Here is a 115,343-nt window from a genome sequence, read left to right as displayed (position 1 = left end):
TTTTAGGTCTCAATATAGAATCGTTTGAGAAGCAGCTTTTATCATCAATAAACAATAATCCGGATGAGATGGTCATATATTTTTTTGCACTGGGGAAGTACAATACTACTAGCTGCTCTCCTACTCCCGATATTTGGAGGTTTTGAAAACAATGTAATATTTAAGGACCTTTGGCGTTTTCCTTTTATATTGATCGGTGGTATTATTCTTTCCCTACCAACGCTGTTTGCTTATATCTTGGTATTTTTTGTATTGAATCATTATAAGATCCATATAAAATGGATAAAGCCTATCTTAATATCACTAACAGTTATTGGAATCTGCCTGACATACTATCAATTATCAAAAACGTTGAATCTAATGTTTGTGTTGATTTATTCCGCTATTGCGGTAGCTTGCGGACTGCTTTTTAAGGTTGGGAAGAAATGATGTGGTTACCATCATTTTAGGCAACAGGCTTCTGATCGATTTTGAGTCTTAATTTATTAAAGTCATATGCCTATTTTGGTAAATAATCAAACTGGATGATGATACCGGCTTACCCATCTTACCATAGCTTTTTAAAAAGATACTGGAAGTATTCATTGTGCATCGCCAATAATGGCAGAATCATGGCGATTATTTGAATACACTATGAATCAGTATTTTATACAGGTTTAAAATGCATAGTTTGAATATGTGCAGAGAACACAGTTTTCTTAAAACACTATAGACTGTAAAGTTTTATCGTATTTTCAACCTATCCACGAAATTTCGAATTTACTTTTTAAAATATCCAGTTTAAAAAAAGTGAAGCTAAAATCATTTGACAGCAGGATCGATGAATTAAAACTTTCTTTCGACATCCTAGAGAGATTGAAAGGAATCAATACACGTGAACTTCTTACATCAATTTTTATTGATCCATTGAAAGAATTTAAAGAGAGGAAATTCAGGTTGCACTCTGCTCATATTTTAGAGAATAAATTGGAGAAGGCTAATATTGAATTTGATATTAAAGAGTTTTCGGTTCATTTGGCTATTTATTTTGGATATAAAAAGCAATTCTTTAATAACAAAGCTAAAATTCATCGACTGGATACTTGGCTGATAAAAATTTTGCCCATCTTGCAGGGAAGTAATGACTATCATCATTTAAACTTGAAGACCTATGTAATGGAAAATCTTTGCGGAATAAACTATTGAAAATTAAAGTAGTTACATAGCTCGTCATTAACTCAATAACAAACACTGCCATAGATAACTGCCTTCTATGAGTGTCCTAAGTTAAACTATAATCCGAAAATATGCATATTTCGCTATATTGATCTTTTTCGACGATTATTAAATAATCTTCAAATATAACCACCAAGCTACTGTATAATTAACAACAAATTAACATATGAATTATAACACCTTAACATTATAGTTTTATTTTTACTATATATTAAATATTAAAAATGAAAAAGTAATTTAAAATTACGTTTGAGCAGCTTCAAAAAGAACTATGTCTTTTGACGGAAAAAGAAAATCATGCAATATTAGGAGGTAATAGTTCCGGTGCAGGCCCCGCCCCAGAAATTAAAATAGATTCGAATGGCAGAACATACTATGTCGATAATATTGGTAGAGTAAACTACTTAGCAGACACTAATATGTTGTTTGAAGCTATTGTGGATTCGGGGAAGAGTTTTGCGACATGGGTTGGCGCGGGATATGATCTTATTAAGGGATCGCTAGGTCTTCCAGCAACAGCTGGTTCCATTGGTTATAATGCTCTAGAAAAAGTTTATAATAATTGGTACACAAATTATTTTGCGGAGGGCGGTTACATACGTTCAAATCCAGGATACAATCCTTGGTGGAATTACTCCTCCTCAGGCAATAACAATGAAGGTTCAGGTAGTACATATCCTGGAGAAGGATTACCTCCTAAATAGCTATTTAATTAAATTTAATTCTTATATTAGTTTCCAATCAAATCAGAATGACCTTAACAGTACTTCAAAGAAGAGCGATAATATATTCGGTAGCGATCCTATCCCTAATAGTAAAAAGCGACACTATTCTTATGAATATTTTAAAAATAGTTGTCTTATGCATTCTTCTATCGGTTTACTACTTTTATATCTATAAAGAGGAGAAAAAAATCGAAAATCGTATTAATCATTATAAGATACCGGATTTTTTATTCTTGATTTGTTCTCTCTCTCAAATATATAAGTTGACGTTATTATTGATTAATTAGGTATATCATAATTGTAGTTTCTCTCAACGAAATCTAACATAGGGGGAAAGTGACTTGCTAACCGGCTATACAGATATTTTAGATCTAATAACGATAAAAGGATCTAAAAGGTCAAGAGGCAAACGTACGAAGCTGTATTTTTCTTTGATTTTTAAACAATACTGCCGCAACTCATCTAAACGTAAACCCAGCCGGTTAGTTTGGTCTTCTTCTGTAAAAAGATCGTAAAGCTTAGCATCTTCCATCGACAGAAGCTCACCGATCTCTAGGTCAGGTCCATTAAAACGTCGTATGTAACTGTCTACCGTTTTAAGGTTGATGTTCACGGCCATATCCAAAAGTGAATTGCCCCCCGAAGATCCGGTACTTCACATAATGGTAAGAAAATATTTTTAAATATGTATTGGTCAATTCGTAAAAAAGTTAATCAAATCGCTGGCATTTTGAAATGGGTCTCGGCCTCTGTATCTACAGATCTGGGTATGGCGATAGCTATACACTCGATAGCCTGAGCTCGGGGAACAACCCTGTCCCCCACTGTAAAGTTTTTTCAGGACGAGACAGATACCGAAAAGTCGGCTCCATAGACTAGAAACAAAAAAGCCTCCCCTAATCGGCCGGGGAAGCTTGTCAGTTGGCTTACCTACTGATCGGGACCATAACTTTAATCGGCAGAGGTCCATACACCTAAAGATAGGAAATATTTTTTAAATTATGTATTGGTCAAAAACAAAAAAGAGGCTATCCTTTTGACAGCCCCTTCTGTTCCAAACGTCCTTGGAAAGAACAAAAAACTAAAAAGCAAACACTTACATTTTACTCCTATAATCCGTTAATTTTTTTTTATACTCCTCTACTGTATAGTCCATTATTGTACCAACCATCTCTCCATTTTTAAGTGCTTTTTCAGCAATTTCTAAGGCTTTAGATTGATTGTCAACTGCCTTTGCATATTGACCTGCTCTGCTATAACAGGTAGCTAGCGCATCAAAAATCAGTGGATTGGTCACCTCGGCCGTACTTCCAAAATTCTCTGCAGCCCAGAGATAGGTCTCCCCCGAAAGCTTTTCACTTTTAGACACTTCACCCAAAATTATAGAAGGAGCCGTTTTATACTGCTTTTGAAATTCGGCAGCAAATGCAATAGCCTGCTTTTCATCAACGTCGTTCAATAATGTTGTAAACTTTAGAAGATCCATTGGAATTTTAAAGTCCGGTTTTTGAGCAACTGCTTTGTCCATCAGCTCAAATGCTTTTTTATGGTCTTTGGCAGCCAATGCGTCCTTTATTGGATTAAAAATTGCCATCATAGCTTCGTTCTGCTCACGAGTTTTCTGAGCAGCCTTATCGGCCTTTTCTTTAAACTTATTCATATCGTACGAACCGTCCAGCACTTTCGGAATAATAGAATCCAGCTCGCTGGGATGTCCTATCCAGATAATGCGGCTGTTCCTAACCACAAAACTCGCTGGAATTCCGTTCTGGCCTGCTGCCCTCAGCCATTTGGTAGCCATCGACTGATCCTTGTCATCCACAAATACCGTGTAGCCCATATTTGTATCATTGCCTTTGACAAACTTCTCTACTGCAGGCACAGCCGTTTCATAAGATTGGTCTTTCCCGACTTTCTCCCAGACATTGACACCAACAAAAGTTATTTTACCATCATACTGCTTTTGAAGCGTAGTGAGGTGCGGCATTGCCCCTTTACATGGGCCACACCATGTCGCCCAAAATTCCATCACATAAATATGATTGGGATCAAATGCTTTAAACTCTTTACCCTTCAACCATTTGGAGTAGCTGATTGCTGGCGCAGGGTCGCCCACATCCAACTTTTCGGGCGTCTGCGCATGAGTATAACTGCCAAGGGTAAATAATGATATTATTATCATCAAAAAACCGTTTATTATAAGATTCTTCTTCATTTTGATTTTATTGTATTGTTAATAGTTCTGTGTAAGCGTTGTATTAAACTGGGTCGCACTCTGGGGAAAAGGCAGTATCCATAATGGAGAACTGGCTTTTAGAACATAAGTCTTTCCATTGATGGTCCTCTTGGTCGTTTCTGCATAGGCGGGCTCGGTGTTCCATCGCTTAATATTGACAAAGTTGCGCCAGGTAAACAGAAATTCGATCCGGGATACTTTCTTTAGATGGGCCATCGCTGTGGGAACATCCTTGGCCACAAGGGGCTTATATACTTCCGGTGCAATTCGGCGGATTCGGATCTTTTCAATTTCTTCCATGCCGGCGGAAACCTTGTCCGAGCGGATTAAACACTCGGCTTTCATCATCACTAGATCAGAAACCGTCATACCACCACTATTTCCTTCATAACTAATGGCAATCCATGCAGGAATATCAGGTAGTCCAACATAAAGTGCCCCAAGTTGGTAATTATAAACATTGGTATAATCCTTAATAATGTTGCCGGGCTCATAATAATCGCTCAATATTTCGTAGGTGGGTGTCAGCAAACTTGGGTCAAAAGTATTGGAAAAGGCATAGAACAGATTGTCCTGGGCCGTCAGGCCTTTTCTGCTCAGAACACGATTGGCTCTGACGGGTTCCGACAGAAGATATCGATGGTCTTCTAATGTGTTATTGATTGCCAGAGCGCTGTTTACCGCATCGAGCGCTCCAGAGTAATTCCTTATGGACATCAGAATCTTTGCTTTTAAAGCATATGCAAATGCTTTTCCAAACCTCATACTGTTTTTAGGCCTGTCAGGAAGTGCCTGTGAAGCAATAGCCGCATCCACATCAGCAAGCATCTTATCATAGACCTCCTGAACTGTCAGCTTGGGATTTATCTGCTCAAAATTGATATCGGTCACGTAAGGTATTCCACCGTCGGTAGCAGCGCTGGCTGGATCATATGCTTTGGCATACATATTAACCAACAGAAAATGCATGTACGATCTGAGGGCATAAGCCTCGGCTTTGAGCTGGTCCAGAAGCTTTCTGTCGCCGCTCGCCTGATCGGCATTGGCCAGCACAATATTTGCTACCATAGCTATATTCTTGTATAGCCCGTCATACCTTGAATCTGTCGGAGTCAACGCTGCTCTATCTGCAGACTCATCGTAAGTCAACAAAACCTTGTCCATTGTCAGAACGTTGGAAGAAATGACATTGGGGACATTGTATGCCAGAAGATACATGTCGTTGACAATCAAGGAGAGTCTGTTAAAATTAAATGCACTGCCGGAGTAGTTGACATTCATCAGCTGGTCAAGGTCATCGGCGCGATTCAGCAGATTCTGTCCTTTTGGCACGAAGTCTGTATATTTTGCACAGCCATGTAGGCCAAACAGGAGAACGAAAAGCGCCATAAAATATGGTGTAAATCTTATTTTCATCTCTTTAATTTTTATAATTCTGATCAGGATTTCTTACTGTAGTTTAAAAATTAGCGTTAATGCCAAATACAAAAGATGTCTGAACTGGTGCTCCACCGGTCTCTGCATCGATATGGACATCATTTTGCCGGGTCCATAGTGATCTTGGATTATTCAGCTGGAAGCGAAGTCTGATATTCTTTGCTCTTATCCGGGCTGCCAGCTCCGTTGGTAAAAGATACCCTAAGGCAATATTGCGTATTTTAAGAAAATCAGCCCGTCGCACCAGATTGTCTGAATAATAATATTGATTCGACGGTGCGATCTGGTAATACTGTCCACTTCCGGGTATATCTGTGTCCGTGTTTTCCGGTGTCCAGCTATCGAGTAAATACGAGGGCAAAGCGCCATAGCCGGCAGACTGATAGGCAACTGGCACCGGTCTCGCTCTAAAATAGTGCCCCCCGTAATACATAGTAAAGATACTCATTGTAAAGCCTTTATAGGAAAAATCATTATTAAAGCCAATCGTTGTTACTGGATCGCTGCTTCCAGAAAATACAATGGCATCAGCCTCGTCAGGGCCCAATGTGGTCTTCGTGGCTACACCGGCAGTATTATACCATTGTGCCATTCCCATATCGTCAAGACCTGCAAAACGGAATGAGAAAAGCGAATTGACCGGAAAACCTTTACGATATGAATCCCCTCCTGCAAGTGTTATCGGATTGCGCGTTAATTCATCCACTTCGACAATTCTGTTTTTATTATACGATCCTGTTAAATTACTTGTCCATCCAAATGTTCCAGCTGAAGAAGGCCTAAACCAGTCATAGCTTAAATTGAACTCCAGTCCTTTATTGACCATGCTGGCATTGTTAATAACCATTGATGAAAATCCCTCCGAAGGATCGAGCCTCTTTTGCGCGAAAAGATCCGTACCCTTACGGTGGTACCAATCCATAGTTCCCTTCAGTCGATTGTCCAGAATACTGAAATCAATTCCGATATTCATTGTAGCGGTCTTTTCCCAACGCAACTGTGGATTAGGCGGATTGGAGACAGTGGCATTGGGCTCCTGAGTCAGGTTATTGATCCCAGCAGTACCGACAAGCAGTGCGCTCACATTACGGATGTTTCCCGTAAGACCATAGGACGTCCGGAGTTTCAGATAATTGACCCACGGATACTGCCCAATAAAATTTTCATTGGAAGCGACCCAAGAAGCTCCTACTGACCAAAGTGGTCTGCCCCTATATTTTTCATCGCCTCCAAAAAGATCTGCATAATCTTTGCGCAGGGATCCAAACAGATTATATTTCCGGTCGTAGGTATAAGTGAGGTTGGCATATCCCGAAGCAAAGCGATGCATAATATCCTTCTGGAGTCCCATGGATACTGCTTCTGCAAAATGATATTGATACAGAGGATAGTTGACGTTCCACAGGGTTCCCATCTTCTTCTCATCCATTGCATCAAAATTGACAGTATTGGTCAACTGTGTCTGTAGTTGATCATCGTATCCCAATAAAATCCCATTGGTACCATATGACCGTGTCTGGCGAAACTCCATTCCGGCCAGGGCGATAAAACGGTGTCTGTCAAACGTACGGTCGAAGTTGGCCTGAAAACGCGCCGTATAATTGGGACTGCGTAAATGGGATGTCGCCAGTTTGCCGCCTTTCGGAACGTAGGATGGATAGGATACCACTTTCGTAACAGGATCTTCATACCGGTATGTATACACGTTATGGAGCCATCTCATCGTATAACTGTCTTCCTCTGAATAGCCAGCAACATCTGTACGGATATCTTCATATTGAAACATCGGCTGCAAAGACAAACCATCGAATGGTTTGATGTTTAAATTCAGATAATATCGCGTATTCAGTGTGGAAGTGTTTATAAAATCACGTTCCAGCTCATCCATATGGTTGAAAAGCGCAGACTGCAGCTCGGGACGGCTCTCGGCGATAGTGTTGTAGATGTTGAAACGACTGTTTGTATAATAGGCACGGCTACCGTCGTCGTTAAACAACCGCAGATAAGACGGCACATTAAAAGGAGTTTGTGCGAACTGGTTGTTATGAGTTCTCTCCTTCCCGATGACACTGTTAACGCCGTAGTCAATATCAAGCCACTTACCGACACTATAACCACCTTTATAGTGCAAATTGAGGCGGCGGTCAAATGCATTGATCAGACCTTTGTTATCATTCGTATAATTTAGGACAAAACTATTCTGGGCTTTGCCACTATTGGTACGCAAGGCTAGGTTGTATTGTTGCAGGACGCCTTTTAACAGGGTATGTTCATGATATTCTTTTGCAAAGTCATTCCTTCTGTAATTGTTCAATATTGCATCGAGCTCCGACTGGCTGATACGGTCTGTCGCGAGCTGATAATAGGCATATTGTACAGGAGTAACAGGCTGGCCTGTGTTTATGTTATTCTCAAAATCCTGAATAGGCTGTTTGACGGATCCGTCGCCGCCGCTGAACCACCATTTGTAATAATTACTTTCCCAGTCTACCTGTTCACGAGGCGACATGTAATTATTGTAGCTGTATTCCGGTTTTTCGGTCACAGTTACATTAGCCGAAGCTTCAACAGCAGTCCGCCCTTTTTCGGTAGCCTTTTTTGTCGACACAACAATAACGCCATTGGAAGCCCTTGCCCCATATATTGCCGCCGCCGCGGCATCCTTCAGCACGGTTACGGATTCAACGTCATAAGGATTGACATCAGCAATGGAACCTTCGATCGGAAGCCCGTCGACAACCACCAAAATACCCGTTGATGCTGCCATTGTACTTGTGCCACGGATAGTGGCTTTTCCCTGATATTGCACCAGCCCGGGCACAACACCTTCCAGATTATCCATTACATTTACGGTATTGCGTTTTTCAATCTCCCTGCTGCTGACCGTCGTGACCGCTCCGGTAATATTTTCCCTGCTTATTTTCTGAAAACCTGTATTCACAATCGTCACTTCATCCAGATTGCGCAACAGTGGCCTCATAGTAATTATCATATATTCCTTTTGGGCAAGCTGTCCGGCCGTAACTACTGTTTCAACAGTTTCATAGCCGACATAGCTTACTTCCAGAACCTCGTTGACACGCAGCTGATCAAAGCGGAAAAAACCTTTATTGTCGGTGGCGGTCGACTGATCGGTATTTTTTATTTTTACGGTAGCTCCTGCGAGAGGAACAGATTTATCGCCAACGACCAGACCCGCGAGTCCTCTCTGCAGATTGTTGCTGTCCGTAGTCCCCTCCTGATCCGTTTTTGTGCTGGGCACAGCTGTGATCACCACAGATCTGCCTTCGATGGAAAAGCTGAGCTTGCGTCCCTTGACAATAGACTTTAAAGCTTGGGGGAGGCTCACATTTTTCAAGTCAACACTGACAGATTGATACTGTTTAAAAATATCCCTGTCCAATAAAAAATCATATCCCGTCTGCTTCCGCAAGCTTTTAATGATATATTCCAAGGGTGCATTTTTTTCCATGATCGTAACACGCTGTGCATACGTGGCCCCGTAGGCATGCATCAACATACATGTCATGATAAAAAAGACTAATTTCATAATTAATAATAGTTTAGGTAAAGGCCACATGCGGTGAAAGACACCCAATAGCACATTTTTTTTCATACTTTTGTTCTGGTTAATGGTTCATGTCTGATTAGAGTTGTTTGTTTCTTTAGCAGGTATCTTTTGAGACAGGATCATTTTCATTCTTGGCTGCGGGGTGGTGGTGCACCCTGCGGCTTTTATATGAATTCTACTGATTCTCCCCCATTACCCGATCTTGGTAAATTTTAATTGGTCACCGTGATAGTCCTTTCTTTAATTTTGAATTTTACTTTATTTGTTCTTTCGATCTGACGCAAGGTAGTGATCAGATCATTGGATCTGGAGATGTATCCCCACAGTTTTAGCTCTTTCGGCACAGTTTCTGTAAATTGAACATCAACGTCGTACCAGCGTCCGATGGACAGCATAATTTCATATATATTTCCGTCAATCTTAAAATACCCGTTTTTCCATGCCAGTATATCTTCTGTATCCTGAAGATGCACGTCGATCTGGCCCATTTTGTTGACGGCCTGCTCGCCCGGTGATATCTTTTGTTCAGACTTCCCGGTCACAACATTGACGACGCCTTCAAGCAAAGTTGTTTTAACAAGCCCTTTCGATTCTGCATAGGCATTGATGTTAAAATGTGTGCCCAGGACGTGCACTTCCTGGGATTCTGTGGCAACAATAAATGGCCTTCTGTTTTTGCGGACCTCAAAATATCCTTCTCCCCTTAATTTTACAGTACGTGTACTATTTTTTGCAAGATCGGATTTAAAGGTCAGGCTGGAAGCGGAATTCAGCCAAACCCTAGATCCATCAGGCAGAACGACCTCAAATATTTCACCATTTCGCGTAGTAACAGTGTTAGTAATATTGTCTGGGGCCTTGTGTGTGTCCCTCTCTTCGGTATAGACAAGAGCACCTTGGGCATTTTTAGAGACACGGACACCGTACCCCGATGTGATCAGTCCGGCGTCCACAGAATTGAGGTCGATCTCCGTGCCATCTGATAATGTCAGGGTAGCGCCAGTATGCCCTGCTTTTATTTCGGGCCCGGCATAATTGATAACGTTATATTCTTTTTGCGGTAGAAGCCACTTATATATGCCCACAGCGCACATCAAAACGAGCACCGCTGCAGCATATGAAAGCCATCTACGCTTTTGCATTGTCTTCACCTGTATCCGCGAACGATAGTCAATAGTCGCCCACATCTCCGATTTTATCCTCATGAAATCTTCAGGCGAATCGATTGCAGGCTCTCCCATTCTGTTAAAAGCATACCATTCCTCAACGATGTGCTGTTCCTTTTGTGTGGCCAGACCAGAAAGATACTTCTTAAGAAGTTGTGCGCCGAGTTGTTTATTCATAAATCGATATGTGGTTTTTTGACCGTTCAGTTGTATTATACCGTTGAGGAAAGCTTTGGGAGTAGAAGAATTTAAAAAAATATTAAATTACGTATAAAAAGAGAGCAACGTAATCAAAAAACCTAGTTGTCCCTTAGGAAAATCAGTAGTATAACTCCGAGCGAATGGTAACGAGAAAGTCTCACTTTCAGAATTTTGAGTGCATTCTGAACCTGCTTTTTTACAGTGGATTCACTTAGTCCCAGTCTTTGGGCGATTTCCCTATGCGACAGATCCTCAAGCCTGCTCAGTTCGAATACTTCGCGCATTTTGGCAGGTAATTTGGCAATTTCAGCCGTAAGTAAAAGCATCAGATCTTTTTCGTCAATTTTTTCAAGCGTTTCATCACTGACCATCAGACTATACTTTCCTATTTCCGCCAAATAATCACTTCTTGTCTTTCCTTTTTGGATGTATTTAAGCACCCGATTACGTGCGGCGACATAGAGATAAGACGAAATGCCTACATTATCTCGGATAAGCTCAGATTTCTCCCAAATCGAGGTAAAGAGATCCTGTACAAGATCTTTGGATACATTTTCATCTCTGAGCATTTGGTTGATCTTGTAATAGATCATCATGCTATAGCGATCGTAAATTTCTGCAAAAGCACTCCTGTCCCGCCGCTTGAGCAATGTGACCAGTTCGCTATCTGACAAAATGTTATAGTTATCCATGATAATTGTTCTGCTGCATCACAATGCAGTCCCGGTTAGCATAGGTAATTTCAAAATCGATTAACTGCTACAATAGTAGGAAAATATTATAAAATACAACTGCTTTTTATAATTTAATTGAACAGAGTCAATAATAAATTAGAAAAGTCCAATCTCAGCTGTCGGAAAAATGGGGTACTTACAAGTCGATGTCAACAAATTCATAAAATCCACTTTACCTTGATTATTAAATGAACAAAACAGCCCGATATATTAACAAAAAAATATATTTAATTACTTGACACTAACTACCCGCAGCAATGTCGCTACACTATGTACAGTACTCTGAAAAAAGAAGCATAAATTGGCGTCTATTCAAGTTTAATTGTAATTTTCGTATAGTAAAAAATAGTACTAATGGTTCATTGCCATATAACAGCTATTATGTTTTACAATATAGAATTCTTCATCAGCTGAATATTTTATATAGAAATGAGTTAACAACACCACACAGATTATATGATGTTGTTAACTATTTGCTATGCGTCTTCAAAATAATTCAAATAGATCTGGCCCTCTGTATGTACAGTTCAGAATTATGGCTTCCGCCTTGAGGTGTTCAAAACGGTGAAGCCTCTTACTTTGAAAGAATACCAATTTCTCTTGCTTTATTGATAGCTATTACAATATTGTCTGTTCCAAATTTGTGCAACAGCGTGGCACGGTGGGTTTTTACAGTGAGCGGGCTTATAAAAAGCTCATCAGCAATTTCAGCAGATCTTTTGCCCTGCGCCAGTAATTTGAGAATCTGCTTTTCTCTATTTGTTAATTCGGGAATTTCCTCCTGTTCTGTAAGCGAAGAAATATCAAAGGTCGCTTTTACCTCACGACTGAGCGCAATCTTGCCCTGAATTGCTGCCAGCATACAGATGAGTATATCTTCCGCGTCTGCCGTCTTTAACAGATAACCGCTGGCACCACGTTGAAGCATCTGTTTGATAATGCTCCGCTCGCTGAGATTGCTGATTGCAAGTATAACGAGGTTTGGATAGGTTTGTTTAAGTTCTTTACAAATTTGAAGTCCATTGCCATCCGGCAACGTGATGTCCAATAATACCAGGTCGATTTCAGCCAGCCCGGCAAACTTCTTCAATGCTTCTGCCGTACCGAACTGTCCGCAAAGTTCAAGGCTGTTATTCCCCTGGATCACATTCTTAAACCCCTCGATTACTAACGGGTGATCATCGACGATGATCACCCGAGCCTTTCTGTTATTGTCCCACATACAATTCAATATTAATGTTTGTTCCCTTGCCAGAGCTATCTATTTCCATCTTCCCGCCGAGCAGATCCACACGGTTCTGGATATTTTTCAGACCACGGCTTGAATGGGGTACCTGCGCAGTTGAAAAGCCATGACCATTATCCTCCACGGTAATAAAGAAATAGTGATGAGACTGGCTGCACTGTACAATAATTCTCGACGCACTGGCATATTTTACCGCATTATAAACCAGTTCCTGCACGATACGGTAGATCATAACTTTTACCTGAGGAGTAAAATCCTCCTTAATACCAAAATCTTTAAAACTGACCTTAAGGCCCGGGAGGGCTGCCTCGTCACAGAGATCCCTCAATGCCACCGCAAGTCCTGACCGGATTAGAGATTCGGGCATCATGTTCCTCGAGATGCGCCTTAGTTCATTTACCGAGTGCCCTAAACGCTCGATCGTTTGATTCAGCTCGCCGGCTTCCAGCAGCCGCTTTTGGGAAACAAGCTGCGATAGGTTGAGTTTAATTCCGGCAAGTGTGCCTCCAAGCCCATCATGGAGATCCCGTGCCAGCCGGCCGCGCTCTTTTTCTTCACCTTCCAGCAATGCTTTACCCAGTTCAATCCGTTGTCGCTGCCGGAGGTTCTCAATTTCCCTGGCGGTGCGAAGTTTCCTGTTTCGGTACCAGAAATAGAGAAAAACCAATATAATAATAAAAATAATGGCAATTATCCATACAACTGCCCGCTGTTGACTGGCTTTCGTTCTTGCAAGGATCAGCTCCTTTTCCTTCTGTACATAATTATACTTTGCTTCCAGGCCGGCAATTTTTGCTTTTGTCTCCTGTGCATACATTTCTTCAGATATTTCCTGTTTTCTCTGTAACCAGATATAAGCAGCTTTATAGTTGCCCAGGGATTCTTCGGCCCCTGCAAGATCGCCGAACAGCTGCTTTTTGTCGGTGCTCAGTTCAATATAGCCGCTATGGTATAGGTTAAGCAATGTTTCCTTCGCTTCTTTCCATTTACGCTGTGCTCTAAAAAGTTCGGCTTTCTGATAAAGCAACTGTCTGATATCATAACGGTTTCTGAGTCTTTCTGCTATGGACAGGCCTTTATCCACCGTTTGCTCTGCCTCTTTCCAACGTTTTATCCGGATTAGGTACATACTTTCCATAGCATGGAAATTGGGGGCATATATGGACTGGGGGGCCCTTTCCAATGCTTTGGATGCTGCGCGGATATTCTCACCGGCTTCCGGCAGCTTGCCCTGTAAGAGATACACCTTTGCCAGATGGCTGTAGACGTCCACCCTTCTGAGATCCTGCTGTGCTAACCTCTCGAACATCGAAGCCGCTTGTTTTAAATACTGGACCGCTTTGTCATATTCGCCATAGTTCATGAAAGGCAGAGCCACATTGGTATATCCATCTGCCACGCGCAGACTGTCTCCCCCTTTCGCAGCCAGTGGAATAGCCCTGTTCAGGAAAAGGTCTATGTATCGTCTGTTGTCTCCCCGTAACTGTGCCATGACAGCTTTGTTGGCCCAGGTGCGGCTTTGATATATATAGGATTCTGGGCTGCCTACCTTTTCGAGATATTGTAGGGCCGTGTCAAGGGCCCGCTCCGCTCTGGACGGAGAAAAGTCCATATATACCCGTCCCAGATAAAAGTAACCGACGCCTGACTGTAAAGCATCGCCCAGGGCAAGTTCCAGACCCTGCCGGATATAGGATAACGACTTTGTGGTATCAGAAGCGGAAAGACTGTCTCCCAACTGAAAAAGCAGTTTGGCCCTTTGCCTGTCAGTGCCACAACGCTCAAGCCGCTGCCTGATGTCATCCGGCCATACGGAAGGCTGCCCCTGTACCGACACAGTGACGACAAAAAACAAAATGCAACTCTGTAAGTATTTCCGTACCATATATCGCTAATACTAAATACTAAGGTAATAATAGCAAAATATTCTATACACTTTAAAGCATCAGTTAAAAATACTCCCAAAGGAGTATTGTCATAACAGTAAATTGAAGATAATTTTGAATATGAGATATTCTCATGATAAATCCTAAAGGCATAATAATATGAGAAGACAATTTTTTACTGTCCTATGGTTACTATTGGGGGCAAAAACAGGGATCGCACAGATCTTTTCGGATCAGCTTCTGTTTCTTCAGAGCCAGACCCAGTTTATGACGATCCAGAGCCAGATATACAGTGATATGTCCAAGCGGAATCTGGAATGGGACGAAGCAAATAGAACGAGCCGCAGCGCAGGCAGTCCGACCGGAGCTTATGCCAGCAGCGGATTTACGTACACAGCCAGTAAGTCTGTTGTTGAACGGGTTGAAGCTGAAATCATATCCCGGCTGACCCGAAAAAATCCCGCATCTGGCAGAAACCTCGCTACGGCATTGAACAATACAAAGCCTTACCCAAAATATATTGCCGCATTTAAAGCAGTGGGGCTCGATCCGGAGCACGATTATGCCGACGTCTTCACAGGCTATATGTTAGGGATGTGGCGGATTGCAAATGGTAGGGCTGACAATCCGACAAAAGAACAGGTCAGTGCAGTACGCAGGCAGGTGGCCGGTCATCTGGATATCTCAGGGCTGAATAACGCAGACCGTCAGGAAAAAGCGGCGTACCTGATCTATGACCTGATTTTTGCCAATGAGGCTTACGAAGGATCAAGAAAAGCCAATGACCGTAAGCTGATGCAACAGGACTCGGACGCCGTACATCAGCGCTTCCGACGTGAAAATAATTTGGACCTACGTAATTTGACCATAACCGCTAACGGGCTCACAGGCAAGAAATAGCTCGTTGCTGACTGTAAATAATACTAAAAACCGGCGCTTCGTTGGCTAATTTCGGAGAGGTAGTTTTACACCTAACTAAATTTAAAGATTATGAAGGCAATGTATTGTATTATTGGCATGGCAGGCCTATTATTATGGCCTGCATGCAGCAAAACGAATGATGATCCTGTCAACGAAAATGACAATAATAACAGATTCCCGTCGGGATACAGTCCGGGCCTTATCTTCATCAAACCGGTTCGTTGCTGCCAGTCCAAATGAAAAAGATTGCTCTATAAGGGGGTAACTACATTTGGCGGATGAATGCGGACGGAACTGATTTCCATGAAGTAACAGCAAGCGACCAGAAAGAACGGTTTCCTGTATTTACCTTTAAGGCTTATAACTGCGTACTTGTATCGAGGAAACCTTAGGTTTCAAGCTTTCGAGATAGCGAAATATTGCTTTGATATCTGATGTACTCATACCAGCATACATAATCCACGGCATTGGAGAATTGAGTTCTTTGCGAGTCAATCTATGCGGTTTATAACTAGAGTCAGCGTAACTTTTAAATCTACTTACAAATAGTTGTTCACTCCAGTTACCAATACCAGTTTTAGGATCCATTGTGATATTAGGGGCACGGACTATACCGTTGGGCTGTTTAAATTCCATACCTCCAGCGAATTCTGTTCCGGGCACCAGTTTTCCTCTATCTTGCTTACTATGACAATCCACGCAACCTGCAGCATTGACAAGATAAGCACCGTATTTGACACTGTCTTTTTCTGACGGTATAGTTTGATGTGATGCTTGCATCGGAGATAATCTATTTAGAAGGCTCACAGGAAAGTCCAGGTGTCCCTCTGGAATTTCATTCTTGATCATCGGCAATGTTCGTAAATAGGCGATAATACTATAAATGTCTTCCTTGTCCATCTGACCAAAACGATGATAACCCATGACAGGAAATAAAGCTCGCCCGTCCTTCCCGACTCCTCCGGTTACAGCACGATAGATTTCACCATCCGTCCACGATGACAACTGATACGGTGTGAGATTGGTAGAATAGACCGTCCCCGGAAATCCTGCTTCCTTACCAAACTTTTCACCTCCACCGCCGAGCGTACCGGAAGCAACAGGGCCACTAAATAGACTCCAATCCCGCCTACTATGGCAATCCATACAGACCGCAACGTGATTTGCCAAATATTTTCCGCGTTCGATACGTTCACCTGTCCTTTCAATTTTCAATTGGGGAGCTGGTCCAATATCCGGTTTGGAAAATCGAATATAACCACCGGCAAGAACTGCGACAAATAGTGTTCCGACTAGAACAACAACAACATATTTTACTAATTTCATATCAACTATTATCTTTTGAAAGCCCTAAAATTCTCCAAAAAATAAGGTCATCGAAAGATATATCGATAAAGGGGTAGCTTGTGGCGACAAAAGAATGAGCAAAGCAGTCAAACAGCAAGAAACTATTTCTCCTAATTTTGTAGACGCTGACGGCATGCATCCTTATAATTTCTACCGATCGGAAGTTCTTTGCCAAGAATTTCTATGGCGTATGAGTGGTAACTGTCTATTTTATCAACTGCAACGATAAACGATCGATGAATGCGTAGAAATAAACTCTCCGGGAGAAGCTCGGCCAGTACGCTGATTTTTTGCTTGCTGACAAGGGTCCGGTCCGCCAATACAACTTTGATATAGTCCTTTAGACTCTCAAGCCAATAGATATCCCTTACATTGATTTTTACAGTTTTCCGATCAACCCGGAGGTAGATAAAATTCTCGGACTTATTTTGATCTGTCTGAACAGAAACGATTTGCCGATTTATGGGTCTATAACCGTCAAACACCTTCTCCATAGCCTTTAAAAATCTATTAAACGGGATCGGCTTAAGTAGATAGTCAACAGCATTGAGATCAAAGCCTTCAAGCGCATAATCCTGATATGCAGTGGTAAAAATAACTTTAGGTGGATTTTTTAATGTCCTAACCAACTCTGTTCCGAGCAAACCCGGCATCTTGATATCGAGAAATAAAAGGTCAATACGATCCTTTTGAAGTATCTGAAATGCTTCAATAGCACTATTGCAGGTGGCTACCAATTCAATCTCGGGAAAATTTCCCACATAAGTTTCTATAATTTCAATGGCATGAGGTTCATCATCCACAATAAGTGTCTTTATTTTCATGGACTCCAGAATTTAGGTATTACACTTTATTTCCTTAGGTATTAAATTAGAATCTGATTCACTTTTCTTGGATAAAAGCGGTAAGGATTCAGCTCCGAACCCGATCTCCATAATGACAAGATACATATCTTCTTCTTCATATATCGTCAACGTATGTCTCTGAGGATACAACAATTCGAGTCTCTTTCTAAGATTCAAAATACCGATATTGCCACAGCTAGCAGAGGGTGCGTTAGTTTGGTCAGGTCGCCCGTTGGAAACTTTCAATTTAAGTCTATTCATATCCACATCTAGATCAATATTGACCCACGCTTCTTCCATCATTTCACTGGCCCCATGCTTAAAAGCATTTTCTATCAATGGAATCATCAAAAGCGGTGCTATGATCTGATCTTCGATAGATCCGCTTTGATTAAAATTTAGATCCAGTCGTTCGCCATATCGAAGTTTTTCCAGTGTCAGATAATTCCTTATGATGGCAATATCCCTTCGGAGAGGCACATAATCTGAATCACATTCATAGAGCATATAACGTAATATATCCGATAATCCAAGGACGACTTCGGGGGATTTGGCTGACTGTTTCAGTGTGAGCGCATAAAGGTTATTGAGTGTATTGAATAAAAAATGAGGGTGAATCTGTGACTTCAGAAAATTGAGTTCTGACTGTAGTGCCACCTGTTTCCGTTCATGCCACATTTGGACAAACTTGATCACCAGTCCGATCCAGACGATGGAATTACTCTGCTCGAGCGCATGAATAAAGTATTCGGGATTTGTAAATTGTTGCAGAAATGTACCGTCCAGTTTTTTCCACTTGGCCTGAGGATTTAATTTGCGCATTTCCTTAAGAAAGTATGGATCAGCAAATAAAATTTCAATCACGCGGTAGACAGATGCGCATAGCAACGTCAATAAAACGAGCATAACAGCCAACTGAAGAAACTTACGGGTATAGAGATATTTTGGAACGATAAAATAGCTTAACGTATAGAAATAGAATAAATGTACTGGAAGCAACATCATCAAAATCTTAAATATTGCCCAATAACCTGGTCCTCCTACCTGAAAAAGGAGAAGTAGAAAGATGGTTACGCTCAACCAGAATAGTACATGTGTAAATACACGCTTATTAGATTCCCATATCCTACTCATTTCCATAATCAAAGATACCCAATTTATCTTCAACCGATAAGATTGTCGACAGAAGGAATATAAATATCGACAAAATGCATACTCACTTGTTGCCATCTCAAATCTTTTCATTCAGCCAGAATCCAATACTTTCTGTCGACAAAATGATACTATCTATAGACAGCTTTGGCGGTAATATATTTTTATACCCAGCTTCGGAACTGATTTAAATTAAAAATATGGTACGCAAAATTCTATACACACTGCTAATTGTTCAGGCAACAAGCTCTGTTTCCTATAGTCAGGGATTTCTAAAAGGACTCGCAGAAAAGGCCTCTCGGGCAGGTCAGGACCTGATCATCAAAAAGGGAACCAAGAAAGTGGAAAAAGTAATTGATGGCCCTGCGGCACAGGCTAAACCCCATACCAATGAAACGGCGAAAGCAGAGGCTGCTCCAATGATTACAACAACCGCCGAAATTAAGTCGAATTCCAAGTTTGATTTTATCCCCGGCGAAAAAATTCTGCTGTTCGACAATTTTGCTCAGGATGTCATTGGTGAATTTCCATTAAAATGGTTTACATCGGGATCAGCAGAAGTCGTAAAACTGGAAGGTCTGCCCGGAAACTGGCTACAGATGAATAATGGAAGCATGCTTTCCCCAATCTTGAAATTTCCGGAAAATTTCACTGTCGAGTTTGACCTGTTTCTGAATCTTAATGTGAACTCCTCCAGTGTATTCCCCGGTTTTCATTTTGAGATATTCGACGGCGGTGACAAAGCAAAACGACTCGATGCTTATAATTACAAGCTAAATAACATTCTATATTTCTCCAACACTTTCAATCGTGATAAAGCTGTATTTACGCTCGATTCTCGCGAAAAAGCCAGACAAAAGCTAGTATCTGACAAAATTTTTCTCGCCGGATTCCAAAATAAATATAAGTCAGTTGTGCATGTCGCCATCACTGTGCAAAAAGAGCGTCTGCGACTCTGGTATGATGATACCAAGGTTATCGACCTGCCCACTGCTGTAGCGACCCCGGCCAATTTTAACCAAATGCTGTTTACAGGCAAAAAGACCAAAGAGGGATACCCGGCTTTTTATATCACCAATCTTAAAATTGCATCTGGCACTCCTGATATGCGGTCAAAACTTCTTGAAACGGGCCGCTATGTGACCAATGGGATTCTCTTTGACAGCGGTTCAGATAAAATCAAACCAGAATCTTATGGTTTACTTAAGGAAATAGCGGGCATCCTCAATGCTGAATCCGGTCTGAAAATTAAAATCGTCGGCCATACGGATAACGATGGCAAAGCAGATCTGAATATGGATCTTTCACGAAAACGCGCCGAAGCTATAAAGAAAGCACTGGTAAATACTTACCAAGTGGATTCAGACAAGCTGGTTACCGATGGTAAAGGCGCCAGTGAACCGGTTTCAAGCAATTCAACTAGTGAAGGTAAAGCCGAAAATCGGCGTGTTGAATTTATCAAAATGTAATAAGGAGAAGGGTATAAATACCCTTTCTTCCTTTAATTCAATATCCTAAATGATGAAAAAACTTGTATTATTATTTCTTTGTCTTTCAACGAGCTTACTATTAGGGATACCGATGGTGCAAGGACAAAGGAAAAATGCAAATAAACCGGACGTCAAAACGATCAAAAACGAGATAGAAAAAATACTCAAACAAGGTGGAGCGCCCGATCAGGCTAAGCTAGAAAAGCTGGCAAAACAATATGCTATTCAGCAAACGGTTTCCGAACCTAAAAAAGAGTCACTTTATAAAACAAAAATCAACAGGACACAGGTTTCCAGGGCAAGTTTGACCGGGAAAAAGTTAACGGACTATATCGAAAAACTACTCGGGAGGCTCGAACCAAAGATGGATCCTGAAACGGTACAGATTGTCAACAAAATCGAACAAAGATCAGATACCAATTCCAATATAATGAGTCAGCTATCTTACTATCTCTATCTGATAGAATCGGAAGATGCCGCTCTTTTACTTGGGGGACGAACTATTTTAAAGGACCCCTTAAATGACCTTGCAACTAATAACTTTGCTGCCATGTTAACCAGCTGTGGTGCTGCGCCACAGGCTATTCCAATCTTACGGGGATTAATACCGCAAAATCAAAAAAATGCCATGGTTTTGAACAATTTGGGGCAAGCATTTGCTTCGGTCGGCATGCGGGACAGTGCCATGTTTTATTTTAATAAATGTTTAATGCTGGAACCTAAACATGCGATGGCAAATAAGACTGCTGCTAAGTTATCTGCTGACGCAGGGAATAAAACACAGGCAATAGAACAGGCGAAAAAATCGCTTGAAGGTGAAATAACGCTGGAGGCGCTTGAACTCATTGACGAACTGGATTCTTCACCTGATAAATTTGAATTTCTTGCGCACGAAAAAAATATTCCGGATTACTTTAATCTCTATAAATTCAAAAAACCAAGCCTGCAGCGCAAACATACCGATGCCGAAGTCGTCAGGGCAGAACAGAATGCATTCTTAACGGAGATAGACCGCATGATTGAACAATTAAATATCCTGATTGATGAAGAAACAAAGATATCATTAATAAAGAGTCAGGAAAGAGTACAACGGACTCAGGCAGAAGCAATAGAATATGGAAGGATAAGCGACAAACTCTTTTCTCCGATGAATGAAATGGCTGCAAAGATATACGCCAGTAAGTATATCAATAGGGATATTTTCGACGAACTACAAAAGATCGAAAAAACATATACTTCGGAAATTGAATACAGGAGGCAGTCTTACGCAAATGATCTGAATAGCATCATGGTACAATATGCTGAAAAAAAGAAGGCTTATAATTGTGACGCAATGGATGGAAGTGGCTGTAAAATGTTGGAAAAGCTTACCCTGGAAGAGTGTGAAGCAAAAAATAAACGCCTGGATGTATTTCTGGATGCATGTGCAACCGCTGCTGAGCGCTATGAACAACGTCAGCTTCAATTGGCCCGGGAGCGGTTTTTCTTCCATTCAAAATGGGGATACATGATGGGGCACGACCCACACAGAGCGAATGCGAATCATTACCATGCCGCAAAAGATTATCTCTTGAGTATCAGAAAAGTGGTTGGTTATGCTCCCGAACAGCCATTTTGCAGACAGTTGAAAGAATTGTTAAAAACCTACCGTTTTGAAGATATTATCAAGCCATATTGCCCGATCAACAACCAGTTCGATATCGGCGCTATGTCCTTAAAAATCAATTGCACAGAGAGTACCCTGACCATAAAACTGGATCATTTTATTGAAGCCGCGGAACTAGGAAAACTGAGTAAAAAAGCAGCATTTTGGCTGGATGGAATGAAATTACAGTTTAAAAGTGACCATGTCAAAAGAAATACTACTATCAGTGTGATCAAAACCTGGCTCGAACAATCCGTTGAAGTGCCAAAGATGCTGACACCGATCCGATGGAAAGCAGGAGCCAAGGTCGAAGTATCTACTACAGCCTACATTACCATTGACGGCAGGGGACAAATAGCTGACGGCGGATTAAAAGGAACAGCAATGACCACCGCATGGTCAGGCGTGGATAGCGACGTTACTGGTGCAATGAACCAAATCGAGGCTGGCGTAGAAATGGGACTGGGTTTCAATTCTGGGGCATTTGTTAGCCCTAAGGGGATGCTAGCGGAACTCTTCACCGGATTAGGCACTTAGTTATCTGTCGACAAAAACTCACGTTATATCTACAAAATAGGTAACTTATAAAAAGAAAAATAGAACTTAGGCAGCATATTTCTGCTTTTAACATGAGAGACATGTTGAAAATTCAAAACCAATATGCTAAAACATAAAAATTACAATGAAAAACCTGCACTATTGCACCATCCTTCTGGTTGTCCTTGGAGTAAACCTTGTCTTACTACAAGATACATATGCCCAATCTCGTAAACAAAGGGTTGAGCATTTTCTCACGCAAGCCATGGTAAAAGAGCGTATTCCCGGCCTTGCCTATGCTATATTGGAGGATAACAAAATAGCTATGAAAGGAACGCTGGGGATGGCTGACCTTTCCTGGAATCAGCCAGTATCAACCAAAACCGCATTTCAGCTTGCGTCGGTATCGAAGATCTATACCGGCGCGCTATTGGCCCGCCTATTCAGCAAAGGTATATTTTCTCCAGAATCGAAACTTGAAAATCTTATAGACAGCATCCCTGACAATTGGAAAAATATTACACTTCTCCAGCTTGCAACACATCAATCAGGAATTCAGATCGGAAACTTTGGTGAGGCTAAGGATGGCAAAGAAGCTTTCGAAATCGCAAAAAAACAGCCATTTCAATTTGCACCCGGAGATTCAGAGAATTACGTAAGTAGCGACTATTGGATCTTACAATATGTGATCGAAAATAAAATGGGAAAACCGTATTTCGAAGTCCTTAAAGAGTATATTACAACTCCTTTAGGAATGGGCCATACATTTGTGGACTATTGGCGTGGAGGGCACGTTCTATTTTCAGAAATAATCCCCCAAAAAGCGACTATTTATCATGCTGCCAGTGATCCCGAACGGTATATCGAAGGAATTTTTCCATTTGTCTCCACAGGATATGCCGCCGGTGGCATCTACACTTCACTGGATGATATGATTACACTTCAACGAGCACTGCATGATACTTCATTTATTGAAATAAAATACGCGAAACTTATCTTTTCGGCACAACCGTTAAAATCAAAAATGGGAACATTTGGGCTCGGGACAATGGTCTACAATTATGATGGACATCCGGTCGTCGGCCATAGTGGTGGCCCTGCGCTGGCGGATGTATGTTATTTTGAGAAGGAGGGAATAACAGTGATCATCCTGACAAATCAACGGGGATTCTACCCCTATCTCGCAAAATCTGTCGCATCATTTTTCATTCCCGGATTAAAAATGGAAGTCCCCCCTTCAAGGTAAGTACACAGGTGACCGGCCAAGTCCTTACATATGGCCGGTCACCTGAGAAATATTTCCCTTGATCAACGGCCTTCTGTCAACTAACCGCTTCACTTTCTCGTAATAATTTTAGCAGTACGCTGATCTGTCCCCTATGGTAGATCTCATCCTCGACCATGTGAAATAATATCCAGGCCAAATACAACGTTCTCCATAATCGTTGCTTTGCAACATGTCACTAAAATCTTCAAAGGTCAGGGCAGATAAAACAGTAAATAAGCTATTTTAATATACAACTAAAATTGCATAACATCTGCCAGCAGCATCCAGCCACTTCTATCTAGCGACCAAACTTGAGCGAAATATCCACAGTACTTTCTATCTTGGGTACTTTGCCTATCTTTGCTCAAGTTGCCAAACCTATAATAGGTTTTTCTCATCCGGTCAAAACCTTCTCCTATTACCGTTTTAAACAATTTTGGGGCCGCTTTTGCCTGTTGATAACTCAAAATACCACTGCTATTCGGCCTTAAAAATATGGCTCGCCTATGTATCCGATCTTCCGAAAAGTGCTCAATTGAAGGCGGGTTTTCTACTGTTAATATAGATTCAGATCCGAAATTGAATTCGCTGACAGTGTGATCTCCAGCGCTGGCGATCACACTGTCAGGAATATGGCCTGAATTCACCCCGCCATCAAACAAAATCTTGAATAATCCATCGCTGTTCTTCTCCCAAATAGAGAATGTATAACCGGAGCCAGTTGCAACCCCGTTTTTTTTCCTGAAATAGCGGAACGGACCTGTTGCGAACCCAAAATCATTCTCTTTGTTAATAAAAGCCATTACTGGCCGCCACCATAAGAGGTCAGTCGTATCATTTGGAATGCGTTCGTAATAAGATAAGGCATTTGTGATGGTATTTCCAACAACGATGTACCCCTTTGGGGACATGTATTTCTGAAAGGCTGACTTAATTCCCTGTAGTCGCGCAGTTTCAGCAAAAATCCGCTCGCTGCCCGCAATAGAAGAATCTGGCTTCGCATACAGACGATTTGAAAACAGCAGAGATAATGATACCAGGCATACACACAATAATTTTTTCATAATTGCTCCTTTTTGTTATAGGACAAAGCTATTTCAAAATCTTACCCAGTTAAATAACAACAGACCGACAGCGATCTTCTATCGACAGAAGCACTTAGTTTCCAGTCAAAAGAAATAAACCGAATTTCTGCCATTCCATCGTCGACAGGATATTCTCTAAACCTATGAAAAGAGGGCATCAAAAGGAATCCTAAGTCCTTCTGATGCCCCTAAACTGCCGAAGTTCGCATATTAGCTATAACCTATCTGTCATTTTGGACGAGATTGGGATTGGCATCCAGCTCTGCACGCGGGAAGAGAAATTCCCACCGTTTATCACCAGCAGGCACTTCCATAAGACCATTTACGGAGCCACTCACATAGTTGGGCACAACTGTACGGTTGAGTGGCTGGTTCAACCGTTTAAGATCGAGGAACCGGAAGCCTTCTCCCCATAATTCTATGCGCCGCTGAATCCAAATTTCCTCTTTTAAGGCATCGCCCCTTTTAGTTGAACGGATTGCTTCAGGATCCCTGACCTTCATAAATTCAAAGAGGATATCCTGTGCAAGCTTGTCCTGATCCCGTTCAATATAAGCTTCAGCTGCAATGAGGTACATTTCCGAAAGCCGCATCAAAGGTACATCACCCAATGTACCACCAGCAGCTTTAATGGAGAATTTACGGGACATATAAGGCTGCCTTGTAAAACTTGGCGTTGGAAGCGGAAAATTTGCTGCTGTGGGATTGGGCTCCCAGATACTTTTACGAACATCGGTAGCAGAAATTTTATCATAGAGCTTAGCATTAATCCGTTTTGGGTTTCCCCGCATAAAGGTTGTATTTGCATTATAAGCAATCTGTGAGAAATAGGACGCAAATACAGCATCCTGGTCGGCAGTTGGCATCGAAGCCCAGATAAATTCACTCAGTGCATTGGCATCATTAAATCCTTTGAGGTATTCAGATGCCGTCATAAGTTTATAATCAGGTAGGTCTATTAGTTTTTTTGCATATAAGATTGCATTCTCATAATCCTGCATAGTTAATGCAACTCTTGCACGAAGTCCAATAGCGACGTCCAAATTTACCTGGGATTTATTCTTCCGGTCCGAAACCTTTAAAGCTATTGCATCGTCAAGATCTTTCACGATCGCGGCATATACTTCTTCAACAGTTGCCCTGGGTAAAGCAACGTCACTGGACTTTAAAACAAGAGGTACGCCAAGCTGGTTATTGGGACTAGCAGATGAATCATATCTTTTACCGTACAATTGTACTAAAAAGCTATATGCATAGGCACGTAAAGTAAGCGCCTGCGACCGTAATACATTTCGCTCTTCTTCATTCGCATTTACTTTGCCTACATTGTCCAGAATAAAGTTTGCATCGCCAATAATTTTATAGAAAGTGCGGTAATCATATTCCATCAGTTCATGGCTTTCATTGCGGTGGCCAACCCAGTTCCCTTCACCTGTGGCGGTGTACCAAGTGGAAGCACCGATCCCAAGATCCTCCCCCATAAAGTCCATGGCCAGCATGATGCCCCCTACTCCGGGTTTATTTTGGGTATTGCCGGCTACAAGAGTTGTTCTTTCGAACATAAAGCGATAAATGCCATTCACAGCTGTCGTCGCATTCCCTAGGGAACTGAATATCTCATCGGCAGAAACTCTGTCTGTAGGCAAAGTATTCAGATAATCTTTACTGCAACCAACCAAAAAAACGACCAGATTGGCAACAAAAACAAATCGTGTTATCTTTTTCATAAGTGTACTTTTTAAAATGATGCATTTAATCCCAATGACCAGATCCTTGTAGGCAGGTAAGTTGTTGAATTGGTACCATCAAACTGCTCTGTCGGATTAAGTCCCTGACGTTTGGAGAACAACTGCAGGTTTTCACCGCTTGCTGTTATCCTAGCAGCATCCAGACCGACCTTGTCTAACCACCGGCCAGGGAGACGATAATAAAGATTGACATTCCTGATACTCAGGTAAGATGCATCTATGAGCCATCGCGTCGAAGCGGCATTAATATTCGCACTATTCCCCTGATCAAGCCTTGGTATACGACTCCCTTTGTTTGTCGTTGTCCATGCATCAAGTGCGTCGGCATGATAAGATTTTCCGTAAGAACTTGTATTCATGAGTGCTGCATATTGGCTATCATACACCTTTCCTCCCAATTGATAGGTCATTAGAAACGACAGCCCCACTCCCCTATATTCAAAATCGTTCTGCACGGAGCCTGACCATTTAGGTATTGCGCTACCTGAGTAATTGAACATGGCTAAATTTGAATTCGTCACATATTTTTGTCCATCGACGGTGCGTATGGCGTCCTCGGTTGTTCCTTCGGCTGGTAGATATAGGGCAGCTCCATCTGTAGGATCCACACCTGCATATTGCCTTAACCAAAAAGCATAAAAATCCTTACCCACCTGCCATCTTTTACTTCCTGAGGTGATCACGGGCGTTTCTCTTGGCATCTTTGTGATTTCATTTTTGAAAGTCGACAGATTATTGGTTAGCGTCCATCTAAAATCCTTGCTTTTTACAATATCAGCTGCAAGTGAAAGTTCCCAGCCGCGATTGTACATAGAACCCACATTCCGATACTCAAAACTTACTGCTGAAGACAACGGGCGGGGCACAGACATTAAAAGCTGGTCCGATCCACGGCGATAATATTCAAGAGCTCCCCGCACTCTATTGGAGAAGAGGGCAAAATCTACCCCGATATTGAACGAATTAGAAATTTCCCAGGTAAGATCCGGATTAGGTAAACTGTAGAGCAGGGTACCTGGAAAAGAACCGTTGCTAAAGCCTAAATTATATAGGCCCTGGTGCCCAAAGAATATCTGGTTGCCACTCTTGTCAAGCAATCTATTGTTCCCCACCTGCCCATAGGAGGTTCTAAGTTTTAGCTCATTGATCCAATCATGACCGGCAATAAATTGTTCTTTCGAAATCATCCAGGCTCCCCCAACTGAAAAAAATGTTCCCCAACGATGTTCGGGATTAAAAATCGAAGAACCGTCCCGTCTCACCGATGCATCTATAAAATAGCGGTCATGATAGTTATAAGATGCTTTTGCGAAGTAAGACTCCAGCCGGTTACTATTTATACGTCCATCGATAAAATAATTTGACACATAGTTTATCAGCTCAGGAATACCTTCGACAATTTGACCGGTCTTGATGGCATTTCTGTCCTTATAGCGATAGTCATAATTCTCATGCCCAGCCAGAAGCGAAAGATTATGGGCTCCAAAACTCCTTTTGTAAGAAAGTATCTGATTAAAGGTATAGGACCTAATCATAGAATTAGTCGCTGAGCTCAATCCAGTATAAGATACGCCGTCCCCAACGATATTGTTGTACGTATAATCAAAATTACGGTTGGAGATATCCACACTTACCGAGGGAGTAAAAGTAAAATACTTTAGAAATGTTATATCGGCATACGCTCTCCCGCCCAATAAAAATCTTGTGTTGTCACGATGGTTCAGCATGGTTTCATAGATCACATTTCTTCCGGGGCTCGCCGCGTTGGGCCTGTTTATCGCACCGGGATGGAGACCATAGTCATAATATTGCTTGCCCGTTTTGGAATCGATAATCGGCTCACCTGTGACAGGATCAAAAGCATGTATCGGATAAATCGGCCCTATTCCCCTGATAAAATTAAAAGGATTGGCAATTGCATTTGCATTGCCCGAACTGCTTCCTGCGTCCAATGCCAATTTCCCCACCGATCCTGTACCATACATGTTGACGCCCAGATGGAGCCAGTTCTTTACCTTTGAATCAATACTCATCCGTCCACTGAAGCGCCGAAAATCAGAATTCAAGAGATAGCCTTCTTCATCGAGATATCCAAGCGAACTGAAATAGTTTGTCTTTTCGTTGCTTCCTGAAAGACTAATATTCGCTTCTTTACGTTTACCGGTTCGCTGGATAGCTTTATACCAGTCAAAATCATCATATTTCAATCCTGCATTGGGGTTCACTTTTCCGCTGATATCGACTATCTGATTATCGGGTACATTGAAAGGATTGTAAAACAAGCTTTTAAAAACATTGTCCACGGCATATTGGGCAGCCTCCTGCTCCGAAAGGCCTGTTCCTGAGTTCGGGAACATTTTGGAGTTCTTCATCGCCTGAAAAACAACGGGATAATAGTCATACAGTCCTACACGGTCATATTCTTTGATTCCCCGCTGGCTAAAACCCTGTTTGACCCCCGCTTCAAGTTTCAAAGCTCCTTTGCCCTTTTTGGTGGTTATGATAATAACCCCATTACCCGCTCGTGATCCATATAGGGCAGCCGACGTGGCATCCTTTAATACAGACACACTTTCGATATCGTCGACGTTAATATCACCGATTGAACCGTCAAAGGCGGCCCCATCGACGACCAGTAGCGGTTCACTTGAAGCACTGAGAGATCCTATGCCCCGCAGGCGGATTGATGCGCTGCTCCCGGGCTGGCCGTTTCCCGAACTCACTGAAACTCCCGGCGCCATTCCTGCAAGAGCATTGGTAATGTTTGAGACGGTACGCTTTTGAAGATCCCCGGTCCCTATGGTAGCAACCGATCCAGTTAGTTCAGATCTGGAGGATTTTCCATAAGCCACAATAACAACTTCCTCAAGTTCCTGGCTCCTTTCCTGAAGTTTCACTTCTAACGATTGATTGCCGTTCAGTGCAATATCTTTTGAAAGAAAGCCGATAGCCGTAAAATGCAAAGTACCATTTACAGGCGATCGGATGATAAATTGGCCATTCCCATCTGTTTGGGAAACGGCTTTCGAACCTAGAATTGATATCGTGACCCCTGAAATTGGTGCCCCGTTGGTAATTGAAGTAACCCGTCCGGAAACCTGTATCACTTGAGCTTTGACTGACATACTGAACAATGCTGTAAATGAACAGACACAACAATAAATAATTTTTTCTTTCATGATGGTTAATATGTTAATGGAAAAAATAAGCCGATCTGTAATATCGGCTTAAGATCATACCTAGGATTCTCAAGCGGAGAGCGCTTGCTTGTCAAAGGATTCCCCTAAAAACGGATTGCTCTTAATTCGAGATCAACCTCGATATCGTTTTTAATCTTATCCTTTGCCGGAAGATTGGGCTGTGAAGCAAATGTCATCCCCCATTTTGTGCGGTCAAACTTAAACTTCGCAATGACTTTGACATCGGTATCGGTCATATTGATTTTGGCCGGAATATCCAATGGAAAGGACTTGCCCAGTAGCTTCATACTTCCTTTGATCAGATAATTGTTTCCACTAGCATCTACCTTCCCGGTTTTCTCTGCTGAACTGATTGAATAAGTCACAAATGGGAATTTAGCCAAATTAAAAAAGTCTACTGTCTGTAAATGGTTCCGTAGTTCATTTTTACTTTCTTGGGGCATATCATTGGTCACTAGAATTGATTCGACGGAAATACTGATTTCACCAGCTGTGATTTTATCGCCTTCAATAGCAAGATTTTCACTTTTCAATCCAATGGTGCCTTCATTGAAATAACCCGTTTCCAGAAATCCCCTCCATATTGCCTTTGAACCGGTTTCGAGAACCAGCGTCTCGTCCTTATTCGGCACTGAAACTTTTTCTTTTCCACAGCTAACAACAACTAATGTCAGAATGATTGCAGCAAATACATTTTTAATTTTCATGATTTAAAATAGTTTTTGCTGCAATGATGAGCATTCTGGAAATCAACTACTAACCAAATCGACAGAGCGTAAACTTTGGGCGACAGTTATCAAAAAAATATAATCCAAATGAATTAAGACTACAGATCATCTAAATATATAAATATATGGTTGTTGGTCGCCAGAAATATACCTTTTATCGAAATACAGGGAATTGTAATTATCAAGAACTGATATTTGCCACAGTTAGTAATACTAGTTTCATATTTTCATATGTGAGGACATGTCGTGAGGATATTTCCAACGTTTATTTAAGACTCCCAGGGTCAACTTTGATTCTGGGATATTTTTACACGATAAAACCGTAAAGATTTTCTAATTAAGGACATTGATGCCCAACATCGTTCTTAGAAAATTGAAGCCTCTTTAATAACTTTTGAAAGCAAAATTTAGTCATACGTCTACCAAAAGCCGCTATCTATCGTTGAAAATAGCTTTCATGAGCTATTACAAAGAATTTTGTTGTATCCTAAAGCAACATGCTCGATTTAGATACCGAAAAAACTAAAAAAGTAGGACAGGATAAATTATTTAGGGAATATAATATTTAAAAGATGAAAAGAAAATTGAACATTTCGTTGGTAATGCTTATATCAATAATAGGATTAAGCTGCAGCAAGTCTGAAGTGAACACTCCACAGGAGAGCCTAGGATCCGTAAAAGGTAAAGTACTGACATCCGATGGAAGGCCGGTAGCAGGAGCGAAAATAGTTATATCTAGCGTGATCTGGTATAATGAAAATAATGTTGTCACAACCTCTGCTGACGGCACTTATCAACGAAAATTAGCTGGGCCGGATAATGATGCCTGGTACGCTTACGCTTCCATTGAAAAGGAATATAATGGTAAAAAATATAGAATGGATCTTCATCCAGAGTCAACAGAAGACTTTCTTCCTACAAAAGAAATTACACGAAATTTCACATGGAAATTAACGGGAGAACAGGTGGGTAGATCAACGGGTATTTACGGCGGTTTGGTTACTGTCGGTTCAGAACCGGGCGAATTCTACGACTTCACCAATGTTATTCTTACATTAACGCCACAAGGACCGCTGATTGATGGAAGCAAAGGTAGCAAGTTAGTAATAGCAGTCCCTGCTAGTCAAAGGTTGGAAGTGCCCATTGGCCGCTATAGCGTTTCGGCTGTTTATGCAGTACCCGGTAAAAATCAAAAACCAATGCGAGTTCGACTTTCCAATACAGGATCTTACAATACTAATGCAATTGTAGATTTCACTCCCTCAACAGATTATTGTAAAAATTGCATGACTATAGATATAAAAGAATAGATTTAGAAAAACTTAAATAATTCTATTTGCCCATTTTTATCATCTTAATAAACTGTAATAAAGGCACTAAAGGTTCTTTTGAACTCTGGTGCTCCACTTAAGGAGACACTTCAATAAAGTTGTCTCCTTTTTTAAATACAGTTGTTCTGTTGTCCGCGTCCCTTCTCCCATCCCAACACTGTACTTGGATCAACTCCATCCTTTTCTTTCTTATATGCTGGCCAATAGAAGTTGGATTTTTAGGATATAAGCTATCCATCGGCTTTACAGATTCTGTTTCAAAACGCAAACTAGGCGACGCAGGAATGTCGCTAAGAATAAATCATTACCATAAAACAATAAGGGAAAATTATAGAAAATCAATTCAATTAATTATACCTTTTAGAGGCAAGTGCTTACTCGAATATTACAAAGCTTACGATCCAAAAAATATTATTAGGAGGTTTTTCAAAGCAATATTTGCTTATCATTCCGCCACTTTTATAATAGTCCTAAATCAGTTGATTTTTTAATCAAGCTTGCGACACTATGACAACCTATTTTCCGAAATAGATTTTTGCGATGTGTCCGGCAGGTATTGGTTGTTATGTCTAATGTTTCAGCAATTTTTTCACTCGAATATCCTTTAGCAATATAATGTAAAATTTCACGCTCCCGTATGGTAAGTTTAAGACCTGGAGTAGTAAGCATTTTATTGTCGCTTATGACTATTTGATGGAATTCATTATTTCCTCGGATGCCCATTACCGTAACGATATGATTATTTACACTGGTGATGTGCTCAATATCCGTATGAATATTGAGACTTTTAACGATACGAAATTTACTGTCCACTACAATAGAAATGGACTGGTGATGAAACAGTCGGTACGTGCCGTCTGCCACACGCATACGAAAACAATAGCAGCATTTCAACGATTGAATATGCTGAATGCCGACACTAAGAATATGTCGATGTGCCGCTTCTTCTGCCCGAATCACAAAACCCATATCATCTGGATGAACCAATTCGACTATTTCATTTAATGTCTCAGGCATTTGAGCAAGGCCATGCGTTTTGAGGATATTCGGATGCAGGTTTGAAAGTGCCTGTCCAATAATGTCAATGATATAGTAATAGTAATTACCTGTGAAAAGGAAATCTGCTATGAGGTCAACTAAACTGAGCTGATGAGCTATACCCTTTTCGGGAGAAAAGATCTCGGGATAATTGTCCCATGAAGTTACAAGCTGGTTCTCTTTGTCTTTCATAGGTCGAAAGTTTTATCATATTGTAGAACTCGAATGGTGGTCGGTTTCTATCTTTACTTGTTTGTTATTTCTCGTTGAGTATTTTACGACTTGGATGTCATTTTCTGTTTCAATTTGAGCTATCATACTTGCGAGGGCGGCCATTCGTGCAGGGCAAACGACAAAGGAACGCAGGTTGTCGCTGATCCAGGCGCCTGCACAGCTGACACAGATTTCGATATGAGCAAATGGATGGTTATCCTTTGCGTAAAAGACAAGCAGATGCCGTGGTTCATAACATCCAGCAACCATCAGTTCCTCACAGAGTTGTCTTTGATAGAGGGTATATTGCCAATCTGCACGTTGAGCGGGGTCGAGCTCTACCCGTCCGGCAATACTATCCGTTGGGATATTTAACCGACCATCGGACAGTAGTTCTTCGAGATTTTTTCCTGCGCTATTCTTCCAGGACATACGATTGCTCGTATAGAATACTAGTTCCACCCGTTGGGCTACCTTGAAAGGATCTAGCCCTGTGCTATCCCGCTTTTCAACAATGGGGCTAGTGCTGGCTTTCTTTCCTTTGTAGAGTATTACCTTTTCCTGAGCGGATAGACTCAGGAAGGATAACAATAGGTATAATAGGGTGATGTATCGCATAAGCAAGAGCAAAAAATAACTGATTGCACTTCTATTGCTAGAATAAATTATCATTGATAAGTTTAGCTCCCTTTAGCGTGGCCAAATGTTTTAAAGCCTTAACAATCCGTAAGATCTCTTCTTTTTCTACACTAGCATTGAAGACGAAATCTGTTGTTTCAACGTTTTTTGTTTCTGTAACCTCGTTGTTAAAACCAATTTTGTTTGCTTGAAAATTACCAGTAACAATTATTTTATAACTTAATTTACCTCCAAGCTCCTTTTGGAGATAGGATATACTTTTTATGGTGGAATACTTAAATACATGAACTTCGACAACCATCTTTGGAAAAGAGGTAGTTATAGAAGAGGCTGCTTCGCAGAATTCATCTTTAAATTTAATGGCTGCCCCAAAATCACTTTCCCTTTGCAATGGGGGTACTTTTGCTTGGAGCCATTCAATTGTTTGCTCTGCGGTCTGTGCTTTCGTCGCGCCTATCCCTAGGACTAATGCGAAAAGTATGAGTATTATTTTCATGGTATTATTTATTTTAATCAAAAGAAATAGGTTCTGGTGCACCGCAAAGTTTGCGGAGGTGATTAAAGGCTTTCGTTAGCTTGTCTACATTAAAAGCATTTATATCCAATGAGTATTTTGAAAATGTAAGGTTCTCCCGCGAATGATAAATTAAATTTTCTCCCTTACTTACCTTAAATTCTATAAAATCCGTATCCACACCAGCTTTTTCATCTGTAATAGTTCCTTTTTCAATAGATTCTATTTTATTTAAAGGTATTTTTATAGTTACATCTTTTTGAAAGTCTTGTTCATATTCACGCCACCTAATATCACTATATCGTTCTGAAATTTTTGTTTCAATATTAAATATAAGTTCACAGTTGTCAAAAGAAATACCTTTAATAAAAATTTTGACTATCCTTTTCGGATTCAGGACTCCATTTCTTCCGCTCTCTGGGTACACGACATGGTATATTGCAGATCCAGTATTCAATTCATTTTTAATATATGCTATTGTCTCTTCTTTTGTTGGTCCTTTAACCTGAGTAGAAGATTCCTCTTTAACAGTTCCTGTTGGTTGTTCTTTTGTAACTGCGGACTTTGCAACTGCTTTTTTAGCTTGTGCATTCACTGTTCCTAATCCAAGAAACAAAGTGAAAGGTATTAATAGTTTTTTCATCTTATTTATTGTAAGTACATTGAACATTAATTTCGTCTTCTTTATTTTCGCGATGTCTGTCTTTGAATCCATCGATAAAACCTTTAAGGTAGCTGTCATTTTTATCGCAGGCCATACGTGTTTCAATTATTTTTCCATCGCTTGATTCCGCAATGCAAGTCACACATTGTTCCTTTTTGCAGGAAGAAAAAAGAAAAGTGATTATGCATAAAATTAATTTTAGATGTTTCATTTTATTAGATTTTAAATTGATGAATAATGATCTGGTTTCTATCATTATTAAAAGTTACACTGAAAAATAAGGCGGAGAATAGAATTTATTTTTTTGTAAAACAAAATTTTCACAAGGAAATAGGTTTATGTGGACCGAAAATTTACTTTAGTGCCAAAACATTAATAACCTTTTTTACTCTCTTTAATCAATTTGAATTAATTATTATCCTCTAATTTTTTAAGTCGGTCATTGATTGCTTTATTTGTACTATCTGCCACATGACTCATTCTATCTAAGCGTCTGCTGGCGCTATCTATTTTGCTTTTGCTTGCCGTTATTTGAGTTGTTAGTTTATCTAAAGATGCGTTAATATCTGCAAAGTTTTGTTTATTGGCTATTTCGGCTTCTGTTTTAGATATCTCTGCGGCTTTGCATAAAATTGTTATAAATAGTTTTTGGTACATTTCCGCATTTAAAATCTGTCCAGGGAAACCGATTGACTTGCCCGTTTTGTCTTCTCTAATACTATCGATATTTAGGGTATTGATGTACATTTCGTTAAGGCGGTACAGTGCATCAGCGGAAAAGATATTGGTAGTAGATTTTTTATTAAGTTGCATAGCAGTTTTAGCGATATCTATCGTAGCACTGGCATTAACTTTATTATTCACATCAGCATTGGCTACAATCTCTAAAGCCTTGCTAAAAATAGCATCTGGTGTATTTTCTGCAAGTACAGTATAATTTTGATCATTGGCGACAATTACTGTACTGCGTTTAGAGGCATCATAGAAAGAATTGAATACTGTATTGCCGTCTTCATACCTTGATGCTCTTATCATAGTGGAAGACGTATTAGCATTGCGATGTGTCATGCCACCGCCTTGAAAAATGGAGCATCCAATTAGGAGGAACACACCCATTCCCAACATTGCTAGGATCTTAATTGGATTTTTCATAACTATAATGTTTTTAAATGGTTAAAAGGTTTCTTGAATTTTGGGACGAATACTTGTCAAATGCTTCAATGCTTTTTCAATACGAGCACGAATATTCTCTTCTAATGGTGCTATGGTAAGCCAACTCATATTTTCGAATTTCGTATTTCCATCATATGTGGTTTGACAAACTTTATCACTATATTTAAAGTGTCCATTCTCATCAATACTGGAAATTGATATTGGAAGGACTTCCTTCATGTTCTTCATTTCGTTAGCATAGTTTTTAAATTTAAAAACAAACACAATTTTATACTCATCCACACTCATCAATCTAATTTCAGTAAATCGCTCTGGATCATTATGTCTACCCATTATATTATTTGATAATTTTTCTTTCAACCAACCTATCGTCTCTTCTTTAGTCTGCGCTTGGCTCTGCATTGTAAATCCTAGAAATACAATAAAATATATTGATGTTAATAATGTTTTCATCTGTTATTTTTCAATGGTCCTCTTCTTTTCTACTTTTTCGAAAAGAAAAAGTATTCACATAGCGAATTGTATACCCTTCTTGCTTAAATTTGCCTATGATCTCTGTACGTTCTTCATCAATTTTGTCATAGCCATCCGTACGTGTGCTGCCATGAAAGCCTCCATAAGCATTTGCCCAATTGTAATAATCATTGACGACCGTCTTTAGCTTTGCAGTCCACTGAAGCTGCAAATCATCACGATTTACATCGTAATAGATATCACTATTTATAACACCGTTTACAATATTAGAGACATAGAACAATTTATCCCCAGTTTTATAGGAATAACAAAAAGCGTAGACTGTTTCTTCCTTCTTCTGTGCATGGCTCTTCGCCACAAAGCCTATAAACAAGAATATGCACATCATCTTTGCAAGAGTTTTCATAATCGTTTTTTTAGTTAATACAGTACTGCTAAGTTCCATATTTGATACGCACGGGTAAATACCCCAAATGGGGTATTTTTAAAATATCTGTTGCGATGCAGTCGTTTTATTTGGAAGAGATTGGAGATAGATAGCGAACTGAATACCTATCGCCCAGAAGCACGAAAATTATCAATCTGTTTTATTAGCATGGGGATATTTTCATCAAGATACTGCATTTCTATAGGGCTATCTGCAGCAGTTTTGAGATCAGACTTGTAGAGTGCCAACGACTGCAGTATAAAATGAAATGAGCGTGAAAGCTTAGATAATTGACCTCGGTGGAATACCTTGTCCAACGCTTTCCCTTCGTTGATTAAGCTGTCAAGCATAACGATCTTTTGTTGCCTTTCCCGCTTCTTAGATAGGAATTTCTGAATATCGAGCAGATAGGTCTTTGCCAACAGGAGACTATCTTTTGGCTGAGCCGTTTGGGCTGAAGCGAAATGAACCCATCCAAATAATGATAAAAAGAAAATTACATACAGTCGTTTCATAAACCCAAGATTAGAGTGAACGTTTCCGCATCTTATTGATCAATTTCAACAATGCAGCTCGATTTTTGGCATCGTGATAAAATTTGGGCAACTTTTCGAGCAGTGTAAAATGGCTCCGATCTTTATGTTCCCGCAAGGTGGCCGAAATATAACTTTCTAAATAATCGAGATGCGCATAATTATAGGCCCAGACTACGTCATTTTTAAAGGGATGTACCAGCCACAATGTAGCGCTAAAATATGTATGTGCTGCCGTTTCAATATGTCCTTTAATACCAAACATACGTGTCTCTGTTGTTTTATTTTTGTTATAACCGCATGACGGGCACAGCAACCGTGACTTTTTGCTTGCATAATCCACACTTGCCACCGCCTGCCTAGCGCATGATGGACAGACGACAAGCACCTCGGTACGGAAATCGGCGAGCCTTTTATTTTGGTCATTAAATCGTTCCTGAGTCATTGAATAATTCGTGTTCTATCAACTTCTAAAATAAAGTAAAGAACCGGATTGATAAATACCCCAAATAGGGTATTTTAATGCTCAGCTATACTTGAAGGCATATACCTTTTGTACAAAATCGAAATTTGTTGTATATTACGCTATTCTTAGCCGACATTTTACCTTATCGTATTGACCCAAGTCGATATTTAGATTATCCTATTGTTATGTTATTTTATGGAACAAAAGAAACATCGTCACCTGCTTGCCGACCTTTGGGAAAGTTATCCCGAAGCACTGTCAAATAATTTTCGAGCTGAAAAATCATATAGTACCGTGAATCACCTGTCGGATCTCTTGACAGTAGGTCCCTATTACCATTATGTGATAAACATAGCAGACTATTCGATTTCCCAAGTTTCAGGACTGACCACAAGTATTCATGGGTTGGCTACTCAACCAACAACATTAAAAGAGATTATAGACCAGATACATCCGGATGATCTGGAGTTTGTCCTAAAAGCAGAGGAAGCCACATTAGTCAAAATGAGGGAAATTGGATTTGAACACCAGCTGTTTCTGAAAACGTCATATTGTTTCCGCATGCGTGTTGCCAATGGTAACTATCATCTATTTCATCATCAAGCCATACATTTGGCCAAAGATGATTTGGGACGTCTGACATCTGCATTGAATATACATACCGATGTGCAGCACATCACGAAGACTAACAATAAAATCGTCCTCGTTACCGGTATTGGTTCGCGTAGCGATTATTGCCAGATTGACCTATCTCAGCAACTACTAAATAATGATATACCCCCATTTTCAAAGCGCGAAATGGAAATATTGCCTCTGATAGCGGGCGGCTATTCGAGTCCGCAGATTGCAGACAGGCTTTATATCTCGCCCGATACCGTACGGACCCATCGGAAAAATCTATACAGGAAAACGGGATCAAAAAGTGCGGGTGAATTTATTCGCCAATGTATTGAATGGGGATTATTGCAGCTATTATGTTTTTCCAATATAGAATTTTTTATATAAAATTTCATTTAGGAGATGCTAACACATCAAATCTAGTAATCGGAGACTTTTTTTATTCTTTTCCTTCTTTGTTGGTACTTCTACATTCATTAAAAATAGATTTTTGCGCTTTTATTTGTATCAGTAACCTGAAGACGCCTTCCTCTTCCTGTGGCATCCACAGAGATTACATTTACCAGTTACCCTTGCAGAGTTCTAAAAATGATTTTTTGATAAAGGTCTATTGCATTCTGTTGCACAAATATGAAATTCTCTTAATAAATTCATTTTCGCTTTCAATTAGTTCTTGCATCGTTTGATTTTCAAAAACAAAGATTCCATCAATCACAAAATGAACGTCATTACTACTACTACCATATAAAGACTCAGTATGATAATATTCAAGGTCTATTTTCTTTGATAATGGATAAATCAAACCACTTGCTACTAAATCATTTTGATAATAACCAGAATAAGAATGTATTTGATGTAAGTCAGCTCTATCGATGTCTTTGCTCTGCATTTCCATCTTCTTGAATTTTGCGTCAAGAGCAATAATTTTTCCACTTACCTTGTGTTTCATTATTAGGTCAGGAAACATAGACCTGCGATAAAACTGCTGTTGATAAATTGGAATTTCTACTTGTCCACTAACAAACCAGTTAGGGAAATTTCTACTCAAAAGCTTTTCAAGATATATTTCGTACAATTCTGCAATGTCAAACAGATAACCAGTTGTCGCCAGGTTTTGTTTTTCATTGTCCGGCATTACGTCTTTGTTCAGCAAAATTATTTCCGCATACTCTAAAACCTTTTTAAAACCATGATACATTGGATTGTTGATACTTTGATGTGTCTTAGCTTTTTGTATTGTTGCGTGGCTCGCAAAATATCCCGAATACTGCTGTTTTAATAATTGGCTCAATCCAAGTAAACGACTGTGAATTTCTTTTCCAAAAACACTTTCTAATTTTCTCAATGCTAAGTATAGAACATCAACAATTTCTTGGACATACATCCGCTCTCTGAAGGTTGTCGTTAGTTTTCCTTGAAACGGAATGTCTCTTTTCAAATAATCGTTAAAATCTATACTGCCTCTTACTTTATGGCTTCTTTCTTGATGTTTTTCGTATTGCTGTGGCAAACCTAAGACAACGGCTTTTTCTAATGCTTGAATAAATAAGTGGGCTATGATAAACAAAAATTGATTTTCTGTTTCATCTTTTTTAGCTTTGATTTGTTCATTATCTACATAAATATCATTTACGAAATTGAGCATTCGTTTTAAAAAAGTGTCCCCATACTTTGTTGTAATATTGATTTTGCAACCCTTGTGAAAAAGTACACCAGCATACAAACCAGTTTGTATAATGAATTCTTTTTCTTGTTGCATATTTTCTTTGGAATATAATCTCAGGATAAGACGTTCTTCGTCTTGTTCAAAATGACGATTACGTTTGAAGTTGAATACTTTGACTTGTTTTAGCTGTTCTGCTCCAAATTTTAGTTCATAGACAGAAGAAAATATTTGTTGCAAATGTTTCACACCTGTTTTTACGTTGAAAACATTGCCTAAATCCGCCTCTCGGATAGGTGCTTCTTCATAAAAATTATGATTAACAGGTACACTAACTCTCATATTATTTTAAAGTTTCTTTAAATCTATTCAAGGCTTCAACTAATTTACTGTCTAATTCGCTTTCCGCAAATACAGCTCTTAAGTATTCTTTCAATGTTGGACGTAGATACAAGTTGAATAAAACTTCCACATTGTTTGGGGTAATTTCTTTTCTTTTAGCGATGTCACTAATTTTCATAAAAAATGAATGACCAAATTCATAAGATTTACCCAAACCTAAGTCGTTTGAAATATAGCTGTTCAACTTTTCACAGGCTTTTACATACTGACTTATATTGCTAAATTCTTCTTTACCTCTAAAATGTATTTCTTCTTCAATTACTTGGTAATCGCAATCCTTCCTTATCCACTTAAATCTTCTGCGAAGTGCTAAATCAAAAGCGTCAATGCTTTTATCAACATCATTCATCATTCCGATGAAAAATACATTTTCGGGAACACCAAATTTCACCTCATTATTGTCAAGGCAATAAGCTAAATGTTTGTATTTTTCGTTGTCTTGATTAATTAGATCTTCGATAAGAGTTGAGTATTGGGTTCTAAGTAAATTCTTATTCCCCTTGCTATTGTGTCGGTAATCTTTTTCTAAAAGCGATAAAGTCTCTCCAAAGACAGTTGAAAGATTCGCTCTGTTTATTTCGTCTACTACGAAATAGAAAGATTTTTCAGGGCTATTTTTCGCTTTAATGCAGAAATTCTTAAAAACACCGTTTACCAATTCAAAACGAATGTTTCCGTCTTTTGAAACTCCTTGAGGTTTTATACCCTCAATGAAATCTTCGTAGGTAAATGACGGATGAAATTGTAATACTTCGTATCGAGAACTGTCACCTTGACAAACAAAATCTAAACTTTTGACCACGGAATATGTTTTACCGGTTCCCGGTGGTCCATACAATATGACATTGGGATTGTTTACGTCCGCAATAGCTTTTGAATTTCCATAATGCCACAAAAAACGTGAAAGTAAAATAAGTTCACCTTTGTCTTGATCATCTACTTCTAATAGCTTTTTTGCTACAATACAAACGTGATGGTTTTTGGTAAAAATTCCTTCGGCATCACTATCAATAAACTCGTTGTATAATTCTTCCAGCCATTGTGTAGAATAGATGTATAAAAAGTCTGGTAAATTGTCTAATACAGCCAATTTCATCAAAATCTGTTTAGCACTATAACCTGTTTCTTCTACCAAACGTATCTTTTCTAATGGATCAGGAGTCGAAACAATGTCTCTCAATAAATTTTTAATATTATGGTTAAAATAAGTTTCTGCTTCTTGTCGAGTGGCATTTTGCTTTTTTTGACTTTTGATGAAATATGTTTGATTGTCATTATTAAGTTTTACTTCAAAATTTTCCGCATTACCAGGTTTGGAAGAACCTAAAACAGTTCGAGTTGTACGCTCTAAGAAATTGCACAAATAACCGCCTGGCATTGTTGCTGTGGGACTTCCTAATGTATTGGTATAATCGTCTAAACTCAATGTATCGTTTGTAATTTTATCCTTGTATTGATTCCATTGAACTATCAAATTATCAATCTCTTCATTATTACTTTTTTTATATTCTTCTTTGGTTTCGCTTTTAAACTTGTTCCAAAGCGCTTTGATTTGAGTTTGTCTTTCTTCAGATAATTTTATGTTGTTCATAAGTTGTTTGATAATCTGTTTGTTCAATTCCGCAATTAATAAGTTTACAATTTTATTGTCTGCTTCAACCTCATCAGGTTTTAAATGATAAAGTGTTGCAGGTTGTTTTGATCCACCCCAAGTGCTGCCATTGAAATCAAGTTCTAATTCGTCAAGGCGTTCTTTCGGAATTGTAAATTTTAATTTTCGGTTTTGTGCGCTGTCTGGTGTTCCGTCCACAAATTCATATTTTGCTTCTGAATCTACAAAACCACACAAAAAGAATTTTTTGTGTGAATTTTGTCCTTGTGCAATAAGTATCACGTCGTCAATGCGAATTTCATTTTTGAAGATTTGACCAAAGCGATGTGTGTCATCATATCCCATAAATGCTCGTTTTAAATTCTGTATAGAGTTTTTCCAGTCTATCTCATCTGAACCATTCATGACATTTGGGGATAATACCCAATACTTTCTCTTCATTCGGATTTAATTTCTCTTGCTTTTGTGTTAGTTATGCATTACATCTAACACTCAATATTAGAACAATACATATTTTGTGTAACTATTTGTTTCAACAAAAATACGAATTAAATACCTCTCTATTAATCTGCTTGTGCCAAATCCCGCCATTCAAAGCCAAACCATCACGTTCCATAAATTGATGTTCCAATTTCACGCTTCCTACCTCGATAACACTACTCCCCCCATCGTCCAATAAAGTTGTGCTGAGCGAATAGATAATTGGCGAACTTCAATCCTATAGGGCGGTGACCTCATTTGCTGATAGATTGCGCATTGCATCCATCGTCTCCTTAATTAAAAATTGATTTGCCATACTTATTTGATTTAAATGATATCGGCAAAGCTATTGCGGATTGGGCCTCCTCTAATCGGCCGGAGAAGCCGACAGAGTGAAAGTGAATTGCTAACCGGCTATACAATATTTTGGATCTAATAACGATGAAAATACTATTTAGAAATGAGAAATGATATCTTTTTAATAACTTGAATAATGTCTTCCCTGCAAAATACCATCTAAAAATTTATGGGTATATTTGGTAATAACATCTGAGCGGAAAAAGCAAAATATGCCAACAACTCGACAACAAGGAATTGACAGCATGGGTAAGGTTTAATTCAGTTTTATACTATGGATGCAAAAGAACTTTTAAGAGAACATATAGCAAAACGGGCATCGCTTACCCCGGAGGAATTTGATTATGTCTTTGAGCATTTTAAGCCACTTTCTTTTAGCAAAGGACAGATGGTCATACGGGAGGGTGATAAAGTAAATTGCGAGTATTTTGTCGTTTCAGGATGCTTAAAAACATTTTACATCAATGATGATGTAAAGATGTACATTCTGCAATTTTCAATGCCCACATGGTGGGCATCTGATTACAATGCTTTGTACGCACAGACCAAAGCTACGGTCAATCTGGACTGTATTACAGATGTTGAGCTGCTCGGCCTTTCCAATGAAGACCGGGAAAAAATCTGCAGCGAAATACACCAAATGGAACATTTTTTTCGCTGGCGTACCAATGGTGGCTATGTCGCATCCCAAAAACGCTTGCTTTCCTTTATGAACAATAACGCCAAAACCAGGTATGAGGAATTGCTTCGTATGTACCCGCAATTATACAACCTCGTTCCCAAACACCTGATTGCTGCTTATTTGGGCGTATCAAGAGAAACACTAAGCCGTCTTTACAATTCACACAAGAATGTGATGTAAGTCACGTAATGTTTGTTCTGTTCATTGCCACCTTTGACGGTGTAATTAAAAAAGAAATATCATGTGGAACGATACGAAAATTACCCGGTTAATAGGTATTGATTATCCAATATTGCAGGGGCCCTTTGGCGGCAACCTTTCGTCTGTTGAATTGGTAGCAGCCGTTTCCAATATGGGCGGTTTGGGCGGTTATGGTGCTTATACATTAAGCCCGGATGAAATTATTGGTATTGACAGCAAGATAAAAGCAGCCACCGGCAAACCTTACAATCTTAATCTATGGGTATCTGAAACCGATGCGCCCGGCGGGCTGGCAACGGATGAGCAGTACGAACGTGCAAAAAAGGCTTTCAGCCCTTATTTTGAGGAACTGAACATCCCCTTTCCCGAAAAACCCGCTCCTTTTAAGACCCAGTTTGAAAATCAATTAGCCGTCGTGCTGGATATTCGCCCAAAGGTGTTCAGTTTCGTGTTTGGTACTTTGCCCGCTGACGTGATGGAAGAATGTAAAAAAAGAGGCATTGTAACGGTAGGTGCAGCGACAACGCTGGATGAAGCTATGGCATTGGAACGTTCAGGCGTGGATGCCATTATTGCTTCCGGGTTTGAGGCAGGCGGTCATCGCCCGTCTTTTATGGCTTCGGCGGAATCATCCACGACCGGAACATTCGTACTGCTGCAACTAATCAGCGAAAAAGTGAAAGTGCCTGTAATCGCTGCGGGAGGTATTGCTGATGGCAAAGGCATCGCAGCGGCACTGACGTTAGGTGCTGATGCAGCACAGATAGGTACGGCTTTTTTAGCCTGTGACGAATCCGGTGCGCTGCCAGCCCACAGGGAAATGCTGTTTTCCGATAAAGCAAAATATACGACCCTATCAAGAGCCTATACCGGTAGATTGGGCAGAGGGATCAGCACACCGATCACAAAAAACTTGGTGGGAAATGAGCAGTCTATTTTGCCATTCCCCTTGCAAACTACATTAATGTCTTCATTGCGAAAAGCAGCCATAGAGCAACAAAAGTCGGACATGGTGTTTTTTTGGGGCGGACAGATTGCGCCCCTGTTGAAGCACAAAAAGGCATCCGCCTTAATGCGATCACTTGTCGAAGGCACGAATGCACATTTTGACGCAATGAGATAGTACCTCCAATTTGCTCCAACTTTTTTGACTTTTAGAGAATGTGATGTAGGTCACGTAACTGCCCCCTGATTACATCGTTACTTTGTTGTAGAATTTTAAAACAATAAAAATTTAAAAAAATGAGAACACAAAAATTCAACATCGTAACTGCACAGAGCAACATCGACTGGGTAGGTAAAAAAGTAACCGGAGCACACAACGGAACCATCAATCTGAAAGATGGAGAAATCACTGTATCTGAAGGTCAGATCAAAGGAGGAAGATTTGTGGTAGATACAACATCTATCAAAATATTGGACATCACAGACCCTGCGACCAATGCACAATTTGCAGGTCACCTGGCTTCTGATGATTTCTTTGGTATCGACCAGCACCCTGAAGCCGACTTCACCATCACGTCTGTACAAGGTGACCAGGTTGAGGGGGATCTTACCATCAAAGGCATTACAAATCCGGTGGTATTCGACATTAAGGCTACCATTAATGACGACACATTTACGGCAACGGGTAAAATCGTCATTGACCGCACCAAATACGGGATCAAGTTCCGTTCCGGTAATTTCTTCCAGAACCTCGGCGATACACTCATTTACAATGATTTTGAGCTGAATGTATTATTAACCGCAAAAGCAGTGGAAGAAGCTGCTCACGCATAAATCTTATTGTCATGCCATTCGTAAAAATTGAAATCACAAAGGAGGGCGTTACCCGTGAGCAAAAACAGCAATTGATAAAAGGCGTTACCGACCTTATTACAAATACGCTGAACAAAGATCCGCACCTAACCCATATCGTTATACAGGAAGTTGAATTGGACGATTGGGGCTATGCTGGAGAACAGACATCCGTGTTACGTGAAAAAGGCATTACTGCCGATAAAAAATAAGATTATGAGCAAACAGACAATTATTGTAACCGGAGCATCATCTGGTATCGGTGAAGGGGTGGCCAAATATTTTTTGGAAAAGGGCGATAATGTAGTCATTAATTCCACCACACCGGAAAAATTGGAGCGTGTGTACCAGCAATTAGGCGGCGGCAACAATCTCGCAATGGTGGCAGGCAACGTAAAGGACAAAAAGACCGGAGAACGGTTGGCCGACGTTGCTTTGGAAAAGTTTGGCAGCATTGACGTACTGATAAACAATGCCGGGATTTTTGACAACAAGCCTTTTCTTGAAGTGGACGAGGCATATCTTGACAAGTTTTTGGACACCAACCTGAAAGGAACGTTTTTCACTTCGCAGGCCGTTGTTCCGCAAATGCTGAAACAGCAGGGAGGCGTGATTATCAACATTGGTACACCGCTGGTATATTATGGGTTAGGTGGCGCTCCGGCTTCTGCCCCCGTAGCAAGCAAAGGAGCCATCCATGCACTAACAATCCAATTAGCTGCCGAATTTGGCAGCCGGAATATACGGGTAAATACAATTGCGCCCGGTGTGATACGTACTCCAATGCACGGTGACAGCAGCGATAAAATGGCGGGCATACATCTTGTGAACCGTGTGGGCGAAGTGCAGGACGTTGCAGAGATGATTTACACCGTTGCCAAAAGTAATTTCATTAACGGGGCTATTATCAATGTCGATGGCGGCATGGGAGCTGGTCACAATTTAAAATAAGATGAAAAACATATAATTAATCGTTTTGCTGTCCTGCATTTGTTGGGGCAGCAAAGCTCAAAACAAAATTAAAATGGAAACGCAAAAAGAAAAAATAGCCGCTATTTCCGATGTATTGGAAAATCGGTATTTCAAAGGGATTTACGAAGGTAATGTTGCTTTATTAAGCACTGCTTATCATCCTGGCGCACTGCTCTTTGGGGATGTAAAAGGTCAGCCTTACGCAAAAAATCTTGCAGAGTATCTTGATGGGGTCGCACACCGACAAAGTCCGAAGGATTCGGGCAAGCCATTCCATGGCGAAATTCTCAAGATTTCTACCGTCAACTCGATTGCTATTGCTGAAGTGAAAGTGAAGATGTACGACTTTTACTATCATGACTACCTTTCATTTCACAACATCGATGGCCAATGGTTAATCGTAAATAAGATGATGACAGATACAGCTGATCAAATATAAGGAACGAAGCACATGAATCAACATACAATTGACGGCTTTGCCAGATATGGCAGATACGACTACAGGAGAACGGGCATACTTATCGTGGATCCGTATAATGATTTCTTGCATCCTGATGGCAAATCTTATTTCAAATCAAAAGCAGTGATTGAAAAGATCAATCTGCTGGATAATATGTCAGCCATAATAAATACCGCACGAACGTTGGGTATACAGATCCTATATGTCCCCCATCATCATGCCGAACCCAATGATTATAGGCATTGGAAGTACCCAACAGCGACACAGCTTTCGACTAATGAGCGGCAGCTTTTTGCGAAGGGTTCGTGGGGAGGAGAATTTCATCAGGATTTCTTACCTACGCCAGATGATATTATTATTAAAGAGCATTGGTCACAAAATGGATTTGTAAATACTGACCTTGACTTTCAACTGAAACAGCATGATATTGACCGAATAATCCTCATTGGTATGTTGGCAAATTCCTGTATCGAAGCTACAGGCCGCATGGCGATGGAACTAGGGTATCATGTTACACTGGTAACGGATGGTACTGCTGCATACTCATGGGAGAATATGCACGCCGCTCACGAAATTAATGGTCCAACGTATGCTCACGCTATCTTGAAATCAAATGAGCTGATTCATATCCTGAATATGGAAAGTTAACGTTTTGGATACCACACTGATAAAATATAAAAAACGACATGGGTACAATATGAAAATAGCAGATCAAATAGTCGATTCGAGTTTTAGCGCTATAATAAACGCTCCGATCGAAAAAATAAATATTCCGGAATGGGTATTTAGTTTAACAGAAGCAGAATATCAAAGCTGCTCGCCAGCACATATCACGGCAGCGAAAGGAATAGGTGCCGACGGGCGGCGAATGTCAGTCAATGTTGAGGTGATAGGCGGCAACCCTATGGTTCAACATTACCAGGAGGAAATTTCAAAGCCACACCAACTCGTTCTGACATCTTTCTCGGATGTATTCACCCCTACGGGACGAGTCGTTATACATGTGCAATGGGAACTTTCCGTAAAAGCAATCAACGACAAACAAACGGAATTTACGAACCGGGTAATAACTCACGCAACCGACGAAATGATGTTAATACTCGCAAAACAAGGAATCCCATTTGAAACTTTTAAAGCGCAACGGCAACCGATTTCCATAGAACACAACCGTGGCGAAACTCCTCTATTTGCAGCCAGTATCGAGCGTCAGACATTAGGGCTGGCTACAGGAAAAGCGGACACCATTGCTGAAGCTTGACCATATCCCAAGTTTATAGTAGATTTGGAATAGGCCATATTGGATTTTCTTTAATTGATTTAAACGATGACTAACGAATTATTTGAATTTGAGATTTTAAAAGCTAGCAGAACCAGGTTGCTCCAATTATTAGAAACGGTTGACAACAAAATATTATTTAAAATCCCTGAAAACTTCAACAATAATATAGTTTGGCAGATTGGCCACTGTATCACATCCCAACAGAGGCATATGTATATGCGTAGCGGCCTGCCAATGCATATATCGCAGGAATTTATGGAAACATTCAAAATCGGAACTTCGCCACATACATGGAAAAGTATGCCAGACGTTGATGAAATAAAACATTTACTACTTTATACAGTAAATCAGCTTCGTAAAGATCTAGAATCGGGCATATTTGTTAAATACACTCCCTTTAGCTTACCAATTGGCATCACCATAACCAATCACCTCCAAGCACTTCGGGCTGCTAACTTTCACGAAGCCGAGCACTATGGGATAATATTGAGCTATTTAAAACTTCTAAATTAAATAAGGCATAAGTATGCCCTATCAATGCAATAATGAATTCATTAACCGGAAATCACAATACTTCTAGATCAGTGCGGGAATAGCACTAGCACTCTCCTACTCTACCCATGAATGGTAGCCGTTTGGACCGATCTCTCATGGAAGCTGAGTTGTTCCTCAACGGTGACTATATAAATCCATTAAGGCAAAAGGGATTTAGATTGCAGGTGCGACAACAAACCCAGTGAATGTTCAGCGATCTACGACAGGTAACTAATATGAAAAAACCAGCAAGATATCTAATTCTAATATCCCTAATAGTCGGCCTGGCCAATTTGCCGCCACTCAGAGGTCTATGCGATTGGCTCATTGATACATACCATTACGAATTCGCTAACAGTTCAGGTGATTTTTATATCATGGCTCCAAGTGCTGAAGATTTTGAAGGGGTTACTCAGAGATGGGATGGGAATGTAACTCAAACTGTGTCATTGGATTAAAATCTTAAAAAGCTCTTTCTAATTTGAGTCTATCCCCAAATCTAATATAAAGTTGGAATATGGTCAAGCCCCAGTTATGCATTTGACAGCCGAATTCTCTACTTTAGAACGCTCCTAAATTTGGGGAGAGCTCAACTCCAATCCATTCTTCACTGAGCCAAAATCATAGCCTGCTTTATCAATCATATCTCCTGTAAACAAAACTAAATCAATAGGAGTATCTTTATGTAATTCTTCTAACTTATTAAAAAGAGCATCTCCCAAAAAATCGTCCCAATCTTTGATAGTTTTATTATTTAAATGAAAATCTGTAAGATGTAATATCCTTATCATAGTATTTTTAGTAAAAATTAATAGTTTTTATTCACTCAGTCAATTTATCTATCTCATAAATGTAATCAGATAGAAGTTTTAATATCCCAAATATTTACCACAGCCATCGAGAAATCATTTTTTCTCATACTTATTATTAAACAGCACCTCAATCTCTCGAATTGCACCCAACAACTCATCCCAATTCAAACTTTCTCCAATAATCATATTTTCCTGCATCGTTTTATAATCAGCTTCCCACTTTTCCATTACGGCTTCGGGTGGTATGATGCTTAATTTCCCTTTCACATGATTAGAATAGTCCATTCCTCTCAATGGTGTAACCGTTTTACGGTGCTCAACAATGGTGTTGAACAATTCATCATCAGCAATGGCCATTTCACCGTATTCGGCTTTCATAATTTTATCTAAATCGTATAAATGCCTAGTCAATCGATCCGTTCGAATCTTATCGCCTGGTTTTGAAAATTCCTCATGCAATAGCAACACCTTCTCTATAAACGTACGTGTAGGAATAACCACCTGAACATCAAAGGAAGGTTCAGTAAAATCGAGGTCTTTATAATGTTGGTCAAGAAATGATATTACAGATTTTGTTTCAAACGGCTCGGTTAGTGATCTTGCCCCCATTTCCAAAAGAACCCGTTGCTGAATATAAACATTATCCGTTGGGACAAAGGTTCGGTAATGTATCTCCAATGTATTTGGATCACTCGTATCATCTATATGATCGTTATATCTTATTTCATATAGTTCCCGATCGATACCAAGTTGATCCAGTTGGGTTATAAGCTCCTCACGGAATTCATGAATAATAAACGCACCAGAAGCTTTCCTCAACTTTTTTATTTGAGATTTAGATTCCAATTGATCAAATCCTAACAAATGACGATCAATGATCAAGTCTATATCTTCGGAGAAACGATCTATCAGGTGATATGCCTTACTCAATGACGTACCACCTTTGAAGATTATTGAACCTGCATATTTAGATCGAAAAACTGCTTTTAATATCACACATACCCACCAATCCTTTTCAACCACAAACGCAGGTAATCCAATTTCATTTTCAACTTGCTCCAAAACCTGAAGCTTTTGTTCATCGGTTAGATTTATCCACATAAGTTAAGACTGATAAATGTTATTGATTTGTTTCTGAATCCACACAGGGGCATATACTACTTGATTCCGCATCACTTTCTCATCTAGCTTTTTTACAGCCGGCTTGATAGTCTCTAAAAATTCTTCTGTAATATCCTGTTGCCCTTTCTCCTTAAAAGCCTGAACAATAAGATGCAATAACTCATCTTTTATGGCAAAGCTTTTGGGAACAGTTCGTTTAAATTTGATGGTTCGATTTCCTATTTTCACCTCACGTTGCGAGCCATCAGTTAGATACACCGCCTTTAAAGGCACTTGTGTCGTAAGCCCCAGTAAATACAGTGCCATCACACCTGTTGGAGCAATTCGAGCTTTATCTCTTTTAGCAATTTCCTTTGCAACCTCTCCGATATTAGGATATATTGTACCCAGCAAAGGATCTTTCTTTGGTTTGATATAGATACCATGAGCCAGTCTTTCAATAAGACCATCGTTCTCCATACGGAAAAGTGTCAGCCGTATATTTTCTGGTGTAGCAAAATTCTTAAAGTCGTCAGCGAAAAACAACTTACCACGAGACGATTTTAAAATTTTGTTTTCTATCTTATTTTTAGCTATTTCCGGCATTTATAAATTCGTTTTTCTGTAACAAATTTAGTAAATATTTGTTACAGAAAACAATAGTATTTGAGATTAAATATTTTAGTGAAATTTGGATAGTCGTCAAGCACACCTATCTTTGCAAATGTACACATCTGCAAAGATAAGTGTGCTTTATGTGCATTCACACATTCGATTATATCAATAACATGCGGGCTCACTTTTACTGCAAATCCACTTTCTTATTTCATTATCTTTTGCACTTTATGTCCATTTAGAACACACTTTGGACAATTCTGATATGATATTTTATAGTCTCATTGTGCGATCAGATAAACGGAAACAGTCCGTTAGACAGAAAGCTTACCTGTCTTTCGTTTCCGAAATTGTCCGAAACCCCAATGTCAAATGACTTTGATACGGTCGATTAGGAAGTGTGTTTAATGTCGCGTACCCAGAACTGTTCAATTTTATAGCACTTACAATCAACGGTATAGTATAAATTTCAGTTTCACTTATAGGAATATTGCTAAAATTATTAGTAATTTTGACTTGAGTGATTTGCACTTTTTTATGGCGAATCACAGATATAATGTGCTTATAAGATGGAGAGGAACATTGTTCATTGCGACCTGGATACTTTTTTTGTATCGGTAGAGCGTTTGCAGAATAGCCAGCTGGTTGGCAAGCCGGTCCTGATCGGTGGATCAAGCGATCGTGGTGTTGTTGCATCCTGTAGCTATGAGGCGCGTCGGTATGGCGTGCATTCGGCGATGCCCATGCGCTTAGCACTGCGCATGTGCCCTGAAGCAATAGTGGTGCGGGGGGATCATGATCTGTACAGCCAATATTCCAATATCGTCACTGAAATAATCGAGGAGAAAACACCCATCGTCGAAAAGGCCAGTATTGATGAACATTACCTCGATATCACCGGAATGGATAAATTTTTTGGCTGCTGGAAATGGACGCAGGAGCTCCGGCGGCGCATCATGCGGGAGACGGGGCTTCCCATCAGCTTCGGCCTCTCTGTCAATAAGACTGTCAGTAAAATTGCTACCGGTACAGCCAAGCCGTGTGGTGAAAAGCAGGTAGCAGAAGGCACGGAAAAAGGGTTTCTGGCTCCGCTGTCCATCCGAAAAATACCAATGGTGGGCGAAAAGTCATATACGCTTTTGTGCAATATGGGCATTTCCAGAATCAAGACCCTGCAGGATATGCAAGTGTTCACCATGCAGAAAGTGCTGGGTGAAAATGGCGTGAGCATCTGGAGAAAGGCGAACGGGCTGGATGATAGTCCGGTACTCCCCTTTCGTGAACAGAAGTCCATTTCAAAGGAAACAACATTTCAGCAGGACACGATCGATGTCGACATGCTGCGACGCACATTTATCGGCATGGTAGACACATTGGCCTTTGAACTGCGGAAGGATCAGAAGCTGACAAGCTGTGTCACGGTGAAAATCAGGTACAGTAATTTTGATACACATACCCAGCAATTAAAATTGGCCTATACCAATTCGGACAAAAAACTGACCGAGGTGGTCCTCTCCCTCTTTAAGAAACTGTACAGCAGGCGCATGCTGATCCGGCTTGTCGGCGTAAAGTTCTCCGGCTTGATTCATGGTGCCTATCAGACGGATCTTTTTGATGATAGTGCCGAGGAGGTCAATCTGATGCAGGCCATGGACTGGATCAGAAAGCGATATGGAACAGAATATCTGATGAAAGCGATATGTGCTCCGGTACCGGAACAGAAAGGGGGAAACTATGCTGCTAAATCTTCATAGTTACTATAGTCTGCGATATGGTACCTTGAGTATAAAGGACCTGATCAATGGCATGATGGCCGGCGGATATGATACCGCTGTCCTTACCGACATCAACAACAGCACCGGTTCATTGGACTTCGTACGCCAGGGACGGGAGGCAGGACTCAACATCCTCACCGGAATGGAATTCCGTCAGGGGAACTCATTATGTTTTGTGGCCATAGCCCGCAACGAAAACGGGTTTAGGGAAATCAATGAATACCGGACCATGCTCAATAGGGAGAACCGGCCGGTAGCTGAACGTGCTCCTGAATTTAAGGATGTGTTCGTTATTTATCCTTTCCGGCGGGTGAACCAATTTGCGCTCAAAGATTTTGAGTATATCGGAATCCGCCCGGGTGAACGCCACCGCGTACAGCTCATGGGCCCAACGGTACTGGAGCGCTGTGTGATCCTGGCTCCGGTGAGTTTCAGAAAAGCAGATTACACGCTTCACAGGCAGCTGCGGGCGATTGACAATAACATATTGTTTTCTCAGCTTGGCCCGGAGCAGATTGCGCCGGAGGACGAGGTTTTCGTACCCAAAGCAAGACTTATGCGCATGTACATGGATATCCCGCAGCTTCTTGCCAACACCCATCGCCTACTCGGCCAATGCTCGTTCAGTTTTGATTTTACCAGTGTCAAAAACAAAGAAACGTTTACCGGAAATAGATATAATGACAAAGAGCTACTGCATAAATACTGCATGGATGGTTTTAACAGGCGATACGGCAAAAATGACAAAGCAGCGAGTGAACGTATCCGGCGTGAACTGGAGATTATCGAAAACCTGCGGTTTTCCAGTTACTTCCTGATCACGGACGATATCTGCCGTTATGCCCGGGGAAAGGACTTTCATTATGTAGGCCGGGGATCGGGAGCGAATTCTGCTGTCGCTTATTGTCTGGGTATTACGGATGTGGATCCTATTGAGCTGAACCTTCCGTTTGAGCGCTTCCTGAACCCCAAACGGAAAAGCCCTCCCGACTTTGACGTGGATTTCAGCTGGAATGAACGGGATGAGATGTATGATTACATCTTTAAGCGTTATCAGACCGGACATACGGCCCTGATGGGCGCCATGAGCACCTTCCGCTCGCGGAGTATCCTTCGTGAGCTCGGTAAAGTGTATGGCCTGCCCAAAGCTGAGATCGACCGCCTGGTACACGAACCCGAGCATATGCTCAACAAAAATGAGGTAACAAATACCATCCTGTCGGTATACAACCGTATGACGGATTTCCCTAACCAGCGGACGATCCATGCCAGCGGTGTGCTCATTTCGGAGCAGCCTCTGACCTGTTACTCTGCCATGGACCATCCGCCCAAAGGACTACCGACGGTGCAGTTCGATATGTATGTTGCCGAGGATATCGGTTTTGAAAAATTCGATATTCTGTCTCAACGTGGTATAGGGCATATTAAAGACTGCCGTACCATCGTGCGGGAAAATCTTGGTGTTGTGATCGATACGAACAGTCCCAAGCGGTTCTTTAAAGACCCCAACATTGCTGCACAGCTAAGATCAGCGAATACAATTGGCTGTTTTTATATCGAGAGTCCCGCTATGCGGCAGCTGCTGACCAAACTGCGATGTGATGATTATCTCACGCTGGTGGCGGCTTCCTCCATAATACGTCCCGGTGTGGCCAGTTCAGGCATGATGGGTGAATTTATCAAACGCCACCACGACCCCAGTAGCGTGGTCTACCCCCACCCTGTATTTAAGGAGCAACTGGAAGAAACCTACGGCGTGATGGTATACCAGGAGGACGTGATGAAAATAGCAAATGCCTATGGTGGTCTGGATATGGCGGATGCCGATGTGCTGCGCAGAATGATGTCGGGCAAATACCGCAGCAAGGATCACCTGATCGAGATCGAGAGCAAGTTCTTTTCCAACTGTCGTGCTAAGGGTTATGACGACAACATCAGCCGCGAAATCTGGCGGCAGATGGAATCCTTTGCAGGCTATAGTTTCAATAAAGCTCATAGCGCTTCCTTTGCCGTGGAGAGCTATCAGAGTCTCTTTCTCAAGACCTATTATCCGTTGGAATTTATGGTGGCGGTGCTGAACAATTACGGCGGATTCTACAATCGTAAAGTTTATGTGAACGAGGCGCGGATTGCCGGAGGCAACATCTGCCTGCCCTGCGTTAATCGCTCTGCTTTCAACACATCGATCCGGGGCAAAGATATCTTTCTGGGTTTTGACTGTCTGCTGAATCTGGAAAACAATCTGGCTATGCGCATTATTGCGGAGCGGGAACAACATGGAGATTTTCTTGGACTGGAAGATTTTATCCGACGTACTTCTGCAGGTCTGGAACAGGTCGTCATCCTGATACGCGTGGGTGCCCTTCGGTTTACAGGATCGGGAAAAAAACAACTGCTGTGGGAGGCGCACCTGCTGATGAGTAAGCATAAACCGGCGATGGCCGGCCAGGCTTTATTTGAGACGGAATCACGGATGCCTGTCCTACCGCCATTGGAGGAAAATATTCTGGAGGACTATTATGATGAGATCGAGCTCATCGGATTCTGTGTGACCGGAACGCTTTTCGATCTGACCAAAAGTGATTACCGCGGCGACGTACTGGCCAGAGATCTGGCGCAGCACGAAGGAAAGATCATCCGCATCGTCGGCGACTTTGTCTGCGAAAAGTTTGTAAAGACCAAGCGGGGCGACCTGATGAAGTTCGGCACGTTTCTGGACGTCGAAGGACGATTTTTTGACACGGTCCATTTCCCACAGACGCTACCCAAATATCCGCTGCGTGGCACAGGGATCTACCTTGTCGAAGGAAAGGTTATCCTGGAATACGGCTGCCCGTCGATCGAAGTCATCCGCTGTGGAAAGATGCCACTGAAAGCTGATCCGAGAAGTGAATAGGACAGATATTATTTAATGAACTCGGAAATTTGCTACCTTCATATAATGATAGAACCCAAATTAGAGCAGTACAAAATAAAGTAAACAATGAGCAAAAAACACCACTATAAACTGAACCTGATTTGGACGGGAAACTTAGGTTCAGGGACTTCCAGTTACAACGCTTACAGTAGAGACCACGAAATAAATGCGAAAGGAAAACCAGTATTGCTTTCGTCTTCAGATCCTTCATTTAGAGGGAATAAATCTCGCTACAATCCCGAGGAACTATTGGTAGCCTCGTTATCATCTTGTCACATGCTTTGGTACCTACATCTTTGCTCTGTAAATGGTGTCGTAGTCATTGATTATGTTGAAGAGGCTACCGGAACCATGCAAGAAACAGCGGAAGGCAGCGGAGCTTTTACAGAGGTATCACTAAACCCAGTTGTAACTGTAGCCAATGAAGATATGATTGAGCTGGCTCAGTCATTGCATTCGAAAGCTAATGAGTTGTGCTTTATCGCAAATTCTTGTAATTTCCCGGTGTATCATAACCCCCAATGTAAGGTTCTGAAATAAAGCTATTATCAAAAGATGCAATAGTTTAGAAACGAGAATAACTTTCCGCTACCATCGGATTGTTTTTAAGAACGAGACCCTTAAAAATGGTTTTATTCAATCGTATCTGACCTAAGGAGTAGATATTTGGTGCTTTTAATTAAATTCTGATTCGCGTTTTCTATAAATGACGGGTGATTTAGAGATACATCCTCATACCTATTTCGTACTGTTGTCGGTTCAAATATCCACTCACCTTCCCTCGTTGATACTTCCATCCACCAAAAACACCCAGGTTGTAATCTTTAACAATACGTTTTGATATAAATTCAACGCTAAAATCAGCACCATAGTTGGATGTATTCAAATAGTTATAGTCCCAAAAGATAACGTCCCGGATGAAGTTATTCAAAGCATTTTCTGAATAGGTCAGTTTACCGGAGACAGGAATCTGAATATTGGGGTTAAAGTTGATCACCCATTTTTCCTCATAATTCCGCCTTACAGTCAATCCCAAGGGCAAACTGGTTTTAATGATATGATTGCTTACATCTATCCCGGAGGCATGATCCTGACGATTTAAAAAATAATGTTCCAACCCTAGCGCGATTTGATAGTTCAGCTTGCTCGATTTCTTGGTTTCTTTCATATAAGTCAAACGATTGGTCCAAGCCTGCACTTCATAGTTACTTTTGCTCAGGTTAGTTGATAAATCTGACAGTAGATCTGATCCCTCTACCCTTTCACTATAAAAGCTAAGATAATCATTACTTCGTCTCCCTACGATATTAAGGCTGGCCTCGAATTTAATGGCTGCCTCATTGTAGATACCCCGTGTGTTATAATTCTTGGAAGTGGCCCTTAAAGGATAAATCTCGAAGCGATAAAATAGCCACCACCAGTTACTATTAATGGAAAAGCTATTGAAAGCGAAACTATAGTCCAAATAAAAATCCGAAAATAACCATATAGCGATACTTTTGAGGGATCGTGGGGATCATAAATTACAGTGGTCGTTTCCCCTATCTTCCAGGCCGGAGGATCATTTCCTTCTGCCAATTCAAATGTAATTAATTGGTTGTCTTTTGTCCGAAAGGTGAATACCGGTGCAAATACTTCGCCTTCGGATTCATAGCTGTGAAGATCGGTTACTGTTGCTGTAGCTTTAGCGCCATTTTTTAAAAATGCCATTGTATTGCGGAAGCTAAATATTGCAAGTAAAAGGAAAACTAATCCTAAGCCAAGGATTAAATAATACTGCCACATAGATCTGTTTTTAAGTTGTCCCACCTTAATATTTTATTATATCTGTCTGATAAATAAACAGTAACGAATATAAACAATTTTCAAAAATCTTCTTTTACTACAGCGATACAGGTTTCTGCGGTACAAAAAAAAGCTTCCCCTATTCGGCTGGGGAAGTTGGATAAAAGAGTTGATCAAATCGCAACTGTTAACATAAATGAAAGATGTAAACTTTCAAAATCGATCTGCTTGATCCTTTCTTCTTTCGCATTAATCAACAATCTACAGGAAAAGCGGATTTTCGGGATCGTTTTTGAAATCCTTAATTTTTAAATCTCTATCGTTTCCCTGTGCCGAAACGGTAAATGTTCGATCCGGATTAAGCCGGATAAAAAAATCAATCAGACCGACTCTTTCTCCATTTTGCATCTTTGGCAGGACGAGACCTTTGGTAGCAGGATATCGCTCTTTAGGCAATCTGGAATTAAATTCAGCGTATGTCTTAAAGAAGTTTTTGTAGAGCGGTGATTCTTTGTGCCCATAGAGAATTTCGTGCTGGGCTAAGGTGCCATCCCGTGTCGTGGCAAACTGTATAATCAATATGGAGTCAGTGACAGCTTCATTTTTGCTCAAATAATTTTTGTTGAGCAGGTCGATGAAATGCTGCTTTCTCTGAGGATTGAGGAATGCGCCCGGGCCGGAAGCAGAACTGTAGGCTCTATCAACAACTTTAGAGCCTCTGCGAGTCAGCAATATTCTGAACTCTTTACCTTGTCCGGGATGCTCAACTTTAGAAATAAAGTCCTTCTGAGAAACAAAATCGTATAGAAGATTATATTTGTTCCTTAGCCAAAATTGATCGCCCTCAAAATTCAGGTAATATATTGTTAGCTTCTTTTTATTTCCCGTGTAGGCTAGTTCGGCCTCCAATGGTTCGTCGACATAAAGAAGTGATGGAATATTATTAAAAAACACCATATTTAAGGAATCAATATTTTTATAAGTATTGAAAATTGCCTGTAACTTCTTTTCATCCGAAGAATCTTTAAAAGCGGATTGGGCACAACCGTTTTCTATAAAAAAACCAAAAACTAGTAATAACAAAAACAAAATTGTTATATTTTTTTTCATGACTTCAATTCTTAAAGTTTCATCCCATCAACTTCTGTCTCATAGCTGACCGATGGCAGTCTGATTTGTATCTCTCAGGCATCGCAATATGTGTTACTCCATTTGATCCACCCAAAGAGGCCATAGTCATGGCCAAAAGTGAGTTGCCCTCCGAAGATCCTGTATTTCATAACATTATTAATATATCTGCAGAGGAGCGTTCGGATCTTCTTTATAATCCTTCATGCGAAGCTTTCTTTCTCTACCACTCCCACTGACACTAAATGTCCTGTCCGGATTTAAGCGCACAAAAATCTCTATGATGCTGGTTAAAGGAGTTCCTCCTGAGAGATATGGCAAAAACAATCCTTTAGTATTTAAATTAGCTTTGTTTTCTTGATTATAGTCCTGATAATTAGCGCATATATAGCGATATAATTTATCGTCTTCATTTCCATGCAATAGCATCTTTTTGCCAAGACTGCCATCTCTGTTTACAATAGCCTGAAGAATCAGAATAGAATCACCTGCGGGAACAATTGTTTCTTTATAATTAGCATTTAACCTTTTCACAAATCTCAGTAAAGATGAGTGTCGGAAACCACAAAAAACCGGTCCTGTATCCGAAAGCGGTTTGATCGAAGTGGACGATGGTTCTACGACTAAAACAAAATTTCTTTCCCTCTCATGTACTTTAATATTGTCGGCCAATCTATTGCTTCGCACAAATTCGTCTATCATCGGAAATTTCCTTTTCAAAAAAAACAGATCGCCAGAATATTTGAGGGAATAATAAGTCTCATATTTTGACCCTTTTAATATATTGTCCTCATTTTTCCCAAGTATATAAATTGATTCCGCGGTATCATTCCGAAAGTTAATTTGCAAACCATTAACATCAGGATAGTTCTCAAATAGCTTTGCAATGTTTTTTGTTATCTGTTTGTTCCTAAAATGAACCTTATTTTGTGCTAAAGCTGAACTATTACAACTAATTAAGAGGCAACAATTTAACGTTAGATAATAAATGAATTTAATGCTATAATATCTCATAACTTATAATATTGTCTAAACGAGTTATATTTAAACCGATTATTCACAAATGCTCGAAAAAGGCAGAATAAGACGTAGAATCCCTCCACTTCGTCAGAAACGAGATACACGCACGGTTGAGACTATTCAACAACTCCCGCTTGGCCTCCTCATCTCTAAAATCTGGATCGAGGCGTAAAAATGCCTTGGTCTTCGGCTTCCACTTTATCTGTTTGTTGTGTCCTTTCAACCTTTCTTTTTAGATGTGAAGATCTGGGTTTTATCAGATTTTTTCCTTCTTTTTACAATTGGCCTGACATTATGCCTAGATAGTATATCGTACTTCGTTTTTATTTAACGCTGTAACAAAATCCCTGAAATCTTCGTTAAAAATATTTGCCATGAAAAGTTCTTGATTAGCCTATCGAAGAAACTTTAAATTTACTTCTATCCACTTTAGGGAGACTATCAATTGGAAAATTATACGCAACGCTATTTAAATAAAATGCTATTTCGAGCCGCAGTTGCCAACTTAAATCCGCATAATATTTCGCATGTTTTGCTGCATCTTCTGCACTATGGGCTTTGAATGCCGACCTATCTAGACGAAATGCTTTCATACTCCAAAAATAAGCAAATCAAACATCTAATCCGATTTTTTTATAGGAGGACATCGAGCCAGACTTTAAAAGCGTAATGTTCAACTTTGAGTTTGCTTTATTTAAGAATATTATTACATCATCTAAAACCACCTTTCAGTCGCGTCTTATTGATAACTTCCTTTGGATGCTACTGGTCAAGAGCAAACGTTCCGTCTAAAAATTACGCATCATACCGTCTTTCAACAGGGTCAGCCTGATCTTGGAAGAGACAAAAAGCGCAGCGATGAAAACCAGTACAATTGGAATGGAGCTCAAAAAAATTTCATTGCTGAGGATGGCTAAAAGATTATCCTTATAAGTTGCTATTGTGATGCAATAATAGAGCGGAATGCTTAGACACGCGATAAGTATCAGAAAAGTGGCCATGATAATAATCGAGCTATATCTTCTATCAGATTCCGTTTTTGCCATTTCAAATTTATTTATCTCTGACATAACGGCGGTAGTCAATTGAGGACCGGGGATAATAGATTCCTCCATCAAATGTTTCAACCGGGAATGGGCGGATTTGATCTCCTCCAGTTTATCGGCCAAAGTTCTATTAACAGCGCATTCCTGTAACAAATCGCTTTTTTGTTGTTCGGAAAGATTGCCATCGACAAACTTCCAAAGCATATTTTCGTTGTACTCGTTTTCAGACATCGCGTGCAAATTTATATTAAGAGTTTTTTTAATCGTGTTCTAGCTCTGTGTAGCCGGGTTTTGACGGCGCTATTCCTGAGATTTAAAATCGTGCATATATCGTCAATAGACTGCTCATTTAGATAATATAAGGTTATGATCAGGTTGTCGGCTTCATCGAGGTCGGATAGCGCTTTTTTAAAGGCCATATTTAACTGTCCTTTATCTAGCCACTCGACTTCGGTCTCTTCTTCGTAAATCTCATTAGAATAGTGTTTCTCAAAATCTTCAACTAAAAATAATTTCGGCACTTTCCTATTGGCAGAAATTGCTGTGGTATATGCCACCCGATATAACCAGGTACTAAACTTTGACTTAAATTGAAATTTATGTAGGTTTTTATAAACCTTGAGAAAGACATCTTGTGTAATCTCTTCTGCAAATTCCCTGTTGCCAGTAATCTTGATCACGATCTGAAAAACAAACGAACTATACCGGTCTATTAAAATCGAAAAAGACATAATATTTCCATTAAAAACTTCTTCAATAAGTTTTTCGTCACTCGTTTTATTTGTATCAGATACCATTTGTGTTAATACATGATTCTATCAAACATCACTTCTTTGATTTTTATCTTAGGAATAACGGCTTTCTTTAAATACGCCGGTATCTCGCTTCTATTTATTTGCCCACCGGCCAATTGCTGGTGCAGTGGATCACATGTAAAGTAAAAGAAATGGCATATTCTATTTCAAGCTCTTAAAATAATAGTAGGTAATTAAAAGAGCGATCCCGCAGAAAAATGCTACGCATAAAATGTATAACAATGCGCTGGGTATAATTTCAGCATTTATATACTGTCTTAAAATCAAACCAACTGTAACGCCAATGCATGTTCCCAATAATATTAACCCGCCTGAAAAATATCCTGATAAATTAGGTTCTTGTTTTAAATATTGATTTCTGCGGATAAGAAACATGTTTTCCCGATGTTTCAGATACCTGACTCCGAAAATTGAAATGAGTACACTTATCGCTACTGCGATCCAAACTATTTGTTGAAAGTTCATAATTTAATTTTTTTATCTTACTTTTCTTGTTAGACGCAGGAAATAAATATCGGTTACCGCATTTTTTAAAAGATTATAATTAAGTTGAAGTACCAGCACCATTTGCCTCATTGGAGGAATGGATTAAATTAAACGCACTATAATACGACAGGCTACTTGCTATTTATAAGGTAAGCTGCCAAAAAATTCTGAATACAGACACAATAAAAATCACACGGGAAATTCCGCTATAGCAACATGTATTTTAAATGTTTTTATGTATTTTTTCATTATATTGGAACATCATTTTCTTACAAAAGAAAATGTCGATCAATGATATGAAAAAGAAAAGTATTTATCACTGCAATTATGATGCTATTATTACGCACAAGCAAGTAGTAATCGATCTGAACTAACATATTATGAAAGCCGTCGGAAATACCGTTGAAGAAATCCTGGCAAATGTGCCAAAAGACCATTCAGAAGCCTTTAATAAACTGCACAATACCATCATGCAAAACCTGCCCGAAGGTTTTATTGCTGCAATCAGTTATGGCGGTCTGGGATATGTTGTCCCGCACAGCCTTTATCCCGCAGGCTACCATTGCAAACCGGCTGAGCCACTTCCCTTTGCTGGTATCGCTTCGCAGAAAAACTCCATCAACCTTTACCATATGGGCATCTATTCCGATCCTGCATTATTGGAATGGTTTGTTTCGGAATATCCTAAACACAGCAGCAAGAAGCTGGATATGGGTAAAAGCTGTATCCGGTTTAAAAAGCCGGAAGATATCCCGTTCGACCTCATTGGCGAACTGATGAAAAAAATGAGCGCATTAGAGTGGATTTCACTGTATGAGAGTAAACTAAAAAAATAATAATAATTTTTCTCTATTTCTATCGATTCGGAGAGCAAAGAGAAGGCCGACAAGCTCTTTCAACGGGCTTTCAGCCAATGGTCAAATAACGATGGCTGTGCCAGACACTTTTTGGAACTCCTATTTCGGCATGTTTGCAGATAACTTTAACATCAACTGGAACGGCAGTCTTGAAACACAACAACACGGTTTATGAGCATTGAAGCATTATTTAAGGATAGGACCATTAAAGCCAAGGGAAAGGTAAAAACCCTTGGCGAGTGGCTATTTGATATCTCTTGCCTAATGCCGAAAACAATAGTACTGTGGTACGCTGGGCAGCTGCTTATGCTTTATCAGAAATTGTAAAATTAAAAACAGAAAACAACAAGAAACTATTGCCCAAAATTGAAATGCTTCGCGATCAAGAAAATGACAACGGTGTTAAGAAAAAATATCTGGATGCCTTGAAAAAAATAAACAGGTGAAAATGCCTAATAGCAATACAGAAAATCTATCCCTTTCAAAAGATAAAATCAATAGAAAAGTGTTCTGTATTGACAGGAATCGTCATTGCATTGATTTTACTGAAAGACAGCATCCATATACTTTGACGGCATAATTGAGACCGTACCAGATGGTTCTAGTTTGATGTAGAATTTAATTATACTTACTCCCGTCATACCAGAAAAAAAGGTAGCCGGATGCCATGTATTTTTGCGCTCTCCGAATATTTGTAAAGCTATATCGGAAAAAACAGACCGCTGGCCCACGATCAATTTTAGATCTTCCAGCGGTTTATTCCCGCCTTTTTCTATCCGTCCCTGCAATACAAGGACAGAGTCAGCTAAATGCGATACATTGCTTTCCCGGAGCTTATCGGCAATTTGCTTACCGAGATCCTCGTACCTCCCAAGAAATCGTGCAGCCGTCCCGTTCCCTGCCACATCGGATCGCTCACCGGTACTATAATCAATTAAATAAACAATAGAATCCTTATATATAGTTTGCCCAACGGTCCAATGCGTCCGAAAATCAAATTTCTGTTTTCCTAGCAATCCATATAATGAAACTTTTGGCGCGGTAAAATGAATTTCCCCATATTTATTTTTTATATCTAAAGAATCCCCTTTAAAAGTCATATCATAAAACGAGATATCTTTAGGACTATCACGGACCCAGATAATCGGGGGATTGCTACACGCCGAAGGGGTTGATATTTGGGTCACCTCCGGATGCTGTTTAAAGATGTGATTATTAACTGTATCCACTATGGCAAAACGCATCGACATTAGCTTTGTATTGGTACCGGGCTTATACGTAATTTCTTGTGCGTTGACAGAAATAGAATATAGAAAAAGAAGATAAACCAAATATTTCATCTTATAATCTTTAATTGTCATATTTCCCTTTGATTTTCTTCCGATGCTTCAGCCCAAAGTCCAGCAAAGCATGGATGACAGGTTGCACTTCCTCTGCATATTGGGTAGGCGCATAAGACACTGTAATCGGTTTTGTGCTGTTGACTGTCCGCGTGATCAGCAGGTTTTCTTCCAGTTCCTGCAACTCTTTCGACAACACTTTTGGAGAAATCCCCTGAGATGCTTCCTGCAAATCCTTGAACCTCATTGTACCATAATGCCGAAGATTATGCAGAATGCAAAATTTCCATTTGCCACTCAACAGTTCTATAGCATCTTTGAGGGCCAGTATCGTTTCTTTGTCAACGTTATTTTTAATATTATCCATAAAAAATAGTCACTTTCCTAAAGGTAATGAATAGCAAATACAAATTCAATATCCAATAGTTTTGTGGTCAGAAATTTAAAATAGTCATTATGAAAGTAACGGTAATCGCCAATGTCTCGGCAAACGGAAGGATCCTGATGTCCGACAATCCACATCATCAATTGCCCCCCGAAGCAATGGAATTTTATATACAGTTTGTCAGACAGGTTGGCAATGTCGTGATAGGATTAAAAACCTTTGAAAATTTTCTAAAATTTCCGTCAGAGGTCAAAGCACTTTTTAATGGGATAGAAATCATCATACTGTGTAATAGCCCCTACACGGCAGAAGGCTACAAGACTGTGGGCAGCCCCGAAGAGGCTATTCAATATATGTCCTCGAAAGGTGTACAACAAATCGCCGTCGGAGGTGGAGCAGGTACCTTCAACGCTTTTATCGACAAGGATCTGGTTACAGATATTTATTTCAACATCAATCCGTTAATCACGGGAGCCGGAGCAACTTTTGGAAACAACAGCGAGCTGAATTCTAAATTTACTCCAAAAAACCAGACACTTAAAAATGGCTTTATTCAATTGTATCTGACTAAGGAGTAGATATATGCTATTTAAAATGATGTTTTTAATAAGGCAAACTGTGAATAATTTTTGAGTACAGGCTCATTAAAAATCGTGCGGAAAATTCGGTGTTCGACAAAATGCATAGCGAACGTATTTTGTCGAACACCGGATTATTTCTTCTGGATGGCTGTACTGACTTCCATAGGTAAATCAGACTCTAAAATAGAGGCACCATCCTCGAATACAGCCCGATATTTCTCGTAACGTTGCTCTTTTTCTTGCAGTTTATCGTAACTGGGCGCGCTCGATATCATGCACATCACACCTTTGGCGTTAAAAAAACGATACATTTCTAGATTTCCGGGTACGATTTCCGAACCGATATAAACAATCATGCGGTCATAGGGCAATCCGGAGGCTACCCATTTATCTAAAGCAGCGCGGTCTTTAATATGCATGGACAAATACTGATCTTTATTTTGATCAAGGTAGTATTTTGCCTGGTCGACATTATGCACCGTCACCCAGACCCAGGCATAAGCATTATTTTGTCTTATGATTTCGGCAGTCTTAGCTAGAGGCAAGTCTTTCTTATCGAGATTCAGAATCGTCTTACCTTTGGCCCATTCGATCACTTCCTGAAGGGTGTTGATTCCATATGGAGTTACCTTACCTGTCTTGTCCCGCAACCTCAGTTTCTGAAGTTCGGCCCAAGTATAGTCAGCGACCTTGCCAACCCCATTGGTGGTCCGTTCCAGAGTTGCATCATGCAATAAGACAGCCACACTGTCTTTGGTGTAACGCGGATCTATTTCGAATATAGCAGGCGTTTTTTTCAAAACTGCTGCAAAGGCTGCGATCGAATTTTCGGGCAGCCCATTTTCGATCGTACCTCGATGGCCGCTTATTATCTTTTTACCGGGCGAATAGCGAAAATAAGCCCGCATGGCTTTACTCGTTTTAAAGTCAAGCCTATGAAGCTCCTGCGCCTGCAAGCTCCCTACTGCCAGCGCACCAACCAACAAACCCATAAATAACCCTATTTTTTTCATTTGCTATTAATTTTTAACTGTACAACAATTCGGATCGATCTAAATCTCAGGCATTCAATTTTAATAAACTGAAACCAGCTGCTTTGTCTAAAGTAAAAAGAGTCAGAGCGGAATTCTCCTGCACAATACGGCGGTAGTTTGCCAGCGGCATCCCGAGTTGATTAGCCAGAAACAGCCGGTTGATCCCATTATGACCAACGATCAAAACAGTTTTACCGTCGTAGCGTTCGAGCGCGTCCTCATAAAAACTGTTGACCCGCTCGATTACCTGACGCCCGGTTTCCCCTATTGTTCCCGCGGCATAATCCTCCGGTGATCGCAGCCAATTGTCCCAGGCCTTAGGATCCGAGGCAATGAATTCGGACGCACGCTTCCCTTCCCATCGTCCAAAATCCACTTCTATCAATCTCTTGTCAACCTGCAATGCATGTACCGCTCCTGATGCGATCTCAGCCGTTTGACGAGCGCGCATCAGTGGTGAGCAGAATACGGCATCAAAAGTATATTCTTTCAAAAGCTGCTGCATCCGCTTGGCCTGATCGACCCCTCTAGCATTCAGCGCGATATCCGTACGCCCACAATATTGATTTCCATTTGCGTTATAGGCCGTTTCGCCGTGCCTTAATAGTATAACCGTTAGCATCTTAAATATAGCCTAATTGTTTGAGTTTAGTTTTAAACTGTTGATATTGCCCTTCATAGGAAGCCGCTAAATCCATGTCGGGAAATACCTGCATTTCTTTATGGGTCATTTTTGAAGCTGCCTCTTCCAAAGAACCGTAATAGCTGTATGATGCGGCCATAATGGCCGCTCCCAGAGCGCCTGTGGCTTCTTTACATTTGAAAATCGGCACCTGCAATACGGCACTTCTGATCCTCAGCCATACTTTACTATTACTGCCTCCCCCAGCTGTAAATACGGCAGTGACCTGCTCGCCGGAAAGTTCCTCAATGATCTCGTATGCTAGCCGTTCAATGAAAGCTACACCCTCTAAATTGGCGGCAAATAAGCGTTCGCGTGACACACACCCAGGTTCAAAACCACGCGCCTGCGGTGCCATAATGGGGTACCGCTCCCCCTTGTGTTTGAGCGGCCAGGCCAACAGCCCGGTAGGCATCAATGTGGCTACCTCTTCGTTCAGTTTCTCAAAGTCGGTCGGAAAATCCAGACTAATCCAGTCCGCCCCCGTATTGCTCGCCCCACCCGGCATCCAGAAACCCTCAGGATGGCGATGGCTATATAATCTACCCAGGGGATCGACAACTTGTGACCTGGTCACCCCTTTGATGACTAAAGTGGTTCCGATCGTCGTATTCCACTCTCCGGGATTGACTGCCCCGGAAGCCATCTGAGTTGCACAGCCATCGGTCATGCCCACCACCACATCGATACGGGGCAGCTGCCAGGCCCTGGCCAGATCCTCGTTCAGTGTACCGATAACTGTACCCGAGGGAACAACCTGCTGTAACCATTCGGGCTTCATACCCAATACATCAAAAATATAGGCCGGCCATTCCAGAGCATTCAGGTCGTATCCGCTCTTGAGGACATTGGTGTAGTCGGTAATATGGTATTGTCCCGACAGCCTTCCCACAATATAGTCCGAAGCATGTATCCATAACGCGATATCTTTTACCTTCTCGGGATAATGCTCTACATACCAAAGCATTTTGCTTATTCCGCTCGAGGAATTGAATCCTGTATAGCCGTGCTGCACAAAGTCTTTTGCTGCCTGCATACAACGCTCACCTTGCTTTACCGAGCGGCCATCGCTATACATGATCGCGTCGTGAAGCGGAAGGTTATTCCGATCGAGAGGGATAACCGTTCCCGAGGTCGAAGTGACAGAAATCGCCCGAATGGCCTTTCTATCGACGTCTTGAGGGAGCCTTGCCAAAATATGGGTTATAATAGCCTCACAGTCCCGCCACCAGATAGCCGGAGACTGCTCCTCTCTAAAATTCCCCCGGAGATCGAATTTAACCGATTCTGAACCTACTATGTTTCCGAGCTGATCGACCAAAACGGCGCGTGCACCCTGTGTGCCCACATCCAGTCCAAAGAAATAGCTATTCATCTATGCGGTCACCTGCTTAAATGTCCGACGTGCATTCTTCCACTCCTGATACAGCTGCTCAAACTGTTGGTGGTCCTGGGGCTCAATTTCCTCCAGCAGCACAGGCTCAAAATTAGCCAGGCCAAGTGCTTCATTACAGACAAGAACTCCTCCCAAAACTGATGCCTGCCGGAACGTATTTCTGATCTTGATACTTTTACCAAATAAATTAGCGATAAATTGACGCAATTTGCGGCTTTCCATACCGCCACCACAAGCCCAGATATAACTTTCATGATGCGGCGACACATCGCTCAGAAACTTATAATTTTCGTAGATGCTACAAGCGATGTCCCAAAGAATAGCAAAAACAAAACTACCTCTGGTCAATTGATGGGAGACAGGGGCATTAAAGATAAATCCCCCTTTGGTAAGCGGCTGGTCTTCGTCGGCAATAAGCGAGCCCAGTGAAGCAACGCATTGCGAATAAGTGGCGCTTTCCAGTTCTTTTTCGATGACATCATAACCTTCGTTTGGATAGAAAATTTCTTTTAACCGCTGATAATTGAGCCCCGTCACTCCCGCATTGGCTTCCAGGATAAAACTGTCGGCGTCGATGTGGCGGCTGGTCCAGGTGCGCTGGTCTGCATCCAGCACATAATCCTCAACAATCTTGATAATAGGTGTTGTGGTACCAGAAACGATCACAACGTCGTTGGATGTCGGTGCTATACTTTTGATGGCCAATTGGGTATCGCCACCACCAACAATCACTTTGGCTCCTGCATGGATATTCATGCTCTGGGCTAGATCCGGTAAAATATCTCCCAAAATAGAGCCCGCAGCTTTTAATGGTGGAACAAGACTTGCTGGTAAATCAAACTGTGCAAATAACGTGTGGCTCCAGTCTCTTTTGGCGACATCATATAATAACGTCTCAGAGGCCTGCGAATGCTCATAGGCGCAGACACCGGAAAACTTATACTGGATCCAATCGCTGATACTCATAAAGCAAGCAATGTCCTTGAAGATATCGGGATACACCTTGCGGAGCCCCAGCAGTTTGAATGCAGAAAAGAGCGAAGTCGGGTATCTTCCGGTCATTTGGTACACCCGGTCTTTATCCGTTAATTCAGCTTCCCATGCCCTGCCCCGATGGTCGATATTCGGCATGCCCAAAACAGAATGGCCGTCTGCGTCAATAATAACAATACCTTCGCGCTGGCTGGTCGCTGTGATGGCTTCGATCTGCACGGGCCCCGCTTCTTCTATGGCCAGGGCAGACAGCCGGAGAATTTCATTCCAGAGTGTATCGGGATCGAAATAAATCGATTCTTCGTAGCGATCGTCAGATTCGTACTGCACATTTTCCCGCTTTATGCTCAGCAGCTCACCCGCTGGCGATGCGACGGCAACACGCGCATTTCCTGTCCCGATATCTATAATCAAATATGCTTTTGTAATCACCATTATACATTTAAATTTTCTATTACCGCTTTATTCACCAATTGACGGATATGCTTATTTCCATTGACAAAATACTCCCTCAAATTGTTGTTCATAATAAACGCATGATGGTCCTCTACTTCATGGGTAGCACCGGCAATATGCGGTGTGGCGATCACATTCCTGTGCTGAATCATTTTATAGTCAATCTCATCCGGAGGTTCATGATAAAAAACATCCAGCACTGCACCCCGGATCTGTCCCGACTCCAATAGGCCAAGCAAGTCTTCACGATTGACCACCGTAGCCCGGGCAGTATTGACAAAAATAGCCTCTTTTTTTAATAAAGAAAGATATTTCGCATCAATCATCCCGACCGTCTCGGGAGTGACCGGCAGGTGTATGCCGACGATATCACAGGCGGTAAAGAGTTCGGCCAATTCCACCTTTTTATAATCGGTATTCTCGTCTGTATAATAAGGATCGAAATAGTAAATCTCACAGGGAAAACTGCTCAACATACGCGCGATATGCTGACCTACCGCACCAAAACCCACCATCCCCACTTTCTTTCCGGCAAGTTCATTTCCTTTGAACTGCAGATAGGAAGTATGTGCTCCCACTCCCCAGTTTTTATTTTCCAGCCAGTCCATAGCGGGAAGTGTATTGCGCATTAATGTGATCACATTGGCTATAAACATTTCTGCTACAGCCTGCGCATTACGTGCCGGCGTATGAAACACCGGAATCCCCAAGCTGGTAGCCACAGGCAAATCAATATTGGACGGTGTGCCCCGACAAATACCCACAAACTTTAACAAGGGGTTGGCGTGCAGCACCTCGGCAGTAATTTCGTCATGTTCAGAAATCAAGGCTTCGGCCCCGGTTTCCCGCAGGAGTTCAATGAGCTCCGTTGGATTAAAAGCTCTGCCATGTGGCTTCCAGGGCCGATAAATGACTTCGCCAACCAAACTCTCCAATTCTCCAAATGCCCTCTCATTCTCATAGGGAGCCGTCAATAGTACTTTCATAGTTTTCGTTCTTCTATTTTATGATATATTTTAGTCCGTGTCAATTACATTTTGTTCGGGCAATTTTAATAAGGCTGTCAAGAGTGCACTCAACAAATAGAGGATGGCTAACAGCCAAACTACACCTTCGCTGCCCAGCGTACCGATGCAGAGCCCCACCAAAACTGGCCCCACGAATACAGGCAGGCCAGCCCCGAGATTGAGAATGGCCATTGCTGATCCCTTCTCCTCTTTCACCAGCGATGGCACCAGTGCGGACAGGGGCACATAGCCGGCGAGCAAAGCTCCCCATAATACGCCCGCCGCCAAGACAGCCCAATAGTTCCCCCCGAACCAAGCCGGGGAATAATAGAACAGCAGCGTGGCCACGGCACAGCCGACTCCGCCAAACCACATAATGGTATTACGCCAGCCAAGCTGGTCGCCCACAAATCCAAATAGGAGGTTAAAGACTATGTTGCTGGTAAAAATCGTACCCCAAATCTGCAACCAAGCTTTGGTCTCAAAACCATATTCGGCCATATACAGGGGCAGAAAAACCGGAAAAGCAAATTGCGCCGTCGTATTGATGACCCTTACGATTCCGCCCACCAGAACCTTAGGCTCGCGCTTAACAATGGTAAGCCCCTTCAGCATATCCCTGAATTTCGATCGGCCTGCATGTGGTACCGAGAATCGATCACGGTTCAGGATCAAGGCAAAAAAGGCCCCGATTAAAACCCAGAGCAAGGAAGACCATAAGGTATTCTGATAGCCCATATAGTCCAGAGCCCAGCTTGAATAGTAAGCCCCCAGCACATTCAATCCCCCCGTAAACACAAACCAAAACCAGCCTACTGCCCGCCCCAGCATGGATTGCGTAGTGCGATAAGTAATCCATACCATAAATGAATACGCAAACAAAGGGTAACCGAAACCACGAACCGCATAAAATACCAGCATATAAGTAAAATCAAGCTTTTGCATTCCAAGCCCCACAAAACCGATTGTTCCGATCATATAAAGAAGTAAGCCCATCACCATGGATCTGCGTGGCCCGTATGTTTCGGCAAGGACACCCGAAAACCAGGATGAGATGGCTATGGTCACCCCATAAACTGTAAACAAACTAGCCGACTGCTCTATATTCATGCCATGCGCTATCAGATAGGGACTCAACCAGCCCTGTTCAACACCGTCGCCCATCATAAAAAGGAGGATACCCAGATACCCCCATTTTAAATTTGAAGGAATTCCCCATTTCCCAAGTATGTGTACCATAATTTAGTTTTTTAGAATTGGTTACTTTACAGCACTAAAATAACAAAATAAAACAAAATAAAATAAAAAATAACATAAATAAAACGTATCAAAACAAAAAAAAGCAATATTAAACATATTGCTTTTGGGAAAGAACGGGGAATACCAATTTATAATTCAAGTTCAGCGCGCAAAAAATAATGATCACTGGGGTAGACACCCTTATAATTATCTTTGACGATGGCAGATGTTCTGGGGACAACCGCGCCCTTCGTAAAAATAAAATCTATTTTTTTGGCACGGTCTTTCTTTTCATACTGCTCGCCTTTAAATCCATGCGTCGTGCCACCGAAATCTTTCGCCCCGTGAATTTCCGTAAACGTGTCTTTCCAGCCTGCCGACACAACTTTCTGGTACACCTGGCTTTCGGGTCCAACATTAAAATCGCCGGTCATGATCTGCACAAATCCATCGGCATACTGCGCAGACTCCTCAAGTACAAGCGCTATCTGTTTCAGTTTTGCTTCGGCATTGACATGATCCAGATGCAGGTTGACCAGACGTAGCTCCTTTTTACTATAACGGTCATACAAGCGTACCCAACAGGCATTACGGGCACGCGCCGACCCCCAGGAAATACTCCCTCCGATTAAAGGTGTTTCGGACAGCCAATAGGCTCCGCCCGCCAGGAGTTCAAACCGCTTTTTGGAAAAGAAAACCGGATTTTTTGCGATGCCATGATAACCCGTTTTGATGGAATCCATTTCCGGGCCATCAAATCCGAAGGCATGATAATCGGGCATCGCCGCTTTCATATCGGCAAACTGATTATAAAGCACTTCCTGAAAACCGATGATAGCTGGCCGCTGACGCCGGATCACTTCCAGACAGGCGGACCGACGCTGTTGCCAGCCCAATCCTTTTGCCGCGTCCTCTTCAAGGTCCACCCGGATATTACAGGTCAGCACACAGAGCGTATCCTTGCTGACCAGGGCATGGGCAACGTTGTCTTCCAAGGGAAGCAGCGACACCATCGCCGCCGCCCCAAGCTTCTGCAAAAAACCTCTGCGCCCTACAAGATCATGTTGAGTACCTCTTTTCATATCAGACGGTCATTTCATTTTCTCCAAGATATGCCCCTTCGGCTATAAGTTCCTGACGGAGCTCCTCCACATTGATTTCAGCAGGAGAAACACCGCGACGCACCGCAATTTTGGCAGCACGTCCAGCGGCTTCGCCCATCGCCATACAGGGTGCCATGACCCGTATCGCAGACATGGCCTCATGCGTGGTCGAAATCGAACGTCCGGCGACCAACAGGTTTTTCACCCGTGTAGGCAACAAAGAACGGTATGGGATGTCATAACTGTCTCCACACCAGGTAAGGGTACAGCCTCCCCCTTCCGGATGATGAATATCGAGTGGATAGCTCGCCACCGCAATCGCATCGTCAAAACGGGTACAGGACAGAATATCGTCGGCAGTAAGCACGTACTGGCCAACTATGCGCCTTGTCTCCCGAATCCCCAAAAAAGGAGCCATTTTAGTAAATTTAGCCTGCTCAAATCCGGGCACATACGCGACCAGATAACGCTGAATCTCCTCAATCTGCTTGCGGCCTTCGATTTCACCAAAGGTCAGACTCGCCGGATCTGTTCCATCCACACCATTTATCCGCGACATATTCACCCAGACTTCGCCTTCGCGAAGCCCCGTGATCAATATCGTACGCTCTACCGGCAAATGATAGCCGGCCGCTCTGGCTTTCTCCATCACACTACGCAGCCCGACGACGATAAACTGATTATTCTGCCCGAAATATTCGGCCGGAATAAAATCCGTCAGATAGGTCCGGGGCTCCTCAGCAATGGACATACGCAGTTTTTCGGTATCGACACCGCCCATGCAGAACATCAATGTCGGAGGCTGTGCCCCACCTGTTTCATTGCCCTGCTCGCAAGCCACTCCAGCCCTGAAAGCCACGTCGGCATCGCCCGTACAATCGATGACTGTTTTTGCCAGAATTGCCTCCCGGCCAGATTTGCTCTCTATCAGCACCCCTTTTAAAACATCGTCCTCCATCACCACCCCAGCCGAAAAAACATACAGCAACACCTCTACCCCAGCCTCTTCCAAAACCTTGAGCCCGATATTTTTAACCGCTTCAGGTTCGACCAAGGTCAGACTCATGTGCAAGGGACAAGGACGATGCTCGGATGCGGCATCCACAGCTTTTAACCTGTCGATAAAACGCTGTGGCAGTCCTTTAATGATCTGATTGCCCTTTTGCCCCAGAAAACCCAGAATGGGCAAACCAATCGTCATATTGCCACCGACAAAACTCCTGCTGTCGATTAAAGCCACTTTCAGGCCATCTGAGGCTGCCGCCTGGGCCGCAATAAGACCAGCAGGCCCCGCCCCCACAACCAGCACATCCACCTCCATTCTTACCGGAACCTCTCTTGCGGGCTCCATAATCTTTTTGATACTGTCCATTTCTGTATAAAATTTATTTTACAAACTACATAATCTATTTGAGCAGCAACACTTCTGCCCTTTGTGTTTCCTTTATCGGGGGAACCTCTTTTTTTATCATCGTCCATAGGATCAATGCTGCCAAAGGATGCATAAATGCCATCACAATAAATAGGGTTCCTGCGCCTACCGAGCCAAGCATCTGCCCGACAAAATAATTGAACAGCACAGCCCCCAATGCACCAAAACCTCCAGCAATTCCCAATACCGATGCGACATTGGCCACCGGAAACGCCTCCGCAATCACCACACTGATTGTAAATAACCAGCTTAGACAAGCTATGGCAACAAGCCCAAAGATGAGCAAAGTCAAGTAGGGATTAGCGATATACGTGGTCAGACAACACAGCGGAGCCAACAAAGCGACCGCCGTCAGCATCGTCTTGCGAGCCAGGAGTGGATCTTTCCCTTTCCTGACCATCCGGTCAGACCAGGCCGACGTACCTATGGCTCCCAAATCGGCCAGCAAAAACGGTATCCAGCCAAACATGCCAATCTGAGCCAGCGTCAGTCCCGATTCTTCCTGCAGATAGCCGGGCAACCAAAACAGGCAAAAATACCATACTGGATCGCTTACGAATCGGATCAACAGAATCCCCCACAAAGACTTTCTGCCCCACAGCTGCCCCCAGGAAAAGGCAGCAGCCGGCTCCCCGGGCTCGACGGTGTTTTCTTTAGCGACAGCATCAGGTGGCTCGCAGTAAATCAGAAACCAGAGCAAGGCAATCACCAGACCGATTGCTCCCGCCACGATAAAGACTGTATGAAAATCGTAGGAAATAGCCAGCCAAGCCACCATCGGCGGTGCGATGATCGCTCCGATCGAACTCCCCGCGACACAAAGGCTGTTGGCAGTAGCCCGCATCTTGCCGGAAAACCAGACTGCAACGACCTTCAGCTGCGCAGGAAAATTGGTCGGCTCTGATGCACCCAGCAAGCCGCGAAAAAAAAGAAAAGAACCAAATGTACGCGAAAAACCACCTCCAAAACAGGCCAGAGACCAGCCTAAAATACCTACAAGCATCACACGTCGTTCGCCAAAACGATCCACAAGCCAACCGGATACCGGATACATAAGTGCATAAAACAACGTAAAAACGTTAATAACCATCGCATAACCATCGTCACCCAAGCCGTATGCTGCCTTGAGCATAGGTTTTAAGATAGACACGATCTGCCGATCGTAATAATTGAAGACAATCGCTAAAAATATGACGAGTATGATTAACCAACGTCTATACAGCGGAGCAATCGGAAGGGCAAACTTGGACATAAATAGATTCTGGTTTTTTTTATATTTTGATTGATCAAATTTATAATAAAAAAAGTAAATAAAACATTTTTAAATAAAAAAAAAGATAATTTAACATTTGAACGCTTGAAGTTTAAAGGTCAACACAGTATCTTTGTCAATAAACTTGTAGAATTATGAAAAGTATAACAGAGCGCCACGAATTCATACTCAAGAAACTTAAAGAAAAAGGAAAAATTTCCATCGAATGGTTAAGTAAAACAATGGAGGTCTCCAGCGTAACGATTCGTAAAGATCTTAAGCTTTTAGAAGATAAGAACCTTTTATTTCGTACAAAAGGGGGTGCTTCTACCTACAATCCCTATGCGGGAGACCGCCACATTCTGGAGAAAGAGTCCATCAATAGTGAAGACAAAGAACGTATTGCCAAAGCTGCAATTAAGCTGATCAAAAACAACGATTCGATCATGATCGGCTCGGGTACCACGGCCTATGCCCTGGCAAAAAATCTAGAAGTAACGCAGCATCTGACGGTGATCACTCCAGCACTGAAAGTCGGATTAGAACTGAGCAACAAGAAAAACATCGAAGTTTTACAGCTGGGCGGACTGATCAGACCCAATTCGTCCTCTGTCGCCGGCCACTATGCTTCAAGATTGCTCGACGAAGTAAGCTGCAGCCTCCTTTTTCTCGGTGTAGATGGTATCGATTTAGAATTTGGCATTTCAATCAGCAATCTTTCCGAAGCTACGCTTAACCAAAAGATGCTTGAAACCTCCCAAACGGTCATTATACTGGCAGACAGCAGCAAATTTGGAAAAAGAGGACTTGGAAAAGTATGCAACATTGAAGATATCCATTATATCATCACTGATAGTAAAGTCTCCGAAAATGACGTTAGAAATATTGAGGAACTGGGCGTCAAAGTCATTATAGCTTAACCTGAAAAAAGGCCTTTAGCTTTAAAAGCCAGAGGCCTTTTACCTGCCCGGAGACTTTAGTATCCGGGATTTTGTTTCAGATCTGGAACCATCACAATTTCACTTTCGGGTATCGGCCAAAGCTCATCCTTATTAATTTTAAAAATCACATCCTGAACACCAAAAACTTTATTAGCCAACTCTTTATTATAAACCGGTGAACCATTATCATCGATTTTGACCAATACTGCCGAAGACCACTGATTTGCATCGCGGTTGAGATAAAGATTACCGTTCAAGATCTGGCTGGCAATCCCCCAGCGGCGAAGGTCATACCAGCGGAAGCCATCGCCCGCGAGTTCGACTTTACGCTCATAACGCAGTGCTTTCCTTAATTCAGCCTGGCTGAGCCCCGTCCTGAGCGGTGGCATATGCGCCCGCAGGCGGATCTGATTGATCGCATCGTACACTGAATTATCAATCTTATTCGCCTCTATTTTAGCTTCCGCATAGATCAAGAGCAGTTCGGCATACCTAAAAAGACCGATATTCAGGTCACTTTGCCCATTGACAGAAGTGGTTGCAAAATCTTTGATATCCACATGTTTCCGCCACAAATAGCCGCTATATGAACGGGCGGCGTTCGTCTGGTCTGCATTTGCCACAACGGCCGGCTTTTCGCTGGTCCCGTTTAAAACAGGCCAATAATTTGCCACATTTTTAAATGCGCTGTTCATTTCAAATTGGTAGCCAAGAAATCTGGCCCCGGGCCTCACACAGTACATATCCAGTCTCGGATCTCTATGGGCAAAAGGATGGGCGGCATCATATACCGCAGACTCCGTAACCGGCAGTCCGTCAGACGCCTGAAAAGAGTCTATAAAATCTTGCGTCGGCCCCCAATATGCAACCCCTCTACCAAGGCGCGACGCTGCATAATATTGTTGATTATGCACATTGCCGGGAACACTGACATTATATTCCATGACCCATATCCATTCTTTGCTGCTCTTGAAGCCCTCATGTCCAAAAATATTGCTCACATCAGGCTCACCTGCCACGTGGTTCTTTCCTGCATAATTTATGCTCTCGTTGAAAGGAGTCAGCTCATGCAGTCCATCCGAAAGCTTGATCGCTTTGTCGGCCGACTCTGCGGCAAGCTCGTATTTACCGGCGTAAAGCGCAACACGAGCCTTTAACATATAGGCAGCCACACTGCTCGCTCTTACTTTTCCGAAAGCGGATTGATTAACGGGCAGCGCATCCGCAATCGCTGTCAGTTCGTCCATAATCCATTGCCGGATTTCGGCTGCATCCGTTTTGCCAATATTCGCCTCGCCCAGGGGGACATTTTTGGTCAGTAAAGGTACTCCACCATATAATTCTATCAATTGTGAATACACGTATGCCCGAATAAAACGGAGCTCTGCATCCAGCTGCTTCAGCTTCTCGGGCGCAATCTTCCCTTGCAATGCCGCGAGATTATCCAATACCAGATGTACCCGGGCAAGTGTTTTGTAATGTGCTGTCCACGGTTTGGTGGCCAAGGCATTATCCGTCGTATAGGAGCTGGTAATGCCCGGCGTATAATTATTCCCCGGACGCGCATAACCGATATCGGTAATATTGTCCAGCACATGCAAGAAAGGGGTGCTGCTTGCATCCAGGAGTGTCAGCGCCTTATAAGCACCCAACAGGCCACTCTCAGCTTCTGTCTCATTGGTCGGAAATGTGCCTGTTGCCGGACCATTCAGAGGCTCTTTATCCAAATTACAACTACTAACCAGTCCGGCCAGTAGTGCCAAACCTAAAACTATCTTCATGTTTTTCTTCATGTCTTCCTTAAAATTTAAAATCAACGCCAAAGGTGTATACTTTAACCTGCGGATAGAAATTACCATCTCCCAAAGAAACCCCTTCACCCGCTGCTGCATTGTAATTGATTTCGGGATCATACCCTTTATAGAAATTGGTTTTCGTCCAGAGATTTTGCCCGTTGACATAAACAAACAGGCCATTCAATCTGAGTTTAGCGAGCATATGCTTCGGGATTTCATACCCTAACTGCACATTTTTAAGACGAAGGTACGCTGCACTCCGCATCCAAAAAGTTGAATTCTGCGTATTGTTTGTGGAAGAATGTGATAAGCGCGGCAATGCAGCATCCGGATTGTCTACGGTCCAATAATCGGTCTGCCATTCCTTGACAGCACTAGCCATCGCCAACGGCACCACGTAATGCGAACTCAGATAACCATCCGCCTTAGCCACACCCTGTAAAAATGCATTCAGCCGAATCCCTTTATAACTGAGATCCAGATTTATCCCATAGGTATAACGCGGAATAGTATTGCCAATGATCACTTTATCACTTTCATTGATTTTGCCATCCGGAATCGGGTTACCAGCTGCATCAAATTCTCCTGCGATATCTTTATAACGGATATCCCCCGGCTGGAGTTTTCCGAACTGGGCGGGACCGTTTTTGATTTCATCCGCATTATTATAATAACCGTCGGCGAGATAACCGTAGATTGAATTAATCGGGTACCCGGTTTGCTGACGTAAAAACGTACCCATCGTTGTATTGCGCATATCCAGGATTTTGTTTTTTACATCAGCTATATTCCCGCCCAGACCGAGCTTAAAATCGCCGAATTTCTTATCATAACGAACGGCAAGCTCCCAGCCTTTGTTCTGTACCTTCCCTGCATTCTGGAACGGCCCCGGGAGCCCGTGCAATGCAGGTATATCCAGTTTGAGCAAAATCCCGTTGGTCGTCTTGCTATACCAGTCAAAGGTCAGGCTAAAATCCTTAAACAATACCGCATCGAGCCCCGCTCCACTCATTGTCGTCGATTCCCATACCAGTCGCTCGTTTGCCATTTCATTCTGCGATACCAGGGGATACAATTGTCCGCCCATCGATATACTTCCCAGCGCCAGCTGTGAGGCGAAAGGGTAATAAGAATCACCGATATTCTGATTTCCGAGCTTACCCCATGAACCTCTTAATTTGAGCTGACTGACCACCCCTTTCAAATTTCCCATAAACGGCTCTTCGCTAAGGCGCCAGCCTGCCGAGAAAGACGGAAAGGTAGACCATCTGTTATTTTTCACAAACCTGGAACTGCCGTCGTGCCTGATGTTCGCTTCAAACAGATAGCGATCTTTGAAACTATAATTAAATCTGCCGAACTGAGATACCAACAGCCACTCATCGATGGCACTGCCATTATCCTTTGTCGCATTGTCAGCCCCGGCGTTTAAAACCTCGTATGTGTCATACATAAAATCCCGACGATAGCCCATCAAAAATTTTTCATTGTAAGATTCCCGGGAGGCCCCCAGCATCATTTTGAATTGATGGTCACCGTACGATCTGTCGGCTGTTGCCGTTACAAAATAGCTCCCAAAATACTGTCTGTAAGCGCGTTCCGTAAGATCGGTAGTCGTATTGGCCGAGCCCGCCGAAGCGCCGTTCACATCAAATACCTCTACCATTTTATTAAACTGATGGGTATTTCTCGTCACATACCTCGGCGCGATTGTTCCCAGGAGGCTAAGCCATTCCGTAGGTTTATAATTCACCGATAAATTGCCAATAAATTCCAGGTTGTTGGTCTTGTTATTCCCTCCCTCTTCAATCTGGGCCACAGGATTATTTTTCACCCAGCCCTCTGCCCATAAACCATTGGGATGGCGGATCGGCAGATCAGTCGGCATACGGCCCAAATAATTCCAGATGGTTCCTTCACCCGCAATCTGTTCCCTGTTTTTATTGGTCATCGAAAGGTCCATCCTCACAGTAAATTTTTCGCTTGGGGTAATGTCCATGTTGTTGCGGAAAACATAACGTTTAAACCCCGTGTTCTTGATAAGTCCGTCCTGCGTGGAATAACCAAACGAAGGTGCGACACGGATAATACCGCTATTTGCAGAAAGACTCAAGAAATGGTTTTGTGTAAAGCCAGAACCCGTTAGAATAGCCTTTTGCCAGTCAAAATTATCGGGGTTTTCGGCATATAAGCGGCTATATTCGGCAATGGCCTCATCCGTATAGGTCGGTTGATTTCCATCATTGAGGTTGGCCTCATTAAACATCCGCATATAGGTGAGCCCGTCAGCCACCTTCGGAATGGCTGTAGGATCCTGCATGCCGATATACCCCTTATAATGGATGGCCAGCTTGTCCTTCCCTCTTTTGGTAGTAATCAATATGACACCGTTGGCTGCCCGTGAACCATAGATAGCTGAAGAAGCAGCATCTTTAAGCACAGAAATACTTTCAATCAAATTGTAGTCAATATTATCGATCGAGCCCGCCACTCCGTCTATGATCACCAACGGTGAAGAGTCAGAGCCACCAAAGGAATTAATCCCACGGATCCGAATCTGGCCGGCATCACCGCCCGGAGCACCTGTCTGTGAAGTCACGGTCACACCCGGAGCCAACCCCTGCAAGGCCGATGAAGTCGAAAGATTGGGCCGACGTTCCAGCTGGCTATTTTCGATAACGGAAACAGCGCCCGTCAAATTCACTTTCTTTTGTGTACCATATCCAACCACAACAACTTCCTCGATGCTGGTCGACGTTCCCTCTAAAACCACCTCTAGACTGGCCTGCCCCTGAAAGACCAGCTCCCGCTGTGCATACCCGAGCATAGTGACCAAAATGATCTCTCCCTTTTTTACATTTAAACTAAATTCCCCATTGTCCATTACAGCCGAAGGACTAGCAGAACTTCCCTTAACCTGAACAGTCGCCCCTATCAGCGGATGCCCCTGCGCATCAACGACGCGACCTTTCATGGCGACCTGCTGTGCCAGCGCCATCCCTATGGGCATCGCACATAGTAACGCAGCCAAACGAAATGCTTTATTCATTTTGATTGTATAAGAATTATAGATTTACGATTCATACCACTGAGATTTTCCCGATCCAATTGGTTATTATGAAACTTAGGCATTATATTATTGAACAATATTAAACATTAAATTTTATTATTAAAAACAAAAAACAAATAAAATTAACATTTTAAAACTTATTTAAACACCAAAATAAACATATTTAAAGATAATTTAATATGAAATTAACATAAAAACAGTCTTCAAAAATCGTAAACAGCTTTTTAAATTTCGCCCCTAAACACTAATAGATAAGTATTTAAAACCATATTCTCCTACAACTTCTCGCTGAGTATTCAGAAATAAAAAGAAAGATTTTTAAACATTAAAAAAATAAGCTAAATTCACACCGGTTCAGCTAATTGAAAACGTCGTCATTAATTAAATTCTGTATGAGAACGAGTATCAAAAACAGTCTACTATTCTTTTGTCTGTGGTATTGCATAACCGCAGCAAAAGCGCAGTCAACAAGCAGTGAATTTCAACAGCCTACTTTGAGCGATCAAAAATCGTGGTCCATGGTACTACTGCCGGATATACAGAACTATGTAAAGTTTAAGCGGAATCAGCCTATTTTAGATATCATGATGAACTGGATCGTAGCGCATCAGGAACAAATGAATATAAAAATTGTGCTGTGCACCGGTGATCTGGTGGAGCATGATGACATTATCAACCCCAACCGGCTAAAAATGGACCAGACCGGCAAACAGCAATGGGAAGCTGCTGCACGGGCTTTTGCTAAGTTAGATGGGAAAATACCCTATATTACGGCGACGGGAAACCATGATTATAATATATTCAGCTATACGCACAAACCAAAGACCACCCATTTTCCGCATTATTTCCCTTCGGACAAAAACAGCAAAAACCAGGAGCTGCTGCGGGATGTCACCGAAAATATATACGGTGACCCGAGTTTAGAAAACGCAAGCTATGAATGGCGCTCTCCTCATGGACAAGATTTTCTTTTCCTCTCGATCGAATTTGCACCGAGGGACACGGTACTGAGCTGGGCCAGATCAGTCATTGACAAACCCACATATAGCACGCATAAAGTCGTTCTATTGACACATTCCTATCTGAATTATAAGAATGAGCATATTGAAAAAGAAAAATATGACCTGCAGGACGCCAACTACGGAAAATCCATCTGGAAAAAATTAGTCCAACCTTCCAAAAACATTGAGCTGGTATTCTCAGGCCATATCGGTGCTGCCAATGACATCAAAAAGCACATTGGTTTTCGCACGGACAAAAATGCTGCCGGCAAAAAGGTCAATCAAATGACCTTCAATGCGCAAGCGCTTGGGGGCGGGCACCAGGGGAGCGGTGGTGATGGCTGGTTACGTATTCTTGAATTCCTCCCCGATGGCAAAACCGTAAAAGTTAAAACATTCTCCCCCTTATTTGCACTTTCGACAAGCACACAGCACATGGCCTGGCGCAAGGAATCTTTTGACGAATTCGACATGCAATTGGAATAAGTTTAAAATCTCCTGCGCATTCTCAGACTTTAAATTAAAAGCAGCTAATATTCAGACCTAAATTGTCTCTTAAATTTTGATCTGATAAAGATATTTACGCATTACCACCAATTGTCGCCTCAGTTTCACCTGATCCGGTGCTGCCGGCAGTAAACTGTGCAAGGAAAGCTCTTCAACCTCCTGAAAAAGCTTTTGAGCCCGTATAAAAAGCTCATCATAGGTAAAGACGCCACTCTTGATACGCAGGAGCTCTTCCCTATCGAGTCGACGTACATTCAGCTTGCCGTCAGACAAGATCTCTTTTGTCTGCTGCAGCAGACGGAGGGTATGCATCATATTTTTGGCGTCATAGCCCCCGCCATGTTGCATTGTGCCTTGAAAACGGTTTTCATTGCGCTCAGATACCCAGCTAAAATATTCACGATAGGCCTTGCAATAAGAAGAATATGCGTCATGATTAACAAAAAGGTACGCACAAAGTGCCTGTTCCTTGCCGATAGCACTGCATGAAACCTCATGACTCTCCATTGTAGCCACGATACCTTTATAATTCATGGTCTGAGCCTGGTCATAAAACAGAGCATACATTCCCTTTGCATGGTCGATCTTGACCAAACCACAGTTTTCCTGTTTCCACTGCCGCTTGCTTAACCACATGCTCAACGGCTCACTACGGTCACCAGCTATGATGAAGCAGAAATCCAGCAAACTTTTGCGCGCACGATCCATCGGATTGTTGATTTTCTTATTCAGTCCCTTTGCCTTGCGCACTTGTACCATCCCGTATTGAGCAAAGCTCGTAGCTGCCTCCTGTGTGATAAAATCCTGAATCTTAAATTGGTCAAATATAGGATCCCGGTATAATATGCAGTCGGCAGGACTGGCCAGAAGCTCCAATATATTAGGATTACTCTTTGAAAGGAGTTCTACGAAGCGTCCTAGCTCATAATAGACTTCATCATTACTGGCATTTGCAACCTGGGCAATATATTGATTGCCTAGGTAATATTCCAGCGGTAGATAAAATACACCTCTGATATCGGTATCAGAAGACGCTGTGTCCAATCCGTACGCCCTGCTGCCGACAACTGCCTCATACAGGATCAGCCCGCGATCTCTAAGTTCGTTTATAGTCATTTTGATAGCGTTCTAAAGTAATGCTCAAGTCCTTCTTTATCCGATGCTGAGACTGGAAGACGTTTTACTTGATCCTCCAACTTTGTCAGCTGCGTCTCCATGTAGCTCCTCATGGATACTGAACAACTGTATGTAAATCCTTCATCCACCGAGCCCTTCAGTTGACGTAATTCCCCCACTTCAGTCTTAACGCTCGCAGGTAACAGCACGCCCAGTTCTGCCAAGGTCATGGGAGCATAAGCGCTGCGGCTAACACACCACTCTGCTGCAAGTAGAGACCGCAAGATATAAAATAAGCTTTTGAGCTTCATATTCTCGCGTCGAAGATCTTCAACTTTGCTACGGACAATACCCAAATAATGATGAGCGTGCCTACGGCGGTCAAAATAATTTTTGATCATTGCGATAAAACTTGTTTTGAATCCATCAACCTCGTAATAAACGACTGGCGACTGGATCCATTCAAATGGGCTGACATTACTCTTATACAATAGTGTAAGTACTTTACGTAGATCCCAGCCTCCTATATCAAGGTCATCGACTAGGGGAAACCGCATTTCCGTAGCCAGCGGAAATAAGCGGGTGTAGTCTTCCGTTTTTCTCACATAAATGAACCGAACATCGTAATCGCTGTCGATTGACGGAAAGCCCCAGCCCCGGCTTCCTGATTCACAGGCAAAAAGCATCCGTATCCCCTCGCCTGCTTCGATTTCCTTTAGTTTATTGATGATATTTGTTTTCATGTCTTCATGCTTTAATTATACATTGACACAAAGATCAAAAGGGGCACCGAAGCTTTTTTGCGCAACAAAAAATAAGAGCAAAAATAACAGTAAAAACCTTAGTATCAGCCAGATATTTTTCTTAACAAAAGAAAGCGTTAGACAAAAGTAGTTAAAGTACGTAGATAGCGTACGTAGTTAGACAAAGACGCATAGACGTCGTTTCTTACCAACAAAGGGTACACGAATTATCATGTACCCAATCACTAACTACTGAAAATGATGTTTTAATCCCTCAATGCCGTAACATCCTGATCCGGTATCGGAAGATTGAGATTGGCTATTTCTGTATAAACAGACTCATCAACCCTAAATCCCCATTTTCTAAAAAAGTCTGACAGGTCTTTTTGTGAAAATTGACAAGCTGACAGCATAAAATAACGCATTTTTGCTGCATCTGTAGATACAGTAGGACGGTTGTCACGTGTGGCCTTGCTCAAATTAATATACAGATCATCACCAAATGCTAACCATAGTTGATGGAACATAATCATCTTCATGTCATTGCTGCCCGCATTGAAATCACGTTCAGTAATAGGTTGCTGGAAAAACGCATCCAGTTTAGGCCATGCATTATTTGCAGTAACACGACTAATAGGAAGACCAAAACCTCGCTCACTTGCCAGGGAGTACACATTGACTGTGGTTTCCGTCAAATTGCCCCAGGTCCAAGCTTTCTGTTGATAGGTATGTCCTACTTCATGCCAGATACCCCATCCATTCGTGTTCGAAAGGTATTTAGGCTGTAGCATCCTATAAGACAATGCTTCTGTGTAATAAATGGAAATCCCTGCCGCCATATATCCACCAGACGCAGAATCTCTAACTGTAATCAGATGTTTATTATAAGGGGTAGCATGCACGCCGCTTGTACCACTCAGGCCGCTTATACGATTTGAAAAATCAATGATAGAATCCAATCTATCCACTATCAACTGTTGATCCTCCCCCTTATAAAGAAGAGCTTCATCCATGTTGGCCACCATAATTGTACGGTCGGAAGAAAACACCACATCTGGAGCAACGTTCTTAAGTGAGTCCAATGTCGCAACCCATTGACCATGTGTTGTTTTCCCTTTTGAAAATAGGGTACTGGAATAAATCCGTCGCCGAAAGTAAGTTCAATTTCACCTGTTGTTGTATAATTATTGGCTGTATAAATCACATAAACTAAGCCTCCGTATTGATCCACTGTAAAGGATTGTGTGCCCGGTTGTAAGTCTAAATATTGCCTCACAGGTCTGATATTATCCCTAAATGGAGTACCGATGGCGAGTCGGGCGCCTGTTGTACCAGCGTTGACTTTAACGGTTACGGTTATCGTACTGTTTGGGGCAACATAAAATCCTGTTGCCTGCATATCATTATGATTACCCCTGAATTGCATTCGATCGGCTTCTGTAGACGCCGATGGCGTCACTCTGAATGTTTGGACACTGTCCGCAATGGCCAGTTTCACCGGATCCGGATCAGAAGGAACGGGATGCATCCAACCGCCATCCTTTTTACAGGAGGATAACATGCTAACAAAGCAAATTGCGATTACATAAAAGATGTTTTTTTCATTGGTTTTCAATTAAGTTTATGAATGGTATTAATTAAATTATTGTCCTGTCTCCCATCCGGAATTTTGTTTCAAGTCGGGTTCCAATACCAGATGTGCCCCAATAATGTGACAGACGAGCAAACATCTGGTTTCGTTCCTTTTTTCATCAAAACGGCGGTTTAAAACTTTTAATAACAATTATCCGTAGGATTATAATCTGTGACGAATATAAAAGGAATATTCACAAGAAATCTCAGCAATCGATTGCGCAACAATCGCAAACGTTATCGTGTATAATAAACATAATAACATAAAACAACGTAAAATTTACTATTAATAACATTAATATCCTTAACAGTAAGTCTGCGAAAAGAAGTATACAAAACCTACGTGGATGAAAAAACCGGTAGGCTTGTAAATGTGAACATATACATGAGACATAGGGCGTCAAAAATAGGTTCGATGGCGCCCTGTCAAGTTCAAAATAATGTTTAGTTTTGTTAAGCTTGTTTCAATTAAAGTCTAGAAAGTCATCGATAAACTAATCGCCATAGAAAGCATAACCAGTAATAGTTTTTTTGAGGACTACAGCTCCGCCTATTACCATATGCTCCTGTTCGCTGGCGATGCAGAATTTGCTGTCGATTTTGTAGATTATTCTTCTTCAGGTAACACCCTATTGTTTCTAAGCCCTTATCAACATCTAAAATGGTTAAATGGCCAAAACGTTCAAATTCAGGTGCTGAAATTTCACGGTGATTATTACTGCATTGAATACCACAAGAAAGAAGTGGCCTGCAATGGGCTTCTGTTCAATAATATTTATGAAAAACCTTACTTCCCAATAGGGCAATCAACCTTTGGCGAAATCAAGGAGTTGTTACAACGAATGGAAAGGGAAATGAATAATCATCCGGAAGATCCCTTCGTCGATTCGGTGCTCCGTTCTTATCTACAGCTCATTCTGGCCATCAGCAGCAAGGAAAAAAGCAAAATCCTACCGGAGATGTTGACAGGTGAATTGTCCCCAGATCCAATCTCCCGATTTCAACCTCTGCTGGACGAACATTTCATCACAGAGCGATCGGTAAGCTTCTACGCCGACTTGTTTGCGCTCTCGACTAATGCTTTCAGTAAAAAAGTCAGATACCGTTTTGGTAAGGCTCCTTCACAGCTTATTAAGGAAAGGGTAATCCTGGAAGCAAAAAAGATGCTGCACCTGAGTTATCTGTCGATCAAAGAGATTGCTTATCAGTTAAACTTTGAAGACGAATTCTATTTCAGCCGGTATTTCAAAAGAGAAGTTGGTGTTTCACCCTTCTATTATCGCAGGAAGGTCGGCATTTCCATCGTGGCTGAAAAGTCCATTGATTAACCTTATCTGTCCATTTCATCCTAAAGGAAACCGGCTAGCTTTGTATCTATATAAAGCATATACATATGAACAAAGCACTTTTGGTATTAGCGTCCATACAGGACAAATCGATTCATTTTATACGTATTGCCATATTTGTGGTTATGGCATGGATCGGCGGCTTAAAGGCCTTTTCCTACGAGGCCGAAGGAATCGTACCCTTCGTGATAAACAGTCCATTGATGTCTTTCTTTTACAAGAAAAGCGACAATCTTGCCCAAAACAGCAAAAACCAAACTGTACCCGAATACACGCTATATAAAAATCCAGAGGGTAAAACGGTACAGAAAAACATAGATTGGCATCAGGCAAATGGCACCTACACTTTTTCCTATGGTTTGGGGGCCGTAATATGCCTTATCGGAGTCTTCGTCCTCCTTGGTATCTGGTTTCCCAAGATTGGACTAATCGGGGGGCTATTGACCATAGGCATGTCGATTACGACCCTATCTTTCCTAATTAGCACACCTGAAGTCTATATCCCCAATCTGGGCGGTGATTTTCCGACCCCAAATTTCGGCTTCCCCTACCTTTCAGGCGCCGGAAGACTTGTGCTAAAAGATATTATCATGTTGGCCGGGGGATTGATCATCGCTGCCAATTCCGCCAGATCCATTCTGGAAAAATTGTAGGTACAAAACAGTTTATCATTGAGGAAACAGTGCTATCTTTAACATCACATGATAACTCTTGTGGGTGAACCATCACCTTAGATACGCCATCACTGAAACCGAGCGTTTCGGCAGAGATCTTTCTCTCTTGTTTTTGTTTCAGTGATAATTATTGTTCAGGGGATGTCTCATAGCAATTTTTTTAAAACCGAACGATATTATTTTTTAACTTAACAACATCAACAAACAGAGTAAATATGTCATCGCTTAAAACTCTATACGTTAGAATCGTGGAACAGGATGACCTGCATGTCCCCTAACTCCTCAGATATTATGTAGAAAAGCCAACGGTTATACGCTGGAGTATCTGGTGAACGATTATGTATCGCACTTCGAACATCACTTCAATCAAATTCATAAAGGCAAATGATATCCTTTTGGTGTTAAATATGCGCGATGAGTAATAGCGATTGAATCATTTTTTGGTAATACTAGCGGCAATTGATCATAATTTATTTTTAAATCATGTTAAAGTCCAAAGTCCTTGTTAAAGTAGTTATTTTTCTACTTACTACTACTGTAATCATCCTCATCTGGGAATTAGCCAGAAGACGGGTCGGTAGCTTCAGTGGCTCCTATCCTTTTGTCGAAACGTGGAAGATAGATCACTCAATCGAAGATGTCGAAATTAACCTAGGAAAACTCCATCGTTTAAATCCCAGCCTTTTTAACGATACGACACAATTAGTACTAGCGCCTGACTTTACTGGTCACTGGAAAAAAATCGACTTTTATTATACAGATCGAGATGAAATTGTTCAAGTATTGATAAGAGGCTTTGGAAGTCATACCAACATTTCATTATACCGATTTACCAATAAAAATAATGGTATGATACGATTGATGAACAGAGATTTCAACTACTTCAATAATCGACATGAAAAAGAACTATTTGAAAATCGAATTTTAAAATATTTATAAACCGATAAAAGTACTCTCTCTAGTGTAACGGGACGTCGGGGATGCTAATAAGAGTGCTATAAATGCTTCCAAATCCTCGATTGCTGATTTACTAGTTTACTTAATAATACTTTAACGTGTACGTTGCTGCATCTTAACATTGAAGTACTATTTTTACTATACACCAAATCTTGAAATAAAAGATAGCTTTTAATTACACTTCTATTTTTATATTTTTTAGTTTTCAATCCGATCAAAATGATCTTAACAGTTCTTCAAATAAGAGCGATAATATATTCGCTAGCAATCCTGACCCTAATGGTTAAAAACGACGCTAATCTTGTGAATATTCTGAAAATAGTTGTCTTATTTGTCCTCATATCGTACTATTACTTTTGTATATATACAAAAGAGAAGAAGAGCAAAAATCTTATTAATCATTATCGGATACCTGACTTTTTATTTTTGATTTGTTCCGTCTCTCAAGTGTTTAAGTTGGCGTTATTACAAATTAATTAGGTAGATCCTTTTGCAGTTTCTCCAATAGAAATAACTATCTTGAATTCACAGTTGATTCTAAATGATATGAGGCTACTGTTTAATTTGGTTCTGTATAACTATCTAACTAGGCGGCTTGATGTTTTACTTTCTCAGAATGTAGGCTAATAGATTTATAAAGTAAATAATTCTTTACGCCTCGGGACGTGCAATGCCACCTTTTTAAAATTTCCACCAATAGTGTTAATATATTTGGTTGCAAAGGATAAAAAGTCTTTAATTTACAATCGTCATAAAGGCCCTTATAAATTTTCGTAAATGATTGAGAAAGAAATACAGGGATTTTTTGTGTAAAAAGTGCGCGTTTCAGGGTATAAACAGAAAAAAAACAATTAACTTTAAACACTATGCATCGTCTTTTTAAACGAAGTTGATTAACCAGTTTTAACGCTCATAAAAATTTACTTTAACCTCAGTTTTAATATATCCAAATAAACGACCGAACGCAATGAATTTCAAAGAGACACTGTTTAAAGCTGTAAATTCCAAAACAGTTCAGGGAATTTTGATAGCCAACATTTTCGCACTGCTGGTCATTGGTATCCAGTCCGCACTGATACCTAATGAAAGCGGTACACTAGTTTTTTCAGAGTTTGTGATTATTCCGATGCTGATGGGTATGATCACTGCTTGGTATTGGAAAGACATTAGAATAAAAGGAAAACAAATAACTGGATATTCTATCCTGAACGGTTTTATCGCTATCCTAATGAGTTTTTTCTTCTTAGGCGAAGGTTTTATCTGCCTGCTGATTGTCTCGCCTCTTATTTTTGGTTTTATCATTTCGGGTGCCTTTATTGGAAGGGCAGTGTTTGACAGGAAAAATCAAACATTGAATATAAGTGTTTTGAGTCTGCTACTTGGAATTTTCATTGTTGATTCCTTGAGCGACCACTATCATGAAAATATGGTTTCTGATGAGATCCTGATCAATTCTGGTCCAGAGGAAGTATGGCAACATGTGGTGGCTTTCGATCCTATAGCCGAGAAGGAAAACTACTGGCTCTTTAAGATCGGAATGCCGAGCCCCATGGCCACCATGGTAAGCGAGCATAAACTGGGCGCAAACCGAAAATGTATTTTTAGTAATGGATATGTCTTTGATGAAAAGATTGTGAAATTTGACATCAATAAAAATTTAATTTTTGATATTATTGATCAGCCAAAAGACCCTGAAATTATGGGGCATATAGATATAAAAAAAGGTGAATTTATTTTGAGGGACAATGGAAATGGTACCACCACTCTCATTGGGAACAGCTGGTATAAATTACGTGTTTTCCCTACCTGGTACTACGATCTCTGGGCTGAAAGTATCACCAGGAATGTGCATTTCAGAGTCATGGAGCATATTAAATTTTTAAGCGAGAAGTAATGTATGTTTTCTTTCGTAGTGAAAAGACTGGGCTTTTTAAAGGATATCCCTTTATGCGCCATTATATTTGATAGTCTCATGAGACTCTGGTTGTTCTTTACCCAACCTGAACTACTGGATTGGATCGATGAGCTGGAAGAAAACGTCTCGCGAATGCCCGGTACTACAGTGGGGATACATAAATATGGTGGCACTCAGTTTAATTACGGAGGACAGGAATTCGCACATGTCCATAGCAATGGCTTATTGGACATCTTATTAAATAAAGAGCTAAAACGATCGCTCATGACTGAAGGAAAAATTAGGGACCATCATGTATTTAAAAATTCAGGATGGATAAGTTTTCACCTTCAGCATCAACAGGACGTAACCTATGCATGTCATCTCTTAAGCAACGCTTACGAACGAGCCAAACAAAAGTAGAATAGATGATCAACTATAAGGATATCGGTATGTACATCAATAAAACGGTATCGCGATGTTTTTTTGATCTGGGAACCGATGTTGGAAAAGAGTGATTTTCGCGAACCTAATCGCCTGTCCAATTTTGCAATTTAGATGGAAGTTCCAACTTCACCAACCCGTTAGGCTTTAGCCATGCAAAAATTTTGATACGTGTCGTTTGAGGCCTAGCACTGACATTGGTCGCAGCTACCCAATTGGAATGGCTTGGTCTATCAGAGTTATTATTTGTATCGCTCAAAACCTGACGTACTATCTTGGAAAATGCGGTTTCCTCGCCGTAAATCAATTTGTCGAGTTGTAATTTGTCCTGATTACGGGTTTCGCCCGCAATTACTATAGCCCTAAAAACCACAATGGAGTCGATATCTGTTTCTACATGTACATCCTCCATCAGCTTTGATATTTTAGTTTCTAATAAACCTAAATTGCCGTTGAATCGCGCCGGCTCTCCCCAAAACATGGGTTTTAGCAGCGAGTCTGTAGTAAAGAAAAATACAGTGCTATCTCTAAATAAACTAATCGACAATAACCTGTGCTTATGGTGGCCAATTAATTTACTATGTTCACCTAACCATTCCAATCTTGGAGCTGAGGGAATCTCCACATGACTAAATTCTTTTTGAAAAACTAAACGATCACCTTCAAAACCAAAATCGAAATATTTGAAACGTTGCTTCATACCGCCTTTAAGAAATTCTGGATTCAAATACTCCTCATTATCTACCGGTTTCACAATAACCTGAGACACAGTATCTGCATTAAAGCCATAATGTATGCTCAATATATTGTTGTTGCCCAAATCTTTTTTACTTGACAATGTTAGTCTCATATATTTCTCCGCCTGAGAATCCGTAGCTGTCTGTCCAAATGTGTTGACTGACAAAGCAAGGAATAAGATAAAAATAAGATTCTTAACCATACTGTATTAAATTATGGGTAACATCATTAATCCCCAACCCCAGGAAGAACAGACAGACCACAAAGACAATAGAAATTTTTTTTTTATTTTAAACATGTCGGATATAATTGAGGCCGACCTAATGAATTGGTCTCCTTTTCGTAAAGATAAAATTTTTAGACGAAATTCTGTTGTAAAAATAAACCGCTTTCTTTTAAAAACAAAGCAAACCTTGCTTCAGCTAAACTGCTGGCAGACTCAATTATTATCGTTCTGTCCAAACTGCTGTGAGGCCCCTCAACAGAAGTTACACCCATTATGCAGGAACAAACTAACAGAGGTAATATAACAGGTATATGCGGCAATTCTTATTTTTTCTCCGTACGATCTGTATGCTATTAACAGAAAAATGATTAACTTTAAAGCACGATGCTACAAGTAACCTGCGCTATAATCGAACACGATGAGAAAATATTGATCTGTCAACGATCTGCCGCAATGAAGCTCCCGCTGAAATGGGAATTCCCCGGCGGAAAGATTGAAACCGGTGAATCTAAAGAAGACTGCCTGCGCAGAGAAATCAAAGAAGAACTAAATATCGATATCGTCATAGAAAGAGCGCTGACGGTGGTAGAGCACCACTACCCCGGCTTCTCACTAAGGCTCTACCCTTTTGTATGCAGACTAACAGCTGGAGAACTGAAAGTTACAGAACATGTACAGGCAAAATGGGTAGAGATACCTCAACTGCCAGAATATGACTGGGCCGAAGCGGATCTGCCTATTGTACAGGAATATTGCCTCCACCGACTATTTAGGTAAATTTGAGCAGCTGGCTTGGCACAGATTTTTTTTTACATGAAAAAAGCCGTTAAGCATTTGTTCTCCAGTAACTTGAAAAGCCAATGAATTTTAAAAAGTTGTTCGGTACGTATGCCTTTTCTAAACTAGCATTATCTCACTGTACCAAACAACTTTTAGAAACATTTACTTTTTATAGCAGCGAAACCAATTCTGCGATGCGGTGCGATATACCGACCTCATTGTCATACCAAGAAACCACTTTCACTAATTTACCTTGAGCCTTAGTCAAACTTCCATCTACAATCGAAGAATGTGTATTACCAAGAATGTCAGCGGAAACGAAAGGTTCTTCGGTGTATTCAAGAATACCGTTCATCGCCCCTTTTGCATAAGATTTAAACAGATCGTTCAGTTCAGCAGCGGTAACTTCTTTTTTTAGATTAATGGACAGGTCGGCAATAGATGCATCAATCACTGGAACGCGGTAAGAATATCCGTCCATTTTGCCCTTCAGACTCGGCAGCACATCACCAATGGCTTTGGCGGCTCCAGTAGTTGTCGGAATAATGGAATAGCTGGCAGCGCGCGCTCTTCTGAGATCTTTATGTGGTGCATCTTGCAAGTTCTGATCGGCAGTAAATGCATGTACAGTGACCATGAAACCAGATTCTATTCCAAATTCTCTTTCCAGAATTGCTAAAATCGGCGCAATACAACCTGTAGTACATGATGCTGTAGAATAGATCTGATCGCCGCCGATGATATCATCATTCACACCATGGACAATAGTTTTAACACCTCCTGATGCAGGGGCTGTGATCAGAACTTTTTGTGCTCCTGCATCGATATGTGCCTGTGCAGACACTTTATCGGTAAAGTGGCCTGTGGATTCAATGACAACGTCAATCGCCAGATCTTTCCAGGGTAGTTTCTCTGGTCCCCGCTCAGAAAAGAACTGTATTCGTCTGCCATTGATAACAAGGGCATCTTGGTCACTGTTCACTGGCCCTTCAAAACGACCATGGGCTGTATCGTATTTAAACAGATGTGTCAATGTGCTGATATCCGCTAAATCATTTATCGCTACGACTTCTATTTCTGGTTTATCCTGTAATGCCCGTAGTGTCATTCGGCCTATCCTACCGAATCCGTTAATTGCTACTCTCATATCGTTAACTTTTAATTTGTTATAACTATTTTCATTACTATATTGAGGAAGGCGCTGCATGAAGTGACGTCCGGAATGCACGACGGTAATCTGATGGTGTCACTTTTAAGTGCCTAAGGAATATACGACGCATAGTCACCAGATTGCTCAGCCCACATTTGTCAGCGATATTTTCGATCGGCATATCGGTATCTTCCAGATACTTCCGGGCCATTTCTACACGCAACTTTTCCATAAACTTGGAAGGTGGCAAACCTATCTCTCTGTTGAAAACACGGTTGAGGTTTCTAGGGCTCATATTTAGGTATTCTGCCATTTTTGTGACATCGATAGCTCCGGAAAGGTTTCCTTTGAGCCACTCGGTGATCTTATACGCGACGTTGGTACTTTCATATTGAGGAAGCAGGTTGCCAAACTGTGACTGTGAGCCTGATCGGGACAGATAAAATACCAACCTGCGGGCAACCTGAATGGCAAGGTCCTTCCCATAATCTTCTTCTACCAGAGCGAGTGCAAGATCTATTCCGGATGAAACTCCGCCAGAGGTATATATCCGGCCATCACCGGTGTAAAAGGGATCTGTATTTACCTCCACCAGAGGATACTCTTTTTTCAGACGCTCACGCAACTGCCAATGGGTCGTCGCCTTTTTGCCGTTCAATAATCCGGCCTCCGCCAACACAAACGCTCCTCCACAAACAGAAGCGATACGGTTGTCCCCTTTCTCATGCAGGGCAGATATCCATTTACATAGATCGGCGTACTGGGCTCGAGAAAGGGAATTAAAATCATTACCAGCAATAATCAGGATGTCTATAGGGGACAAAATATCCTGTACACTATACGTACAGGACAACTGGGCTCCTGCCAATGTGGGTATCCGTCTGTCGGACGTCGGAGAAGCAAGGATAACTTCATACCCAGGTGCTGAGCCTAATAGACTCAAACACCTGTTAGCATTGGTAAATACATCAACAGGACCTGAAAAATGCAGCAAAGTCGCTCCTGACATCGGAACAATCACAACTTTTTTTTGCAATGGATTTACCGTACTGTTCAATCTTTTATCGCTCATACTTCAAATGTACGAAGCAATAACAATGTCTCAAAGGACATATTTTATACAATTTAGGACATTAATCTATGCCTGCGGGGAGTGTATGCTTAGCAAAAAATCCTTCAAAGATATTGGACTTCTGCCCAGTAATCGTTTGACATCACTTTTATTGGTCTCAAATTCTCCTCTGGCAATTGCCACCGTGTACCGTGCCAGATAGGCTGCATCATCTTCCGGAAACCCATTCTGCACAAACCGCGCAATGTATGCATCTACCCGCGGTTGGTTATAATCGACCTGCTTGCCAAGAATATCTGACATCAGTCCCGCTATATCAGCGAACGAGACATCGTTGTCTGCAGCGATGACATACTCTTTGTTTTCATGGCCAGAGGTAGTAAGGACAACTGCTAGCGTTTCAGCCATTTCTTGTATGGGTAAAAAAGGCACTCTACCATTTCCGGCTGGGATAGCAACCCCCAATTCGCGTATATTGTTTCCAGACAACATGGGAATCATGTCCGCGTACATCGTATTAGCCATCAAGGTATAAGGTACAGCTAGTTGTTTTAGATAATCACTTGTGTCAGCATGGTATTGCACGTCCTCAACCATTAAACTTCGACGCAAATCTTTCATGGCAAAACTGGTATAAACTATATGGCCGACGCCTCTCTCTTTAGCAGCATCAATTACGTTTTTATGCTGCGCAAACCTGTGGACTATTTCTGCTGAGGAAGATATCAGCAGCAGCTTGTCCACATCTTTGAATGCACTTGTTAAAGACTCAAACTTCTGGTAGTCGCCGAGCCGCACCTGAATACCTTTTGATTTAAATTCATCTGATTTGGATTCGTCCCTTACCAAGGCTGCAATATTGCTTGCTGGTATTCCCTTGTTCAATAAAGAATTGATGGTGGCCTTACCTAAATTACCGGTTGCACCTGTTACTAAAATCATAGTGTTTATATTAAGATAAATGATCGTTATTAAACGAAAATCCGTTTCGGTTCCTCAGTCTCACTTCTTGCTCAGTACGGGGGAGCAAATTGTCTAACATTTTGACAGCAGCAGTTTGAATTTCCTCTATCAATGGCCGCAGGCCGTTGTTATATGCCTCGAAAGCCAATACAAAATTCCCTTTTGAGACAGTCACACCGAAGCCCATTTTAACCAGCCAGTAAGCTGTTGTCAGGCCTGCAAAACTTGCTCCCGAGATAAGCACTTTTTTGTTTTGTTCCATTGCTTACGTTTCAAACTTAATGGTACAAAATTGGCCAGTATGAAAACAAATAGAAATGCCCGATCGGGGCAAGTATTGGACTAATCGTACCTTTTATTTCGAAAAGCCAATGCAGAGATACCTGTATTTTTGGCAAAAAGTCTTGAAAAATAAGGATAATCGTCATAGCCTAATTCAAATGCGATTTCTTTAACCGATTTGTCGGAGTGATAAAGCAACCGCTTTGCTTCCAAAATAACTCTGTCCTGAATATGCTGCGAAACAGTCTGACCTGTAACATCTTTCACACTTCATTTAAATAATGAGTGGATATATTTAATTGTTTCGCGTATTCGGCCGGCCGTTTTATTGTGCCGTAATTGATCTCTAATAGGCGCTTGAATGATTTTGTGATCAACTCAGCTCTTGACGATTTGTTTGACACAGTGTTTTGCTTCAAAAACGCAGAAATAATTAAGGCGATTAAAGTATTACTACTATCTTTCAACAGTGGATAATACAGTTTATTATTGTGTTGTCCTGAAAACTTTAGACAAAGGGAAAACGTTTCAAAAATGTCTGTGCAGATATTATCTGTCAGTTCTAATGGTTTTGCAGGTGCAAGTTCTTCCAAAAATGAAAGGTAGTCTGGGTTTACGTTTTCATTTTTGACTGCCAAAGAGCAAATATTCATAGGAGTGAAATCCAAAATGCGATGCACTTGGTTTGGATGCATATAGACAACCGTTGGTGCCTTGATCTCGTATTGCTGAAAATCAATTTCTATCGTAATAGTTCCCTCTTGAAGGATATAAAATGTATGGCCTTCATCCCGATGTGGTTGTGTCGCTTCCCGGCAGTGCTCTTCCGCTTTGAAATCGGCTTTTTTAACACTGATTTTTTCAATAGCAATACCTAGACTGAACCTGTCAGTCATTGGATTTACAAATATGTTTTTGGTTGGGGGCATGAGGTAATTCGCTTTTTCAGTTAAATGATTGCCGAAACTCCAAAGGACTCATTTTAGTCTTCGTCTTGAAGAGTTTGCTGAATGACTGTGAATGTTCAAATCCCAATTCGTAGGCGATCTCACTAACGGATAAGTTAGTGGTGGAAAGTTTTTCTCTAGCTTTTTCTATCAATTTATCGTGTATATGCTGCTGCGTGCTTTGACCTGTTACCACGCGCAGTACACTACCCAAATAGCTTGATGAGACATTCAGTTGTTCCGAAACATATTGAACAGATGGTAGACCTCTAATTGCCAGATCATCACTGCTAAAGTAATCTGTTAACAGTTTTTCCAAACCTTCCAAAATTTGATGATTGGCTTTTTCCCTTGTAATAAATTGACGATTGTAAAATCGTTCTGAATAGCTAAGCAAATTCTCAATATATGTACCGATGATTTGTTTACTAAACTTATCTATATTGGAGTAATATTCTTCCCGTATGTTTTCAATAATGCCGTTAAGTATCTTTTCTTCTTTTTCTGATAACAACAACGCTTCATTTACGGAATAATCAAAAAATGCATATTGCTTAATGTTTTTCGCAAGTGGCGTGTTCCAGATAAAATCCGGATGAATCAGTAGCATCCAACCAGATAGTTCTTTGGATTTTCTGTCTTCAGCGATTTCAAGTTCGAGCACCTGATTGGGCGACATAAAAAACAGTACCCCGTCATTTTCAAAATCGTAATGTGATTGTCCGTATTTATACTTCACTCCTTTCACACGCTTCAAAGCAATAAAATAAAAGTCAAATATAACATTCATACCGATTTGACCGGGGTGTCCAATGAGATCGTCCATTGTGAGGACACTAATCAACGGATGTGCGGGCTGAGGCAACCCTCTAAACCGATGAAACTCACCGATTGACTTAATTCGTTGTGGTTTTGTATGTGCCATATCACAAAGTTACTTTTTTGCTGTAAGTTGCTCACTCAATAGCCATAATTCGTTACCTATTGATTTCTTAAATTTGTCCCGGAGTTCAATGATGTTATTTTTTTCGTCAAAGAATTTTCCGTTTGCGGATTTTGCATTTTCTTTTGTCGCTACATATACTCCGCTTTCACAGCTTTCAGGTGCATTTCTAACGTCGGACGACAATGAAAATAGTAGCTTTAGCCACCACGGAGTGGTCCCCTTTCCGAGATTTGATTTTACGAATCCGGGGTGAAATAGCATTGAGCTTGCCGGAGTATTTTGTAACCTGTCGGCTAATTCAAAGCCAAAGTAAACTCTGGCGAACATGGCGAGATTGGTAGCTCTAAACCAACTGTATGATTTTGTCAGCTGCAAATCCTTCAGATCTATTTTCGGCTTTTTTAAAAATCGAGGTGCCCCACCAACAGTAACAATTCGTGCATCATCGGTTGCTTTTATTAAATCAAGTAAGTTATTTGTAAGCACAAAATGGCTTAGATAATTTATGGCAAATGATTTGTCGATTCCTTCGCTAGTAATTTCTTTTTTGAAATACCAAGCCCCAGCGGCATTCACCAAGCCGTGCAGTTGATTGTATTGTTGCTTAAACTGCATGCTAAGTTGTTCAACCGATTTCATCAAACTTAAATCTGCCGTAACAAAGGACACATTTTTATTCGCTGTTTTTTCCAAGATCTCTTTTACAGTTTGCTGTCCATTTGACGTATTACGGCTAACGATGACAACATTGGCACCTGTCCTTGCAATGCCGGTAGCAATAGCTTTTCCAACCCCAGATGTACCACCCGTGACTAGATAGGTTTTGTCTTTCAATTTCATTTTCTCGTTTTTTAATTGTTGCCAATAAAAGTCTGCAACAATTAAAAAACTAATGTATTCAAAACCGCTGTTATTGTAGCCTAAATGAATAATCCCCTTGGTATAGTAACTCGGTCCCAATCCTACGATGAGGCCAAATATTAGGCATCCGCAAAAGGCGGTTCGTTCCAGAGCTGGCCACGGTCCACAATGGGCCGCAATTTTGTGATGCGGAAAGTCACTGTCGCCACTAACCCATCAGCCTGTTCATCGCCAAATTTTATCCGAAGCAGCTCCCTAATATGTTCTAATTTTTCACCTTCTGTTAGTATTTCAATCGCTTCGGCGTATATCCGCACGCCTTTGTAATCTCTTGCCCGACCAGCGGGTTCGTACACCAAAAACACCACGGCTTTATTCTCCTGAATATTGTTTAGTGAAACCGAAGGGTTGTCGCTTAATTCCAGTTCAATATTGCCTGCACTATTTAATCGTGGCGTTCCCATCAAGGCGATTGACGGTTCTCCATTTTTATTCGCTGTGCATAGCAACTTGTCATGATGACTTTTGAAAAAATCTCTCAGTTGGTCCGTACACAGGGTATTCTGTTGCTGTCTTGTGTTCATTTTAAAAAATAAGATTCAAATTGTACCTTATAACAAAGATAAAGAGAATAACCAAATAAGATACATATTGTTTCTAATTTTTTTTTATCTTTATAGAAAAATTATATGGAGCAAACTAAAAACAGCAGGAGACGTGGCGATGAACTACTAGAAAGCTTGTACGATGCAACAATGAAGCTGACGACCACAGTAAAGATTACGGACCTGACCTTTCAGCAGATAGCCGATGAAGCCAATACGAGTCGTACAGTGCTCTACAGAAGATGGGCGACACCCTTTGACTTGCTCCAGGAAATATACGCATATAAGGCAAAAAAGCTGTTTGATGGGGTATTCTTCGCGGAATTAAAAGACAATGGAAGCCTGCGAAAAGATTTTGTACAATTGTTGACTGTATTCCAAAAAGTATATATGGAGATTGGCACCGAAATTATTAACAACTATTATTTTTTAAGAGCGCAAGACAAAGCGGATACAAACGAGCTTCCAATACACCAACAGGCTATTGAAAAATACCTGAACGCAACAAAAAACATATTGTCAAATGCTGAAAAAAGAGGTGAACAAATCAAACAAACGAGTGAAGTAACTTTAATGCTTCCCTACGACCTGATACGAACGGAAAACTTGATCCGACCTCAAATGATCACCAAAAAGAGGCTAGAAATGATGGTAGATGAAATCTTGTTACCGGTATTTTTAAAATGAAAAAGATGCCACTGACAAGTTACTTATAAAGGTTTTGATATGAAACAACGATGGGCCGCCTGCAGGGAAATCAAAAAGCCCCTTGTCCGGGACGGATCGGGGCTTTAACAAACATATGAAACAAACTCTTAGATTTCCAGAAACTAACACAACGATATTACAGCTTGCGTTAGCGCTGTGGCTGTGCGACAGACGTGAATGTTGTAAATATTCCCCTTTTGACAGATTAGCGCTTTCCTGAATCGAATACCTTCGCTCTAAAGCGGCCATTCGCCGTCGTCGTGCTCATTAAAAATTGACCATATCCGGCATTCGTGACATGGAATGCCCCCTCTACCCATCCATTCTCCAATTTAGTGATATTGATCTTTCCGCCACTGGGTACAATATCTTTGACAATCTCATCCAGGTATCGGCTCATGTAGGTGGTTGTAGAAGTCTGAAAATGGAAATGGTTACCTCCATTGGCTATACTGTACCCATATTCGCCCACACCCCCATTCCAGCGCAGCAAAAAGTATCCACCACCTTCATTTTCAGGATTCGATAATAAATATTGATTACCGGATTTTGCTGCTGAAGACGCTGGAAATCTCACCGGAGCGGCGCCGGCTATACTGAGTTCAATCCAGCCATTGCCGGAGAGGTGCAGATTGGAAAGTAACAGATAAGTTCCCGCCCGCGGCGCCTTCAATTTGAGACTTACGGTGGCCGCAGCGCTGCCATTCATCGCTGCCGGAGCCTGATAAGTCACCGTGCTCGCATCTGCTTTGACAATCTTACCAGGCCCCGTTAGTTCCCATGTATCTATAAATCTACTGGGTAAAGCGGCTGGTGTGCCGACGGGATAACCTGGCTCTGCTCCTTCAGATGAACCCGTCAGCGGAGTCAATAAGTCGTCCCACTTGGTCTGTGTGTAGATCAGGGCACGTACGGACTGGCTCTGCCCCGGTTCGACGGTGGCTTCGTATGGTGACAAGGACAGCTTGTTCATCAAAGACCAGTCGCTGAAATGCGTCGTTTCGTAACTTATTGTTTTTTGCACCATATCCACACGACTGGCACCGACGTACTTCCAGACCTGGTCCTCCTGCTGGTAGGCAAATCCGAGGGTCTGCGGTAGACCGATCTGTTCGGCTACTTCTTCCAGTCCTAAACTAAGCGTCACCTTTTTCTTAAATGTGAGCTGATGTGGCGTCAATCGGTAAGACAAGCCGATACCGGCTATATTTGTCTGTTCGACCGGTTGCACCGAAATGAGTTTGTCTTCTGTCAATGCGCCGGCAGGAATGGCAATTTGCAGGCGTCCATCTGCCGAAACAAGGGTGCCCCCGGCGGCACCGATAGATTTGCTTGAGATCTCTCCTTTAGCCACACCAACCGGACGTGGCAATGGCGTAATAGCGATACTGATCTCCGGATCCGGCGAAACCGGGTCTTTCTTGCAGGATGTAGTGAGCAGTAGGCCACAGCTCGTGGCATAGGCCAGCAAAATATATACATAGTTGTTTTTCAGATTCATTTTGATATCACAGCTTTACGAATTCCACTCTTCTATTTTTTGCTCTGTTTTCCTCACTGATTTCGTCGACGACCGGCACCGTGGATCCTTTACCTTCGGTTTCAATCTGCGCAATGGCAACCTCATAGGTTTTGACCAGCATATCACGGACGGCATCGGCACGCTTCTTTGACAGCAGCATATTTTTTTCAGCATCTCCAACAGCATCAGTATGGCCTACAATGCGGAGCTTCATCGACGGATTGTCTTTGAGCACGGTTGCCACTTCTCTTATCGTGCCATCACTATCGGATGTTATTTCGGCGGAGTTGGAGGCAAAGAGGATACCACTGGTTTCTAACCTACCACTCGTCAATAGCTTGGACCGCGTATCGGCACTTCCTTCGGCAAACCTGAAATTGGAAACATAGAAGCCCAGCTGATCGTTGGTATAATTGGAACTGGCCATATCTAATTTAAGCTGGTTGAAGTTGCTGTTCACTGGTGCTGCATTGGGCAGGTCAAACACCTTCTCTTTATCCAGCCAGATGCGGACCCGCTCTTTTTGAATACTGACCGCAACATGAATGACCTGGCCTACTTTCTTATCAAAATTGGCCACCCTATATTTATCTGTCTCTAGCTTTTTGGCGACATTTTCGTAGGAAGTCAACTGTACCGCCGCTTCCGAACGGTACGGAGCGATACTGACTTTGAGACAGTTTTTTAAACGGTAGTCGTAAGACAAAATTTCGCCTCTATCGCCGCGGTCATAAAAAGCAAAGTTCAAGGCCGGCACCATATAACCGCCTGCCAAAGGCCAGTCCATGATCAGGTCAAACTCAATAGTAGCGTGCTCCCCGATATCGACCACTGGGCTGACAAAAGTGCCGGGATACAACCTCAGCCATTTCCCTTTGACATTATTGAGACTGACAACCTCTCCTTTACTACGGGTGTACCATTTTAAGGGGAACTGACCCAACGGATCCTGTGAGAAATCATCTGCAAGAAGTACCTTGCTCCCCGGCACAAAGTCATACGTAGTCGTACTGCTCAGTCCGCGCTGTTGACGGACCGATCCGGTTTCCTGCGGCTCAACACTGCCAGTTGTCGCAGCAGCCTGCGAGCCTTGTTCGTTTTGCTTTTTGATCTTTCCCTCGATTACATTTTCGATGGTATTCCCAGCTATCTTCTCCGCTTTTTGTTTGATTTTATTAAAAAGTCCCTGAGCCATCGCATTGCCTCCTGTCAATAAAATGACCAATAGTGCTAATCTTTTCATATTATGCGTGTTTATCCTTTTGAGCATGTGAAACCAAAATCTTACTGATTTTCCAGCCTTCGGCAGTAGACAGCATATAGATATAATCAGTGCGCGTAAAGGTTTCAAACTGCAGGGTCATTTTAGCCATGCAGGCCACTGGAGTTTCGTCCAATAATGCAAACTCAGTTACACAGTCATAACTGTGGTCTGCCATCGATTTTAAAAACTTGACAAATTGCTTTTTGGAATACCGCTGCTTTGTCTTGTCTAAATGATAGTCAAAGTCATCGGTGAAAAGATGTTCAACCCACTGTACGTCTCCGATACTGATGGTATTAACATATGCACCGATGACTGAGACAGCATTCCATGTGCGAAGTGGGCTGGATTTTGAAGTGGCATGGACAGCGCTAATTCCTGCCCATATGAGTAACAGCAGGACGAGTGTCTTTTTCATGTTCCTTATGTTACCTCCGACCGCTCGGGGCGCCTTGCCAGACGTTCTGTAGCCGTAAAAAGCACTGCTCAAAAGAGTGATGTAAACCATATGAATGGGCTCCAGTACCTTTTTGTTGATTGTTTCTTTTAAAATAGCCATATTTAATTCATTAATAATTTTAGTTGAGATCTTATCTCAGCTCCTAAAACCTGAGAAATTTCTTTTTCAAAATTAAATTCTATCACTGCGGTAGTCCATCACATCTTTGTGTGGTTTATCGTCAGCAGCCATTTCCGTACAGGTATCCGTACCATATGGTATTTGTCTGACGGACATCAAAAGGCAAAAAGCTTTCTATCGCTGCCCGTTTCGGGCAAGAGTGCGGTAGGCTATATAAGCTTATGAATCACATGAACATGTGGTTGGTCCGACTTTCTTTTCTCACTAATTTGCAGCATCATTAGCGCACTAAGGCAGACCGGTGGCGAAATCTGTCTTTACGATCAAAAAACTATCTCTTATGAAAAACAACATCATCCTTTTGCTGATCATGCTGCTGCTTCCGGCGGCTGGGCTGCTGGCGCAGGCACACAAGCCGCAATATGTGCTTTCGGGAAAGGTGGTCACCACAGATAGCAGCAGCCTAGAAGCTCACCTATTCGATCTGGACAGCAAATTGCTGAAAACCGAACTGCTCGGTCCGACAGGAGAGTTCAGATTTGAAGGCCTCGGCAACGGATCCTACTATGTGAAGATCCGTCGCCATCAATCGGATATATATAATTCCAAAGTTTTCGAGATCCGGGATAGAGACCTCCTCTTTCCAGAAATCCATATAAGCGACAAGAGGCTGGAGACGGTCGTGATTGCGAGGACTCGCCCTTATATCGAGCGGCAGGATGGTAAACTCATTTTAAATGTAGAAAGTAGCCTTCAGAATACTGGCGGCTCGGCCTTCGATGTTTTGGAAAAGGCCCCGGGAGTCAATATTGATGCCAATGACAATATAAGCCTGAGAGGGAAAAACAATCTGCTCATACAGATTGACGGCAAAAATATCCCCCTCACGGCTGATGCGCTGGCTGACTATCTACGCGGAATTTCTGCTTCAGCGATCGATAAAATTGAATTCATCACCAACCCTTCTTCGAAGTATGACGCTGCAGGTACAGCAATTGTCAATATAAAACTCAAAAAAGGAACAAAAAAGGGGACCAACGCAACAGTGACAACTGCGATAGGCACAGGAAGATACATCAAAAACAGCAATAGCTTCCATATCAACCATAGAAAAGGAAAAGTAAACACCTTTGCGAGCTACAATTTCGCCTACCGTGAGATGTCGAACGATCTGGTTCTGAACAGGAGTTTTTATGATCAGGAAAATCTCACAAAAGCCTACCTTCAGGATAACTTTATTAAAACCGGCGTCAATAACCATAGCGGAAAGGCCGGACTGGATTATCAGCTCAACGACAACCACATACTGGGTGCTGCCTTCAGCTTCAATAGCAATATCTTAACGCCCAATAGCAACAGTAAAACAAGCGTAATGGACAGCGAACAGCAGCTCTTAAAGGAAATACAAACACAAAGTGATGCCAAAAACAAGTGGCGAAACGGTAGTCTCAACCTCAACCATAGATATAGCCTGGACACTTTAGGTTCAGAGGTGAATACCGACATCGACTGGATTCATTATTTCAATAAGTCTGTCCAGCACTTCGACACCAAAACCAAAACACCCGGTCAAACTGGAACGCTACCTTACGTACTACGAGGGAACGTAGACGGCGGTTTGGACATCTATGCACTCAAGAGTGATGCGATTATGATTTTCGAACAAAACTGGAAATTGGAAACTGGCATCAAATCGAGTTTTGTGAAGTCGGACAACGATATGGAATTTTATGATCACAGCGCTGAAAAGCCAGTACTGGACACCGGCAAATCCAACCATTACATCTATAAGGAATATATCCATGCCGTATACGGCAACCTCTCAAAAAAATGGAATCGGATGACTGCTATCGTCGGGCTGCGGGCCGAACATACCAATGTGACCGGAACGCAGATCACAATGGACCTGGTCAATAAAAAAAAGTATACGCAGCTGTTTCCGAGCGCATCCCTGTCATTTGATCTCAATGAGGACAACAGGCTGGACATCAATTTCAGCAGGAGAATCTCACGGCCAAGCTACATACAGCTCAACCCCTTCAAATACTATATCAATGCGACAACATATAAGACGGGAAATCCTGGGCTGAACCCACAGACTTCGCAAAATTACGAATTGACATACAGCTTGAAAAACAAATATTTAGCAACAGTGAGCTATAGCAAAACTGCTCAAAACATTACATCTGTTGTCAAACCCATCATTGAAAACGGAGAGAACATTTCAGTGCAGACAGACGAAAATATCAGCGCGGCCTTGTACTATGGACTCTATCTCGTCGCTCCTGTTCAAGTAACAAAATGGTGGGAGATGAATACCAGTGCCAATTTTTATTATGGATCCTACTCAGGCAATGTGTCAGAAACGACAATCAAGAACAAAGGGAACTTTAATGTAGACCTGAACATGGTCAACACGATCAGGTTGGGCAATAATTATGCGGCAGAACTGGCTGCCAGCTACAAGTCAGCAGAAGTCTATGCGTTTGCCCGTATTTCACCACTGTGGTCACTGAATATCGGTGCGCAGAAGAAATTCAGCAACAACAGTACTTTAAAGCTATCTTTTAGCGATATCTTCCGCACCAACTACTACAAAGGACTAACAGTCTATAACAATTACAAAGAAAATTTCAGCACCAAAAGAGATACACGACTGGTCATGCTTTCCTATAGCTACAGTTTTGGAGATAGCAAGTCGACGAAGATCCGAAAAACCGGGGGAGCGGAAGATCTCAAACGGCGCGCAGAATAACAGGCCTCCCGGATTTTATTAAGTCGTGTATTTGTTGCATTTTTGAAAAAATAATCCGCCCGATGATGACGAGCAAAAAGTTTGCGCTGTTTCTGGCAAGCCTCTTCACCTTGCTTCCGTTGATGCTCAAAGCAATGGAAATATCATTTAACCGCATCACCGACGGCCTCGCTTCCAATTTTGTCAACTGTGTCACGCAGACGGCAGATGGATTTATCTGGGTAGGCACCAAAAATGGATTGCAACGTTATGATGGAATCCGTTTCCGCAGGCTCCTGAGTCCCGGTCTTCCGGGACTCCCCGTAGACCAGCTCCTCGTATCCCAAAAGTCGAAGTCACTGCTTGTGCGAATGGAACATACATTTTTCTTGCTCAACCCACAAACAAATAAAGCTCAGGAAGTAAAGGTCGATCAGTACACAAAAGACTTCCAGAATTATCAGATCCGTCTCGTCCAACAAGCTGGGCAGATATTCCTTATACTTCATGGGGTAGACATTCTAATATTGAACGAATCGACAAACAAGTTCGAATCGAGCAGCAATACGATCGGCTTTCCTGCTAACTGGGGGCCAACGTGGCTGCAATACGATGGCACAGGGATATTCTGGATAGCGGGACTCCAGGGAATGGGCTATTTTGACAGCAATAAGAAGACCTTTTTTACCAACAATAAGCTGAGTTCGGTCAAGAACATCAACCGCTTTTACAGGGACTCCAGAGGCCGTGTTTTTATCCAGATCAAAAAGCGCCATACAAACGGCCTCATCTATCTTGCCGACACTAATTTTGAAAACAAAAAGCTGATTCCGTCCGAACCCAACAGCCGTAGTAACTATCACGACTTTTACGAATGTGTGGAGTTCGGGGATATCATATGGGCCTATGGTGTCGATATTTTCAATCTCTTCGATGAAGACAAAAAAAAGTTTGTTCAATTTTACGACCAGAAGAATACAGACTACGGCATACAGGTCACCACTGTTTCACAGGTTTTCAGAGACCGCGACCAAAATGTGTGGGTAGCGACGGATAACGGACTGTATATCATGTCAATCATAGGCGATCACGTGCGTAATATCGTTACTTCAGGTATATTTGAAAAGGCGGCCATAACTGATCTGACCTCCTTTGGCCCAGATGGTATTATGGTGGGTTCTTGGGGCGAAAAATTAACCACGATTAAATACAATGATGCGCTTAAAGTAAACCTCGAACCGAAAGTCAGCGATATTTTATACAATGGAGCGCCCACCCAGGACCTGAACTTTAGATATATCTGGTCGATCGAATACGATCAAAAAACGGGAAATAGCTGGATCGGATGCAAAAATGGCAGATTGATCTTTTTTGACGCGAAAACCAGAAGATCGCAGTTTCTGGTGCCCAAAATATTCGGCGGACAATCGATCCGCCGCATTTCGGCCCACCCGAACGGACAGATATGGTTTGGCACCGACAATGGCAAAATCATCCGAAAAGAAAATAGCGGCTATACTATACTCAATGATCTAAAATCGTCCGTCTCTTGCATCCGGCCCGGCAATGGGAACGACGTATGGGTAGGTACTCGGGGCTCAGGCGTATTTCAGCTGGAAGCCAGTTCTGGAAAAATCATAAAAAATTACAAATCGGGTCCCCACGGACTTACCACCTCCAAAATACAAAGCATCGAACTTATCGGTGACAGGCTGCTCGCTATCGCGGGTTATTCCGGTCTTGATATTTTAAATCTGCACACGGGTGAAGTGACAAAATACAACATCGGCAACGGCTTGCCACAAAACATGGTAACAGCCTTGGTAACCGACAATGAAGGTTTATTGTGGATGAGCACGACCGCAGGTATCTGTCGTTTTGATCCCGGCAAACGTGAATTTCGTTCGTTCAACAAGCGGCATGGACTCGTGAATACTTCGAACGTAGCCAATTTGCTGACTTGCGGCGTGAAACTGGCGAGCGGAAAACTTGCATTCAGCAGTGACAAAGCCGTCCTAATTTTCGACCCCTCAAAATTCAACAGGAATAATTCTGCACCAAAAGAGCTACATATCACCGATTTCAAACTGTTTGACAAATACCTGTCGGTCGATTCGCTGATCCGGGCGGGGGGTGTCACACTCGAACACTGGCAGAATTTCTTCTCCATCTTCTATTCGACCCTTTCCTATAACGATCCCGACAGCTTTAAATACTACTACCGGCTTGAAGGTTCGGGAAAATCCTGGATTCCGAGTGATCCTCAGCTGGCTACCAACTTTGCCTCACTGTCTCCGGGAAAATACGTGTTTATGGTGCGCTCTGAGAGCCAAGGCGGTAAATTTTCTGCCATCACCAAGCTTCCGATCACGATAAAGCCTGCGTTTTATCAAACTTGGTGGTTTTTTGCTATAATAGCGCTTTTTATTTTATCCAGCATTTTTATTTTACACCGTTATCGGCTAAAGAGATTATTGGAAGTACATCGCCTACGGGAAAAGGTGGCCCGGGATCTGCACGATGATGTAGGCTCTACGTTAACCTCCATCCATATCCTGAGCGAGGTGGCCAAAAAGGACCTTTCGGAACAACATCACATCGTCCGCTCCTACCTGGACCGGATCGGGGCAAACAGTTCGCAGATGATGCAGGCGATGGATGATATTGTCTGGAGTATAAAGCCAGACAACGATCTGCTGCAGAAGATCGTGGCCCGCATGCGCGAACATGCGGCCTTGATTTTGGATCCGCTCAAAATCCAATATGTCTTTCAAGCGGACGATAGCATCCGCAATATAAAATTGGATATGGAACAACGGCGCCATTTATTCCTTATTTATAAAGAAGCGCTGAACAATATCTCCAAATATGCTGAAGCTACATCCGTGCTTATAAACATCGGGGCAGGTCCATCACATATCGAACTGCAGATAAAAGATAATGGCAAAGGCTTTGACTGTTCCAGACAGCATTCTGGCAATGGCCTGTACAATATGGCCCAGCGTAGTCAGGCCTTAGGGGCACAATTCAGCATTACATCTTCCGAAAATAGGGGAACCACCGTTTTGCTCACACTCAAAATTTAACACAGATTCACATCAACATGCGATTGATACAACGGTAAACATTCCCTAAATTGTACTAATTATGACAAAGATCCTGATATATGAAGACAACAGCCAATTGAGAGATGTATTGTCGATTCTCATCAATAGCGATCCAAAATATGTAGTACAGGCTGCTTATGGTCATTGTGCCAACGCCTCTGAGGATATAAAAAAGCACTGTCCGGACCTCATTCTGATGGACATAGACATGCCTTTTGTAAATGGTATATCAGGACTAAAACTTTTAAGGCAATCCGGATTCAGGGGAAAAATAATCATGCTCACGGTATTTGACGACAATGCGAATGTTTTTGATGCCATAAAAGCGGGTGCCAATGGCTACATCTTAAAAAAAACACCACCGTCCAAGATTCTGGAGTATATTGAAGATGCTTTAAACGGTGGAGCTCCGATGACTTCGTCCATTGCCACACAGGTCCTGCATATGCTTGCTGAAGGTAAAACGACAAGAACGTCCACTTTCGATCTTTCCGCGCGTGAAAAAGAGGTCCTTGACCTACTCGTCGAAGGATATAGTTATAAGATGATTGCCGATAAACTGTTTATCTCTATGGATACTGTGCGTTCGCACATCAAAAAAATTTATGAAAAACTCCAAGTCAACTCCAAAAGTGAAGCCGTCGTCAAAGCGCTACGAAATAGCCCCCGCGGTGGGATCGGCACCGACTAGGATCATTTCATCTCAATTTTTCCACCGTTTATGTGTCCACAGCCAACCGTAAGGTTCTTCCCTGATATTGTCCGCTAACAGGTCAATGTACTTTTTCGTGATATCACCCTCCTTTGTCGTTTGCGCTTGAGCACATATGGGTATGCAGGCTATTTTGTAGCTTCCTTTGGATAGCTGCGTGATATGTAAATAAATCACCGCCGACTGACCACTGCGCGCGAGCTTCTCCATGCCAGAAAACACGTAGGTGTCCTGATGCAGCAAAGTAAATTTGTATTTCTCCTCTTTGGTCCGCGGACACTGGTCGGCGAGAAAAAGATAAACCGCAGGCTCTCCTCTCTCTGACAGCACATGCCGTATAATGGCATGGTCTGGTACCAGCCTGAGACCAAAACGCGACCTTAGCTTAACCATGAACATGTCTATCGGCACTGACTTAAGGGGTCTGTACACAGCATAAACGTCATGGCGTATCTTAAAGGGCATAAAATTCAACATTTCCCAATTGCCGCAGTGTCCCAGGCAGGCAATCACATTGCGCCCATCGTGTATATGTTCTTCTATTAATTCAAGATTTTCAAAGATAATCTTTCGATCCAGTACCGCTGCCGGAGCGGAAATACCTTTTATGATCTCAGCAAAATAAGAGGCAAAACAAGTATAGAATTTTTTAACGATGGCGCGGATCTCCCCATATCGCTTATCCGGAAAGGAGCGTGCCACATTCTGAATAACGACCTCTTTTCTGTACCCAACGACATAATACGCTACAAAAAAAGCAACTGAGGCCAGGGTATAAAGAATTGGCATGGGCAATAAGCTAACGGCGTAGGCAATAATATAAATACCTTTATACGCCATTACCTGCAAGGCTTGCTTGGGTTTCATCCGCTAAAATTTCATTTTTAAACCCACCGACCCATATGGGGAGACAGAAAAATAATAATCATTATCACCTGCAAACACGCCCTTCAGCGTCCGGTCGCTGTAAGCTGCAGGTCGGTATAGATTCAGTCCAGCCATACCGGTGACGGACACTTTTTCGCCGAGCTTGATCTCGGGACGAAACCCCGTAACAATATACTGGTGGGAGAATATCACATCTTTGCCATCCTTTTTCAACAGAGCGATCTGCCCGTTCATCTCTAGGGCGTACGATAGTTTGAACCTGTCGTTGAAAGCATAGCCTGCGGACACATCCAGCCCCTCCACGAGTTCGATGTTTACATCAAATTTGCCACTGTGTCTCCATTTGACGTAAACTGCCGGAAATATCATCGGATAACCCAAAGAACTATTGATTGCCAATCCACCACCGATATCGAGTCTGGGATTGAGGTGCCGGATAAAAACCGCACTACCACTGGCCAGAACATTTCTAAAACCGATTTTGGAAAAGTCGGTGGATGGTGAAAAAACACCCATCCCCACGCTCGCGCGCAACGACCACCGATCGTTGAGCGGGCGCAAATGGTAGACACCCATCTGAATATTCATGATTTCGGATACCATATATTCGGAAAAGTTCTGGTTTTTCAACGAAACATAGGATCCGCCGAAACCAATACCCCAGGCTGTGGGACGCTTGTTCTCGTTTAGAGTCATGGATAAGGGGATATTTACCCCCGCCTGATAGACCATGGCCGAGCCTTTACTGTTACCGATTTTTTCTTTTGGTTTTTCTCCGGGAGGCAGATAATAGTAACCGGAGTTTCCAATGTATTCGGTCTTCAGAAATACCTCCTGAGCCTTTCCGTCGAGCGTTAACAAAATAGCCAAGGTGGCTAAGAATAATGTTATTGACTTCATGATGTTAAATTTGTATCTGTACTGATTTCTTAGTGCAAAAGAATGGTGAAAATGACGGTCCATAAATCGATATTCGATGGACTTCAGAATCGGACTGATGAGATGCAGAATAGCGAAAATGGAATAATACGTATATTGTCAGACGAATAGCGCTTTTGCGGACCGAAGTTCAGCCGCTGAACCAACGGCATGAACCTAAACTCCGGTGCGCAATCTGCTGTAATAGCTGGCGGTACTAAAATTTGTACGCGATGCCGACGGATGCAACGCGGCTCTTCATGCCTGCCCCTTTCGCTTTATCCAGGTCTGCCAGCCCAAATTGATAGTTGGCTTTTAACTGCCAGTGCTGGTCAAACTCGTAACCGATGATACCTCCTACTCCATAGTCAAAGCGGTTTAGAGCAGGCATATCGGGAGTCCCGTTCTCTTTGAATAGGCTTACACCTCCCAATTTTGCGCTGATCCCATAACCCGCATAAGGGCCGGCCCCTATAAAAGCCTTTCCACTGCCGAGTTCGCCTTGAATGATCCCATAAAGAGGGATTTCTACGCCAAAGGAATTGAGTTTTCTGGAGGATGTACTGGCGGTAGATTCAAGCTTAGAACTGTGAAAATAGACATCAATACCGGATTGAACCGCGAAATTTGGAGTCAGGTCATATTTGATAAAACCGCCGGCAGAGCCGCCGATGCCCATTTTGCTTTTTAGGCTTTTCGCCTGTCCGCTGAGGCTATAATTTGATAGGCTGCTGTTGGCTCTGAAACCCAAAGACAGCTTGCTCTCCTGAGCGGATAATTGGGTGGAAAAAAGCAGCGTACTGAGGGCGAAAGCTAATGTTAACATGTTCTTTTTCATTGTTCCAAAATTTTAAAATTTTTAATGTTATTATTTTAATTCTGAACAAAAGAACGACGCGCAGAGCAATTCGGGAACCAGGAAACGACAAGCTTTAGAATCTAAAACATGAAGTGTATTTTTAATAAGATGTAATTTCGGACATAGATTATTCCACGATACCATCCATCCACTTCAGGAAGTCGGGCACGCGTACGCGGCTCACCAAAACCTCATGCGGGCATACTGGGGAAAAGGAAAGCTTGAGACGGCTGTTGAAGTATTTGGCAACATTTTTAATCGCTCTTACATTCCCGATACAGTTGCGTGAGACACGAAAAAATAGGCGGTTGTCCAGGAGCTGCTCCAGCTGTTCCAGTGTATAGTTGATGATATAACGCTTATCACTGGACGTATGAAGGAATACAACCCCGTCTTCACTGTAGAAATGAGCGATATCCTTGGTCTCTATATAGTGGTAGTTCTCCCCCTTGGATATCAGAAACCGGTTTTTGGTCCTGACGGACAATAATTGTTCGTAATTCTTAGGGCTGGCGGTATAAGAGACATGCTGAAAAATCTTTTCGAACTTGATCAGAGCGGCTTCTAGCTCGGCCTCATTAAATGGTTTGAGCAGATAATCGATACTGTTCAATTTAAACGCTTTAATAGCGTGCTCGTCATAAGCTGTTGTAAAGATCACTGGCGTGGTGACCTCCAAATGATTGAATATCTCGAAGCAGTTGCCATCGGCAAGGCGTATGTCCATCAGTATTAAATCTACGGCAGAGGTTTTCAGGAATGCGATGGTATCGATGACTGTTTTGGTCTGCTTTTCCAGTTCGTATTCGGGCCGTAATTTGGTGATCATACGTTTCACTTCTTCATATGCGAAGCGTTCATCTTCTACTATCAGGTACTTCATGACTTTATATAGGGAATTTTGACGACAAAAAGTTGTGGGCTATGTTCCACAATAACATCTTGGCCGTATAATTTGTACTGCTGTGTGATATATTTCAGCCCGATTCCGCCCTTCTCCACATCGTTGGATGGCTGGATATTGTTTTCAACGGTTATATAACTGCTGTCTACCGTGATCTTAATGTTCAGAAGGGATTCTTCGGTTGCTTTATTATGCTTGAAGGCATTTTCGATCAATAATTGTAGGGTCAGCGGAATAATCGTATACTGTTCGGAAGAGGTAAGTTTGTTGACCGTAAATGTAAAAGCA

Annotated in this window: 108 protein-coding genes (1 of these 108 only partly in view); 35 read left to right on the top strand and 73 right to left on the bottom strand. The window is 41.7% G+C overall.

Translation table 11 applies throughout. The annotated features are described in order from the left end of the window. Positions 1-789 precede the first annotated feature (789 nt). Both FGL37_RS18275 and FGL37_RS18270 read left to right on the top strand, forming a co-directional pair. Complete coding sequence (locus FGL37_RS18275) at positions 790-1,185, top strand: hypothetical protein (protein ID WP_028071185.1); 396 nt, start codon at positions 790-792, stop codon at positions 1,183-1,185. Positions 1,186-1,493: 308 nt separating this feature from the next. Continuing rightward, entirely contained in the window at positions 1,494-1,919 is a 426-nt protein-coding gene (locus FGL37_RS18270; RefSeq protein ID WP_028071186.1) for a hypothetical protein, read from the top strand. Between the two features lie 373 nt (positions 1,920-2,292). Here the strand turns inward: FGL37_RS18270 and FGL37_RS18265 are convergent, their stop codons facing one another. The 8 genes from FGL37_RS18265 to FGL37_RS18230 all read right to left on the bottom strand — a co-directional run bounded on the left by FGL37_RS18265 (position 2,293) and on the right by FGL37_RS18230 (position 14,416). Further along, positions 2,293-2,559 (bottom strand): hypothetical protein, encoded by a 267-nt coding sequence (locus FGL37_RS18265; protein ID WP_028071187.1) that lies wholly within the window; start codon positions 2,557-2,559, stop codon positions 2,293-2,295. Positions 2,560-3,036: 477 nt separating this feature from the next. Then, on the bottom strand, positions 3,037-4,122 hold the full coding sequence (locus FGL37_RS18260) for a thioredoxin domain-containing protein (RefSeq protein WP_028071188.1): 1,086 nt from the start codon (positions 4,120-4,122) through the stop codon (positions 3,037-3,039). A 51-nt stretch (positions 4,123-4,173) separates the two neighbouring features. After that, positions 4,174-5,592, bottom strand: a complete 1,419-nt coding sequence (locus FGL37_RS18255) for a RagB/SusD family nutrient uptake outer membrane protein (protein ID WP_037534010.1) — start codon at positions 5,590-5,592, stop codon at positions 4,174-4,176. A gap of 43 nt (positions 5,593-5,635) precedes the next feature. Beyond that, positions 5,636-9,163: a SusC/RagA family TonB-linked outer membrane protein gene (locus FGL37_RS18250; RefSeq protein WP_160169525.1), complete on the bottom strand. Its 3,528-nt coding sequence runs from the start codon at positions 9,161-9,163 to the stop codon at positions 5,636-5,638. 233 nt (positions 9,164-9,396) lie between these two features. After that, complete coding sequence (locus FGL37_RS18245) at positions 9,397-10,527, bottom strand: FecR family protein (RefSeq protein WP_028071191.1); 1,131 nt, start codon at positions 10,525-10,527, stop codon at positions 9,397-9,399. A 122-nt stretch (positions 10,528-10,649) separates the two neighbouring features. Next, positions 10,650-11,243: an RNA polymerase sigma factor gene (locus FGL37_RS18240; protein WP_028071192.1), complete on the bottom strand. Its 594-nt coding sequence runs from the start codon at positions 11,241-11,243 to the stop codon at positions 10,650-10,652. Positions 11,244-11,859: 616 nt separating this feature from the next. Further along, positions 11,860-12,507: a response regulator gene (locus tag FGL37_RS18235; RefSeq protein WP_028071193.1), complete on the bottom strand. Its 648-nt coding sequence runs from the start codon at positions 12,505-12,507 to the stop codon at positions 11,860-11,862. Next, entirely contained in the window at positions 12,494-14,416 is a 1,923-nt protein-coding gene (locus FGL37_RS18230; RefSeq protein WP_028071194.1) for a tetratricopeptide repeat-containing sensor histidine kinase, read from the bottom strand. Before FGL37_RS18230 ends, FGL37_RS18235 begins: the two co-directional genes overlap by 14 nt. A gap of 160 nt (positions 14,417-14,576) precedes the next feature. Here FGL37_RS18230 and FGL37_RS18225 point away from each other — a divergent pair, with 160 nt between their 5' ends. Then, positions 14,577-15,317, top strand: a complete 741-nt coding sequence (locus FGL37_RS18225; RefSeq protein WP_138096939.1) for a hypothetical protein — start codon at positions 14,577-14,579, stop codon at positions 15,315-15,317. Between the two features lie 372 nt (positions 15,318-15,689). On the opposite strand, the gene FGL37_RS18220 is transcribed toward FGL37_RS18225, so the two are convergent. From FGL37_RS18220 to FGL37_RS18210, 3 genes are all read right to left on the bottom strand, one after another. Next, positions 15,690-16,664, bottom strand: a complete 975-nt coding sequence (locus FGL37_RS18220) for a c-type cytochrome (RefSeq protein WP_028071196.1) — start codon at positions 16,662-16,664, stop codon at positions 15,690-15,692. 131 nt (positions 16,665-16,795) lie between these two features. Next, positions 16,796-17,509, bottom strand: coding sequence for a LytR/AlgR family response regulator transcription factor (locus tag FGL37_RS18215; RefSeq protein ID WP_028071197.1), 714 nt, complete (start codon positions 17,507-17,509; stop codon positions 16,796-16,798). A gap of 12 nt (positions 17,510-17,521) precedes the next feature. Continuing rightward, positions 17,522-18,670, bottom strand: a complete 1,149-nt coding sequence (locus FGL37_RS18210; protein ID WP_051607187.1) for a sensor histidine kinase — start codon at positions 18,668-18,670, stop codon at positions 17,522-17,524. Positions 18,671-18,882: 212 nt separating this feature from the next. Between FGL37_RS18210 and FGL37_RS18205 the strand changes: the two genes are divergently transcribed. The 3 genes from FGL37_RS18205 to FGL37_RS18195 all read left to right on the top strand — a co-directional run bounded on the left by FGL37_RS18205 (position 18,883) and on the right by FGL37_RS18195 (position 23,600). Beyond that, positions 18,883-20,151, top strand: coding sequence for an OmpA family protein (locus tag FGL37_RS18205; RefSeq protein WP_051607189.1), 1,269 nt, complete (start codon positions 18,883-18,885; stop codon positions 20,149-20,151). Between the two features lie 49 nt (positions 20,152-20,200). After that, the gene (locus FGL37_RS18200) at positions 20,201-22,354 is read left to right on the top strand and encodes a tetratricopeptide repeat protein (protein WP_138096937.1); all 2,154 of its coding nucleotides are present in this window, start codon (positions 20,201-20,203) and stop codon (positions 22,352-22,354) included. A gap of 145 nt (positions 22,355-22,499) precedes the next feature. Beyond that, entirely contained in the window at positions 22,500-23,600 is a 1,101-nt protein-coding gene (locus FGL37_RS18195; RefSeq protein ID WP_028071199.1) for a serine hydrolase domain-containing protein, read from the top strand. A gap of 76 nt (positions 23,601-23,676) precedes the next feature. On the opposite strand, the gene FGL37_RS26150 is transcribed toward FGL37_RS18195, so the two are convergent. The 5 genes from FGL37_RS26150 to FGL37_RS18170 form a co-directional block, all read right to left on the bottom strand. Then, a complete protein-coding gene (locus tag FGL37_RS26150; RefSeq protein ID WP_138096935.1) occupies positions 23,677-23,778 on the bottom strand; it encodes a DinB family protein in 102 nt (33 codons plus the stop codon). A 97-nt stretch (positions 23,779-23,875) separates the two neighbouring features. Next, a complete protein-coding gene (locus FGL37_RS18185) occupies positions 23,876-24,685 on the bottom strand; it encodes a hypothetical protein (RefSeq protein WP_028071200.1) in 810 nt (269 codons plus the stop codon). A gap of 242 nt (positions 24,686-24,927) precedes the next feature. Then, complete coding sequence (locus tag FGL37_RS18180; RefSeq protein ID WP_028071201.1) at positions 24,928-26,433, bottom strand: RagB/SusD family nutrient uptake outer membrane protein; 1,506 nt, start codon at positions 26,431-26,433, stop codon at positions 24,928-24,930. A gap of 11 nt (positions 26,434-26,444) precedes the next feature. Next, positions 26,445-29,633 (bottom strand): SusC/RagA family TonB-linked outer membrane protein, encoded by a 3,189-nt coding sequence (locus FGL37_RS18175; protein ID WP_028071202.1) that lies wholly within the window; start codon positions 29,631-29,633, stop codon positions 26,445-26,447. Positions 29,634-29,737: 104 nt separating this feature from the next. Next, positions 29,738-30,361 (bottom strand): YceI family protein, encoded by a 624-nt coding sequence (locus tag FGL37_RS18170; protein ID WP_051607191.1) that lies wholly within the window; start codon positions 30,359-30,361, stop codon positions 29,738-29,740. A 593-nt stretch (positions 30,362-30,954) separates the two neighbouring features. On the opposite strand from FGL37_RS18170, the gene FGL37_RS18165 reads away from it, so the two are divergent. Then, complete coding sequence (locus tag FGL37_RS18165; RefSeq protein WP_051607193.1) at positions 30,955-31,692, top strand: peptidase associated/transthyretin-like domain-containing protein; 738 nt, start codon at positions 30,955-30,957, stop codon at positions 31,690-31,692. A 480-nt stretch (positions 31,693-32,172) separates the two neighbouring features. Here the strand turns inward: FGL37_RS18165 and FGL37_RS18160 are convergent, their stop codons facing one another. The 10 genes from FGL37_RS18160 to FGL37_RS18115 form a co-directional block, all read right to left on the bottom strand. Next, the gene (locus FGL37_RS18160; RefSeq protein WP_028071203.1) at positions 32,173-32,943 is read right to left on the bottom strand and encodes a helix-turn-helix transcriptional regulator; all 771 of its coding nucleotides are present in this window, start codon (positions 32,941-32,943) and stop codon (positions 32,173-32,175) included. A 15-nt stretch (positions 32,944-32,958) separates the two neighbouring features. Then, the gene (locus tag FGL37_RS18155) at positions 32,959-33,636 is read right to left on the bottom strand and encodes a hypothetical protein (RefSeq protein WP_028071204.1); all 678 of its coding nucleotides are present in this window, start codon (positions 33,634-33,636) and stop codon (positions 32,959-32,961) included. Next, on the bottom strand, positions 33,620-34,099 hold the full coding sequence (locus FGL37_RS18150; protein ID WP_138096933.1) for a hypothetical protein: 480 nt from the start codon (positions 34,097-34,099) through the stop codon (positions 33,620-33,622). Before FGL37_RS18150 ends, FGL37_RS18155 begins: the two co-directional genes overlap by 17 nt. A 13-nt stretch (positions 34,100-34,112) precedes the next feature. Then, on the bottom strand, positions 34,113-34,760 hold the full coding sequence (locus FGL37_RS18145; protein WP_138096931.1) for a hypothetical protein: 648 nt from the start codon (positions 34,758-34,760) through the stop codon (positions 34,113-34,115). A 1-nt stretch (position 34,761) separates the two neighbouring features. Then, positions 34,762-34,992, bottom strand: coding sequence for a hypothetical protein (locus FGL37_RS18140; RefSeq protein WP_138096930.1), 231 nt, complete (start codon positions 34,990-34,992; stop codon positions 34,762-34,764). A gap of 197 nt (positions 34,993-35,189) precedes the next feature. Next, the gene (locus FGL37_RS18135; RefSeq protein WP_028071208.1) at positions 35,190-35,933 is read right to left on the bottom strand and encodes a hypothetical protein; all 744 of its coding nucleotides are present in this window, start codon (positions 35,931-35,933) and stop codon (positions 35,190-35,192) included. A gap of 21 nt (positions 35,934-35,954) precedes the next feature. Then, positions 35,955-36,407, bottom strand: a complete 453-nt coding sequence (locus FGL37_RS18130; protein ID WP_138096928.1) for a hypothetical protein — start codon at positions 36,405-36,407, stop codon at positions 35,955-35,957. Positions 36,408-36,417: 10 nt separating this feature from the next. Then, positions 36,418-36,834 (bottom strand): hypothetical protein, encoded by a 417-nt coding sequence (locus FGL37_RS18125; RefSeq protein WP_138096926.1) that lies wholly within the window; start codon positions 36,832-36,834, stop codon positions 36,418-36,420. Between the two features lie 146 nt (positions 36,835-36,980). Beyond that, positions 36,981-37,370 carry a hypothetical protein gene (locus FGL37_RS18120; RefSeq protein ID WP_028071211.1) on the bottom strand — a complete coding sequence of 130 codons (390 nt, stop codon included), beginning with the start codon at positions 37,368-37,370 and terminating at the stop codon, positions 36,981-36,983. A 10-nt stretch (positions 37,371-37,380) separates the two neighbouring features. Then, complete coding sequence (locus tag FGL37_RS18115) at positions 37,381-37,833, bottom strand: hypothetical protein (protein ID WP_028071212.1); 453 nt, start codon at positions 37,831-37,833, stop codon at positions 37,381-37,383. A gap of 216 nt (positions 37,834-38,049) precedes the next feature. Between FGL37_RS18115 and FGL37_RS18110 the strand changes: the two genes are divergently transcribed. Then, positions 38,050-38,859 (top strand): LuxR C-terminal-related transcriptional regulator, encoded by an 810-nt coding sequence (locus tag FGL37_RS18110; RefSeq protein WP_051607194.1) that lies wholly within the window; start codon positions 38,050-38,052, stop codon positions 38,857-38,859. Between the two features lie 220 nt (positions 38,860-39,079). On the opposite strand, the gene FGL37_RS18105 is transcribed toward FGL37_RS18110, so the two are convergent. Beyond that, positions 39,080-40,477 (bottom strand): McrC family protein, encoded by a 1,398-nt coding sequence (locus FGL37_RS18105; protein WP_028071213.1) that lies wholly within the window; start codon positions 40,475-40,477, stop codon positions 39,080-39,082. A 1-nt stretch (position 40,478) separates the two neighbouring features. Next, positions 40,479-42,590: an McrB family protein gene (locus tag FGL37_RS18100; RefSeq protein WP_081817946.1), complete on the bottom strand. Its 2,112-nt coding sequence runs from the start codon at positions 42,588-42,590 to the stop codon at positions 40,479-40,481. Positions 42,591-43,260: 670 nt separating this feature from the next. Here FGL37_RS18100 and FGL37_RS18095 point away from each other — a divergent pair. The 9 genes from FGL37_RS18095 to FGL37_RS18055 all read left to right on the top strand — a co-directional run bounded on the left by FGL37_RS18095 (position 43,261) and on the right by FGL37_RS18055 (position 48,890). Beyond that, on the top strand, positions 43,261-43,848 hold the full coding sequence (locus tag FGL37_RS18095; protein ID WP_028071214.1) for a Crp/Fnr family transcriptional regulator: 588 nt from the start codon (positions 43,261-43,263) through the stop codon (positions 43,846-43,848). 61 nt (positions 43,849-43,909) lie between these two features. Further along, the gene (locus FGL37_RS18090) at positions 43,910-44,992 is read left to right on the top strand and encodes an NAD(P)H-dependent flavin oxidoreductase (protein WP_028071215.1); all 1,083 of its coding nucleotides are present in this window, start codon (positions 43,910-43,912) and stop codon (positions 44,990-44,992) included. 119 nt (positions 44,993-45,111) lie between these two features. Next, positions 45,112-45,648 (top strand): YceI family protein, encoded by a 537-nt coding sequence (locus FGL37_RS18085; protein WP_028071216.1) that lies wholly within the window; start codon positions 45,112-45,114, stop codon positions 45,646-45,648. Between the two features lie 11 nt (positions 45,649-45,659). Continuing rightward, positions 45,660-45,878: a tautomerase family protein gene (locus FGL37_RS18080; RefSeq protein WP_028071217.1), complete on the top strand. Its 219-nt coding sequence runs from the start codon at positions 45,660-45,662 to the stop codon at positions 45,876-45,878. Between the two features lie 4 nt (positions 45,879-45,882). Continuing rightward, a complete protein-coding gene (locus FGL37_RS18075) occupies positions 45,883-46,617 on the top strand; it encodes an SDR family NAD(P)-dependent oxidoreductase (RefSeq protein WP_028071218.1) in 735 nt (244 codons plus the stop codon). A gap of 73 nt (positions 46,618-46,690) precedes the next feature. Then, positions 46,691-47,077, top strand: coding sequence for a nuclear transport factor 2 family protein (locus FGL37_RS18070; protein ID WP_138096924.1), 387 nt, complete (start codon positions 46,691-46,693; stop codon positions 47,075-47,077). Positions 47,078-47,089: 12 nt separating this feature from the next. Beyond that, positions 47,090-47,746 carry a cysteine hydrolase family protein gene (locus FGL37_RS18065; protein ID WP_051607196.1) on the top strand — a complete coding sequence of 219 codons (657 nt, stop codon included), beginning with the start codon at positions 47,090-47,092 and terminating at the stop codon, positions 47,744-47,746. Positions 47,747-47,795: 49 nt separating this feature from the next. After that, on the top strand, positions 47,796-48,356 hold the full coding sequence (locus FGL37_RS18060) for a hypothetical protein (RefSeq protein WP_138096922.1): 561 nt from the start codon (positions 47,796-47,798) through the stop codon (positions 48,354-48,356). Positions 48,357-48,422: 66 nt separating this feature from the next. Continuing rightward, on the top strand, positions 48,423-48,890 hold the full coding sequence (locus tag FGL37_RS18055; RefSeq protein WP_028071222.1) for a DinB family protein: 468 nt from the start codon (positions 48,423-48,425) through the stop codon (positions 48,888-48,890). Between the two features lie 593 nt (positions 48,891-49,483). On the opposite strand, the gene FGL37_RS18050 is transcribed toward FGL37_RS18055, so the two are convergent. The 3 genes from FGL37_RS18050 to FGL37_RS18040 all read right to left on the bottom strand — a co-directional run bounded on the left by FGL37_RS18050 (position 49,484) and on the right by FGL37_RS18040 (position 51,430). Further along, positions 49,484-49,702 carry a metallophosphoesterase gene (locus FGL37_RS18050; protein ID WP_028071224.1) on the bottom strand — a complete coding sequence of 73 codons (219 nt, stop codon included), beginning with the start codon at positions 49,700-49,702 and terminating at the stop codon, positions 49,484-49,486. A 114-nt stretch (positions 49,703-49,816) separates the two neighbouring features. Then, on the bottom strand, positions 49,817-50,824 hold the full coding sequence (locus tag FGL37_RS18045) for a nucleotidyl transferase AbiEii/AbiGii toxin family protein (RefSeq protein WP_028071225.1): 1,008 nt from the start codon (positions 50,822-50,824) through the stop codon (positions 49,817-49,819). Positions 50,825-50,827: 3 nt separating this feature from the next. Continuing rightward, positions 50,828-51,430: a DUF6088 family protein gene (locus FGL37_RS18040; protein ID WP_028071226.1), complete on the bottom strand. Its 603-nt coding sequence runs from the start codon at positions 51,428-51,430 to the stop codon at positions 50,828-50,830. Between the two features lie 578 nt (positions 51,431-52,008). Here FGL37_RS18040 and dinB point away from each other — a divergent pair. The 3 genes from dinB (at position 52,009) to FGL37_RS18025 (ending at position 56,671) form a co-directional block, all read left to right on the top strand. Continuing rightward, positions 52,009-53,193, top strand: coding sequence for a DNA polymerase IV (gene dinB / locus FGL37_RS18035; RefSeq protein WP_037534018.1), 1,185 nt, complete (start codon positions 52,009-52,011; stop codon positions 53,191-53,193). Next, positions 53,174-56,110 carry a DNA polymerase III subunit alpha gene (locus FGL37_RS18030; RefSeq protein ID WP_028071227.1) on the top strand — a complete coding sequence of 979 codons (2,937 nt, stop codon included), beginning with the start codon at positions 53,174-53,176 and terminating at the stop codon, positions 56,108-56,110. Before dinB ends, FGL37_RS18030 begins: the two co-directional genes overlap by 20 nt. 87 nt (positions 56,111-56,197) lie before the next feature. Further along, the gene (locus tag FGL37_RS18025; protein WP_028071228.1) at positions 56,198-56,671 is read left to right on the top strand and encodes an OsmC family protein; all 474 of its coding nucleotides are present in this window, start codon (positions 56,198-56,200) and stop codon (positions 56,669-56,671) included. Between the two features lie 178 nt (positions 56,672-56,849). On the opposite strand, the gene FGL37_RS26145 is transcribed toward FGL37_RS18025, so the two are convergent. The 7 genes from FGL37_RS26145 to FGL37_RS17990 all read right to left on the bottom strand — a co-directional run bounded on the left by FGL37_RS26145 (position 56,850) and on the right by FGL37_RS17990 (position 61,841). Beyond that, positions 56,850-57,596, bottom strand: coding sequence for a DUF6850 family outer membrane beta-barrel protein (locus FGL37_RS26145; protein ID WP_160169526.1), 747 nt, complete (start codon positions 57,594-57,596; stop codon positions 56,850-56,852). Then, positions 57,512-57,916 carry a DUF3592 domain-containing protein gene (locus tag FGL37_RS18015; protein WP_197734482.1) on the bottom strand — a complete coding sequence of 135 codons (405 nt, stop codon included), beginning with the start codon at positions 57,914-57,916 and terminating at the stop codon, positions 57,512-57,514. Before FGL37_RS18015 ends, FGL37_RS26145 begins: the two co-directional genes overlap by 85 nt. Before the next feature lie 261 nt (positions 57,917-58,177). Further along, complete coding sequence (locus FGL37_RS18010; RefSeq protein ID WP_028071231.1) at positions 58,178-59,026, bottom strand: hypothetical protein; 849 nt, start codon at positions 59,024-59,026, stop codon at positions 58,178-58,180. A 177-nt stretch (positions 59,027-59,203) separates the two neighbouring features. Further along, positions 59,204-60,058 carry a hypothetical protein gene (locus FGL37_RS18005; protein ID WP_028071232.1) on the bottom strand — a complete coding sequence of 285 codons (855 nt, stop codon included), beginning with the start codon at positions 60,056-60,058 and terminating at the stop codon, positions 59,204-59,206. A gap of 395 nt (positions 60,059-60,453) precedes the next feature. Continuing rightward, positions 60,454-60,657 (bottom strand): hypothetical protein, encoded by a 204-nt coding sequence (locus FGL37_RS18000; protein WP_028071233.1) that lies wholly within the window; start codon positions 60,655-60,657, stop codon positions 60,454-60,456. Between the two features lie 195 nt (positions 60,658-60,852). Further along, positions 60,853-61,341: an anti-sigma factor gene (locus FGL37_RS17995; protein ID WP_028071234.1), complete on the bottom strand. Its 489-nt coding sequence runs from the start codon at positions 61,339-61,341 to the stop codon at positions 60,853-60,855. 11 nt (positions 61,342-61,352) lie between these two features. Then, entirely contained in the window at positions 61,353-61,841 is a 489-nt protein-coding gene (locus FGL37_RS17990; RefSeq protein ID WP_160169527.1) for an RNA polymerase sigma factor, read from the bottom strand. A 950-nt stretch (positions 61,842-62,791) separates the two neighbouring features. Between FGL37_RS17990 and FGL37_RS17985 the strand changes: the two genes are divergently transcribed. Next, positions 62,792-63,247, top strand: coding sequence for a DUF1801 domain-containing protein (locus tag FGL37_RS17985; RefSeq protein ID WP_028071236.1), 456 nt, complete (start codon positions 62,792-62,794; stop codon positions 63,245-63,247). A gap of 192 nt (positions 63,248-63,439) precedes the next feature. After that, entirely contained in the window at positions 63,440-63,595 is a 156-nt protein-coding gene (locus FGL37_RS25815; RefSeq protein WP_232048732.1) for a hypothetical protein, read from the top strand. Positions 63,596-63,810: 215 nt separating this feature from the next. Here the strand turns inward: FGL37_RS25815 and FGL37_RS17970 are convergent, their stop codons facing one another. Together FGL37_RS17970 and FGL37_RS17965 are read right to left on the bottom strand one after the other, a co-directional pair. Next, complete coding sequence (locus FGL37_RS17970) at positions 63,811-64,608, bottom strand: hypothetical protein (RefSeq protein WP_138096918.1); 798 nt, start codon at positions 64,606-64,608, stop codon at positions 63,811-63,813. 10 nt (positions 64,609-64,618) lie between these two features. Then, positions 64,619-64,975, bottom strand: a complete 357-nt coding sequence (locus tag FGL37_RS17965) for a winged helix-turn-helix transcriptional regulator (RefSeq protein WP_028071239.1) — start codon at positions 64,973-64,975, stop codon at positions 64,619-64,621. Between the two features lie 89 nt (positions 64,976-65,064). Between FGL37_RS17965 and FGL37_RS17960 the strand changes: the two genes are divergently transcribed. Then, positions 65,065-65,571, top strand: coding sequence for a dihydrofolate reductase family protein (locus tag FGL37_RS17960; protein WP_028071240.1), 507 nt, complete (start codon positions 65,065-65,067; stop codon positions 65,569-65,571). A 134-nt stretch (positions 65,572-65,705) separates the two neighbouring features. Here FGL37_RS17960 and FGL37_RS17955 read toward each other — a convergent pair whose 3' ends face one another. The 9 genes from FGL37_RS17955 to FGL37_RS17915 all read right to left on the bottom strand — a co-directional run bounded on the left by FGL37_RS17955 (position 65,706) and on the right by FGL37_RS17915 (position 76,168). Continuing rightward, a complete protein-coding gene (locus FGL37_RS17955) occupies positions 65,706-66,587 on the bottom strand; it encodes a glycerophosphodiester phosphodiesterase family protein (RefSeq protein ID WP_028071241.1) in 882 nt (293 codons plus the stop codon). Positions 66,588-66,633: 46 nt separating this feature from the next. Next, positions 66,634-67,230, bottom strand: coding sequence for a histidine phosphatase family protein (locus FGL37_RS17950; protein WP_028071242.1), 597 nt, complete (start codon positions 67,228-67,230; stop codon positions 66,634-66,636). A 1-nt stretch (position 67,231) separates the two neighbouring features. Next, positions 67,232-68,665: an FGGY-family carbohydrate kinase gene (locus tag FGL37_RS17945; protein WP_028071243.1), complete on the bottom strand. Its 1,434-nt coding sequence runs from the start codon at positions 68,663-68,665 to the stop codon at positions 67,232-67,234. Beyond that, positions 68,666-70,114, bottom strand: coding sequence for an FGGY-family carbohydrate kinase (locus FGL37_RS17940; protein WP_028071244.1), 1,449 nt, complete (start codon positions 70,112-70,114; stop codon positions 68,666-68,668). Next, entirely contained in the window at positions 70,114-71,121 is a 1,008-nt protein-coding gene (locus FGL37_RS17935; RefSeq protein ID WP_028071245.1) for an NAD(P)-dependent oxidoreductase, read from the bottom strand. The genes FGL37_RS17940 and FGL37_RS17935 overlap by 1 nt, the downstream gene beginning before the upstream one ends. A 30-nt stretch (positions 71,122-71,151) precedes the next feature. Further along, positions 71,152-72,381 (bottom strand): MFS transporter, encoded by a 1,230-nt coding sequence (locus FGL37_RS17930; RefSeq protein WP_037534021.1) that lies wholly within the window; start codon positions 72,379-72,381, stop codon positions 71,152-71,154. Positions 72,382-72,530: 149 nt separating this feature from the next. Continuing rightward, a complete protein-coding gene (locus tag FGL37_RS17925; RefSeq protein ID WP_028071247.1) occupies positions 72,531-73,463 on the bottom strand; it encodes an endonuclease/exonuclease/phosphatase family protein in 933 nt (310 codons plus the stop codon). A gap of 1 nt (position 73,464) precedes the next feature. Next, a complete protein-coding gene (locus FGL37_RS17920; protein WP_028071248.1) occupies positions 73,465-74,856 on the bottom strand; it encodes an FAD-dependent oxidoreductase in 1,392 nt (463 codons plus the stop codon). Positions 74,857-74,890: 34 nt separating this feature from the next. Then, complete coding sequence (locus tag FGL37_RS17915) at positions 74,891-76,168, bottom strand: MFS transporter (protein ID WP_051607198.1); 1,278 nt, start codon at positions 76,166-76,168, stop codon at positions 74,891-74,893. A gap of 155 nt (positions 76,169-76,323) precedes the next feature. On the opposite strand from FGL37_RS17915, the gene FGL37_RS17910 reads away from it, so the two are divergent. Continuing rightward, positions 76,324-77,088: a DeoR/GlpR family DNA-binding transcription regulator gene (locus tag FGL37_RS17910; RefSeq protein WP_028071250.1), complete on the top strand. Its 765-nt coding sequence runs from the start codon at positions 76,324-76,326 to the stop codon at positions 77,086-77,088. Between the two features lie 56 nt (positions 77,089-77,144). Here the strand turns inward: FGL37_RS17910 and FGL37_RS17905 are convergent, their stop codons facing one another. Beyond that, a complete protein-coding gene (locus FGL37_RS17905) occupies positions 77,145-78,890 on the bottom strand; it encodes a RagB/SusD family nutrient uptake outer membrane protein (protein WP_028071251.1) in 1,746 nt (581 codons plus the stop codon). 19 nt (positions 78,891-78,909) lie between these two features. Then, positions 78,910-81,954, bottom strand: a complete 3,045-nt coding sequence (locus tag FGL37_RS17900; protein ID WP_028071252.1) for a SusC/RagA family TonB-linked outer membrane protein — start codon at positions 81,952-81,954, stop codon at positions 78,910-78,912. A gap of 413 nt (positions 81,955-82,367) precedes the next feature. Here FGL37_RS17900 and FGL37_RS17895 point away from each other — a divergent pair, with 413 nt between their 5' ends. After that, entirely contained in the window at positions 82,368-83,462 is a 1,095-nt protein-coding gene (locus FGL37_RS17895) for a metallophosphoesterase (protein ID WP_028071253.1), read from the top strand. A gap of 69 nt (positions 83,463-83,531) precedes the next feature. Here the strand turns inward: FGL37_RS17895 and FGL37_RS17890 are convergent, their stop codons facing one another. From FGL37_RS17890 to FGL37_RS17875, 4 genes are all read right to left on the bottom strand, one after another. Further along, entirely contained in the window at positions 83,532-84,599 is a 1,068-nt protein-coding gene (locus FGL37_RS17890; protein WP_028071254.1) for a DNA polymerase beta superfamily protein, read from the bottom strand. Further along, positions 84,596-85,342, bottom strand: coding sequence for a nucleotidyltransferase domain-containing protein (locus tag FGL37_RS17885; protein WP_028071255.1), 747 nt, complete (start codon positions 85,340-85,342; stop codon positions 84,596-84,598). Before FGL37_RS17885 ends, FGL37_RS17890 begins: the two co-directional genes overlap by 4 nt. Positions 85,343-85,608: 266 nt before the next feature. Beyond that, complete coding sequence (locus FGL37_RS17880; RefSeq protein WP_138096916.1) at positions 85,609-86,424, bottom strand: M60 family metallopeptidase; 816 nt, start codon at positions 86,422-86,424, stop codon at positions 85,609-85,611. Further along, the gene (locus FGL37_RS17875) at positions 86,313-86,903 is read right to left on the bottom strand and encodes a M60 family peptidase N-terminal accessory domain-containing protein (protein ID WP_028071257.1); all 591 of its coding nucleotides are present in this window, start codon (positions 86,901-86,903) and stop codon (positions 86,313-86,315) included. The genes FGL37_RS17880 and FGL37_RS17875 overlap by 112 nt, the downstream gene beginning before the upstream one ends. Positions 86,904-87,534: 631 nt before the next feature. Between FGL37_RS17875 and FGL37_RS17870 the strand changes: the two genes are divergently transcribed. From FGL37_RS17870 to FGL37_RS17850, 5 genes are all read left to right on the top strand, one after another. Continuing rightward, a complete protein-coding gene (locus tag FGL37_RS17870) occupies positions 87,535-88,302 on the top strand; it encodes a helix-turn-helix domain-containing protein (RefSeq protein WP_037534024.1) in 768 nt (255 codons plus the stop codon). Between the two features lie 65 nt (positions 88,303-88,367). After that, positions 88,368-88,973: a DUF417 family protein gene (locus FGL37_RS17865; RefSeq protein ID WP_028071259.1), complete on the top strand. Its 606-nt coding sequence runs from the start codon at positions 88,368-88,370 to the stop codon at positions 88,971-88,973. A gap of 504 nt (positions 88,974-89,477) precedes the next feature. Then, positions 89,478-89,933 (top strand): hypothetical protein, encoded by a 456-nt coding sequence (locus tag FGL37_RS17860; RefSeq protein ID WP_028071260.1) that lies wholly within the window; start codon positions 89,478-89,480, stop codon positions 89,931-89,933. A gap of 985 nt (positions 89,934-90,918) precedes the next feature. Then, the gene (locus FGL37_RS17855; RefSeq protein WP_051607200.1) at positions 90,919-91,845 is read left to right on the top strand and encodes an SRPBCC family protein; all 927 of its coding nucleotides are present in this window, start codon (positions 90,919-90,921) and stop codon (positions 91,843-91,845) included. 78 nt (positions 91,846-91,923) lie between these two features. After that, entirely contained in the window at positions 91,924-92,268 is a 345-nt protein-coding gene (locus FGL37_RS17850) for a luciferase domain-containing protein (protein ID WP_232048731.1), read from the top strand. A 106-nt stretch (positions 92,269-92,374) separates the two neighbouring features. On the opposite strand, the gene FGL37_RS17845 is transcribed toward FGL37_RS17850, so the two are convergent. Beyond that, complete coding sequence (locus tag FGL37_RS17845; protein WP_028071264.1) at positions 92,375-93,229, bottom strand: hypothetical protein; 855 nt, start codon at positions 93,227-93,229, stop codon at positions 92,375-92,377. A gap of 408 nt (positions 93,230-93,637) precedes the next feature. Here FGL37_RS17845 and FGL37_RS17840 point away from each other — a divergent pair, with 408 nt between their 5' ends. Next, positions 93,638-94,030 carry a (deoxy)nucleoside triphosphate pyrophosphohydrolase gene (locus FGL37_RS17840; protein ID WP_028071266.1) on the top strand — a complete coding sequence of 131 codons (393 nt, stop codon included), beginning with the start codon at positions 93,638-93,640 and terminating at the stop codon, positions 94,028-94,030. 172 nt (positions 94,031-94,202) lie between these two features. Here the strand turns inward: FGL37_RS17840 and gap are convergent, their stop codons facing one another. The 9 genes from gap to FGL37_RS17800 all read right to left on the bottom strand — a co-directional run bounded on the left by gap (position 94,203) and on the right by FGL37_RS17800 (position 100,838). Next, positions 94,203-95,180: a type I glyceraldehyde-3-phosphate dehydrogenase gene (gene gap / locus FGL37_RS17835; RefSeq protein ID WP_028071267.1), complete on the bottom strand. Its 978-nt coding sequence runs from the start codon at positions 95,178-95,180 to the stop codon at positions 94,203-94,205. A 37-nt stretch (positions 95,181-95,217) separates the two neighbouring features. Next, on the bottom strand, positions 95,218-96,255 hold the full coding sequence (locus FGL37_RS17830) for a GlxA family transcriptional regulator (protein ID WP_051607202.1): 1,038 nt from the start codon (positions 96,253-96,255) through the stop codon (positions 95,218-95,220). 66 nt (positions 96,256-96,321) lie between these two features. Next, entirely contained in the window at positions 96,322-97,197 is an 876-nt protein-coding gene (locus FGL37_RS17825) for an SDR family oxidoreductase (RefSeq protein WP_028071269.1), read from the bottom strand. A 10-nt stretch (positions 97,198-97,207) separates the two neighbouring features. After that, complete coding sequence (locus FGL37_RS17820; protein WP_028071270.1) at positions 97,208-97,480, bottom strand: hypothetical protein; 273 nt, start codon at positions 97,478-97,480, stop codon at positions 97,208-97,210. An 80-nt stretch (positions 97,481-97,560) separates the two neighbouring features. After that, a complete protein-coding gene (locus FGL37_RS25810) occupies positions 97,561-97,767 on the bottom strand; it encodes a helix-turn-helix domain-containing protein (RefSeq protein WP_232048730.1) in 207 nt (68 codons plus the stop codon). After that, a complete protein-coding gene (locus tag FGL37_RS17815; RefSeq protein WP_232048729.1) occupies positions 97,764-98,429 on the bottom strand; it encodes an AraC family ligand binding domain-containing protein in 666 nt (221 codons plus the stop codon). Before FGL37_RS17815 ends, FGL37_RS25810 begins: the two co-directional genes overlap by 4 nt. 16 nt (positions 98,430-98,445) lie before the next feature. After that, complete coding sequence (locus tag FGL37_RS17810; RefSeq protein ID WP_028071271.1) at positions 98,446-99,372, bottom strand: helix-turn-helix domain-containing protein; 927 nt, start codon at positions 99,370-99,372, stop codon at positions 98,446-98,448. A 9-nt stretch (positions 99,373-99,381) separates the two neighbouring features. Continuing rightward, a complete protein-coding gene (locus tag FGL37_RS17805) occupies positions 99,382-100,233 on the bottom strand; it encodes an SDR family NAD(P)-dependent oxidoreductase (RefSeq protein ID WP_028071272.1) in 852 nt (283 codons plus the stop codon). Between the two features lie 140 nt (positions 100,234-100,373). Then, positions 100,374-100,838 carry a pyridoxamine 5'-phosphate oxidase family protein gene (locus FGL37_RS17800; protein WP_028071273.1) on the bottom strand — a complete coding sequence of 155 codons (465 nt, stop codon included), beginning with the start codon at positions 100,836-100,838 and terminating at the stop codon, positions 100,374-100,376. A gap of 105 nt (positions 100,839-100,943) precedes the next feature. On the opposite strand from FGL37_RS17800, the gene FGL37_RS17795 reads away from it, so the two are divergent. After that, positions 100,944-101,546, top strand: a complete 603-nt coding sequence (locus tag FGL37_RS17795; protein ID WP_028071274.1) for a TetR/AcrR family transcriptional regulator — start codon at positions 100,944-100,946, stop codon at positions 101,544-101,546. Positions 101,547-101,772: 226 nt separating this feature from the next. Here FGL37_RS17795 and FGL37_RS17790 read toward each other — a convergent pair whose 3' ends face one another. The 3 genes from FGL37_RS17790 to FGL37_RS17780 are packed head-to-tail and all read right to left on the bottom strand — an operon-like array spanning position 101,773 to position 104,912. Further along, positions 101,773-103,068, bottom strand: coding sequence for a hypothetical protein (locus tag FGL37_RS17790; RefSeq protein ID WP_028071275.1), 1,296 nt, complete (start codon positions 103,066-103,068; stop codon positions 101,773-101,775). 7 nt (positions 103,069-103,075) lie between these two features. Beyond that, positions 103,076-104,332: an OmpA family protein gene (locus FGL37_RS17785; protein ID WP_028071276.1), complete on the bottom strand. Its 1,257-nt coding sequence runs from the start codon at positions 104,330-104,332 to the stop codon at positions 103,076-103,078. 1 nt (position 104,333) lies between these two features. Further along, positions 104,334-104,912, bottom strand: a complete 579-nt coding sequence (locus FGL37_RS17780) for a nuclear transport factor 2 family protein (protein WP_028071277.1) — start codon at positions 104,910-104,912, stop codon at positions 104,334-104,336. A 361-nt stretch (positions 104,913-105,273) separates the two neighbouring features. Here FGL37_RS17780 and FGL37_RS17775 point away from each other — a divergent pair, with 361 nt between their 5' ends. From FGL37_RS17775 to FGL37_RS17765, 3 genes are all read left to right on the top strand, one after another. Beyond that, the gene (locus FGL37_RS17775) at positions 105,274-107,688 is read left to right on the top strand and encodes an outer membrane beta-barrel family protein (RefSeq protein WP_028071278.1); all 2,415 of its coding nucleotides are present in this window, start codon (positions 105,274-105,276) and stop codon (positions 107,686-107,688) included. A 62-nt stretch (positions 107,689-107,750) separates the two neighbouring features. Next, positions 107,751-110,753, top strand: coding sequence for a sensor histidine kinase (locus FGL37_RS17770; RefSeq protein ID WP_028071279.1), 3,003 nt, complete (start codon positions 107,751-107,753; stop codon positions 110,751-110,753). 61 nt (positions 110,754-110,814) lie between these two features. After that, positions 110,815-111,465: a response regulator gene (locus FGL37_RS17765; protein WP_028071280.1), complete on the top strand. Its 651-nt coding sequence runs from the start codon at positions 110,815-110,817 to the stop codon at positions 111,463-111,465. A 12-nt stretch (positions 111,466-111,477) separates the two neighbouring features. Here FGL37_RS17765 and FGL37_RS17760 read toward each other — a convergent pair whose 3' ends face one another. From FGL37_RS17760 to FGL37_RS17740, 5 genes are all read right to left on the bottom strand, one after another. Continuing rightward, a complete protein-coding gene (locus FGL37_RS17760; RefSeq protein ID WP_028071281.1) occupies positions 111,478-112,353 on the bottom strand; it encodes a lysophospholipid acyltransferase family protein in 876 nt (291 codons plus the stop codon). Positions 112,354-112,356: 3 nt separating this feature from the next. Beyond that, the gene (locus FGL37_RS17755) at positions 112,357-113,274 is read right to left on the bottom strand and encodes a DUF6268 family outer membrane beta-barrel protein (protein WP_028071282.1); all 918 of its coding nucleotides are present in this window, start codon (positions 113,272-113,274) and stop codon (positions 112,357-112,359) included. 235 nt (positions 113,275-113,509) lie between these two features. Next, a complete protein-coding gene (locus FGL37_RS17750; RefSeq protein ID WP_028071283.1) occupies positions 113,510-114,130 on the bottom strand; it encodes a porin family protein in 621 nt (206 codons plus the stop codon). A gap of 148 nt (positions 114,131-114,278) precedes the next feature. Continuing rightward, positions 114,279-115,034, bottom strand: a complete 756-nt coding sequence (locus FGL37_RS17745; RefSeq protein WP_028071284.1) for a LytR/AlgR family response regulator transcription factor — start codon at positions 115,032-115,034, stop codon at positions 114,279-114,281. Beyond that, positions 115,031-115,343 carry the 3' end of a sensor histidine kinase gene (locus tag FGL37_RS17740; protein WP_028071285.1) on the bottom strand. 713 nt of this gene lie beyond the right edge of the window, so only the last 313 of its 1,026 coding nucleotides appear in the window; the start codon falls outside the window, past its right edge; it ends in the stop codon at positions 115,031-115,033. The genes FGL37_RS17745 and FGL37_RS17740 overlap by 4 nt, the downstream gene beginning before the upstream one ends.

It is taken from the genome of Sphingobacterium thalpophilum (genome assembly GCF_901482695.1).
In the GTDB taxonomy this organism is placed as follows: Bacteria; Bacteroidota; Bacteroidia; order Sphingobacteriales; family Sphingobacteriaceae; genus Sphingobacterium; species Sphingobacterium thalpophilum.
This window is presented reverse-complemented; position numbering and strand designations above follow the sequence as displayed.

What these genes read in the sequence shown, in the direction of transcription:
- FGL37_RS18265 (WP_028071187.1), bottom strand. Translation starts at nt 2,559, where the DNA reads ATGGCCGTGAACATCAACCTTAAAACGGTAGACAGTTACATACGACGT.
- FGL37_RS18260 (WP_028071188.1), bottom strand. Translation starts at nt 4,122, where the DNA reads ATGATAATAATATCATTATTTACCCTTGGCAGTTATACTCATGCGCAG.
- FGL37_RS18255 (WP_037534010.1), bottom strand. Translation starts at nt 5,592, where the DNA reads ATGAAAATAAGATTTACACCATATTTTATGGCGCTTTTCGTTCTCCTG.
- FGL37_RS18250 (WP_160169525.1), bottom strand. Translation starts at nt 9,163, where the DNA reads ATGAAATTAGTCTTTTTTATCATGACATGTATGTTGATGCATGCCTAC.
- FGL37_RS18245 (WP_028071191.1), bottom strand. Translation starts at nt 10,527, where the DNA reads ATGAATAAACAACTCGGCGCACAACTTCTTAAGAAGTATCTTTCTGGT.
- FGL37_RS18240 (WP_028071192.1), bottom strand. Translation starts at nt 11,243, where the DNA reads ATGGATAACTATAACATTTTGTCAGATAGCGAACTGGTCACATTGCTC.
- FGL37_RS18235 (WP_028071193.1), bottom strand. Translation starts at nt 12,507, where the DNA reads ATGTGGGACAATAACAGAAAGGCTCGGGTGATCATCGTCGATGATCAC.
- FGL37_RS18230 (WP_028071194.1), bottom strand. Translation starts at nt 14,416, where the DNA reads ATGGTACGGAAATACTTACAGAGTTGCATTTTGTTTTTTGTCGTCACT.
- FGL37_RS18225 (WP_138096939.1), top strand. Translation starts at nt 14,577, where the DNA reads ATGAGAAGACAATTTTTTACTGTCCTATGGTTACTATTGGGGGCAAAA.
- FGL37_RS18220 (WP_028071196.1), bottom strand. Translation starts at nt 16,664, where the DNA reads ATGAAATTAGTAAAATATGTTGTTGTTGTTCTAGTCGGAACACTATTT.
- FGL37_RS18215 (WP_028071197.1), bottom strand. Translation starts at nt 17,509, where the DNA reads ATGAAAATAAAGACACTTATTGTGGATGATGAACCTCATGCCATTGAA.
- FGL37_RS18210 (WP_051607187.1), bottom strand. Translation starts at nt 18,670, where the DNA reads ATGGAAATGAGTAGGATATGGGAATCTAATAAGCGTGTATTTACACAT.
- FGL37_RS18205 (WP_051607189.1), top strand. Translation starts at nt 18,883, where the DNA reads ATGGTACGCAAAATTCTATACACACTGCTAATTGTTCAGGCAACAAGC.
- FGL37_RS18200 (WP_138096937.1), top strand. Translation starts at nt 20,201, where the DNA reads ATGATGAAAAAACTTGTATTATTATTTCTTTGTCTTTCAACGAGCTTA.
- FGL37_RS18195 (WP_028071199.1), top strand. Translation starts at nt 22,500, where the DNA reads ATGAAAAACCTGCACTATTGCACCATCCTTCTGGTTGTCCTTGGAGTA.
- FGL37_RS18185 (WP_028071200.1), bottom strand. Translation starts at nt 24,685, where the DNA reads ATGAAAAAATTATTGTGTGTATGCCTGGTATCATTATCTCTGCTGTTT.
- FGL37_RS18180 (WP_028071201.1), bottom strand. Translation starts at nt 26,433, where the DNA reads ATGAAAAAGATAACACGATTTGTTTTTGTTGCCAATCTGGTCGTTTTT.
- FGL37_RS18175 (WP_028071202.1), bottom strand. Translation starts at nt 29,633, where the DNA reads ATGAAAGAAAAAATTATTTATTGTTGTGTCTGTTCATTTACAGCATTG.
- FGL37_RS18170 (WP_051607191.1), bottom strand. Translation starts at nt 30,361, where the DNA reads ATGAAAATTAAAAATGTATTTGCTGCAATCATTCTGACATTAGTTGTT.
- FGL37_RS18165 (WP_051607193.1), top strand. Translation starts at nt 30,955, where the DNA reads ATGAAAAGAAAATTGAACATTTCGTTGGTAATGCTTATATCAATAATA.
- FGL37_RS18160 (WP_028071203.1), bottom strand. Translation starts at nt 32,943, where the DNA reads ATGAAAGACAAAGAGAACCAGCTTGTAACTTCATGGGACAATTATCCC.
- FGL37_RS18155 (WP_028071204.1), bottom strand. Translation starts at nt 33,636, where the DNA reads ATGATAATTTATTCTAGCAATAGAAGTGCAATCAGTTATTTTTTGCTC.
- FGL37_RS18150 (WP_138096933.1), bottom strand. Translation starts at nt 34,099, where the DNA reads ATGAAAATAATACTCATACTTTTCGCATTAGTCCTAGGGATAGGCGCG.
- FGL37_RS18145 (WP_138096931.1), bottom strand. Translation starts at nt 34,760, where the DNA reads ATGAAAAAACTATTAATACCTTTCACTTTGTTTCTTGGATTAGGAACA.
- FGL37_RS18140 (WP_138096930.1), bottom strand. Translation starts at nt 34,992, where the DNA reads ATGAAACATCTAAAATTAATTTTATGCATAATCACTTTTCTTTTTTCT.
- FGL37_RS18135 (WP_028071208.1), bottom strand. Translation starts at nt 35,933, where the DNA reads ATGAAAAATCCAATTAAGATCCTAGCAATGTTGGGAATGGGTGTGTTC.
- FGL37_RS18130 (WP_138096928.1), bottom strand. Translation starts at nt 36,407, where the DNA reads ATGAAAACATTATTAACATCAATATATTTTATTGTATTTCTAGGATTT.
- FGL37_RS18125 (WP_138096926.1), bottom strand. Translation starts at nt 36,834, where the DNA reads ATGAAAACTCTTGCAAAGATGATGTGCATATTCTTGTTTATAGGCTTT.
- FGL37_RS18120 (WP_028071211.1), bottom strand. Translation starts at nt 37,370, where the DNA reads ATGAAACGACTGTATGTAATTTTCTTTTTATCATTATTTGGATGGGTT.
- FGL37_RS18115 (WP_028071212.1), bottom strand. Translation starts at nt 37,833, where the DNA reads ATGACTCAGGAACGATTTAATGACCAAAATAAAAGGCTCGCCGATTTC.
- FGL37_RS18110 (WP_051607194.1), top strand. Translation starts at nt 38,050, where the DNA reads ATGGAACAAAAGAAACATCGTCACCTGCTTGCCGACCTTTGGGAAAGT.
- FGL37_RS18105 (WP_028071213.1), bottom strand. Translation starts at nt 40,477, where the DNA reads ATGAGAGTTAGTGTACCTGTTAATCATAATTTTTATGAAGAAGCACCT.
- FGL37_RS18100 (WP_081817946.1), bottom strand. Translation starts at nt 42,590, where the DNA reads ATGAAGAGAAAGTATTGGGTATTATCCCCAAATGTCATGAATGGTTCA.
- FGL37_RS18095 (WP_028071214.1), top strand. Translation starts at nt 43,261, where the DNA reads ATGGATGCAAAAGAACTTTTAAGAGAACATATAGCAAAACGGGCATCG.
- FGL37_RS18090 (WP_028071215.1), top strand. Translation starts at nt 43,910, where the DNA reads ATGTGGAACGATACGAAAATTACCCGGTTAATAGGTATTGATTATCCA.
- FGL37_RS18085 (WP_028071216.1), top strand. Translation starts at nt 45,112, where the DNA reads ATGAGAACACAAAAATTCAACATCGTAACTGCACAGAGCAACATCGAC.
- FGL37_RS18080 (WP_028071217.1), top strand. Translation starts at nt 45,660, where the DNA reads ATGCCATTCGTAAAAATTGAAATCACAAAGGAGGGCGTTACCCGTGAG.
- FGL37_RS18075 (WP_028071218.1), top strand. Translation starts at nt 45,883, where the DNA reads ATGAGCAAACAGACAATTATTGTAACCGGAGCATCATCTGGTATCGGT.
- FGL37_RS18070 (WP_138096924.1), top strand. Translation starts at nt 46,691, where the DNA reads ATGGAAACGCAAAAAGAAAAAATAGCCGCTATTTCCGATGTATTGGAA.
- FGL37_RS18065 (WP_051607196.1), top strand. Translation starts at nt 47,090, where the DNA reads ATGAATCAACATACAATTGACGGCTTTGCCAGATATGGCAGATACGAC.
- FGL37_RS18060 (WP_138096922.1), top strand. Translation starts at nt 47,796, where the DNA reads ATGAAAATAGCAGATCAAATAGTCGATTCGAGTTTTAGCGCTATAATA.
- FGL37_RS18055 (WP_028071222.1), top strand. Translation starts at nt 48,423, where the DNA reads ATGACTAACGAATTATTTGAATTTGAGATTTTAAAAGCTAGCAGAACC.
- FGL37_RS18050 (WP_028071224.1), bottom strand. Translation starts at nt 49,702, where the DNA reads ATGATAAGGATATTACATCTTACAGATTTTCATTTAAATAATAAAACT.
- FGL37_RS18045 (WP_028071225.1), bottom strand. Translation starts at nt 50,824, where the DNA reads ATGTGGATAAATCTAACCGATGAACAAAAGCTTCAGGTTTTGGAGCAA.
- FGL37_RS18040 (WP_028071226.1), bottom strand. Translation starts at nt 51,430, where the DNA reads ATGCCGGAAATAGCTAAAAATAAGATAGAAAACAAAATTTTAAAATCG.
- dinB (WP_037534018.1), top strand. Translation starts at nt 52,009, where the DNA reads ATGGAGAGGAACATTGTTCATTGCGACCTGGATACTTTTTTTGTATCG.
- FGL37_RS18030 (WP_028071227.1), top strand. Translation starts at nt 53,174, where the DNA reads ATGCTGCTAAATCTTCATAGTTACTATAGTCTGCGATATGGTACCTTG.
- FGL37_RS18025 (WP_028071228.1), top strand. Translation starts at nt 56,198, where the DNA reads ATGAGCAAAAAACACCACTATAAACTGAACCTGATTTGGACGGGAAAC.
- FGL37_RS18015 (WP_197734482.1), bottom strand. Translation starts at nt 57,916, where the DNA reads ATGTGGCAGTATTATTTAATCCTTGGCTTAGGATTAGTTTTCCTTTTA.
- FGL37_RS18010 (WP_028071231.1), bottom strand. Translation starts at nt 59,026, where the DNA reads ATGAAAAAAAATATAACAATTTTGTTTTTGTTATTACTAGTTTTTGGT.
- FGL37_RS18005 (WP_028071232.1), bottom strand. Translation starts at nt 60,058, where the DNA reads ATGAGATATTATAGCATTAAATTCATTTATTATCTAACGTTAAATTGT.
- FGL37_RS18000 (WP_028071233.1), bottom strand. Translation starts at nt 60,657, where the DNA reads ATGAAAGCATTTCGTCTAGATAGGTCGGCATTCAAAGCCCATAGTGCA.
- FGL37_RS17995 (WP_028071234.1), bottom strand. Translation starts at nt 61,341, where the DNA reads ATGTCTGAAAACGAGTACAACGAAAATATGCTTTGGAAGTTTGTCGAT.
- FGL37_RS17990 (WP_160169527.1), bottom strand. Translation starts at nt 61,841, where the DNA reads ATGTCTTTTTCGATTTTAATAGACCGGTATAGTTCGTTTGTTTTTCAG.
- FGL37_RS17985 (WP_028071236.1), top strand. Translation starts at nt 62,792, where the DNA reads ATGAAAGCCGTCGGAAATACCGTTGAAGAAATCCTGGCAAATGTGCCA.
- FGL37_RS25815 (WP_232048732.1), top strand. Translation starts at nt 63,440, where the DNA reads ATGAGCATTGAAGCATTATTTAAGGATAGGACCATTAAAGCCAAGGGA.
- FGL37_RS17970 (WP_138096918.1), bottom strand. Translation starts at nt 64,608, where the DNA reads ATGAAATATTTGGTTTATCTTCTTTTTCTATATTCTATTTCTGTCAAC.
- FGL37_RS17965 (WP_028071239.1), bottom strand. Translation starts at nt 64,975, where the DNA reads ATGGATAATATTAAAAATAACGTTGACAAAGAAACGATACTGGCCCTC.
- FGL37_RS17960 (WP_028071240.1), top strand. Translation starts at nt 65,065, where the DNA reads ATGAAAGTAACGGTAATCGCCAATGTCTCGGCAAACGGAAGGATCCTG.
- FGL37_RS17955 (WP_028071241.1), bottom strand. Translation starts at nt 66,587, where the DNA reads ATGAAAAAAATAGGGTTATTTATGGGTTTGTTGGTTGGTGCGCTGGCA.
- FGL37_RS17950 (WP_028071242.1), bottom strand. Translation starts at nt 67,230, where the DNA reads ATGCTAACGGTTATACTATTAAGGCACGGCGAAACGGCCTATAACGCA.
- FGL37_RS17945 (WP_028071243.1), bottom strand. Translation starts at nt 68,665, where the DNA reads ATGAATAGCTATTTCTTTGGACTGGATGTGGGCACACAGGGTGCACGC.
- FGL37_RS17940 (WP_028071244.1), bottom strand. Translation starts at nt 70,114, where the DNA reads ATGGTGATTACAAAAGCATATTTGATTATAGATATCGGGACAGGAAAT.
- FGL37_RS17935 (WP_028071245.1), bottom strand. Translation starts at nt 71,121, where the DNA reads ATGAAAGTACTATTGACGGCTCCCTATGAGAATGAGAGGGCATTTGGA.
- FGL37_RS17930 (WP_037534021.1), bottom strand. Translation starts at nt 72,381, where the DNA reads ATGGTACACATACTTGGGAAATGGGGAATTCCTTCAAATTTAAAATGG.
- FGL37_RS17925 (WP_028071247.1), bottom strand. Translation starts at nt 73,463, where the DNA reads ATGAAAAGAGGTACTCAACATGATCTTGTAGGGCGCAGAGGTTTTTTG.
- FGL37_RS17920 (WP_028071248.1), bottom strand. Translation starts at nt 74,856, where the DNA reads ATGGACAGTATCAAAAAGATTATGGAGCCCGCAAGAGAGGTTCCGGTA.
- FGL37_RS17915 (WP_051607198.1), bottom strand. Translation starts at nt 76,168, where the DNA reads ATGTCCAAGTTTGCCCTTCCGATTGCTCCGCTGTATAGACGTTGGTTA.
- FGL37_RS17910 (WP_028071250.1), top strand. Translation starts at nt 76,324, where the DNA reads ATGAAAAGTATAACAGAGCGCCACGAATTCATACTCAAGAAACTTAAA.
- FGL37_RS17905 (WP_028071251.1), bottom strand. Translation starts at nt 78,890, where the DNA reads ATGAAGATAGTTTTAGGTTTGGCACTACTGGCCGGACTGGTTAGTAGT.
- FGL37_RS17900 (WP_028071252.1), bottom strand. Translation starts at nt 81,954, where the DNA reads ATGAATAAAGCATTTCGTTTGGCTGCGTTACTATGTGCGATGCCCATA.
- FGL37_RS17895 (WP_028071253.1), top strand. Translation starts at nt 82,368, where the DNA reads ATGAGAACGAGTATCAAAAACAGTCTACTATTCTTTTGTCTGTGGTAT.
- FGL37_RS17890 (WP_028071254.1), bottom strand. Translation starts at nt 84,599, where the DNA reads ATGACTATAAACGAACTTAGAGATCGCGGGCTGATCCTGTATGAGGCA.
- FGL37_RS17885 (WP_028071255.1), bottom strand. Translation starts at nt 85,342, where the DNA reads ATGAAAACAAATATCATCAATAAACTAAAGGAAATCGAAGCAGGCGAG.
- FGL37_RS17875 (WP_028071257.1), bottom strand. Translation starts at nt 86,903, where the DNA reads ATGTTATCCTCCTGTAAAAAGGATGGCGGTTGGATGCATCCCGTTCCT.
- FGL37_RS17870 (WP_037534024.1), top strand. Translation starts at nt 87,535, where the DNA reads ATGCTCCTGTTCGCTGGCGATGCAGAATTTGCTGTCGATTTTGTAGAT.
- FGL37_RS17865 (WP_028071259.1), top strand. Translation starts at nt 88,368, where the DNA reads ATGAACAAAGCACTTTTGGTATTAGCGTCCATACAGGACAAATCGATT.
- FGL37_RS17860 (WP_028071260.1), top strand. Translation starts at nt 89,478, where the DNA reads ATGTTAAAGTCCAAAGTCCTTGTTAAAGTAGTTATTTTTCTACTTACT.
- FGL37_RS17855 (WP_051607200.1), top strand. Translation starts at nt 90,919, where the DNA reads ATGAATTTCAAAGAGACACTGTTTAAAGCTGTAAATTCCAAAACAGTT.
- FGL37_RS17850 (WP_232048731.1), top strand. Translation starts at nt 91,924, where the DNA reads ATGAGACTCTGGTTGTTCTTTACCCAACCTGAACTACTGGATTGGATC.
- FGL37_RS17845 (WP_028071264.1), bottom strand. Translation starts at nt 93,229, where the DNA reads ATGGTTAAGAATCTTATTTTTATCTTATTCCTTGCTTTGTCAGTCAAC.
- FGL37_RS17840 (WP_028071266.1), top strand. Translation starts at nt 93,638, where the DNA reads ATGCTACAAGTAACCTGCGCTATAATCGAACACGATGAGAAAATATTG.
- gap (WP_028071267.1), bottom strand. Translation starts at nt 95,180, where the DNA reads ATGAGAGTAGCAATTAACGGATTCGGTAGGATAGGCCGAATGACACTA.
- FGL37_RS17830 (WP_051607202.1), bottom strand. Translation starts at nt 96,255, where the DNA reads ATGAGCGATAAAAGATTGAACAGTACGGTAAATCCATTGCAAAAAAAA.
- FGL37_RS17825 (WP_028071269.1), bottom strand. Translation starts at nt 97,197, where the DNA reads ATGATTTTAGTAACAGGTGCAACCGGTAATTTAGGTAAGGCCACCATC.
- FGL37_RS17820 (WP_028071270.1), bottom strand. Translation starts at nt 97,480, where the DNA reads ATGGAACAAAACAAAAAAGTGCTTATCTCGGGAGCAAGTTTTGCAGGC.
- FGL37_RS17815 (WP_232048729.1), bottom strand. Translation starts at nt 98,429, where the DNA reads ATGCCCCCAACCAAAAACATATTTGTAAATCCAATGACTGACAGGTTC.
- FGL37_RS17810 (WP_028071271.1), bottom strand. Translation starts at nt 99,372, where the DNA reads ATGGCACATACAAAACCACAACGAATTAAGTCAATCGGTGAGTTTCAT.
- FGL37_RS17805 (WP_028071272.1), bottom strand. Translation starts at nt 100,233, where the DNA reads ATGAAATTGAAAGACAAAACCTATCTAGTCACGGGTGGTACATCTGGG.
- FGL37_RS17800 (WP_028071273.1), bottom strand. Translation starts at nt 100,838, where the DNA reads ATGAACACAAGACAGCAACAGAATACCCTGTGTACGGACCAACTGAGA.
- FGL37_RS17795 (WP_028071274.1), top strand. Translation starts at nt 100,944, where the DNA reads ATGGAGCAAACTAAAAACAGCAGGAGACGTGGCGATGAACTACTAGAA.
- FGL37_RS17790 (WP_028071275.1), bottom strand. Translation starts at nt 103,068, where the DNA reads ATGAATCTGAAAAACAACTATGTATATATTTTGCTGGCCTATGCCACG.
- FGL37_RS17785 (WP_028071276.1), bottom strand. Translation starts at nt 104,332, where the DNA reads ATGAAAAGATTAGCACTATTGGTCATTTTATTGACAGGAGGCAATGCG.
- FGL37_RS17780 (WP_028071277.1), bottom strand. Translation starts at nt 104,912, where the DNA reads ATGGCTATTTTAAAAGAAACAATCAACAAAAAGGTACTGGAGCCCATT.
- FGL37_RS17775 (WP_028071278.1), top strand. Translation starts at nt 105,274, where the DNA reads ATGAAAAACAACATCATCCTTTTGCTGATCATGCTGCTGCTTCCGGCG.
- FGL37_RS17770 (WP_028071279.1), top strand. Translation starts at nt 107,751, where the DNA reads ATGATGACGAGCAAAAAGTTTGCGCTGTTTCTGGCAAGCCTCTTCACC.
- FGL37_RS17765 (WP_028071280.1), top strand. Translation starts at nt 110,815, where the DNA reads ATGACAAAGATCCTGATATATGAAGACAACAGCCAATTGAGAGATGTA.
- FGL37_RS17760 (WP_028071281.1), bottom strand. Translation starts at nt 112,353, where the DNA reads ATGAAACCCAAGCAAGCCTTGCAGGTAATGGCGTATAAAGGTATTTAT.
- FGL37_RS17755 (WP_028071282.1), bottom strand. Translation starts at nt 113,274, where the DNA reads ATGAAGTCAATAACATTATTCTTAGCCACCTTGGCTATTTTGTTAACG.
- FGL37_RS17750 (WP_028071283.1), bottom strand. Translation starts at nt 114,130, where the DNA reads ATGAAAAAGAACATGTTAACATTAGCTTTCGCCCTCAGTACGCTGCTT.
- FGL37_RS17745 (WP_028071284.1), bottom strand. Translation starts at nt 115,034, where the DNA reads ATGAAGTACCTGATAGTAGAAGATGAACGCTTCGCATATGAAGAAGTG.